The following is a 90,932-nucleotide window of genomic DNA, read 5'->3' as shown; positions in this document are numbered from 1 at the left end:
GTGGGTTCGAATCCCACCCTCTCCGCCATTGTCTGATTTCATTGAATAATATGGACTTATACGTCCCTTTCGTCATGCTGCGAAAATTTTCGCTGAATGCGCTAAGGGAGGTCTGTCAGTGTATTTGCGGTGTCCTTTTCATCGCGCTGTCCTGTGATGAAATCTCGCAGTTCTTCCGGTTTCGTTTGGGTAAGGCCTTCTTCGAAAAGCTGCTTCTGAAATCTCAGCAGCGCAGCTACCATTGTGGGCTTATTGTAGTGCGGACGCACGTGCGCAACCCAAATTTCCAACTCCCGCTCTGTAGTCTTTCCTTGTCGATTAAGAACCTTCGCAGTTGCAATGATTGAAGCAGCAAGCTCTTGCTCAACTGCTTCAACAGGCTCACTCCATCTTCCGGCTTTCCCGTATGAGTCGGTATAGAATGAAAGCTGCTTAACCGAATCTAGAACAGCAGTATGGTCGCTTAGCGGATTCGCTGCGGCCCTAAGCTGGTTGAGAGTTCTTGCTCCTTGACCCGCGAGCATGGGGAGAATCCATTGGACATTTTTTGCTCGATGATTCCGGTAGTCTCTCCAGCCTGCTTTCAGCGTTGCGTCATCGCTAGCGAGTAGAATCGTTTTTATAGCCTGCACCTTCCCAAGCTCTTCTATTGCTAAGATAGCAAGTGCGCAGGCGGAGGGGTAGCGGCCATTCTCTATAAGCAGGTCCGCGTCATTTATAAGCCTCGCTGCATTCTCGCGCGCTAGCCTTATGCCTGATGCTGCTTGGCTCGGCGTAAGCGGACCTTTGTATTGTGTTAAAGTAGATGACATTCCGATATATTAAGACCTACTTTTCAGGATTTTCCAGACCTGTGTTCCGGTCATAGCGATTGATAGGCTCAATGCTGATAGTCTTTACCTTCACGGCATTCCCTCCTCTACTCGAAATGTAATGAAATCCCCTTTCTCTGAAGGCGTCATTAGCTTGATGTTGTATCTGCGGTTATCGCGGGTATCGCGCATGAACCACGTCGTGTTGACAGCCTTTGACTTCGGCTGCATGCGGATCGTGATTTCCATTGTCCTCTTACCGCTCACCACGCCGTTTAGGTAAATCTCATCACCATTCAGGACGCGGAACCGGCCAGCCGTGGTAAACCGTAATCCTTGGCACGATGCAACCGTCTATCTTGTGTCCGTTCAGAACCCACACTCAGCGAGAAATGCCCTGCTGGCCGCCAGATCATCCAGAATGCCGCCGGCATTGCGCGGGTCGCGCTCCTGCTCGATGGTGATATAGCCGCCATAGCCAAGTTCCGTCAAAAGGCTGCGGATGGCTGGATAGTCGATTGAGCCGCGACCGATCGGGCACATGACGCCCTTGGCGCAGGCGTCGAAGAAGCGGATGCGTTCTGCCATCACCTCCTCGAAAACCGCAGCGTCGATATCCTTGAAATGAATATAGTCGACACGGTCCCAATAGCGGCGAAGCGTGGTGATGGGGTCCATGCCGGAATAGGCCATATGGCCGGTGTCGAGGCAGAGGCCCGCCAGATCGGCGGGAATGTCCTCGACGATCTGCTGCAACTCATCGGCAAATTCGATGTAGCCGCCGGCATGGGGGTGGATGGTGGCGCGCACGCCATATTTTTCGCGGGCGAGCGTTGCGATGGCGCGGATGTTCTCCACCATGCCTTTCCATGCGCCGCCATCGAGGCGCGACGCGCGGTCGGAATGGCCGGCGGCATAGTCTCGCTCGTCATGTCCCCAGTCCATCACCGTCAGATAGGGGGCGGAAAAGCGTTGGCCGGCATGGGTTTCCGGTTTCGGCAGACGGGTGATCAGCGCGCAGATTTCGTCAGTCTGGCGCAGCAGATTGTCGCGGTTCTCCGGTGAGACCAGATCGTCGAAGATCGTGCCGGCGACGATCTTCAGGTCGCGCTCATTGAGCGCCTGCGAAACACTCTCGAGGTCGAGCGGCAGATAACCGTAGGGGCCGAGTTCCAGGCCGCCGAAACCGGCGGCCTTCGCCTCGTCCAGCACCTTTTCCCAATGGGGCAGATGGGGATTTTTGACGTCGTCGACGCCCCAGCAGCAGGGAGCGGTGGTGATGGTGATCCGGTTGGTCATGGCATCCTCGTGGCGCGATTGACGCCGGGCCGCCTTCTGCGGCCCGGAGCGGGTTTCAGCGGCTGATGGTGGCTTTAAGGGCGTCGATGGAGGACTGGATGCCCGCCTCGGTGGACATGGTGAAATCTTCCATTTCCAGACTGACCCAGCCATTGTAACCGGCCATGCGCACCACGGAGAAAAATTCCTTCCACCATTGCAGATCATGGCCGGCGCCCACCGCCACATAGTTCCAGCTGCGGTTGGCGACGTCAGTCACCTCTTTCAGCTCCAGCAGGCCGTTCACATCCGCCAGTCCGCGTTCGATGCGGGTGTCCTTGCCGTGGCAATGGTGGATCGCGCTGCCGAGTGCACGGGCGGACGCGATGGGATCTGCCCCGATCCACATCAGGTGTGACGGGTCGAGATTCATGCCGACCGTTGGGCCGACTTCATCGCGCAGGCGGAACAGGGTTTCCGGGTTCCAGACGAGCATGGCCGAGAAATTCTCGAGCGCATATTTTTCGACGCCCGCTTCCCTGGCGAGCTTCACAAGCCCGTGCCAGAGCGGAAAGGCGCGGTCTTCCCATTGGTAACGGTCGCGCTCCGGCATCTCGTTCGGCCAGCTCTTGGTGTAGACGAGCCAGTTCGGCACGGTGTCACCCGGCGCTGCTTCCGGCAGGCCGGACATGGTGACGATCTTCGTCACGCCGATTTCGCCCGCCAGCCGGACGGTGTCCTCGATCTCCTTCAGGTGGCGTTTGCCCATATCGCCGGGATCGAGCGGATTGGCGGAGCAATTCAGCGCAGCGATTTCGAGGCCACGGGCCTCGATTTCCTTGAGCCTGGATTTGAGCAGACCCTTATCTGCCAGAAGTTCGTCGGCTCTGAAATGCGGGCCGCTTGACCAGCCGCCGCCGGTCATCTCGATGCCTTCGACACCGAGCGCGACGCATTTGTCGAGCATGTCGGTGAAGGGCAGGCTTGCCATGACGTCAGTACAAATTGCGAGTTTCATCGTTCATTTTTCCGAGGAGGTATGGGGACGCGCCTGAAGAGGAGGAGGACGGGAGAGTTGTCCGGCGCGCCCCCAAGCTGGTTAAGCGAAATCGACCCAGGCGGCGCCGGCATCGGCCGAACGGACGCAGTTTTCCAGCCAGCGAACGCCTTCGGTGCCGGCCGTGATGCCGGGATAATGGTGGGTCTTCAGAAAAGCCTTGTCACCGCGATTGGCCGCATCGATCGCCTGGGCGATCCAGAGATAGATGTTCGACCAGCTATCGCCGAGGCCTTCGGTGTGCAGCGCGCCCATGCGGTCGATGGCGAGGCTTTCCTGTTCCAGATAGGGCATGCCATGGTGCAGAATGCGGCCGGGTTCGCCCTGAACCTCGTAGATCAGCTGATCGGGATGGGAATCGGACCATTCAAGTGACGCCTTGGAACCGACGAAGCGGTAACGCTGCGATCCCATATTGCCGGCATTGACGGAGGAGACCCAGAGGCGGCCGCGTGCGCCATTGTCGTAATGCATCAGAACGGTGGCGTGGTCCTCCAGCGGCGCGCGGGTGGGGATGAAGGCCTTGCGGTCGCAGAGCAGGCGTTCCACCTTCATATGCGGCAGCACGACTTCCGAGAGATAATAGAGATGTGTGCCGATATCGCCCAACACGAAGGTCGGGCCGGCGGTGCGGGGATTGGTACGCCATTTGACGGCCTCGCCCGCGCCCACATCGTCACCGGCATTGAAACCATGGGTATATTGCAGGTCGACGATACGGATGTCGCCCAGCATTCCCTTTTTGACCATGGCTGCCATCTGGTGGACGAGCGGATGCCCGGTAAAGCCATAGGTGACGCCGACGATAAGGCCCTTCCGTTCAGCCAGCCGCGCCACCTCATCGCATTCGGCCACGGTGAAGAATAGCGGCTTTTCGCAGATGACATGCAGCCCGGCCTCAAGGCAGGCCTTGGTGATCTCATAGTGGGTGAAATTGGGGGTGGCGATGGAGACGACATCCACACCGTCTTCGCGCGTCGTCTCGCCGGCAATCAGCGCCTTGTAGTCCGCATAGCAGCGTTCCGCCGCCACGCCGAGATTGACGCCGAAGTCTTTGCCCCTTTCGGCATCGAGGTCGAAGGCGCCCGCGACGAGCTGGTAGTTGCCGTCGCGCAGGGCGCCGGTGCGGTGCTTGTAGCCCACCTGTCCCGTGCGTCCGCCGCCCACCATGGCCCAGCGCAGCGGGCGTGAAATCAGTCTTTCTCCGTTGATCATGTCAGTCGTCTTTCCATTTGATGTTGCGAATGGCCGCGGCGGGAGGCGGGGTCCTCCTCGGGCTCAGCGCCGGTTTGCCGCGTCATTTCTTGAAATAGAGGTCGATATAGTCCTGCATCTTGGCGCGCATGAACCGGCTCGATTCATCGGCCCTGTCCTCCCAGGCGAAGACGCAGGAGGTCATGATGCCATCGAAGCCGATTTCCGCGAGCGTGCCGAAAAAGTCGTCCCACGGCACTTCGCCCTGGCCGATGTTGAGATGCTGATGCACCCGCGCCTGTGTGCCCGGCGGATTGAGGATATAGCGAAGCCCGGAACTGGCCTTGTGGTTGAAGGTATCGCCCACATGCACATGGGCGAGCACGTCCTTGGCTTCCCTGAGCATCGCCTTGGTGTCGTCGCCGAAATAGAAGGTATGCGGTGCGCAATAGAGGAACTTGACGTTCTTCGAATTGACGGTGCGGATGATGTCCAGCGCCGGTTGCAGCGTTTCGCACCAGTCTTCCGGATGCGGCTCGACATGCAGGTTGATGTTTTCGCGCTCGAAGATCGGCACCAGTTCTTCCATGGAGCGCCACCAGGCATCCTCGCAGGCCTCGATCATCGAGCCGGTATGGCAGCAGTAGCAGGAACCCTTGTCGGGATGCGGTCCACGGCCGAATTCGGAGTTCATCGTGTCGACCTCCAGTTCGATGGCGATCTCGATGGCGCGTTTCCAGTGTTTTACCGCCGCCTGCCGTTCGGTCTCGTCATTGGAGGCCCAGCGATACATTGGCAGCAGCGAGGCGATGCCGACATCGGCGTTTTTCAGCGCCTTCTTGAAAGACCTGATCCGCTCGGGAAAGACGCGCGGCGCCTTGAACCATTCGAGGAAATCGGCGCGCGGGCTGAGTTCGATCCAGTCGTAGCCGAGTTCCTTCACCTTGGCGGGCAACTCATCGAGGCTGGTGAAACGGTGCATGTGGGGGTCGATGGCGATTTTCATCGGTCTTGATCCTTGTCTATGTCTTAATTCGATGGCGGCTGCGGCGGATGGCCGTCATGGCTGGCCATGTAATTTTCCACCTCGGTGCCGAGATCGGCGAGCGCCTCACCGCCAGCCATCAGATCGGTGATTTCCTCGCGGGATTTTTCGCCCTTGCGGAAATTGGCGGCGACTGCGCCACGGATCAGCACGGCGAAATGGTCGCCGACGGCGATGGCATGGGTGACCTGATGGGTGATGAAGATCACCGCGATGCCGCGCTTGCGCGCTTCCAGCACGATGCGCAGAACGTGGGATGCCTGTTTCACGCCCAGCGCTGCCGTCGGTTCATCGAGGATCAGAACGCGTGCGCCAAAATGCACCGCGCGGGCGATGGCGAGCGATTGCCGCTCGCCGCCGGAGAGCCCGCCGATCAGGCGGTCGCCGTCATCGATGCGGGTGATGCCGAATTCCTGCACTGCCTTGACGGCGATTTCGTTGGCTTTCTTGCGGTCGTAGATCCGGAAGGGCCAGAAGCCTTTGGTGGGTTCCGCGCCGATGAAGAAGGAGCGGCCGATGCTCATCAGCGGAAAGGTTCCGCCGAACTGGTGCACGGTGGAAATGCCCATGCGTTGCGCATCGCGCGGCCCGTCGAAATTGACCGGCTTTCCATCCATCAGCACTTCGCCGGAACTCGGCTGGTAGACGCCGGCCAGTGTCTTGATCAGCGTGGATTTGCCCGCGCCATTGTCTCCCAGCAGGCAGAGCACCTCGCCGGCGCGCACTTTCAGCGAGATATCGTGCAGAACATCGATCGGGCCGAAGGACTTATTGACGTTTTTAAGTTCGAGAATGGGTGTCGACATCGTCTTGCCTCACTTCTTCTTCGGCGAATAGGTGAGCGCCATGACGCGGAAAGTGTTGTTCATCAGCACGGCCAGGAGCAGCATGACGCCGATGATGAGGCTCGACCAGTTGCGGTCAAAGGCGGTGAAATAAATACCCTGATTGACGATGGCGAAGGTGATGGTGCCGAGAAATATGCCGATCACCGAACCGAAGCCGCCGGTCAGCAGCACCCCGCCCACGACGACCGCGATGATGGAGTTGAAGATGAAGGTCATGCCGGCCGAAACCTGGGCGACATTGAAAAGGATTGCCTGACAGACACCGACGAAGGAGGCGCTGACGGAGGAAAGGACGAAAAGCGTCACCGTCAGCTTGTCGGTGGGAATGCCGGCATTGCGGGCACTCACCCGGTCGCCGCCCATGGCGAAAATCCAGTTTCCGAAAGGCGAATAATGGACATAGAAGATATAGATCGCCGTCAGCAGCAGCCACCAGACGATGCTCACCTGAAAACTGCCGCCGATGAACTGTCCGAACAGGAATTTGGCGACGGGGCCGGATTGGGCAGGGCTCAGCGCCACGCTGGTCGTGCCGGTCAGAAGCACGGAAAAGCCGAGGATCAACCCCTGCACCGCAAACAGCGTGCCGAGCGTGACGATCAGTGAGGGCACCACGGTCCGTATCACCAGAAAGCCGTTGATAAGCCCGACAAGCAAACCAAGGCAAAGCGCGCCGACAATGCCGAGCCAGATCGGCATGCCGTAATAACCGGAGATAATGGCGACCGTCAGCGCGCCGGCCGGGATCATCGCGCCGATGGAAATATCGAGCTCCCCGGAAATCATCAGCAGCCCGACGGGAATGGCGACGATGCCGAGATTGGCGGCGACATTCAGCCAGCTTGCGGCGCCGGCGGGTTTCAGAAAATCGATGCTGCCGAAGATGACGAAGAAGGCAAGAACGAAAACAAGGCCGAGAAAGGCGCCTGATTCCGGGCGGCGCAGAAGGTCGCCCAAAGAGAGATTTTTCACGTCGTTCACTCCAATATTGGCCTAAGTGCCGAGGGGATATCCTCTGCCCGTCAAACCCCGACCCCCGGTTTCGCCGGGGATCGGAGGCGGGTATGGATAACCGCTCAGCGCGCTCCCTTGGCGACGCCGGCAAGCGTGGTCTGGATGTTGGATTTGTCGACGATGTTCGGTCCCGTCAGCAGCGGGGCGGTCGGCAGATCGGTTCCGAAATCGATGGCCGAGGCCAGAAGCGTTACCGCCAGCAATGATTGCAGGTAGGGCTGCTGGTCGATTGCGAAACCCTGTGTCCCGTCCTTGATCCGGTCGAGGCCGGACTGGTTGAGATCGAAAGTGCCAAGCAGGGCGGTTTCTGTCTTGCCGGCCTGCATGATGCCGATGGCGGCGGAATCCGCATCGCCCGCCGAAATGGTCAGGACGCCGTCGATCTTGCTGTCCTGTAGCAATGTCGCCTTGATCGCCTCGGCGACGGCGGTGGCGTCGCCGAAACTGGTGGCGGGAAGCGGCAGTTGCTTGCCGGCGCCGCCGGCCTTGGTGATGCCGTCGATGACGCCCTTGCAGCGCGCCTCCTGATTGGCGGCGCCCGGAACGGTGTTCACGCAGATGACGTTCTTTTTGCCCTGTTTCGCGAAATATTCGCCGCCGGCGACGCCGGCAATATATTCGTCGGAGCCGACATAATTGATCGCGCCGAGTTCCTTGGCCTTTTCGTGCCCACCGGCATTCATGAGAATGACCTTGATACCGGCATTGATGGCTTCCCGGATCGCCGGGTCCTCGCCTTCCGGAACCCAGTTCGGAATGACGAGACCATCGACCTTCTGGCTGATGGCGGTCTGGATCAGCTGCACCACATCGGGCGCGAAATTGTCATAGGTCTGCAAACGCAGGTAATTGACCTTGCCGCCATTCGCCTCGACCACGAGGCGCGCGTCATCGACACCCTTTTTGATGAGGTTCCAGAACGCATCGTCGTTCTTGCCGCCGACAACGGCAATATTGGCCGCGAACGCGCCGGATGCCATCACGAGCGAGATAGTGCCCGTTGCGAGAAATTTCCTGAAAAATGCCATTGCTTCCTCCCTGCCCATTCTCCCGACGGGCCCTAATGACAGGGTGATTTATATCTTTCATTTTCATGGGAATGGAATTTATATTTCATTTAATGTTGCATTTAATATCATTTCATGTCATTCATGAATGATACGATTGTGAGGCGTCATGAACAGACCGACCATTACCGATCTTGCGAAAGCCGCCGGTGTCAGCATCTCCACGGTCAACCGGCTGCTGCACGGTTCGACCGCCGTGCGCCAGGATACGATCGACCAGATACTCAAGGCGGCGGAGGAGATCGGTTTTTATGGTCTCGGCACCATCAAGGACCGTCGCCGCGAGGCCATGCCCCATCACCGGCTCGGCTTTCTGTTGCAGCAATCCCACCGGCCGCTTTACCGGCTTTGGGCGGAAGGGATCGTTGCCGCCGCACGCCAGCGGCCGGATAGCATCATCGAGCCGGATGTCGTTTTCGAGGACGATCTTTCACCGGAGGCCGTGTCCGCCAATCTCTTGAAGATGGGACAATCCTGCGGCGCAATCGCGGTGGTGACGGCCGATCATCCGCTCGTCAGCCAGGCGATCGACGAGCTGCGGGGCAGGGGCGTTCCGGTGGTGACTTACGTATCCGATCTATCGGCGGCAAGTCGCGCGGGCTTTGTCGGCACCGACAGCTGGAAACGCGGCCGCACGGCGGCATGGTTCCTCAGCCAGACGGTAAAGGGCGAGGGCGTGGTCGTGCCGCTGATCGGCAGCAATCGGTATCAGTGCCAGGATGTTTCTGACGCCAGCTTCCGCTCCTATATGCGCGAGAACACACCTGAACTTCAGGTCGCGGAAACGCTGCTGACCCACGAGGAGCCGGAAAATGCCTATGTCATCGTGCGGGATATGATTGCGGCCGAACCGGGCCTTCGGGGGATTTATGTCAATGGCGGCGGCATATCGGGTGTTCTGCGCGCGCTCAGGGAACTGCCTGCCGAGCGGCAGCGCGACATAAAAATCATCTGTAACGATATCGGGCCGGAAACACGAAAAGGCCTCAACGAAGGACTGATCACCGCCTCTCTGCCGCTTCCCCTCGACAGGATGCCGCAGCAATTGATCGACGTGATGTTACGGCGCATCGAGAATGGAGATTCGTCTTCCGTTGAACAGCGGATCGTGCCCTTCGAAATCCTGACGCCCGAAAGCATCTGGACCTGAGCGACACGATCACTGGAATTCGAGGCTCATCCGGGCAAGGTCGTCCCACAGGCTTTCGGCAAAACCGCGCAGTACGATGACTTCGAAGACCTGTCCGTCGACACGGGTGAGGTGGGCGGCGATGTGGCCGATCAGCGTCGCGGCGGAATGTCCCACCGGGAAGGCTGCTAGAGACAGGTCGACCGCCGTGCCTTTGGCCAGAACCCGCTCGGCCATCTTGCCTTCTATGCGGATGCGAACGCGTCCCTGGCTCTGGTCGACACCCGTTGCCTGAGGCTCGAGCGCTGCAAGAAGCGCCTTCATATCGGCATGAGACAAAGGGTGTTCACCGACGATGAACCATTGGCCCGGTGAGACCGCGCGTATATCGCCTTTGGCAAGGTCGCGAAGGCGGGCTTCCAAATCCGTTGCGCCGGGTGCGGCCAGAACGTGGATGATCGCGCCTTCCGGCAGCGGAGAGAGCTTGATGGCGGTGGAGGCAATCGCTCGCTTCGCGCCCAGCACCGGGCGGAGCGTCGGCCGGAAGCCGGATTTGAAGTCAGACTTGAAATCAGACATGGAGTTTCTCGTTTTGAGGATCGACAAAAACCGGGTTGCAAAGGCGGGCTTGGGTAAATTCGTTGCGCAGGCCGTTCCAGACCACGATTTCCTCGCCATGCCGCGCAGGGCCATTCTTGACGAGGGCGAGACCGATGGTCGAACCCAGATGCGGTGAGAAGGCGCTGGAGGTCACATAACCCTGATCGTTCTCCAGCGTTGCCGCGGCCTCCTTCGCAAGAATATGCGAGCCGGTGCGGAAGGACTGTTTTGGATCAAGCGGCACGACGCCGACGAGGCTCGGACGGTTGGCGTCGGAAAGCCCCTCGCGCTCCAGCATCCGTCGGCCGATGAAATCGGCCTTCGCGGTGGAGACCATTTTGCCGAAGCCAAGATCGGCGGGCGCCACCGTGCCGTTGATTTCATTGTGGGTGACATGGCCCTTTTCAATGCGCAGCACGCCAAGCGCCTCGACGCCATAGGGCATGATATTCTCCGCCTCGCCGGCTTCCATCAGGGCATCGGCAACGCTTTCACCGTAACCGGCCGGGACGGCAAGCTCGTAGGCCAGTTCGCCGGAGAAGGAAATCCGGAACAGGCGCCCATGCAGTTGCCCGCCAAACAGGGAGACTTCCCGGGCTGCAAGGAAGGGAAAGGTCTCGTCGGAAATATCTTCATCGACGATCCTCTGGAGAATGGTGCGTGCCTTCGGCCCGGCAATCGCCATCTGCGCCCACTGGTCGGTGACGGAGGCAAGCCGCACATCGAGATCCGGCCAGAGCGCCTGCGCGCAGAATTCAAGATGGTTCATGACGCCCGCCGCATAGGCGGTGGTGGTCGTCATGAAGAAGCGGTTTTCCTCCAGCCGGCTGGTGGTGCCGTCGTCATAGATCATGCCGTCCTCACGCAGCATCAGGCCATAACGCGCCTTGCCGACCGGCAATTTCAGGAAAGCGTTGCAATAAACCCGGTTCAGGAATTCGGCGGCGTCCTTGCCACAGATTTCGATCTTGCCGAGCATCGATACATCGCAGAGCCCGGCATTCTTGCGCACATTCAGAACCTCACGGTCGACGCTTTCCCGCCAGCCGCTTTCGCCTTCGCGCGGAAACCAGGAAGAGCGATACCAGAGACCGGTTTCGACGAAGACGGCCCCGTTTTTCTCGGCCCAGCCATGCAGCGGCGATTTGCGCACCGGCTGGAAATGCTGGCCATGATAGGCTCCGGTCAGTGCGCCGAAGGAGACGGGCGTATAAAACGGCCGGAACGTCGTGGTGCCGACATCCGCCGGGGAGATACCGCGCGCTTCGGCCAGCAGCCCGATGGCGTTGACATTCGAAAGCTTGCCCTGATCCGTCGCCATGCCGTTGGTGGTGTAGCGTTTGGCGAGTTCGACATGGCCATAACCTTCACGGATGGCGAGGCCGAGATCCTTGCGGTGAACGTCGTTCTGGTAATCGACAAAGGCTTTCGCCTTGATGCCGGGGATGGACCAGAGCGGTTTTGCGGGCGGGGCTACGATATCGTTTTCCACCGTGCCGAATGTCGGTGCAGCTGATGCAAAGCCGAGCTCTTGTGCCAGCGCTGCGCCCTTCCGCGCGCCATCCTCAAGGCAGGCGGCGATACCGTTGATCGCGGAAACCGCACCGGCGAGTTCCAGCCCCTTGAGATTGCCGGGTGCCAGAAAAGCGGCATCGTCTTCCGACCAGACCGGCTTGCCGCCGCGATGGCAGGCGAGATGGATGATGGGGCTGAAGCCGCCCGACATGGCCAGCGCATCGACATTCAGGCTCTCCGCGCGGCCATTCGCAAAAACCTCGATGGCGGAAAGCGCCTTGCCGCCCTTGGCATTCGAGACGACGCCACCCTTGATGACGCGCGCCTTGCCTTCGTAGCCCGGATTGCCCTGTTCACGGCTGTCGATGATGGCGGCCAGAGCGACACCCTGCGCCTCCAGATCGCGGGCGAGTGCATAACCGCTGTCATTGGTGGTGAAAATTGCCGTCGCCGTGCCGGGGCTGACGGCATAGTGGTTGAGATAGCTGCGCATGGCGCCGGCCATCATCACGCCGGGAACATCGTTGCCGCCGAAGACCAGCGGCCGTTCTTCCGCGCCGGTGGCAAGCAGCGCTCGTTTGGGGGCGATGCGCCACAGGCGCTCCACGGGCACATGGGCTTTCGGATGTGGCAGATGTTTTTGCACCCGCTCCACCGCACCAAAGACATTGCCGTCATACCAGCCGAAAGCTGTGGTCCGCGTCAGCACCGTCACATTCGGCAGGGCTTCAAGTTCGGCTACGCATTGCGCCGCGAAATCCGGAGCGCTCTTGCCACCGATGGTTGCCGTTTCGGAAAGAAGCCCACCGCCTGCCACGGAATGTTCATCGACAATGATGACGCGCCCGCCGGCGCGTCCTGCGGCAAGCGCTGCGGCCAGACCCGCCGCGCCGGAGCCGATCACCAACAGGTCGCAATGCGCCCAGCATTTGTCATAGGCATCCGGGTCAGCCTCGTAGCTCGCCTTGCCGAGGCCGGCCGCTTTGCGGATGAAGGGCTCATAAACCTTTTCCCAGAAGGCGGCAGGCCACATGAAGGTCTTGTAGTAGAACCCCGCACCGAGGAAGGGAGACAGAAGGCCGGTCAAGGCGCCGATATCGAAATCGAGAGAGGGCCAGCGGTTCTGGCTGCTGGCTTCCAGCCCGGCATAAAGCTCCTGCATGGTGGCGCGGGTGTTCGGCTCCGTGCGGCCGCCGCGGCCGATGGTCATCAGCGCGTTCGGCTCGGCTGCACCCGCCGTCAATATGCCGCGCGGGCGGTGGTATTTGAAACTGCGGCCGACGAGTTTCTGGCCGTTGGCGAGCAGGGCGGAGGCGAGGCTGTCGCCCTCAAAGCCTGACATCGGCTTGCCGTCGAAGGTGAAGGAAAGCGGTTTGGAACGGTCGATCAGACCGCCGGTCTTCAGGCGGTTGGCGCTCATGCGTTTGTCACTTTCGTCTTGTCGGCGGCGTCGCGGCAGGCGGATATCTCATGGGTGGCGGTATCGCGGGTGACGACCAGCCAGCGGCGGCAGCCGGATGTGTGGTGCCAATATTCCTCGTAGGCTCCACGCGGATTGTCGCGCAGATAGACATAATCGAACCATTCCTCCGCGCCGGCATCGGCGGCGGGCCTTTGAAGGGCTGCGCCCTTGATGGTGAATTCTTCCCTGGGTCTTGGCCCGCAATGCGGGCAGGGCACGAGACTTGCCATTTCAGATGTCCTTGATCCGCCAGATAGCGGGATGGTGAAAACTGTGAGCGATTTCCGCCTGAAATCCCGCTACAGATTTAGTGAAGGTTGGGCTGGGCGCCCTGGCCCTTTTCATCGATGAGATAACCGCGCCGGAAGCGGTCCAGCCGGAAGGCCGTTGCCGTTTCCTGCGGTGCGCCGCGCGCCAGAAGATGGGCGAAGCAGAAACCGGAAGCGGGCGTCGCCTTGAAGCCGCCATAACACCAGCCGGCATTCAGGTAGAGATTGTCGATCGGGGTCTGGTCGATGATCGGCGAACCATCCATCGACATATCCATGATGCCGCCCCAGGAGCGTAGCACCCGGACGCGCGAGAGCGCCGGTATCATCGCCTTGCCTGCCTCCGCGACATGTTCGACCGTCGCCAGATTGCCGCGCTGGGCATAGGAGTTGTAGCCGTCTATATCGCCGCCGAAGACGAGGCCGCCCTTGTCCGATTGCGAGACGTAAAAATGGCCGGCCCCGAAGGTGACCACGCCATCGATGAAGGGCTTCAGCCCCTCAGACACGAAAGCCTGCAGCACATGGCTTTCGATAGGCAGTTTCAGCCCGGCCATGGCGGCCACCTGCGAGGAATTGCCGGCTGCCGCGAGCGCCAGCTTGCCGCAGCCGATGAAGCCCTTGGCGGTCTCCACACCCACGACCCTGCCGTTTTCGCGGCGAATGCCGGTTACCTCGCAGCCCTGAATGATATCGACGCCGCGGCTGTCCGCGCCGCGCGCATAACCCCAGGCGACGGCATCGTGACGCACGGTGCCGCCGCGTCTTTGCAGCAGGCCGCCCTGCACCGGAAAGCGGGCATTTTCGAAATCGAGAAACGGCAGCATCGCCTTGACTGCGGCGCGGTCCAGCAATTCGGCGTCGACGCCGTGCAGCCGCATCGCGTTGCCGCGCCTTGTATAGGCGTCGCGCTGCGCATCCGAATGATAGAGGTTCAGCACGCCGCGCTGGGAAACCATGGCGTTGAAATTGAAATCCTGCTCCAGCCCTTCCCACAGCTTCATCGAAAGTTCGTAGAAAGGATTGTTACCCGGCAGCAGATAATTAGAGCGAATGATCGTGGTGTTACGGCCGACATTGCCGGAGCCGATATAATTCTTTTCCAGCACCGCGACATTGGTGACGCCGAATTCTTTCGCAAGATAATAGGCCGTCGCCAACCCGTGTCCGCCGCCGCCAACGATGATGACGTCATAATGCGGTTTCGGCGACACGTCCCGCCAGGCGGGTTTCCACGCCTTGTTGCCGAAAAGGCCGTTCTTGAAAATGGAAAAGGCGGAATAGCGCATCTGCGTACCTCGAACGATATCGCGCAAGCTTACCGGCGTCGTGCGAAAGGGAATTGCAAATAAAGGACATAATGATTTAAAAAAGAGACATGACGATCATTGAGCAGAAGAATGTCCAGCGCATTGGTTTCATCCTGGTTCCGAATTTCGCGCTGATGTCCTACGCCTCGGCCGCGGAGCCATTGCGGGCCGCCAATCTGATCGCCGGAACCGATCTTTACGATGTGGTTCCGCTTTCTTTCGATGGCGAGGCCGTCAGAAGTTCTTCCGGCATCATTGTCGGCTGCGAGGCACTCGCCACCGCAGGCGAGAGATGCCACACGATCTTCGTCTGCGCAGGGGGCGGGCCGCAGGATTGGACCATTGCGGAAAATTCCTATGGGATGTTAAGGCGGCTGGCGCGGCAGGGTGTCCGGATCGGGGGCATTTCCAGCGGCGCTTATGTGCTGGCGGCGGCGGGATTGCTGGAAAATCGCGATTTCACCATTCACTGGGAGCATGCGCCGGTGCTGAAAGAGGCCTTCGGCCACCTCACGCCCCGGCAGGCGCGGTTCGTTTTCGATGGAGACCGCATCACCTGCGCCGGCGGCGTCGCGCCCCTCGATATGATGCATGCGATGATTTCGCAGAGAATGGGTGCTCATTTCGCACGGCGTGTCAGCGACTGGTATCTGCACACGGCCGTGGCCGAACCCGGCGCGCCGCAAAGGGGTTCCGCCGCCGAGCGCCATGGCACCAACCATCCGGCCCTGCTGACCGTGCTGGAAAAAATGGAAACGACCATAGAAAGCCCGCTCGACCGGCAGACCATGGCGAAACTGGCGGGAACCAGCGCGCGCCACCTCGACCGGCTTTTCGCAACTCATCTGAAAACGACGTTTCTGGAAACATACCGCGCGATCCGCCTCGATCATGCCCGGCGGCTGCTGGAGCAAAGCCCGCTCTCCATTGCCGAAGTGGCCTTCGCCACCGGCTTCTCGAGCGCCGGGCATTTTTCGGGAAGCTTCAAGGCCCGGTTTGGCCATACCCCAAATACACTGCGGCAAAGATTTCCTCCGAATTAAAATAGTTTTCCTGTAAGGAAGGGAAAACACGATAATGCCGGAGGACCCCATGGCGAAGGATACCACCAAGACCGAAACTGCGCAGTTCCTGTCGCAGGATCCCCATGCCATCCGCGAGCCAAGGGTCAATAATCTGGAAATGGCGATTGGCCATGAGGTGCGCGCCTATCGCAAGAAACTCGGCATCACGGTCACCGATCTTGCATCGGCCACCGGCGTTTCCGTGGGCATGCTCTCCAAGATCGAAAACGGCAATATCTCGCCGTCGCTCACCACGCTGCAGACGCTTTCAAAGGCGCTGGGCGTGCCGATCACGGCCTTCTTTCGCGGTTTTGAGGAACCGCGCAGCGCCACCTTCGTCAAGGCGGGGCAGGGCGTGAATATTGAGCGCAGGGGCACGCGCGCCGGTCATCAATACAGCCTGCTCGGCCATATCGACAACAATACCAGCGGCGTCACCGTCGAGCCCTATCTCATCACGCTGACCAAGGATTCGGACGTGTTCCCGACCTTCCAGCATGAGGGAATGGAGTTTCTCTACATGCTGGAAGGCGAGGTGGTTTACCGCCATGGCGAGCAGCTTTTCACCATGCAGGCCGGCGACAGCCTGTTTTTCGACGCCGATGCGCCGCACGGGCCGGAGGAATTGGTGAAGCTTCCCGCGCGTTATCTGTCGATCATTTCCTATCCGCAAAGGCGACTGGGCAATGACTGAGAGTTTGCCTTAGAAGAAAAAAATATTCCTGATAGTTGACGGAATGGAATTCCATATGTTAGCCCTTCATTCAGAAACGAATGGAGGTGCCTGTCGATGTGCGGCATTGTTGGACTATTCCTGAAAGACAAAAGCCTTGAACCGCAGCTGGGTCAGCTGCTTTCGGACATGCTCGTCACCATGACCGATCGCGGCCCGGATTCGGCCGGCATCGCGATCTACGGAAGCGCTGCCAATGGCCGGGCGAAAGTGACGATCCAGTCGGGCGATCCGGCCGCCGATTTTTCCGGCCTCGCCGACGCGCTGAAGGAAAGCGGCGTCGATGCCGCGGTCACGGTAAAAAGCACGCATGCTGTTCTCGATATTCCCGCCGAGAAGCTGGATGGTATCCGCGCGGTTCTTTCCGCAATCCGCCCGAATGTGCGCGTGATGGGTTCCGGCGACAGCGTCGAAATCTACAAGGAAACCGGCCTGCCGAAGGATGTCGTCACCCGTTTTGACGTGCGTTCCATGGCGGGCACCCATGGCATCGGCCACACCCGTATGGCGACGGAATCGGCGGTGACGACGCTTGGCGCGCATCCCTTCTCCACCGGCGCCGACCAGTGCCTGGTGCATAATGGTTCGCTTTCCAACCACAATAATCTGCGCCGCGAACTGGTGCGTGAAGGCATGACGTTCGAGACCCAGAATGACTCGGAAGTCGCTGCCGCCTATCTCACCGCGGAAATGGCCAAGGGCAAGGATCTGGGCGAGGCGCTGACCGGCGCGCTCGACGATCTCGATGGTTTCTTCACTTTCGTCGTCGGCACCAAATCCGGTTTCGGCGTGGTGCGTGATCCCATCGCCTGCAAGCCTGCTGTCATGGCCGAGACCGACCAATATGTCGCTTTCGGCTCTGAGTATCGCGCTCTGGTCAATCTGCCCGGCATTGAAAATGCCCGCGTCTGGGAGCCGGAACCGGCGACCGTCTATTTCTGGGACCATGAAAAGGCCGCCTGAGACCCGTCATCGGCGCCTGTTTTGAAAGTCATAATCCATGCCAGTTTTCGATCTCTCCCACACGCCGCTGCGTGAACTCAACAAGGCGCTCCACGGTCTTTCCTCGGGCGCGAACGACACCGAATTCGAGGTCGTCAATCCGCGCGGCCACCATGCCGTGGCGGTCGGCATCGACAGCCCCGTCACCGTCGATGTGCACGGTTCGGTCGGTTATTATTGCGCCGGCATGAATGATGGCGGCAACGTCACCGTGCACGGCTCGGCCGGGCCGGGTGTCGCTGAGAACATGATGTCCGGCACCGTCGTCATCGAGGGCGACGCCTCGCAATATGCTGGCGCTACAGGCCGCGGCGGGCTTCTGGTCATCAAGGGCAATGCCGCCTCCCGCTGCGGCATTTCCATGAAGGGCATCGATATCGTCGTGAAGGGCAATATCGGTCACATGTCCGCTTTCATGGGCCAGTCCGGCCACCTCGTCGTCTGCGGCGATGCGGGCGATGCGCTTGGCGATTCCCTTTATGAGGCGAAGCTTTTTGTGCGCGGTTCGGTAAAGAGCCTGGGTGCCGATTGCATCGAGAAGGAGATGCGGCCTGAACATCTCGAAAAGCTCGCCGAACTTCTCAACAAGGCCGGCGTCACGGATGTCAGCCCTGACGAGTTCAAGCGCTACGGCTCGGCCCGCACGCTCTACAATTTCAACATCGACAACGCCGACGCGTATTGAGGCGAGGGACATTCCGATGAGCTATCACAACCCCTTCACCCCGCCGCGCAAATCCGCAACTTTCGATGACCATACGTTGGCGGAAATCCGCCGTGCGGCTGCGACCGGCATCTATGATATTCGCGGCGCGGGCACCAAGCGCAAGGTGCCGCATTTCGATGACCTCCTGTTTCTCGGCGCGTCCATCTCGCGCTATCCGCTCGAAGGCTATCGCGAGAAATGCGATACGACCGTGACCCTCGGCACGCGCTTCGCCAGGAAGCCGATCACTCTGAAAACGCCGATCACCATTGCCGGCATGAGTTTTGGCGCTCTCTCAGGTAACGCCAAGGAAGCGCTCGGCCGTGGCGCAACCATCGCCGGCACCTCCACCACGACGGGCGATGGCGGCATGACGGATGAGGAGCGCGGCCACAGCCAGACGCTGGTTTATCAGTACCTGCCCTCCCGTTACGGCATGAACCCGAAGGATCTGCGCCGTGCGGACGCCATCGAGGTCGTCGTCGGCCAGGGCGCGAAACCGGGCGGCGGCGGCATGTTGCTCGGCCAGAAGATTTCCGATCGCGTCGCCAATATGCGCAACCTGCCGAAGGGTATCGACCAGCGCTCCGCCTGCCGTCACCCTGATTGGACCGGCCCCGACGATCTCGAAATCAAGATCCTCGAACTGCGCGAAATTACCGACTGGGAAAAACCGATCTATATCAAGGTCGGCGGTGCAAGGCCCTATTACGATACGGCGCTGGCGGTGAAGGCCGGTGCGGATGTGGTGGTGCTGGATGGCATGCAGGGCGGCACGGCGGCCACGCAGGATGTCTTCATCGAAAATGTCGGCATGCCCACGCTCGCCTGCATTCGCCCCGCCGTTCAGGCGCTTCAGGATCTCGGCATGCACCGCAAGGTGCAACTCATCGTCTCCGGCGGCATCCGTTCGGGTGCGGATGTCGCCAAGGCGCTGGCGCTGGGTGCGGATGCGGTCGCCATCGGCACGGCGGCGCTGGTGGCGCTCGGCGACAACGATCCCAAGTGGGAAGACGAATATCAGAAACTCGGTACCACGGCCGGCGCTTACGATGACTGGCACGAGGGCAAAGACCCCGCCGGCATCACCACGCAGGATCCGGAGCTCGCCGCGCGCCTCGATCCCGTCGCCGCCGGTCGTCGGCTTGCCAATTATCTGAAGGTCATGACGCTCGAGGCGCAGACCATCGCGCGTGCCTGCGGCAAGAACCATCTCCATAATCTGGAGCCGGAAGATCTGGTGGCGCTGACGATGGAGGCCGCCGCCATGGCGCAGGTTCCGCTGGCGGGAACCAACTGGTTCCCGGGCAAAGGCAGCTTTTAAGCCATAAGAACGGACGGGCGCATTTGGGAGGATGTGCCCGTCTTTTTTCGATGAAGTGTCTGATATTCAAAAAAGGGGAATGACGTGACACTGGACCTCTCCAAATTTGCTGCCGAAAAGGGCATCAAATATTTCATGATCAGTTATACCGATCTCTTCGGCGGCCAGCGCGCCAAGCTGGTTCCCGCAGAAGCGATTGCCGATATGCAGAAGGATGGCGCGGGTTTTGCGGGCTTCGCCACCTGGTTCGATCTGACGCCCGCCCATCCCGATCTATTCGCCGTGCCCGACGCCTCTTCGGTCATCCAGCTTCCATGGAAAAAGGATGTCGCCTGGGTCGCCGCCGATTGCGTGATGGAAGATCGGCCGGTGGAGCAGGCGCCGCGCGTGGTGCTGAAAAAGCTCATCGCTGAAGCGGCCAGCGAAGGGCTCAGGGTCAAGACCGGCGTGGAGCCGGAATTTTTCCTGATTTCGCCGGATGGTGCGAAGATTTCCGACGAATACGACACGGCGGAAAAGCCCTGCTACGACCAGCAGGCGGTGATGCGCCGTTATGATGTGATCGCCGAGATTTGCGACTACATGCTGGAGTTGGGCTGGAAGCCCTACCAGAACGACCATGAGGACGCGAACGGCCAGTTCGAGATGAACTGGGAATATGACGACGCGCTGCAGACCGCAGACAAACATTCCTTCTTCAAATTCATGGTCAAATCCGTCGCCGAAAAACACGGGCTGCGCGCCACCTTCATGCCGAAGCCTTTCAAGGGCCTGACCGGCAATGGCTGCCATGCCCATATTTCGGTCTGGGACCTCGACGGCAAGGTCAACGCCTTTGCCGACAGGGAAATGCCGTTCGGTCTGTCGGCCAAGGGCAAGACGTTTCTCGGCGGCATCATGAAACATGCGTCGGCGCTTGCGGCCGTCACCAATCCGACGGTCAATTCCTACAAGCGTATCAACGCACCACGCACCATTTCCGGCGCGACCTGGGCACCGAATACGGTGACCTGGACCGGCAATAACCGCACCCATATGGTGCGCGTGCCGGGGCCGGGACGGTTCGAGCTGCGCCTGCCGGATGGAGCCGTGAACCCCTATTTGCTGCAGGCCATCATCATCGCCGCCGGCCTTTCCGGTCTCCGCTCCAAGGCGGATCCCGGTCCGCACTACGATATCGACATGTATCGCGAGGGCCACAAGGTCACGGATGCACCGAAGCTGCCGCTTAACCTTCTCGATGCGCTGCGCGAATATGAGAAGGATGCGGAATTGCAGCAGGCGCTCGGCACTGAATTCTCCAAGGCCTATCTGAAGCTCAAGCAGGGTGAGTGGAACAGCTATTGCTCGCAATTCACCGCATGGGAGCATCAGACCACCCTCGACGTCTAAGCCCGGTTTTCCCCGCCGCCCTCGCGGCTTTTCCCCGCGCTGATCAAAAGCGCGGGGTTTTTCGCTAAAGCGCGTCGCGTCCAATCTGGTTCATGCCGCGCGCTTTAGATCTTTGTTTTTAAGCATGTCTTGGTTCCAAAACCGCTGCACACTTTTGGGAGACATGCTTTATCGATGACAGAAAGAGTGCCAGATGACGAACTTCGTCCTGACAGTGACATGCAAATCCACCCGCGGTATTGTCGCCGCCCTTTCAGGCTTTCTCGCTGAGAAGGGATGCAACATCGTCGACAGTTCGCAATTCGACGATCTCGGCACCGGCCGTTTTTTCATACGCGTGGGTTTCATTTCCGAGGAGGGTGCGACACGCGACGTGTTGATGGCCGGGCTTGCTCCGATCTCGGAAAAATTCGGCATGGAGGTGGCGCTGCACGACCAGGCAGAGCGGATGAAGGTTCTTTTGATGGTGTCGCGCTTCGGCCATTGCCTCAATGACCTGCTATACCGCTGGCGCATCGGGGCGCTGCCGATCGATATTGTCGGTGTGGTTTCCAACCATTTCGATTATCAGAAGGTCGTCGTCAATCACGACATTCCGTTCCACCACATTCCGGTAACGAAAGAGAACAAACCGCAGGCCGAAGCCCGGATCATGGAGATCGTGGAAAGTTCGGGTGCGGAACTCATCGTGCTGGCGCGTTACATGCAGGTGCTTTCCGACAGGATGTGCGAGGCGATGTCGGGCAGGATCATCAATATCCACCACTCCTTCCTGCCGTCCTTCAAGGGGGCCAACCCCTACAAGCAGGCCTATCAGCGCGGTGTGAAGCTGATTGGCGCGACGGCGCATTATGTCACCGCCGATCTGGATGAGGGACCGATCATCGAGCAGGATACCGTGCGCATCACCCATGCCCAGTCGGCCGAGGATTACGTGTCGCTCGGCCGCGACGTGGAGGCGCAGGTGCTGGCGCGTGCCATACACGCCCATATTCACCGTCGTGTATTCCTGAACGGCAGCCGAACGGTGGTGTTTCCCCCCGGTCCCGGCTCTTACGCTTCGGAAAGAATGGGATGAGCATTCTGCGTGAGCCGTGCTGATGTTGCGTTAAGCAGAGCACGGCGCTAAATAAGCTGGTACGCCATAATACAAAAGCCATTTCCCGCTTTGTTCGTAACTGTGTTGCAACGAAACGGGAGGTGTCAAACGAGGTGATACCATGACAGATGCTTCGCACGGAACTGCCATTCGCGTTGAGCGCCCGACAAAGACGCTGAGGGAGCTCGCGCTCGACAAGGTCCGTGACGCCATCGTGAACGGTTATTTCCGCCCGGGCGACCGTCTGGTCGAGCGGGATCTCTGCGCCCAGCTCGGCGTTTCCCGCACCATCGTTCGTGAGGTCCTGCGGCATCTGGAATCCGAGGGGCTGGTGGCGAATTTGCCGAACAAGGGCCCGATGGTCGCGATGCTCGATCTCGATGAGGCGAAGCAGATCTATGAAATTCGCGGTGCGCTGGAAGGAATGGCGGCGCGCCTTTGTGCGGAGCGCCGCGATCCTGCCATCGTGGAAGCGCTCGAAACGTCGCTCAGTCATATCCGCGAAAGCTATGTCGAAAGGGATATGCCGGGCGTTCTGGCGCATACCTCGTCCTTTTATCAGACGCTGTTCAGCAAGATCGACCGTCATGTCGCCTGGGGCGTCGTCAACCTGCTGACGGTGCGGATCAACCATCTTCGTTCGATGACGATCAAGACGAAAAGCCGCGATACCGAAGGTCCGGCACAAATGGAAAAGATCGTCGAAGCCATCCGGCAGGGGGATGGAGACGCCGCTTACAAGGCGGCTCTGGACCATGTTGCGAGCGCAAGCGCGATTGCGGAAGCCGTTCTCATCGCCCAGAAGACCGGCAAAGAGTAACCTCTTCCGCATCGTGTGCGGCTAAAATTTCCAGCGCAGCATTCAAACTGCGTCGGCACCTATCCCCGCAAGCGTGGTTTGCAGCATTTCCCGAACGGCAGCTACCAGATCGTTGAGCGGCTGGTCGTCGCGGTAAAATGGCACCGCCGTCCGGACACGCCGGTAGAACGTATCGGTGCCGGGCGCACGGCCGGCTTCGTCTGGCTGCATGTCGTAAGCCTGCGCGGCGCTCATGATCTCGATCGCCAGAATGGTTTCCAGATTGCCGATAATCGAAAGCGTCTTGTCGGCGGCGGCAGTGGCGTGAGTCAATATATCCTCCTGCAATGCGGAGGTGATGCCGCCATCGAGGCTGGCGGGGGCGGCGAGGCGGCGGTTTTCCGCGGCAAGCGCTGCGGCCGTGTACTGGATGATCATGAAACCGGAACAGACACCGTCACTTTCCGCCAGAAAGGCGGGCAGCCCGCTGACAAGCGGGTTGACGAGCCGGTCGATACGCCGCTCGGAAATCGCCGCAAGTTCGGCTGCGGCCGTCGCCAGCCCATCCATGGCAAGCCCGAGCGCCGCACCGACAGCATGGGCCTGGGAATGGACCTCGGGCGCCTGCGGCGTGCCGCCGACGACCGGGTTGTCCGTGACACTCGCGAGCTCGCGGTTTACGACGTCCGCGATCTGCGCAACGCTGTCGCGAACGGCGCCATGCACCTGCGGCACGGCGCGCAGGCTTAGCGGATCCTGCGTGCGCGATCCGGCCGACCGGGCAAGAAGCGGGCTTGCCGCCAAAAGCTGGCGCAGGTTTGCGCCGACGGTCTGGATGCCGGGCGAGTTGCGCAGTGCCAGCGGCCCTGCGGCGAAGGGATCGGCCTGCGTACCGAGGTTTTCATAGCTCATCGCCGCTGCCGCATCGGCCCAGTCAAGGAGCGAAGTCGTGCGGGCGAGCGCGAGGCTGGCGAGGCCGGTGGCGCAGGGTGTGCCGTTGACGAGGCTGAGCCCCTCCTTCGCCTGCAGAACCATGGGTTCGAGGCCGAGCTTTTCGAGCCCCTGCCTGCCGCCGATCAACTCGCCCCGATGTCGGCCCTTGCCTTCGCCGATCAGCACCAACCCTATGGCCGCGGCATGGGTGAGGTAACCCACCGAACCCTTTGATGGAATGAGGGGAAGAATATCGCCATTCAGCAGGGCGAGCAGCGCTTCGACCGTTTTGACCTGCACGCCGGAATAACCATGCGCGAAGTTGTTGATCTGGGCGGCCATGATGGCACGCGTTTCTTCGCGCCCGAGCGGTTCTCCGACGCCGCAGGAATGGCTGAGTATAATATTGCGGGAAAGGGCCTGCTGCTGCGGGATGTCAACGATCACATCGCAGAGTGCGCCGACACCCGTATTGATGCCGTAACCGCGCACCCGTTTTTCGACGAGCGCATCGACGATGGCGCGGGCTTCGGCAATGCGCCGCCACGCTTTATCCGACAGGGAAAGCGTCGCGCCTTTTGCAACAGCGGCGATCTCTTGCCAGGTGAGGGGACGATCGATGGTGATCGTATCAGCCATGCTGGCCTTCTCCCGCACCCGTGCGGCGCTCCACGAAACGGGCGACATAATCGTTTGCGGGGCTGTTGAGGATCTGGTCCGGTGTTCCCACCTGCACCAGCTTGCCGTCCTTCAGGATCGCGATCTGCGCGCCGATGCGGAGCGCCTCGTCGAGATCGTGGGTGATGAAAACGATGGTCTTGTGCAGGTTCTTTTCGAGCTGCAGCAACTGATCCTGCATGTCGGCGCGGATCAACGGGTCGAGCGCCGAAAAGGCCTCGTCCATCAGGATGACGTCGGTATCGGCGGCGAGCGCGCGGGCGAGGCCGACACGCTGCTTCATGCCGCCGGAAAGCTGGTGCGGAAACTTGTCCTCATAGCCAGAAAGGCCGACGGTCTCGATCCACTTCATGCCGATGGGCCGCGCGTCGGCCTTGGTTAGCCCGCGCACGCGCTGGCCATAAACGACGTTCTGCAACACGGTGCGGTGCGGCATCAGGCCGAAATTCTGGAACACCATGCTGACGCGCCGGTTGCGGAAGTCGCGCAGATCTTTCGGTTTCAGCGCGAGAACATTGTCGTTGCCGACGAGAATCTCGCCGCTTGTCGGTTCGATAAGGCGGTTGATGTGGCGCACCAGCGTCGACTTGCCGGAACCGGAGAGGCCCATGATCACGAAAATGCGCCCGCCCGCTATATCGAGGCTGACATTGTCTAGCCCGACGCTGCATCCCGTCTTTGCCAGAATGTCGCTCTTTTCCGCGCCCTGCTGCGCCATGGCGAGCGCGGCCTTCCAGTTGCCGCCGAAGATCTTGGACACGTTGCGGATATGGATATCAGTCATTGCCCATTTCCTTCCGGCTGGATCGGCCAAAACCCTGGGTGATACGATCGAGCACGATTGCGAGAATAACGATGCCGAGGCCCGCTTCGAGGCCCTTGCCGACATCGAGCGTCTGGATGCCGTTCAGCACCTGCTCACCGAGGCCGCGCGCGCCGATCATCGAGGCGACGACGACCATGGAGAGCGCCATCATGATCGTCTGGTTGAGGCCGGCCATGATCGTGGGCGTGGCGAGCGGCAATTCGACGCCAAAGAGGATTTGTCGCGGGCTGCCGCCAAAGGCGGTCGCCGCCTCCACCATTCCCGGTCCACCTGCCGAATGCCGAGATCGGTCAGGCGGATCAGCGGCGGCACGGCGTAAACGATGGTGGCAAGCACGGCCGGGACCTTGCCGAGGCCGAAAAGCATGATGGCGGGAATGAGATAGACGAAGCTCGGCATGGTCTGCATGACGTCGAGCACCGGCAGGGTGATGCGCCGCGCCCATTCGCTTTTGGCAAGCAGAATGCCCATGGGCACGCCGATGACGATTGAGATGAGGCTGGCAATCAGCATCAGCGCCAGCGTCTGCATCGTCAGGTCCCAGAGACCGAGCGCGCCGACGATGAAAAGCATCACCGCCACCATGATGACGAGCGAAATCTTCTTCGCCGCGAACCAGGCGAGCACCAGGAAGACCAGAAAAATGACCCACCACGGCAGACCGCGCAGCACCCATTCCACGAAGAGGATCGCCTGCAGGATCGTCTGCGATATCGCCTTGAAAACGGAGCCGTAATTCACCACCAGCGAACGCACGATCTCATTGATCGGGCCTCGGATGGAAATATGGAAAACTTCAGGAAACATTGGTGTCGTCCTCGCGCCTGCCGACCCCATTTCCGGGAGCCGGCCCCTGTCCTGACGGGAAAATGCGCGCCGGAAGCCCGGCGCGCCTGCGATGTTTACTTGACGGCGGCTTCGATACGCGCCTTGGCGTCCGCAGAAACCCAGCTGCCCCAGATATCGGCCTTGGTCTGAAGGAAGGTTTTGGCGGCGGCTGTCGCATCGACCTGCTTGTCGGTCATGTAGGCGAGGCTTGAGTTGATCTCGGTCAGCGGGAATGTCGCCTTTTCAAGGATCGCGATGATGTCCGGCGCTTCCTTCGCAAAGGTGCTGTTCACGCCATAGGCCACCTCGACGGAGGGGAAGGCGCAACCGGCGTCGCGCTTTCCATCGGCGCTCGTCAGTTCCTTCCAGCAGGTGTCGCTATAGGCCGGCTCCTGCAACTGGATGAGCTTGTATTTGCCCATGATTGCCGTCGGGCTCCAGTAATAGAACAGCATCGGCTCGCCCTGGAGATAGGCGGCGGCAATTGCGGCGTCGAGAGCGGTGCCGGTGCCGGGGCGGAAGTTCACATAGTTTGCTTCCAGCTTGTAGGCCTGCAGCTTGGCGGTGTTGACGCCTTCGCAGGTCCAGCCCGAGGGGCAATTGAGGAAGCGGCCCTTGGTCGGCTCTTCCGGATCCTTGAACAGCTCGACGATCTTCGGGTCGGAAAGCTGGTCGACGCTCTTCAGGTCCGGAGCCTTGGCTTCGATGCCTTTTGCCGGGTCGCCCTTGACCAGATATTCCGGCACGAACCAGCCTTCGGCGGCGCCGACGAAGGTCTTGCCGACCGATGTTACCTGCCCGGCTTCCGCAGCCTTGTTCCAGACGTCGGAGCGGCCGATCCATTCTTCAGCGAAGATCTGCACGTCGTTATTGGCGGTCGCCTGTTCCAGCGTCACGGAGTTGCCGGGAATGGAATCGACCTTGCAATCATAGCCCTTGGAGAGGATTTCCTTCATGACTTCGGTGATGAAAGCACCGCTTTCCCAGTCGATGCCGGCGAAGGTGATGGTCTTTCCAGCGGCGCAATAGCCTTCCGCCTTCGCGGACCCGGCATAGGCTCCCATGATGAGCGCGGTGGTGGCCAGCGCGATTTTCAGCTTTGAATTCAGCATTGCATTCCCCTTTTGGTTTGATGATTGGCAAGTTGCTGGCATGCGTTTTGTGGTTTCAGCCGGGCGTGCCCTGGGTAGATGTCTATCCCTGAGCCCGGCGGTCATTGGTGCATTTCATGTCCCGTCGAAATCGGCGGCCGGGCACTCGTCGAATCAATATGGAATTCGATGTTTACCCTGGAGCGGCGTGTCGGAAGTTCACTATACAACTTTGAGAAATTCATATGCTTCACGCGCATTGGCCATGTCGGGTCGAAGGCGCATGCGGTTGGCGGGTTCTGGCAAGGGCGGTCTTTCAGCGCATATTGCCCGGCCAAGCCACCAAACATGGCTTCGGCATCGGTATGGCAGCTCCTGCCGTTGCGCTGGGCGGGCACTCGAATATCGCCCCGACCATCGGCGGGAGACTTGCGGCCGCTGGAGATCGAGTCTTCGCTTGCCATTATTTTCCCCTCAAGTTGTATATGTAACTTCACACATTTGCGAAAGACAAGCAAGATAGGATGTGATAATTTTGTGCTTGCGCGGATTCTGGCTGCGTTTTGTGCAGTCGCCTGATTTTTAGGAGTTTCAATGCTGCCCGTCACTGAAAACGAGTTTCCTGTCTCGGGCGATCGCTCCTCCCTGCCGCTGTATGAGCGGGTGAAAGAACAGATCAAGGAAAAGATCGCCAGCGGCGAGTGGTTGACGAACCACAGGATACCCTCCGAAAACGAGATCGTCGACATGCTGGGTGTCAGTCGCATGACGGCAAACCGCGCGCTGCGGGAGCTGGCAACCGAGGGGGTGATCGTTCGCGTGCAGGGGCGCGGCTCTTTTGTCGCCCCGAAAAAGCGAAGCGCCGGCATGATGGGCGTGCGCAATATCGCCGACGAGATCAAGGAGCGCGGTTCGACGCATCGGCCGAGCCTGATCCTCGCCCAGACGGAAGTTTGCGGTCCCGATCTCGCAACGGCGCTGGAGATCGCCGTGGGGGCGAAGGTTTTTCACTCCATCATCGTGCACCACGAAGACGATGTGCCGATCCAGCTTGAAGATCGCTTCGTCAATGCGGAGATCGCTCCCGATTATCTGATGCAGGATTTCAATACGCTCACCCCGAATGCCTATCTGACGGCGGCCGCACCCATTTCCCGGACCGAGCAATTCATCGAGGCCGCATCGCCCCAGCCCTGGGAATGCAAATTGATGGCCATCAGCCGAAACGAGCCCTGCCTTCTCGTGCGCCGCAGAACCTGGTCATCGAGCCGCGCCGTCACGTCCGTACGGCTGCTCTATCCCGGTTCCCGATATCGGCTTGAAAGTCAGGAATAGAGGCCGCCGGCCTCGGCTGCCCTGATCTTCCGGAACATTATCGCCGTATAAGGCGGCCACTTGCGCATCCAGCCCGGCTGATGACGCCCCGGTCAAATCTGCCCCATTTTCCCGCCTCCAATCGTTGCTTGCCAAGTGCAATCGGTTGCCCATAGCGCTCGACTTGTCGGCGACGACAATCCCCAAAATTCAACTGCTCGCCCTTGCGGGATTACGGTACTTGACAGTCATATATTATGGCATACCATAAGCCATCATATTTACGGAGAGAGCGCTGATGTCCATCCAGATCCGCAAGACCCTGCTGCAGGTCGAAACGACGTTGATTGAGGGGGGCAAGGCTGCCGCAGCGCCGTTGAAGCTGTTCGCCGCCATTGCGGTCGTTAAAAATCCGTGGGCGGGCAAAGGTTTCGTGGCTGATCTGAAGCCGGAAATTCACGCAGGCGCGCCGGTGCTTGGCGAATTACTGACAAAGATGATCCTTGACGCTGTCGGTTCCGGCGAGGCGGTGGAGGCCTATGGCAAGGCGGCCGTCGTGGGGCTGGATGGTGAGATCGAACATGCTTCCGCGCTCATCCATACGCTGCGCTTCGGCAATCACTATCGTCAGGCGGTCGGCGCCAAATCCTATCTCGCCTTCTGCAACACGCGCGGCCCCGGCAATGCGCCGATCATGATCCCGCTGATGGACAAGAATGATGAAGGTCGCCGTTCGCATTATCTGACGATCCAGACGGCCATTCCCGATGCTCCGGCCGCCGACGAGATCGTGGTCGCGCTCGGTGCTTCCGTTGGCGGCCGGCCGCACCACCGCATCGGCGACCGATATCAGGATCTGAAGGATCTCGGTCAGGATGTCGCCAATCCGGCCGGCGTTTGAGGCGAACGCCAATGCAAAGGGTCGCCGACACTTCACGGGTCAATGGTGCAAAGGCAGGCGCCGCCACGCTCCCCCGGAAAACGACCGGAGGCGGGGCCGCCTATTTCGAAGCCGGCGCGGGCGAGAATCTGATCCTCATCCACGGTGTTGGAATGCGGCTCGAAGCCTGGACGCCGCAGATCGAGGTGTTTTCGACAACGCACCGCGTCATCGCGGTGGACATGCCGGGCCACGGCGGCAGCGAACGTCTGGCGGCCGGCAGCACTCTTGAGGATTTCGTCGGCTGGTTCGGCCGGTTTCTCGACGACATGCGGATAGAGCGCGCCAATGTCGCGGGGCATTCCATGGGTGCGCTGATTTCCGGCGGGGCAGCCGCGACGCTTGGAGATCGCATAGCGCGTGTCGGGTATCTGAACGGTGTTTATCGCCGCGACCCCGTTGCGAAGGCGGCGGTGCTTGCGCGCGCCGCGGCGATCCGCACCACGGGCGTGGACAAGGAAGGCCCCTTGCTGCGCTGGTTCGGCGATGATCTGAAAAGCCGGCACGCGCGGGAATTGACGCGAGGCTGGCTGGAAATGGTCGATCCGGAAGGTTACGCGGTCGCCTATACCGCCTTTGCGGGCGGGGACGAGACCTATGCCGACCGCTGGCCTTCGGTTGCCTGCCCGGCGCTTTTTCTGACCGGTTCGGACGATCCGAACTCCACGCCCCTGATGGCGGAACAGATGGCGGCGATCACGCCGCGCGGTTATGCCCGCATCGTCGAGGCGCACCGGCATATGGTCAATCTGACGGCACCCGAAACCGTCAATGCACTGATGGCCGAATGGCTGGCTTTAGAGGAGGAGCCGCAATGACCGTTGTAACCCTGGACCCGCGCGCCCTGCGCGACGCATTCGGCGCCTTCGTGACGGGGGTGACGATCGTTACCACCCGCGACGAAGCCGGAAAGCCGGTGGGTTTCACCGCAAATTCCTTCACCTCCGTTTCGCTCGATCCGCCGTTGCTGTTGATCTGCCTTGCCCGCACCTCGCGCAATTTCGCGACGATGACCGGTGCGAAAAATTTCGCCGTCAATATTCTGTCGGAAGGCCAGAAGGATTTGTCCAATACGTTCGCCCGGCCGGTGGAAGACCGTTTTGCCGCCGCCATCTGGTCGGATGCGCCGGCAGGCTCACCGGTCTTTGCCGATGTTGCAGCCTGGTTCGAATGTTCGATGCAGGAGGTTATCGAGGCCGGAGACCACGTCATTCTGCTCGGTCGCATCGACGCGTTCGACAATAGCGGCCTGAACGGCCTCGGTTATGCGCGCGGCGGTTACTTCACGCCGATGCTGGCCGCCAAGGCGCTTTCGGCTGCGGCAGAGGGTGAAATCGCTGTCGGCGCGGTTCTCGAGCGGCGCGGTGAGATTTACCTCGTCGGGGAGGATGTGCTGTCGCTGCCCGGCTGCGTCGTGGCGGGCGGCGATCCGGTCGCGGCGCTGACGGCGCGGCTGGAAGAGCTGACCGGACTGACGGTCAGGACGGGTTTTCTTTACTCGGTTTATGAAAACAAGGCGGATGGGCGTCAGCACATCGTCTACCACGCGCTTGCGGATGGGGACGATGCGCCGCGCCAGGGCCGTTTTCTGTTGCCCGGCGCGCTAGCTTCGGCAAAGTTCGACTCCGGCGCGACCGCGGACATTGTCAACCGGTTCGCGCTGGAAAGTTCAATCGGCAATTTCGGTGTCTATGTCGGTAACGAGACTGCCGGCAGGGTCCATCCCATCTCGATGAAGGCGGCAAATCCATGAAATTCTCCCTCTTCGTCCATATGGAACGGCTGGACGCCTCGCAGGATCACAAGACGCTCTACGAAGAGTTTGTGACGCTTTGCGAAATCGCCGATCGCGGTGGCATGCATGCCATCTGGACCGGCGAACATCACGGCATGGATTTCACCATTGCCCCGAACCCCTTCGTGACGATCGCCGATCTTGCCCGGCGCACCAGGACGGCGCGTCTCGGCACGGGAACGGTAATCGCGCCCTTCTGGCATCCGATCAAGCTTGCCGGCGAAGCCGCGATGACCGACCTCATCTGCGATGGCCGTCTCGATATCGGCATCGCGCGCGGTGCTTACTCGTTTGAATATGAGCGGCTGCTTCCGGGTCTCGATGCCTGGGGCGCCGGCCAGCGCATGCGCGAGCTGATCCCGGCCGTCAAAGGTGTGTGGGCGGGGGACTATGCGCATGACGGCGAGTTCTACAAATTTCCGGCCACCACCTCCGCTCCCAAGCCATTGCAGCAGCCCTTCCCGCCGATCTGGGTGGCGGCGCGCGATCCGAATTCGCATGAATTCGCTGTCGCCAATGATTGCAACGTGCAGGTGACGCCACTCTGGCAGGGCGATGACGAGGTGGAAACCCTGATGGGCCGCTTCAACGATGCCTGCGCCAAGAACCCGGAAAAACAGCGGCCGAAAATCATGTTGCTCCGCCACACCTATGTCGGTTCCGATGAAGCCGATATCGCTCAGGCGGCGCATGAGATGAGCGTCTATTACAATTACTTCTTCGCCTGGTTCAAAAACGAAAAGCCGATCCATCAGGGGCTGATCGAGCGTATTGCGCCCGAAGACATCGCCGCCAACGCGATGCTTTCCACCGATGTCATGCGAAAGAACAATGTCGTCGGCAATGCCGATGAGGTGATTAGCCGGCTTAAAGCTTACGAGGCCATGGGCTATGACGAATATTCCTTCTGGATCGATACGGGCATGAGCTTCGAGCGTAAGAAGGCCTCGCTGGAGCGCTTCCTTTCCGATGTCATGCCGGCTTTCGGGGAGTAACGCGATGCGCAGTTTCCAGTGCTATATCGACGGACGTTTCGAAGATGGCGAGGCGCGTTTCACAAGTCTCGATCCCGCAAGCGGCACTGCATGGGCCGAAATGCCGGAAAGCCGCGAGGCGGATGTCGGCCGTGCGGTCGAAGCCGCGCATCGGGCGCTTTACGAAGATGCAGGCTGGTCGAAACTGACGGCGACACAGCGTGGCAAGCTGCTCTACCGGCTCGCCGATCTGGTCGCTGAAAATGCGAAGACGCTTGCCGAACTCGAAACCCGCGATACCGGCAAGATCATTCGGGAAACCTCCGCGCAGATTGCCTATGTCGCGGATTATTATCGTTATTATGCGGGTCTGGCCGACAAGATCGAGGGCGCCTATCTGCCGATCGACAAGCCGGATATGGATGTCTGGCTGCGGCGTGAACCCGTGGGCGTCGTGGCGGCCATCGTGCCGTGGAACAGCCAGCTGTTTCTCGCCGCCGTCAAGATCGGTCCCGCACTCGCCGCCGGCTGCACCATCGTCGTCAAGGCCTCGGAAGATGGGCCGGCACCCCTTCTGGAATTTGCCCGGCTGGTGCATGAAGCCGGTTTTCCCGCCGGTGTGGTCAATATCGTCTCCGGCTTCGGCGCGTCCTGCGGCACGGCGCTCACCACCCATCCGAAGGTGGCCCATATCGCCTTTACTGGCGGCCCGGAAACGGCGCGTCATATCGTGCGTAATTCGGCTGAAAACCTCGCTTCCACCTCGCTGGAACTCGGCGGCAAATCGCCGATCCTCGTTTTTGCCGACGCCGATCTCGAAAGTGCTGCCAATGCGCAGGTGGCGGGAATTTTCGCCGCGACCGGCCAGAGCTGCGTCGCCGGCTCGCGGCTGATCATCGAAAGAAGCGTCAAGGATCGGTTCCTCGAGATTCTGAAGGCGAAGGCTGAGGTGATCCGCATCGGCTCGCCGCTGGATATGGCGACGGAAGTAGGCCCGCTGGCGACGGAGCGTCAGAGGAAGCATATCGTTTCTCTGGTTTCCGCCTCCGTGGACGCGGGCGCCAAGGTTGTCACAGGCGGTGCGCCTGTAGACGGCGACGGTTATTTCTATCGGCCAACCATTCTCGATTGCGACGGCATTCGTTCCCCATCGATGGAGAAAGAGTTCTTCGGCCCCGTCCTCTCGGTCGTTTCCTTTGAAACCGAAGCGGAAGCCATCGCGCTGGCCAATGACACGGTCTATGGCCTTGCCTCCGGTGTCTTCACGCAGAACCTGACGCGCGCCCACCGTCTGATGAAGGCGATCCGGGCCGGCATCGTCTGGGTGAATACCTACCGTGCGGTTTCGCCGATTGCGCCTTTCGGCGGATTCGGCCTGTCGGGCGACGGACGCGAGGGCGGGCTTGCGGCGGCGCTCGATTACACGCGCACCAAGACCATATGGCTGCGCACCTCCGATGATCCGATCCCCGATCCCTTCGTGATGCGGTGAGCCCATGTTTTACGAAATCCGCACCTATCGGCTGAAGAACGGCGCCATCCCCGCCTACCTCAAGGTGGTCGAGGAAGAGGGCATCGAAATCCAGAAGAGCCATCTCGGCGAACTGGTGGGTTACTTCTTCTCCGAGATCGGCCCGATCAATGAGATCGTTCATATCTGGGCCTTTTCGAGCCTGGATGACCGCGAGGAACGGCGCGCACGGCTGATGGCCGATCCGCGCTGGTTGTCCTTCCTTCCGAAAATCCGCGACCTCATCGAAGTCGCCGAAAACAAGATCATGAAACCGGCGCGATTTTCACCGCTGGGGTGAAATGCGCCGTTCGCGACGTGCATACCAACAAGAAGCTCTAAAACGGAGTAAGGGAACATGAAATTGAAACTGGTATTGACGACATGCGCCGCTCTTTTTGCCCTTGGTGCATCTGCTGAGGCGAATGATCTGGTTTTCTCCAGCTGGGGAGGAACCACGCAGGACGCCCAGAAGGCGGCCTGGGCTGAAAAATTCATGGTATCGACCGGCATTAACGTGGTGCAGGACGGCCCGACGGACTACGGCAAATTGAAAGCCATGGTTGAGGCGAACGGCGTGACCTGGGATGTGGTCGATGTCGAGGGCGATTATGCCGCGCAGGCCGGCCCGAAGGGCCTGTTGGAAAAACTCGATTTTGCCGTCATCGACAAGACTAAGCTCGATCCGCGCTTCGTGACGGACTACTCCGTCGGCAGCTTTTATTATTCCTTCGTCATCGGCTGCAATGTCGATGCCGTGGCCGCCTGCCCGAAGAGCTGGGCCGATCTGTTCGACACCGCGAAATTTCCGGGAAAACGAACCTTCTACAAATGGTCGGCGCCGGGTGTGATCGAAGCCGCCCTTCTGGCCGATGGCGTGGCCGCCGACAAGCTTTATCCGCTCGATCTCGACCGCGCTTTCAAGAAGCTCGATACGATCAAATCCGATATCATCTGGTGGTCCGGCGGTGCGCAGTCGCAGCAGTTGATTGCATCTGCGGAAGCGCCTTTCGGCAGCGTCTGGAACGGCCGCATGACGGCGCTTGAAAAAAGCGGCGTGAAGGTGGAGACCTCCTGGCAGCAGAACATCACCGCGGCGGATTCCCTCGTCGTTCCTAAGGGAACGAAGAACAGGGATGCGGCGATGAAGTTCATCGCGCTCGCCACCTCTGCGCAGGCGCAAGCGGATATGGCGACCGCGACGGGCTATGCGCCGGTCAATATCGAATCCGCCAAGCTGATGGATCCGGAAACCGCCAAGACCCTGCCGGACCAGCAGACGGAAAGCCAGGTAAACGCCGATATGAATTACTGGGCGCAGCATCGCGATGAGATCGGCGAGCGCTGGTACGCCTGGCAGGCGAAGTAAGATAACGGCGCGGGCCGCGACAAGCGCCCGCGCGATTTTCCACGTCCGGGAGGTTTGGGCATGGTCTCGCTTACCGATGAAACAGTCAGCCCGAAAGCGAAGGTGCGGATGCCTTTCCGGCCCGGCAACTTTACGGCTACGCTGCCGGCGCTTGTCCTGCTTGTCCTGTTTTTCGTCGTTCCGGTTCTGATCCTGCTGTCGCGCAGCGTCACCGAACCCGTTTTCGGATTGGGCAACTATGCCGCCCTGCTGGGAAGCTCCACCTATCTGAAGATTTTCTTCAATACCTTCGCGGTGTCGGCGCTGGTAACTGTCGTGTCGCTGGCGATCGGCTTTCCCGTCGCCTGGACGCTCGCCATCATGCCGGCGCGGCTCGCTTCCATCGTCTTTGCCATATTGCTCCTGTCGATGTGGACCAATCTTCTGGCGCGCACCTATGCGTGGATGGTGCTGTTGCAGCGCACGGGCGTGGTGAACAAGACGCTGATGGGGCTCGGCATCATCGATCAGCCTCTGGCGCTGGTCAATAATCTTACCGGGGTAACGATAGGCATGACCTATATCATGCTGCCCTTCATCATCATTCCGCTCTATGGCGTCATCCGCAAGATCGATCCGGCCATTCTTCAGGCGGCGGCGCTGTGCGGGGCGACACGCTTTCAGGCGCTGACCCGCATCCTCATTCCGCTGGCAGCGCCCGGCATGATTTCCGGCGCGCTGATGGTCTTCGTCATGTCGCTCGGTTATTTCGTCACCCCCGCGCTCCTCGGCGGCACGGCGAACATGATGCTGGCCGAACTCATCGCGCAATTCGTCCAGTCGCTGGTCAACTGGGGCATGGGTGGGGCGGCCGCACTGCTGCTGCTGGTGGTGACGCTGACGCTTTACGCCATACAGCTCAAATTTTTCGGCGCAGCCGGGGCAGGGGGGCGCTGACATGCTTTTGAACTATAACAGCCTCGGCCTCTGGAAATGGCTGCTCCTCCTGATCACGGTGCTGACGACGGCATTTCTCGTCCTGCCGATCGTTTTCATCGCAGCGCTGTCCTTCGGCTCGTCGCAATGGCTGATCTTTCCGCCGCCCGGCTGGACATTGAAATGGTATGCGGATTTCTTCGCCGATCCGCGATGGCTGGAGGCCGCCTGGACCAGCCTGCGCATCGCCCTCATGGTCACGGTGCTGTCCGTGCTGATCGGTCTTGTTGCCTCCTTCGGGCTGGTGCGCGGCCGTTTCATCGGGCGTAACACGCTTCGCGCGCTGTTCATGACGCCGATGATCCTGCCTGTCGTGGTGCTGGCGGTGGCGCTTTACGCCTTTTTCCTGAAACTTGGCCTTGCCGGCACGACCGCCGGCTTCGTTATCGCCCATCTCGTCGTGGCGCTGCCTTTTTCCATTCTGGCGTTGACCGGCGCGCTCGAGGGTTTCGACAAATCGATTGAGGATGCGGCGGTGCTGTGCGGCGCAAGCCCGTTGCAGGCGAAAATCCGCATCACGCTTCCCGCCATCAGCCACGGCCTGTTTTCGGCGGCGATCTTCTCCTTCCTCACCTCGTGGGATGAGGTGGTGCTGGCGATCTTCATGGCAAGCCCGACATTGCAGACGCTGCCGGTGAAAATCTGGGCGACCCTGCGTCAGGATTTGACGCCGGTTATTGCGGCCGCCTCCACGCTTCTCATCGCGGTGACCATCATTCTCATGCTGCTTGTCGCGGCTGTGCGAAAAGGACTGAAAACATGACCAAACCACTCCTGCAGATTCGCGGCATCCGCAAGCAATACGGACCGGTCGTTGCCGTTCAGGACGTCAATCTCGACGTGCAGCCGGGTGAGTTCATGACATTTCTCGGGCCGTCCGGCTCGGGCAAGAGCACGACGCTTTATATCCTTGCCGGTTTCGAGCAGCCGACATCGGGCGATATTCTGCTGAACGGCGAAAGCCTGCTGTCGACGCCGTCGCACAAGCGCAATATCGGCATGGTCTTCCAGCGCTACACCCTGTTTCCGCATCTGTCGGTCGGTGAGAACATCGCCTTTCCGCTGAAGGTCCGCCGCAAGAGCAAGGCGGAAATCGATGCGAAGGTGAAGGAAATGCTGCGGCTTGTCCGTCTCGAAGGTTTCGAGGACAGAAAACCGGCGCAAATGTCGGGCGGCCAGCAGCAACGTGTGGCGTTGGCCCGGGCGCTTGCCTATGATCCGCCGGTTCTGCTGATGGATGAGCCGCTCTCGGCGCTCGACAAGAAGCTGCGCGAAGAAATCCAGTTCGAAATCCGCCGCATTCACCAGCAGACGGAAGTGACGATCCTCTACGTCACCCACGATCAGGAAGAAGCCCTTCGTCTTTCCGACAGGATCGCCGTGTTTTCCAAGGGGGTTATCGACCAGATCGGCACGGGACCGGAGCTTTACGCTCACCCGGCTACCCGTTTCGTGGCTGAATTCATCGGCGACAGCGACTTCATCGCCTGCGATCTCCTCGCCGCCTCGGGCGGCAAGGCGACGGTGTCGCTCGGCCGGGATATCGTCTTCGATCATATTCCGATGCATGGCGAAGCCGCGCCGGGAAAGAAGGCGGCGCTGATGCTTCGCCCGGAGCGGCTGCAGCTCAGCCGCAACCGGCCGGTTGCCGCCGCCGGTTTCCAGGCCACTGTCAGCGACATCACCTTCCTCGGCAACAATGTCCATGTGGTGGCCCATACCGGCTCGGGTGAGCCGCTTGCGGTGCGCCTGCCTTTCGGCCATGAGGCGATTTCCGGCCTCAGCCGTGGCGACCTCGTGCATCTCGCCTTCGATCCGGCCTCGGCGCAGGTCTTCTGTTGAGGGATGGGCCATGCATCTGAATGATCCCACACTCTTCGGCGAGAAAGTGCCGGTGGCCGGCCGCTGGATCGGTTGCGATGGCCGTGAAACGGCGGCGATCCGCAATCCCGCGACCGGTGAGATCGTCGGACGGGTTCCAGAACTCGGCGCGAAGGAAACGAGAGAAGCAATCGCTGCCGCCGTGATCGTCCAGAAGGAATGGGCCCGCCGCACCGCCGGCGAGCGTGCGAATATCCTGAAGGAATGGTTCCGGCTCGTCATGGAAAACCGTGACGATCTCGGCATGATACTGACGCTGGAACAGGGAAAGCCGCTGGCGGAAGCAAAGGGTGAGATTGCCTATGGCGCAAGCTTCATCGAATGGTTTGCAGAAGAGGCGCGGCGGATCCATGGCGAGACAGTGCCCGGCCATCAGCCGGATAAACGCATTCTGGTTCTTCGCCAGCCCGTGGGCGTGGTTGCGGCCATCACGCCATGGAATTTCCCCAATGCAATGATCACCCGCAAGGCCGGCCCGGCGCTGGCCGCCGGCTGTGCGGTGGTGCTGAAACCGGCGCCGCAAACGCCTTTTTCTGCCATCGCCCTTGCCATCCTTGCCGAGCGCGCCGGCCTGCCGCTTGCGCTTTTCAGCATTTTGACGGGGCCAGCGGCCGAGATAGGCGGGGAAATGACGGCAAGCCCGGATATCCGCCTTCTGACCTTTACCGGCTCGACGCGCACGGGCGAACATCTTTACCGGCAATGTGCGCCGACGATCAAGAAACTGGGGCTGGAACTCGGCGGCAATGCGCCCTTCATCGTCTTCGATGACGCCGATCTCGATGCTGCTGTCGAGGGCGCGATCCTCGCCAAATTCCGCAACAATGGTCAGACCTGTGTTTGCGCCAACCGTCTTTATGTGCAGAGCGGCGTCTATGGTGCTTTCGCTGAAAAATTCGCAGGGGCCGTCGCGCAATTGAAGGTCGGTAACGGGTTGGAGGGGGCAAGCATTCTCGGGCCTCTCATCGATGCAAACGCCGTTGCCAAAGTGGAAGCCCATATTGCCGATGCGCTTTCGAAAGGCGCCGAGATTGCCATCGGCGGCAAGAGGCATGCACTGGGCGGCAATTTTTTCGAGCCGACGATCCTGCGCAATGTCGATGCCGGCATGCAGGTGGCGCGTGAGGAAACCTTCGGACCGCTTGCCCCGCTCTTCCGCTTCGAGGATGAGGCGGATGTGATCGCGCAGGCGAACAATACCGATTTCGGCCTCGCCTCCTATTTTTATGCGCGTGATCTATCGCGGGTCTTCCGGGTTGCCGAGGCGCTCGAATATGGCATGGTCGGCGTCAATACGGGGGCTATTTCCACCGCCGAGGCGCCTTTCGGTGGCGTCAAGATGTCGGGTCTCGGCCGGGAAGGCTCACGCCACGGCATCGAGGAATATACCGAGCTCAAATATGTCTGCATCGGCGGCGTCGGCTAAGGCCGGGCCGCGAAGAATGATGCCTATGCCAGCAGCCCCCGCATGATCAGCTCGAGATGTATTTTCAGGACGGCCTGTCTGTCCAGAATGCGTCGGTCGTTGAAAATCAGCCGAAACACCAATGTTCCGACCATGGGTGACATCACCACTTTTGCGAGTTCGGGAGGGTTGGCCCTGAACCTTTTTTTCGCGACGCCTTCCTCGAGGACCGTATCGATGCGCGTAAAGACCGGTGCCATCAACGTGTCATGATGCTGGTCGATGAGATCGGGAAATTTTGCGCCTTCCGCAAGGATCAAGCGGAACAGTTCCCGCATCTTCTTGTTGTCGACGAGTGCATCGAACAGGAATTCCAGCAGCAGGCGAAGCTCCTCGACCGGGTCGTCGGATGTATGCGTATAGGCCTTGAACGCCTCCTGGAATGGAAGGGAGGCATGCTTGACCATCGCTTCGAAGAGCGCTTCCTTGGTTTCGAAATAGACGTAGACCGTTCCTTTCGTCACGCCCACCCTTTCCGCGATGTCTTCCACCCGCGTCGCGGTAAATCCCCTTTTGGTGAATTCCTCGAATGCGGCATCGAGAATTTGCAACGGACGTTGTATCTTCTGTTCAGCACGTGTCAGTTTTGCTTTCGCCATGGCCCCGGATCCTTCTATTTTTTGACGCGTGCCCTTCTGTCCGTCGCGATTGGCGGAAATGAGAGAATGGGTTTGCCTATAGCACCGGCGCAAAAACCGGAACGATTTTTGTGAAGGCGCGCGCATGCTTCACTATGCCGGAACATTGCCAATGCGCCCGCAGGTATGTGCCGGACGAGAAGGGAATGATCTTCGGGAACCTGAGCCGATACTCCGGACAGCTCCCCGATCAGCGGCATAAGAATTTCATTGACTATTCAGTCAGTCAAATATTATAGGATGAGGCGAAGATCAAGAGGTCACCATGAGAACCATTCTTATCGCGGCGGCGCTTGGCGGTATTTTCGCCCTGTCGTCCTGCAGCAATGAAGAGCCGCCCGCCGAAAAGCCGCTCCGCACCGTCGATGTGGTCGCGGCTGAGAAAAAGCCCGTTGATCGCGGTAGCGTCATCACGGGCGAAGTAAAGGCACGGGTCCAGACGGATTTGTCCTTCCGGGTCAGCGGCAAGATCACCGAGCGGCTGGTGGATGTGGGCGCACGGGTGAAGACCGGGCAATTGCTTGCCCGCATGGATCCCGAAGAGCAGAAGGCCGATCTCGATGTCGCCCTGGCCAACCTGCAATCAGCGGAAGCGCAGCAGACGCAGGCGCAATTGACGTTCGACCGTCAGCAAAGCCTGTTCAAGACGCAGGTGACCTCACGTTCGGCGGTCGACAAGGCCCAGGAAACCCTGCTCACGACGCAAGGGGCGGTGAGATCGGCGCAGGCGCAGCTCGATACGGCGCGCGATGCCCTGTCCTATACCGAACTCAGGGCGGATGCGGATGGCGTTATCACGGCGCGTAATGTGGAGGTCGGCCAGGTGGCGCAGGCCGCCCAGCTCGTCTTTACGCTGGCGCATGACGGACCGCGCGATGCGGTTTTCGATGTTTATGAATCCCTTTTCCTTGAGCGGGACATCGACAATCTCGTCAATGTCAGCCTCCTGTCGGATTCCACCCGCAGCGTTGCGGCACCGGTACGGGAAATTTCTCCGACGATAGACCCGGACAATGGAACGATCAGGGTCAAGGTCGGTCTGAACGGCGATATGACCATGCCGCTCGGCGCGCCCGTATCCGGCCATTTCCGCTTCAAACAGGTCGATGCGATTGAGCTTCCGTGGTCGGCGATGACGTCGCAGGACGGCTTCCCCGCCGTCTGGGTGGTCGATCCGCAATCCTCGGAAATCGCCATGCGGCGTATCGAGGTCGCCGATTACGAGACGGGTCAATTCGTCATCACGCAGGGGCTTAATCCCGGCGATCTCGTCGTCACCGTCGGCACCAAATTTCTCCGCGCCGGTGAAAAGGTCGCCTATGAAAAGGGGCAGGCACAATAATGTCCAGTATATACAAAAGCTTGTTTTTGGTGGCTGTGGCGATTGCGGTTTCCTCCTGCGAAGACAAGCAGGATGCCGCCGCCGAGGCGCCGCGCCCGGTGCTTTCCGTCGTCGTGGAAGAGAAGCCGGCCGATGCCCTGCGGCTGACCGGCACGGTGGAATCGCGCATTCAGACCGATCTCGGCTTTCGCGTGCTCGGGCGCATTATCGCCCGCAATGTCGATGTCGCCGATCTGGTCAAGAAGGGTGACGTGGTGGCCTCGATTGATCCGCTCGCGCTCGAGCTTGCGGTGAAGAGCGCGCAATCCGACCTCTCCAATGCGGAAGCGCAGCTGGCCAATGCAGTGACGACCGAGCAGCGCCAGCGTGTGCTGGCGGAAGCCCGCAGCGGCACGGAAGCGGCACTGGAAGAGGCCGAGCAGGCCACCCGCACCGCCAATGCTTCCGTCGCCAAGGCCCGCGCCAATCTGGACAAGGCCGAGGAACAGCTGGGTTATGCGCAGCTGCATGCGGAATTTGACGGTGTGGTGACGGCAACCTCAGGCGAAATCGGTCAGGTCGTCTCGGCCGGGCAAACGGTCGTGACCATTGCCCGCCCGGAAGTGCGCGACGTGGTGGTCGACGTTCCGCAATTTGCGGCGCAACGGCTGGAGATCGGCTCCGCCTTCGAGATCGCCCTGCAGCTCGATCCGAAAATTCGCACCACCGGCGTGGTGCGCGAGATCGCTCCGGAAGCCGAAACGGCGACGCGCACACGCCGCACGAAGATCAGCCTTCAGGACGCGCCGCCGGCATTTCGGCTCGGTTCCGTCGTCACAGCCTCGGTGCTTGCCGCATCCGAACCGCAGATCATGCTTCCGTCATCGGCCCTGCTGAAAACCGACAATGGATGGGGCGTCTGGATCGTCAATGCCGATACGGCAACAGTAACGCTTCGCCCCGTCACGATAGAGGGCGAGCCTGCCGAAGGCGGCAACGTGCGCATCACCGGCGGCGTCAAGCCCGGCGAGCGCGTTGCCAGCGCCGGCGTTCACAAGCTCAAGGATGGACAGGCCATCAGGATCGATCAGGAGGTCCGTCAGTGAAGAAATTCAATCTCTCCGACTGGGCGCTCGAACACCGTTCGCTCGTCTGGTACTTCATGCTGGTTTTCGTTCTTGCCGGCGTTTTCTCCTATCTCAACCTCGGCCGCGAGGAAGATCCGAACTTCACCATCAAGACCATGGTGATCAGCGCGCAATGGCCCGGCGCTTCCGCCGAAGAGGTGGCGCGGCAGGTGACTGACAGGATCGAGAAAAAGCTTGAGGAACTCGACAATCTCGACCATCTGCGCAGCCAGACGGTGGCCGGCCGTACGACGATCTTCGTGGAGCTGGTGCCGGAGACCAAGGCGCGCAACGTCGAGCCGACCTGGGTGCGGGTGCGCAACATGATCGGCGACATCAAGGGCGATTTCCCCTCGGGCGTCGTCGGTCCCTTCTTCAACGACCGCTTCGGCGATGTCTATGGCAATATCTACGCCTTCACCAGCGACGGTCTCAGCCAGCGGCAATTGCGCGATCTGGTGGAGGATGCCCGTGCGAAGGTGCTGACCGTCGACAATATCGGCAAGGTGGATGTCATCGGCGCGCAGGATGAGACGATCTATCTGGAGTTTTCCACGCGGCAGATCGCGGCGCTCGGCATCGACCAGCAGTCGATCATCAAGACGCTGCAAGCCCAGAACGCCGTCACGCAGTCCGGCTTCGTCAATGCCGGGCCTGAGCGCGTGGCGCTGCGCGTCAGCGGCCAGTTCACCTCGGAAGACAGCCTGCGGTCCATCAATCTGCGGGTCAATAACCGGTTCTTCCCGCTGACGGAAGTGGCGACGATCCGGCGCGGTTATGTCGATCCGCCATCTTCGCTGTTCCGCTTCAACGGCCAGCCGGCCATCGGCCTTGCTATCGGCATGAAAACCGGCGCGAACCTGCTGCATTTCGGCGAGGCGCTGGATGCTGAGATGAAGCGGGTGGTGGCGGATTTGCCTGTTGGTGTCGATGTGCATCGCGTGTCCGATCAGCCGGCCGTGGTCGATGAGGCGGTCTCGGGCTTCACCTCGGCGCTCTTCGAGGCCATCGCCATCGTTCTCGTCATCAGCTTCATCAGCCTTGGCCTCAGGGCCGGCATGGTGGTTGCCGTTTCCATTCCGCTCGTGCTGGCGATCACCTTCGTCTACATGGAATATACCGGCATTTCCTTGCAGCGTATCTCTCTGGGCGCCCTCATCATCGCGCTCGGGCTTCTCGTCGACGATGCGATGATTGCCGTCGAGATGATGGTCGCGCGGCTTGAGGTCGGAGACGATCTCAGAAAAGCGGCGACCTATGTCTACACCTCCACCGCTTTCCCGATGTTGACCGGTACGCTGGTCACCGTTGCCGGCTTCATTCCGGTCGGTCTCAACAACAGCGCGGCGGGTGAATTCACCTTCACGCTTTTTGTGGTGATCGCCGTTTCGCTGATCGTGTCATGGATCGTCGCGGTTCTTTTCACGCCGTTGCTCGGCGTGACGATCCTGCCGAAGACGATGAAATCGCACCATGAGAAAAAGGGCCGTTTTGCCTCCGCCTTTTCCTGGCTTCTCGGCCGGGCGCTGCGTTGGCGCTGGGTGACGATTATCCTCACCATTGCGCTGTTCGGTCTTTCCGTTGGCGGCATGAGCCTTGTCCAGCAGCAGTTCTTCCCGTCATCCGACCGCGTGGAGCTGATCGTTGACTGGAACCTGCCGCAGAACAGTTCCATTGCCGAAACCAACCGGCAGATGGCGCAGTTCGAGCAGGACATGCTGGCCAAGAATCCGGATATCGACCATTGGACAACTTATGTCGGTGAAGGCGCGCCGCGTTTCATCCTGTCTTTCGACGTACAGACGCCGGATGTCACCTTCGGCCAGACGGTCATCGTCACCAAGGGGCTGAATGTGCGTGACAAGGTGCGCGCCGAGCTGCAGGACTATCTGAACAAGACTTTTATCGGCACCGACGCCTTCGTGAAACTGCTCGATATCGGTCCTCCGGTTGGAAAGCCGGTGCAATATCGCCTCAGCGGTCCTGATATCCAGAAGGTCCGCGAACTCGGGCAGCAATTGTCGGGCATCGTCGGCGAACACCGGCTGCTGTCCAACATGGTGATGGACTGGAACGAGCCGACGCGCGTGGTGAAAGTGGATGTTCTGCAGGACAAGGCCCGCCAACTCGGCGTCTCGTCGGAAGATATCGCCAATGCCATGAACAGCATTGTCGAAGGGTCCACAGTCACGCAGGTGAGGGACGATATCTACCTCGTCAACGTGGTGGCGCGGGCGCAGCTTTCGGAGCGCGGCTCCATCGAGACCTTGCAAAACCTGCAATTGCCGGCAACCAACGGCAAGGCCGTGCCGCTCTCGGCGATTGCCAATTTCCGTTATGAGCTGGAGCAGCCGACCATCTGGCGTCGCGACCGGATCCCGACGGTCACCGTCAAGGCTGCCATTATCGGCCCGACGCAGCCGGCGACGATTGTGGAGCAGCTGAAACCGAAGATCGAGGCGTTCCAGAAAACGCTTCCTGTTGGCTACACGCTGGAGACGGGCGGCTCGGTGGAATCCAGCGCGGATTCGCAAGCGCCGATTGTCGCTGTCGTGCCCATGATGTTGTTTGCAATGGCGACGATCCTGATGATCCAATTGCAGAGCTTCAGCCGGCTATTCCTGGTCTTCGCCGTGGCGCCGACTGCCCTGATCGGCGTCGTGGTGGCGCTGCTCTTCTCCAATGCGCCGATGGGCTTCGTCGCCATTCTCGGCGTGCTGGCGCTGATCGGCATCCTGATCCGCAACTCGGTCATTCTCGTCGTGCAGATCGAGCATCTGAGAAGCGAAGGGGTCTCGGCGTGGCGCGCCGTCATCGAGGCGACCGAGCATCGCATGCGGCCGATCATGCTGACGGCGGCGGCGGCCACCCTTGCCCTCATCCCCATCTCCCGGGAAATCTTCTGGGGGCCGATGGCCTATGCGATGATGGGCGGCATTGTGGTTGGCACGGCGCTTACCCTGCTTTTCCTGCCAGCGCTCTATGTCGCGTGGTTCCGCATCCCGCGTGAGGATGACAAGCCGGAGGCAGCGGAAATCAAGGCGTAATATCGGACGCGGAGCGAGGGTGCGGCGATACCGTACCCTCGCGCCAACAAAAATATCCGCCGTCGTTGTTCCGGCGGACAGGATAATGTTAGGAAGGTCGGCTTGGCCGCGAGAGCGGCGGCCGTCCTTTGCGTTTGGGCGGTTGTCTGGTTTTGCGTTGATATTGCGAACATATTGAGAGTGCGGAGGGTTTAAAGATGGGCGGGTTGTCGGATTGGCTTGCGGATGCGCAGCCGATCAATCGCAAGAATGCCGCAGAAGCGGTGTTCGATGATATCCGTTCCGCCATCACCTCGGGGCAGCTTTCGGTCGGCACCCGGTTGCCTTCCGAAGCCCATCTGGCCGCCCGATATGGCGTTAGCCGACCGATCATTCGTGAGGCTTTGCGGTCGCTCCAGACCCTGGGGCTGACGCAGACCCGCACCGGAAGCGGCACCTATGTGATGACGCCGACGCCGCCTTCCGAATTGAATTACGGCGCCTATTCCGCCCGCGATCTGATCGAGGCCCGCCCCTTCATCGAAGTTCCTGCGGCCGGTTGGGCGGCGTTGAGGCGCACGAATGCTCAGCTGGAAGTCCTGCTCGACCTCTGTGATCGGATGGAAGCCGAAGAAAGGCCGCATCCCTGGGTGCTGCTGGATGGGCAATTCCATTGCGCCATTGCGGAAGCTTCGGCCAACAGGCTGTTCGCCAAGGTGGTGGCCGATGCCCGTGAGGCCCTTTCCCAACAGTCAGAGATGGTCAACCTGATGGCCGGCCGACGCGTTGCCTCGAATTTCGAGCACCGCCGGATCGTCGAGGCGATCCGGCGGGGTTCAGCGCCCGAGGCGCGGGAGGCGATGGAGCTTCACCTTGGGCAGGTGAAGCAGGTGGTGACGACGATTATTGGCGAAGATCGGCTTCGCCAGCCGTGACGGCGGGCAGGTTTGCAAGGTGACGCGGGCTCAGCGCCTGCTGCAATTGCGCATCGGTGAGATAACCGCGTTCCAGAACCACCTGCGGCACGGTGCGGCCGCTGGCAAGCGCCTCCTTGGCCACTTCGGTTGCCGCATAATAACCGATCAGCGGGTTGAGCGCGGTGGCGAGACCGATGGATTCTTCCACGCGCTGCGCCATGATCGCCGGATTGGCGACGATGCCGTCGACGCAGCGTTCCGCCAGCGTGCGGCACGCAGCGCTGAGCTGGCTGATGCTCTGTGAAAGTGCGCGCACGATGATCGGCTCGAAAGCGTTCAGCTGCAATTGCCCGGCTTCGGCCGCCATGGTAATGGTGATGTCATTGCCGATCACCGCATAGGCCACCTGATTGACCACTTCGGGAATGACCGGGTTGATCTTGCCCGGCATGATGCTGGAACCCGCCTGAACGGAGGGCAGGGTGATTTCGCCGATGCCGGCGCGCGGGCCGGAAGAGAGCAGGCGAAGGTCGTTGCAGGTTTTCGACAGCTTCACGGCAACGCGTTTCAGCACGCCGGAGAGATGCACGAAAGCGCCGGGGTCCTGTGTGGCTTCGATGAGGTCTGCCGCCGTCACCAGCGGTCGTCCGGTCAGCTCCGCCAGATGCTGGCAGGCAAGCTCGGCATAACCGCGCGGCGCGTTGAGCCCGGTGCCGATGGCGGTGGCGCCGAGATTGATCTCGTGCAGAAGTGCTGCGGATTCGATAAGGCGCGCCTGATCTTCTCCCAGCATCACCACGAAGGTGCGGAATTCCTGGCCGAGCGTCATCGGCACGGCGTCCTGCAATTGTGTGCGGCCGATCTTGATGAAGCCGGCGAATTCCTGCGCCTTGCGGTCGAAGGCATCCTTCAGCACGCCCATGGAAGCGGCCAGATCGTCGATGGCCTCGATCAGCCCGACATTGATCGCAGTCGGATAGGCATCGTTGGTCGACTGGCTGAGATTGACATGATCGTTCGGGTGAAGGCGGGCATAATCGCCTTTTTCGTGTCCGAGCAGTTCGAGCGCACGGTTGGCGATGACCTCATTGGCGTTCATGTTGGTGGAGGTGCCGGCACCGCCCTGGATTTCATCCACCACGAACTGCTCATGCAGCGCGCCGGCGCGGATTTCGCGGCAGGCCTCGGCGATGGCTTCCATGCGTTCGGCGTCGAGCAGGCCAAGTTCGTGATTTGCGCGTGCCGCCGACTCCTTCACATAGGCCAGTCCCCTGACGAGATAGGGGTTGTGGCCGATGGTCACCCCGGTGATCTTGAAGTTTTCCACAGCGCGCGCCGTGTGCACGCCCCAATAGACATCCGCCGGAATTTCCTTCGTCCCGAGCAAATCATGCTCCTTGCGCGTCACGCTCACTTTTTCCTCCACTGGCTTTTAAGCGTTTCAATATCTGTAAAGCTGTCTTACAGATTTTTTGACCTTAATTGGGGTGGAGGAGAAGGTCAATCATATCGAATACGCTTGACGAACGGCATTATCTGCCATTATGAGGGGCGAAAATCTGTCATGCAGCTTTACAGCGCGCATGAGCATGCATGCTGGCCATATTCCAGCGCGGACTGTGCCAGTTTCATTTTCATTTCCGGCTTATCGCCGACTGCAAGCACTTTATCGGGAGGATAAATATCCATGCATTCTGGGAAAACGGCGTCTGCCGACCGTGAGGTCTTCGTCGAAGAAGATCTCGGTTACCACAAGGCCCTCAAGCCGCGTCAGATCCAGATGATCGCCATTGGCGGCGCCATCGGCACCGGGCTTTTCCTCGGTGCGGGCGGGCGTCTGGCGCAGGCAGGCCCGGCGCTGGTCTTCGTTTATGCGCTCTGCGGTTTCTTCGCGTTTCTGGTGCTGCGTGCGCTCGGCGAGCTGATCATGCATCGCCCGAGCTCCGGTTCCTTCGTGTCCTATGCCCGCGAATTCTACGGCGAGAAAATGGCCTTCGCTGCCGGCTGGATGTACTGGCTGAACTGGGCCATGACTTCGGTGGCGGATGTGACCGCCGTCGCCCTCTACATGAATTTCTTCAAGCAATATGTTCCGTGGCTTGCGGGTATCGACCAGTGGGTCTTCGCGATGACGGCGCTTCTGGTCGTGCTGGCCATGAACATGCTGTCGGTGAAGGTCTTCGGCGAGCTTGAATTCTGGTTCAGCCTCATCAAGGTGCTGGCGCTTGCGATCTTCCTCGTGGTCGGTATTTATTTCGTCATCTTCGGCACCCCCATCGAAGGCCACGTCACCGGCTTCAGCATCATCACGGATAATGGCGGCTTCTTCCCGAACGGCATTTTGCCAGCCTTCGTCATCATACAGGGCGTCGTCTTCGCTTATGCCTCCATCGAACTGATCGGCACGGCGGCAGGCGAGACGGAAGACCCGCGCAAGGTCATGCCCCGCGCCATCCGCGCCGTGGTTCTCCGTCTCGTGGTCTTTTATGTCGGTTCGGTGCTGCTGTTCGCGCTGCTTCTGCCCTATACCGCTTACAAGGCCGGCGAGAGCCCCTTCGTCACCTTCTTCGGTTCCATCGGCGTGCAGGGCGCCGACGTGATCATGAACCTCGTCGTTCTGACCGCCGTGCTGTCCTCGCTCAATGCCGGGCTTTATTCCACCGGCCGCATCCTGCATTCGATGGCGGTTTCCGGCTCGGCGCCGGCAGCACTTGCGAAGATGAACAAGAACGGCGTGCCCTATGGCGGCATCGCGGTGACCGCCGTCGTCACTGTTCTCGGCGTGGCGCTGAACGCTGTCGTTCCCGCTTCGGCTTTCGAGATCGCACTCAACCTCTCGGCGCTTGGCATCATCTGCGCATGGGCCGTCATCGTGCTCTGCCAGTTGAAGCTCTGGCAGCTTTCCGAGCGCGGTGAACTCGTGCGTCCGGATTTCCGCATGTTCGGCGCGCCCTATACCGGCATTCTCACGCTCATCTTCCTGTTCGGCGTGCTGGTGCTGATGGCCTTCGACTATCCCGTCGGCTCCTGGACCATCGCCTCGCTGCTGGTCATCATCCCGGCGCTCGTCATCGGTTGGTATCTCTTGCGTGACCGCATCTACCGCCTTGCGGACGAGCGTGCGGGAGCATCGCAGTGAGCGGGCAGGACGCAACGCCTCTGGTGGCGGTCATCGCCACCGGCGGCACCATCGCCAGCCGGCGTGGCGCCGATGGCGTCAGCACGCCCAGCCTTTCGGGTGAGGATCTTCTGGCGCTGGTTCCGCAGATCAACGCCCGGCTGAAGCCGGTCGACCTGATGGCGAAGGACTCTTCCAGCCTGACACTGGCAGACATGCAGTGCATCAGCGATGCGGTGGGCGCCGAGATCGATGATCCCGCCGTTGCCGGCATCGTGGTTCTGCATGGCACCGACGCCATGGAAGAATCCTCGCTGCTCGTGCATTTGCAGCGGGCCATCACAAAGCCGGTGGTCTTCACCGGCGCGCAGTTTACGGCAGACCATAAGGACGCGGACGGACCGGCCAATCTGGCCCGGGCCATAGAAACAGCGCTCGATCAGGCGAATGCCGCAAAAGGCGTGCTCCTTTCCTTCGGCGGCCGCTGTCTGCCGGCCTGGGGGCTTTATAAACTGAGCGCGGACGAAGCGGATGCCTTCCGCTCCGCCCGGCCGCTGGTTGCTGGCGCAACGCTGCGGTTTTCCGCCCCGGTAACCGATCAGCGCGTCGATATCGTCGCCATTCATCCCGGCTGTGACGCGACCCATATCGATGCAAGCCTGCAGGCGGGCGCGAAAGGCATCGTCCTTGCCGCACTCGGTTCCGGCAACGCCAATCCGCGTATCGCCGAAGCCGTGAAGCGCTGCGCCGAACTCGGCGTGCCCGTCATCGTTTCCAGCCGTGTGCCGGAAGGGCGGCTGGTGGCGACCTATGGCGGCGGCGGCGGCGGGCATGATCTTGTCGCGGCGGGCGCCGTGCATTCATCCACGCTTCGCCCGGGCCAGGCCCGCATTTTGCTGGCAGCGCTGCTGGCCGGTAAAAGTCCGGCGGAAACCATCGTTTCCGCTTTCGGTGACAGCCCGCTCTCTTAGAGCATTTCCAGGAAAAGTGGACCCCGGTTTTCCGTCCGGAAATGCGTCAAAACTCTAAGTAGCGGCAGCGATGCCCGCGACCGGCGGGCATCGAAATTCCTATAGGATTCCTATTTTATTGCCTCTGTGGCCGTCTCGAACCTTTATGCGGTTCGGGTGCATTCTTCTGTGCGGGAAGGGATGGTGTTCCCTTCTCAGCCAGAAAGAATGAAAAGCGACGTCCCACATGACGGCGCTTTTCTTCCTGTCCGGCTCCTCGAATAAAAAGGAGTCCCATCGATGATGGATGTTGTTCTGATCGGCGCAGCCACGGTGTTTTTCGCCCTCTGCTTTGCCTATACGCGCGCCTGCGACCGGCTTTAGACGGAGGCTGCGATGACATTCGACTATATCTTGAGCGGTGCCGTCACGGTCTTTATCGCCGCCTATCTCACCTATGCTCTCATTCGCCCCGAACGTTTCTGATCGGGAAGCGGCGGCTATTGAAAGTTCAATACCATGACCCTCAATGGATGGTTTCAGATTCTGCTGTTTTGCGGGATCATTTTTGCGCTGGTGAAGCCGCTCGGCTTCTATATGGCGCGTGTCTTTAATGGCGAGCGCACCCTGCTGTCGCCGGTTCTCGCACCGGTCGAGCGCGGCCTTTATGCCCTTGCCGGGACAAGCGAGCGTGAGGAGCAGCACTGGACGACCTATGCCTTCTCCATGCTCCTCTTCAACCTGCTCGGTTTTGCCCTGCTTTATGCCCTGATGCGCTTTCAGGCGGTGCTGCCCTATAATCCGCAGGGAATGGCGGCCGTGGGGCCGGAATTGTCCTTCAATACGGCGGTCAGCTTCGTCACCAACACCAACTGGCAGAATTATGGCGGCGAAAGCACCCTGTCCTATTTGACTCAGATGGCCGGTCTCACCGTGCAGAACTTCGTCTCCGCCGCAACAGGCATGGCCATCGCCATCGGCCTCATCCGCGCATTTTCCCGCGCTTCCGGCAAGGCGATCGGCAATTTCTGGGTGGATATGGTCCGCTCGACCCTCTATGTGCTTTTACCCCTCTGCATCGTGCTGACCCTCGTTTACGTATGGCTCGGCGTGCCGCAGACGCTCGGCGCCTACGTGAACGCGCAGACGCTGGAAGGCGCGCAGCAGACGATTGCCGTCGGCCCCGTCGCGTCGCAGCTGGCGATCAAGATGCTGGGCACCAATGGCGGCGGCTTCTTCAACGCCAATTCGGCGCATCCCTTCGAGAACCCGGATGCCATTTCCAACATGATCCAGATGGTGTCGATCTTCGCCATCGGGGCAGCCTTTACCAACGTCTTCGGCCGCATGGTCGGTAACCAGCGCCAGGGCTGGGCGATCCTCGCCGCCATGGGCGTGCTGTTCATCGCCGGCGTCGCCGTCACCTATTGGGCGGAAGCGGCCGGAAACCCGCTGATGCACGGCTTCGGTCTTGCCGGCGGCAATATGGAGGGCAAGGAGGTCCGTTTCGGCGTGGCGCTCTCGTCGCTCTTCGCGGTCATCACCACCGCCGCCTCCTGCGGCGCGGTCAACGCGATGCATGGCAGCTTCACGGCGCTGGGCGGTCTTATCCCGCTTATCAACATGCAGTTGGGCGAGGTGATCGTCGGCGGTGTCGGCGCGGGTTTTTACGGCATTCTGCTCTTCATCGTCATCGCCATCTTCGTGGCGGGGCTGATGGTCGGGCGCACGCCGGAATATCTCGGCAAGAAGATTGAGGCCAAGGAAATGAAGATGGCGGTTCTGGCCATTCTCTGCCTGCCGCTCGCCATGCTGGTCTTCACGGCAACGGCTACCGTACTGCCCTCGGCGGTCGCATCGATCGGCACGGCGGGGCCGCACGGCTTCTCCGAAATCCTCTATGCCTATACCTCGGCGGCCGCCAATAACGGCTCCGCCTTCGGCGGCCTCACAGGCAACACCACCTGGTACAACATCACGCTTGGCTTTGGCATGCTGATGGGCCGTTTTCTGGTCATCATTCCGGCACTCGCCATTGCCGGTTCGCTGGTCACCAAGAAGACCGTTCCAGCCTCGGCTGGCACCTTCCCGACGGATGGCCCGCTTTTCGTCGGCCTGCTTGTCGGCACGATCCTGATTGTCGGCGGCCTTACCTTCCTGCCTGCATTGGCGCTCGGCCCCGTTGCCGAACATCTGGTGATGGCGGCAGGCCAGCTCTTCTGAGGTGACGCCATGTACGACAAGTCCCGAAGTAACCGCATCGTCTCCGCCCGCAAAGGCGCTCCCGTCAAAGGGAGCGCCACGCCCGGCGGCTGGTGCGCTTCCAATGTCATTCTCGCGATGATGGCGGCTCTCGTCGCCGCCGTTGTCGCTCTCGAAGTTATCACGGGCTGATCGACCTTTATCGGTCGCCCTGTTTCAAACGCTGGAGCCTCTTCATGAGCCAGTCCAAACAAGCGAGCATCCTCGATTCTCGCATTCTCGTGCCGGCGATTGCCGCCGCATTCAAAAAGCTCAACCCACGCACGCTGGCGCGTAATCCGGTCATGTTCGTGGTCGCGACGGTGTCGGTGCTGACAACAGTGCTGTTCATCCGCGATCTCATCATGGGCGGCGCCAATCTCGGCTTTTCCTTCCAGATCAATCTCTGGCTCTGGTTTACCGTATTGTTCGCCAATTTCGCGGAAGCTGTCGCCGAAGGGCGCGGCAAGGCGCAGGCGGATTCGTTGCGCCGGACCCGCACGGAGACCCAGGCGAAACTGCTGACCGGCGATGACCGCAGCCAATATAAAATGGTGGCGGGCACCAGCCTGAAGGTGAACGATGTCGTTCTCGTCGAGGCGGGCGATATCATCCCCTCCGACGGTGAGGTCATCGAAGGTGTCGCCTCCGTCAACGAGGCGGCCATCACTGGCGAATCCGCCCCCGTCATCCGCGAATCCGGTGGCGACCGCTCGGCGGTCACCGGCGGCACGCAGGTGCTGTCGGACTGGATCAGGGTCCGTATCACCGCCGCTGCCGGCTCCACCTTTCTCGACCGGATGATTTCGCTCGTCGAAGGTGCTGAACGCCAGAAGACGCCGAACGAGATCGCGCTCAATATCCTGCTGGCCGGCATGACGCTGATCTTCGTTCTGGCCACAGCCACCATTCCGAGTTTCGCGGCTTATGCCGGCGGTTCGATCCCGATCATCGTGCTGGTGGCACTGTTCGTGACGCTCATCCCGACCACCATCGGTGCGCTTCTATCCGCCATCGGCATTGCCGGCATGGACAGGCTGGTGCGTTTCAATGTGCTGGCCATGTCCGGCCGCGCCGTCGAGGCGGCCGGCGATGTGGATACGCTGCTGCTCGACAAGACCGGCACCATCACCCTTGGCAACCGTCAGGCGACCGAGTTTCGTCCCGTTGCCGGCGTTTCCGAGCAGGAACTGGCCGATGCGGCGCAGCTTGCCTCCCTTGCCGACGAAACGCCGGAAGGCCGTTCCATCGTGGTTCTCGCCAAGGAAAAATACGGTATCCGCGCCCGCGACATGCAGAAGCTGCATGCGAATTTCGTACCATTCACCGCCCAGACCCGCATGAGCGGTGTCGATTTCGAAGGTTCCTCCATTCGCAAGGGTGCAGTCGACGCTGTTCTTGCCTATGTTAACGGCGGCGCTCCGCAACAGGGCAATGTGGCGCTTGCCGTCAAAACCGAAACGGACGCCGCACGCGGCATCCGGACAATTGCGGAAGAGATCGCCAAGACCGGCGGCACGCCGCTCGCCGTCGTGCGGGACGGAAAGCTGCTCGGCGTCGTGCAGCTGAAGGACATCGTCAAGGGCGGCATTCGCGAGCGTTTCGCAGAGCTTCGCCGCATGGGCATCCGCACGGTTATGATCACCGGCGACAACCCCATGACGGCCGCCGCCATCGCAGCGGAAGCCGGCGTCGATGATTTCCTCGCCCAGGCGACACCGGAAAACAAGCTGGAGCTTATCCGCGAGGAACAGGCCAAGGGCAAGCTCGTCGCCATGTGCGGCGATGGCACCAACGACGCGCCGGCGCTGGCGCAGGCCGATGTCGGCGTTGCCATGAACACCGGCACGGTTGCGGCACGCGAGGCCGGCAATATGGTCGATCTCGACAGCGATCCGACCAAGCTCATCGAGATCGTCGAAATCGGCAAGCAATTGCTGATGACGCGCGGCGCGCTGACGACGTTCTCCATCGCCAACGATATCGCCAAATATTTCGCCATCATCCCGGCAATGTTCCTGGCGCTCTATCCGCAGCTCGGCGTTCTGAACGTGATGGGGCTTTCGACACCGCAGAGCGCCATCCTGTCGGCCATCATCTTCAACGCGCTCATCATCATCGCGCTCATTCCCCTGTCGCTGAAGGGCGTCAAATATCGTCCGATCGGCGCGGGTGCGCTGCTGTCGCGCAATCTGGTCATCTATGGCCTCGGCGGCATCATCGTTCCCTTCATCGGCATCAAGGCCATCGACCTCGCCATCACGGCGCTCGGTCTTGCCTGAGGAGTAAAGACAATGTTCAAACAGCTTCGTCCCGCACTGGTGCTCATCCTCGCCACCACCGCCATCACCGGCCTTGCCTATCCTCTGGGCATGACGGGTCTCGCTCAGGCGATCTTCCCCTTTCAGGCCAATGGCAGCCTCATCGAAAAGAGTGGTGCGGTTGTGGGTTCGCAATTGATCGGGCAGACCTTTGCCAGTGAGAAATATTTCCATGGCAGGCCATCGGCTGCCGGCGATGGTTACAATGCCGCTTCGTCGTCCGGCTCCAATTTCGGCCCGACGAGCGCCAAGCTTATCGACCGGGTGAAACAGGATTACGAGGCCGCAAAAGCCGAAAATCCGACGGCCGAGGTTCCGGCCGATCTGGTGACGGCCTCGGGCAGCGGCCTTGATCCGCATGTTTCGCCGGAGGCCGCTTATTTTCAGGTTCCCCGTGTCGCCAGGGCAAGGGGCATGGATGAGGCATCCCTGCGTGCCATCGTCGAGCGCCATGTCGAAGGACCGGAACTCGGATTCATGGGAGAGCCGGTCGTGAATGTGCTGGCGCTCAATATGGCTCTTGACGCAGCCGGCTCATGAACTGAAATGGCTATGGCTTGTTCGCAAGCCATAGCCTCGACACTGGTGGGTTAAATGCCTGACGACAATCGCGATATGCCGAGCCGACCGTCGCCCGATGCGCTGCTGGAAAACGCCCGGCGCGAGGCGCGGGGCCGGCTGAAGATATTTTTAGGGGCGGCACCCGGCGTCGGCAAGACCTATGAAATGTTGATGTCCGGCCGGGCGAAGCTGGTCGATGGGGTGGATGCCGTCATCGGCGTCGTGGAAACCCATGGCCGCCGGGAAACCGAAACGCTGGTGCAGGGTTTCGAGATCGTCGCGCGCCGGCGTATCGATTATCGCGCTCAGGTGCTGGAAGAGATGGATCTCGACGCCATTCTCGCCCGTCGTCCCGCCCTGGTTCTGGTCGATGAACTGGCCCACACCAATGCCGCCGGCAGCCGCCACCCCAAGCGCTACATGGATGTTCAGGAAATTTTGGTGCAGGGCATCGATGTCTATACGACGCTGAACATCCAGCATGTCGAAAGCCTGAACGACGTCGTTGCACAGATCACCCGCATCCGTGTTCGTGAAACGGTGCCCGACAGCATTATCGACCGGGCCGACGATGTCGAAATCATCGATATTACGCCAGACGATCTGATCAAGCGGCTGCAGGATGGAAAGGTTTACCTGCCCCGCACCGCCCGGCGCGCCATCGAGAATTATTTCTCTCGCGGCAATCTGACGGCGCTGCGAGAGCTTGCGCTGCGGCGCACCGCGCAACGGGTGGATGAGCAATTGCTCAACCACATGCAGTCCCATGCCATTTCCGGCCCATGGGCGGCGGGAGACCGGGTTCTGGTCTGCCTCGATCATGGCGGCAACGGTCCGGGGCTGGTGCGTTATGCCCGCCGGCAGGCGGATCGGCTGCGCGCGCCGTGGACGGCGCTGCATCTCGATACGCCGCGTTCGCAACAATTGTCGGAGGCGGAAAAGGACCGGCTGGCCGGCACCATGCGGCTCGCGCAGCAGCTTGGCGGCGAGACGGTGACCCTGCCGGCGCTCGATCTGACGCGGGAGATCATCTCCTACGCCAACGCCAATAATTTCACCCACATCATCATCGGCCGCCCGCGAAAATCGTGGTGGCAGCGGATTTTTCAGCGTTCGCTGACGCATGATCTGATCGATCATGCGGGCGATATCAGCGTTCACGTCATTTCCGGCGATAAAAAAGAAGAGAAGCTGGGCCAGGCCGCAAAGCCGGCCTCGGCGCAATCGCATCGTTCCATACGGCCTTATCTTAACAGCACCCTGTTCGTCGGCCTGGCGATCGTGGCCGGCATCGTGCTCGACCAGACGCTCGATGTCAGAAATCTGGCGCTGGTGTTCCTGATGGCGGTTCTGGCCGCCGCCGTGCGCGGCGGGCTGGGGCCAGCGCTTTATGCTTCCCTGCTCGGCGCTTTTGCATTCAATTTTTTCTTCCTTGAGCCGCGTTACACCCTGACCGTTCGCGATCCGGAAAGCGTCGTGGCGCTGCTTTTTTATCTCGGCGTGGCGCTTGTCGCCTCCAATCTTACCGCGGCCGTACAACGGCAGGCCGCCGCCGCGCGGGCAAGGGCGCGAACGACGGAAGATTTATATCTGTTCTCCAAGAAGCTTTCGGTCACGGGAACGCTGGACGATGTGTTGTGGGCGGCCGCTTTCCAGATGGCCTCGATGCTGAAGGTTCGGATCGTTCTGCTTTTGCCGGAAAATAATACGATCACGGTCAAGGCGGGGTATCCACCTGATGATACGCTGGTGGATGCCGATATTGCCGCCGCGCAATGGGCCTGGGAACATAACAAGGCTGCCGGCAGGGGCGCGGATACGCTGCCAGGCGCCAAACGTCTTTATCTGCCCCTGCGCACCGGCAGCGGCGCCGTCGGTGTGGTGGGGCTGGACGATGACCGGCTCGGCCCGCTTCTGACGCCGGAACAGCAGCGATTGTTCGATGCTTTGGCCGATCAGGCGGCGCTCGCCATCGAGCGGATTCAGCTCGTCTCGGATGTCGACCGGGCAAGGCTTGCGGCGGAAACCGACCGGCTACGCACCGCGCTCCTGACATCCATCTCCCATGACCTTAAAACGCCGCTTGCGGCCATTCTGGGTTCGGCGGGAACGCTGAAGGATTTCGCCGAGGACATCCCGCCGGATGCCCGCGCCGAACTGCTTTCGACGATCATCGAGGAATCCGAGCGGCTGAACCGGTTCATCTCCAATCTTCTTGATATGACGCGGATCGGGTCGGGAGCGATGGAGCCGAATTACGGTCTGCATTTCGTGGGCGATATGGTCGGAACCGCACTTTCGCGCGCAGCGAAAATCGTCGTCAGGCATGAGATCGTTCTGGATATTCCCTCCGACCTGCCGATGCTGAAGGTCGATCCCGTGCTTTTCGAACAGGTTCTGTTCAATCTCATCGACAATGCCGCCAAATACGCTCCCGAACATACCGCCATCGAGATGCGCGGTTGGCGGCAGGGCAAAAATATCTTCCTCTCCGTGGCCGATGCGGGGCCGGGTATTCCACCCGACGATACGGAACGGGTCTTTGACAGTTTCTACCGGGTGCGTAAGGCGGATCATGTGCAGGCCGGAACGGGCCTGGGGCTATCGATCTGCAAAGGGTTCATCGAGGCCATGGGCGGTTCGATCCGCGCGGAAACAGGACGGGCCGTACCGGTGCTCAGTTTACCGTCAGTCTGCCGGTTCCCGCCGATGCGCCGGTGATAGACCATGATTAAGGCGCGATTGCCGGCGACAAGCAGCTACGCCGCTGAAGGAGATCGGGAATGACCAATTCCGTCGTTCGTATTCTGATCGTCGACGACGAACCGCCGATCCGCAAGCTTTTGCGCGTAGGGCTGTCGACCCAAGAATATGCGGTGAGCGAGGCGATGAATGCGAAGGTTGCCATGGAGCTGGTCAGTGAGGACAAGCCCGATCTCGTCGTTCTCGATCTTGGCCTGCCGGATATGTCGGGGCATGATCTTCTGGCGAAATGGCGCGGCGAAGGGTTGGCGCTGCCGGTCATCATTCTCTCCAGCCGCACGGATGAGGCGGGTATCGTGAAGGCCCTGGAACTGGGGGCGGATGACTATATCACCAAGCCTTTCGGCATGAACGAACTCGTCGCCCGCATCCGCCTCGCCCTGCGCCATCGTCTGCAAAGCCAGGGGGAGAGGCCGGTGTTCCAGACCGGCGATCTTTCTGTCGATCTGGTCAGGCGCATCGTCAAGGTGGAGGATCGGGAGGTGAAGCTCTCGCCCAAGGAATATGACATTCTGCGGGTTCTGGTGCAGCATGCCGGCAAGGTGCTGACGCACCGTTTCCTGCTGGAGCATGTATGGGACGAACTGACCGATGTGCAATATTTGCGGGTCTATGTGCGCCAGCTTCGTCAGAAGATCGAGAAAACCCCGGATCAGCCGCGTTATATCCTGACGGAAACCGGTGTCGGCTACCGGCTGCAGGAGGTGTGAGGGCGCCGCAAGGCGACGCCCTCCGATAGTTTAAACGGCGGCGCAGATCGACAGGAATTCGTCCACATCGGCCTCGGTCGTCGCAAAGCTGGTGACCATGCGGATCAGCACTTCGTCCTTGCCGACCTTTTCCGGCATGTCGCGCGGCTCCAGCCAGTCATAGAACTTCGCACCCTTTGCCGTGGCGGCTTCTGCGGCGGCCTTTGGCAAGATGGCAAAAACTTCATTGGCCTGGGTCGGCCATGCAAGGCGGGCACTGTTCAGCGAAGCGAAACCGGCGCGCAGGCGATTGGCCATGGCATTGGCGTGGCTGGCGAGCCCAAGCCACAGGTCGTCCTGCAGATAGGCCTCGAACTGCGCGGCGATGAAGCGCGACTTGGAAAACAGCTGGGCGGTGCGCTTGCGCAGGAAGGAAAAATCCCGGGCGAGCGAGGGATCGAAGAAGACGATGGCTTCCGCACACCAGCAGCCATTTTTCGTGCCGCCGAAAGATAGGACGTCGACGCCGCGTTTCCAGGTCATTTCGGCGGGCGTGGTGCCGAGGGCGGCCAGCGCATTGGCGAAACGCGCGCCGTCCATATGCAGCGGCAGGCCGTTGTCTTTTGCGATTTTGGCGATGGCGTCGATTTCATCGAGCGTGTAGACCGTGCCGGCCTCGGTCGCCTGCGTCATGGTGATGGCTGCGGCGCGGCCGTGATGCACGGCATCCTGCGGATAACGCGCAATGCGCTCGATGAGGTTCTCCGGCAACATCTTGCCGTTCGGCCCCTCGACGGCGACCATGCGCATGCCGGAAAAGAAATCCGGTGCGCCGCATTCGTCCTCGATCACATGTGCTTCGGAGTGACAGAAGGTCAGGCCGCCGGCGCGGGCGATGCTGGCCAGCGAAAGCGAATTGGCCGCCGTGCCGGTGGCGACGAAAAACACCGCGACCTCGCGCTCGAAAATCTCGTTGAAGCGCTTTTCGATGGAGAGATCGAGTTCGCTGGTGCCGTAAGCGGCGGCAAAGCGCGTGGATTCCCGCGAAAGCCGTTCGTTGACGGCAGGGTGGGCGCCGGCCCAATTGTCTGAAGCAAAAAACATCTCTGAAGGCTTTCCGATGGCTGGGGTTCTGGTTTGGGAATGCGTGGCGCGATGAACGGCAAAGTTCTATGACCTAAGATTGCGATTGGCAAATCCGGCAATGAAAGCAATGGCTCTGCGGGTGTTGCGATAAGAAAGTTTCGCGCAATAGGTCAGTATCGAAACTTCGCTGCAAAATGGGGCTTTCACTAATTGGATTCGCACCCTTGCTAAATTCGCCTGTTTCTGCCAAAATCCTCGTGAATTGAGACAGCTTTGCTGTCCTAAATTTGGTCGAGCCGGATTGAATGCGGATTTTGCGGGAAGCGAAAATTCGTGTCGAGCCGGATCTTCGCATGAAACCATGCAAGTAATTTTGCAGGAGGGACAAAAATGACGAACAAGCCGCAGGCGGAAATCGCCGCCGCCACCCTGACCACAGACTGTCCCACCGCGGCTGCGGCCGCACCCGTTTCTGCGAAAGCGCGTTTCGCGGGCGGTTTGCCGGAAAGGCAGGGTCTTTACGATCCGGCCAATGAACATGATGCCTGCGGCGTTGGCTTCGTTGCCCATATGAAGGGCGCCAAGTCGCACCAGATCGTCAAGGACGGCCTGTTCATCCTTGAAAACCTGACGCATCGTGGTGCCGTCGGAGCCGATCCTCTGATGGGCGATGGTGCGGGCATTCTCGTGCAGATCCCCGACCGCTTCTTCCGCGAGGAAATGGCGGCGCAGGGCGTCACCCTGCCGAAGGCCGGTGAATATGCCGTCGGCCACATCTTCATGCCGCGCGATCCTTCCCGCATCGAGCACTACAAGAAGGTCATCGTCGACGTCATCGGCGAAGAGGGGCAGCAGTTCCTCGGCTTCCGCGATGTGCCGGTCGATAACTCCTCGCTCTCCAAGGCGCCGGATATCGCAGCGACCGAACCGCACCACGTGCAGGTCTTCATCGGTGCCGGCCGCGATGCCGCAAGCAATGCCGATTTCGAGCGCAAGCTGTTCCTGATCCGCAAGGTACTGTCCAACCGTATCTATGACGAGGGCGGCGGCAAGGAAACGCAGGATTTCTATCCCGTTTCGCTGTCGTCTTCGACCATCGTCTACAAGGGCATGTTCCTCGCCTATCAGGTGGGCGCCTATTACAAGGATCTGGCCGATCCGCGCTTCGAATCCGCCGTCGCCCTCGTGCATCAGCGTTTTTCGACCAACACCTTCCCGTCCTGGAAGCTGGCGCACCCCTACCGCATGGTCGCCCATAACGGCGAAATCAACACGCTGCGCGGCAACGTCAACTGGATGGCGGCGCGTCAGGCGTCGGTTTCCTCCGTGCTGTTCGGCGACGATATCTCCAAGCTCTGGCCGATCTCCTATGAAGGCCAGTCGGACACCGCCTGCTTCGACAACGCGCTCGAATTCCTCGTGCGCGGCGGCTACTCCATGGCCCATGCCGTGATGATGCTGATCCCGGAGGCCTGGGCCGGCAACCAGTCCATGTCTGCCGAACGCAAGGCATTCTACGAATATCACGCAGCGCTGATGGAGCCGTGGGACGGCCCGGCCGCCGTCGCCTTCACCGACGGTAAGCAGATCGGCGCGACGCTTGACCGCAACGGCCTGCGTCCGGCGCGTTATCTCGTCACCGATGACGACCGCATCATCATGGCGTCGGAAGCAGGCACGCTGCCCGTGCCGGAAGAGCGCATCGTCAAGAAGTGGCGCTTGCAGCCCGGCAAGATGCTGCTGATCGACATGGAAAAGGGCTCCATCGTTTCCGACGAGGAAGTGAAGCACGAGCTTGCCGCCAAGCACCCCTACCGCACCTGGCTCGACCGCACGCAGCTCATCCTCGAAGAGCTGAAGCCGGTCGAACCGCGCGCGCTGCGCCGCGACGTGTCGCTGCTCGACCGCCAGCAGGCCTTCGGCTACACCAGCGAAGATACCAAGCTCCTGATGTCGCCGATGGCGACGACCGGTCAGGAAGCCATCGGCTCGATGGGGACCGATACGCCGATCTCGGCCATGTCGGAAAAGTCGAAGCTGCTTTACACCTATTTCAAGCAGAACTTCGCGCAGGTGACGAACCCGCCGATCGACCCGATCCGCGAAGAGCTTGTCATGAGCCTCGTGTCCTTCATCGGTCCGCGTCCGAACATTCTCGACCATGAAGGTGCCGCCCGGGCCAAGCGTCTGGAAGTGCGCCAGCCGATCCTGACCAATGGCGATCTGGAAAAGATTCGCTCCATCGGCCACACGGAAGACCGTTTCGACACCAAGACGCTCGACTTCACCTATGATGTGGAGCGCGGCGCCGAAGGCATGCCTGAAATGCTCGACCGCCTGTGCGAGCGCGCAGAATCGGCCGTTCGCGGCGGTTATAACATCATCGTTCTCTCAGACCGCCAGCTCGGCCCGGACCGCATCGCGATCCCCGCCCTGCTGGCAACGGCCGCCGTGCACCACCACCTGATCCGCAAGGGTCTGCGCACCTCGGTCGGCCTCGTTGTCGAAACCGGTGAGCCGCGCGAAATCCACCATTTCTGTCTGCTGGCCGGTTATGGTGCCGAAGCGATCAACCCCTATCTCGCCTTCGATACGCTGCTCGACATGCACAAGCACGGCGCCTTCCCGAAGGAAGTCTCCGACGATGAAGTGGTCTATCGCTACATCAAGGCTGTGGGTAAGGGCATCCTCAAGGTCATGTCCAAGATGGGCATTTCCACCTACCAGTCCTATTGCGGCGCGCAGATCTTCGACGCCATCGGCCTTTCCTCGGAATTCGTCGAGAAGTATTTCTTCGGCACCGCCACCTCCATCGAAGGCGTCGGCCTGACGGAGATTGCCGAAGAAACCGTAACGCGCCACACGGCTGCCTTCGGCAAGGATCCGATCCTTGCCAACACGCTCGATATTGGCGGCGAATACGCCTACCGCATGCGCGGCGAAAGCCACGCATGGACGCCGGATGCCGTTGCCTCGCTGCAGCACGCCGTGCGCGGCAACAGCCAGGATCGCTACCGCGAATTCGCCGGCATGGTGAACGAGACAGCGCTGCGCATGAACACCATTCGCGGCCTGTTCAAGGTCAAGTCGGCGGAAGCGCTCGGCCGCAAGCCGGTTTCCATCGACGATGTCGAGCCGGCGGCTGATATCGTCAAGCGGTTCTCGACTGGCGCCATGTCCTTCGGCTCGATCAGCCGCGAGGCGCATACCACGCTTGCGATCGCCATGAACCGTATCGGCGGCAAGTCCAACACAGGTGAGGGCGGCGAAGAATCCGACCGTTACATGCCGTTGTTGAACGGCAAACCGAACCCGGAACGCTCGGCCATCAAGCAGATCGCTTCCGGACGCTTCGGTGTAACGACCGAATATCTCGTCAATGCCGATATGCTGCAGATCAAGGTGGCGCAGGGTGCCAAGCCTGGCGAAGGCGGCCAGCTGCCCGGCCACAAGGTGGATGCGACGGTTGCCAAGACGCGTCATTCGACGCCGGGTGTCGGCCTCATCTCGCCGCCGCCGCATCACGATATCTACTCCATCGAAGATCTGGCGCAGCTGATCTACGACCTGAAGAACGTCAACCCGGAAGCCGATGTTTCGGTGAAGCTGGTGTCGGAAGTCGGCGTCGGCACGGTTGCGGCCGGTGTCGCCAAGGCGCGCGCCGACCATATCACCGTTGCCGGTTTCGATGGCGGCACGGGCGCTTCGCCGCTTACCTCGCTGAAGCACGCCGGTTCCCCATGGGAAATCGGTCTTGCCGAAACTCAGCAGACGCTGGTGCTGAACGGTCTTCGCTCGCGCGTTGCCCTGCAGGTGGATGGCGGTTTGAAGACCGGCCGCGACGTCATCATCGGCGCGCTGCTCGGTGCGGATGAATTCGGCTTTGCCACCGCGCCGCTGATTGCGGCCGGCTGCATCATGATGCGTAAATGCCATCTCAACACCTGCCCGGTGGGCGTCGCCACGCAGGACCCGGTTCTGCGCAAGCGTTTCAAGGGCACGCCGGAACATGTCATCAACTACTTCTTCTTCGTGGCCGAAGAAGTGCGCGAAATCCTCGCTTCGCTTGGCGTTACCAGGCTGGATGAGATCATCGGTGCTTCCGAACTGCTCGAGAAGGATGAGATGCTGGCGCACTGGAAGGCCAAGGGGCTGGATTTCAGCCGCATCTTCCACAAGGTCGAGGCTCCCAAGGAAGCAACCTTCTGGACCGAGCGCCAGAAGCATCCGATCGACGATATTCTCGACCGCAAGCTGATCGAGAAGTCCCTGCCGTCGCTCGAAAACCGCGAGCCCGTGGTCTTCGAAGTGCCGATCAAGAACGTCGACCGTTCCGCCGGCGCCATGCTGTCGGGTGCGCTTGCCAAGCGCTGGGGTCACAAGGGCCTGAAAGACGACACGATCCACGTCACCCTCAAGGGGACGGCGGGCCAGTCCTTCGGCGCGTTCCTCGCCCGTGGCATCACCTTCGATCTGGTGGGTGATGGTAACGACTATGTCGGCAAGGGCCTTTCGGGTGGCCGCATCATCGTGCGTCCGCCGGAAAACACCCGTATTGTCGCGGAAAACTCGATCATCGTTGGTAATACCGTTCTTTACGGCGCGATCACCGGCGAGTGTTATTTCCGTGGCGTGGCCGGCGAGCGTTTCGCGGTGCGCAACTCCGGCGCGGTCGCGGTTGTCGAAGGTGTCGGCGACCACGGTTGCGAATATATGACCGGCGGCATCGTCGTTGTTCTCGGTGAAACGGGCCGCAACTTCGCGGCCGGCATGTCCGGCGGCGTGGCTTATGTTCTCGACGAGAAGGGCGATTTCGCTACCCGCTGCAACATGGCCATGGTCGAGTTGGAGCCGGTTCCGGAAGAAGACGATATGCTGGAGAAGCTGCACCATCACGGCGGCGACCTCATGCACAAGGGACGCGTGGACGTTTCCGAGGACATGACGCGCCACGACGAGGAGCGTCTCTATCAGCTGATCTCGAACCACTTCCATTACACGAACTCGTCGCGCGCCAAGGATATACTCGACCGCTGGAGCGAGTTCCGTCCGAAATTCCGCAAGGTCATGCCGGTCGAATACCGCCGTGCGCTTGAGGAAATGGAGCGCATGCGCATGGGCGTGGCGGCGGAGTAATCCGCCGCGTGAGGATACTACACCAACTGGTCTCGCTGATGATCGCGGTCGCCGTCCCACGGCGATCACCTGAACGAGCGGCGAGACTGGATTTGAGTTCATCGTGCTGGGGGCGGCTTTTGGTTTCGCTTACTGGTACTGGGGCCCGACAGGCGCTCCGCTTTGATGTGAGGACATAAACGTGGGCAAGGTTACAGGTTTTCTGGAGATCGACCGGCAGGTGGGCAAGTATCAGCCCGCATCGGATCGTATCCGCCATTTCCGCGAATTCACCATTCCGATGTCGGATGCCGAGGTGCAGAAGCAGGCGGCGCGCTGCATGGATTGCGGCATTCCCTACTGTCATGGCCCGACCGGCTGTCCCGTGCACAACCAGATCCCCGACTGGAACGATCTGGTCTATAACAACAATTGGGAAGAGGCGATCCGCAACCTCCATTCCACCAACAACTTCCCGGAATTTACCGGCCGCGTCTGTCCCGCGCCTTGTGAGGAGGCGTGCACGCTGAACCTTGAGGATGCGCCGGTCGCCATCAAGACCGTCGAACAGGCGATTGCCGACAAGGCCTATGAGCTGGGCTTCATCGTGCCGAAGCCGGCGACGATCCACACCGGCAGACGAGTCGCCATCATCGGTTCCGGTCCTTCGGGCATGGCGGCGGCGCAGCAACTCGGCCGCGCCGGCCACGAGGTTCATGTCTATGAGCGCGAATCCAAGCCCGGCGGCCTGTTGCGTTACGGCATCCCGGACTTCAAGATGGAGAAGAACTTCATCGACCGCCGTGTCGAGCAGATCAAGGGCGAAGGCGTCACGTTCCATTGCGGCGTCAATGTCGGCGTCGATGTGACGGTCGAGGCGCTTCTGGCCGATCACGATGCGGTTCTTTATTGCGGCGGTTCGGAAACCCCGCGCCCGGCCGGTATCGGCGGCGGCGACCTGCATGGCGTTTACGATGCCATGCCTTACCTCGTGCAGCAGAACCGCCGCGTCGGTCGCGAAAATATCGACAGCGTCGGCTGGCCGGCCGATCCGATTCTTGCCGGCGGCAAGCATGTCGTCGTTGTCGGCGGCGGTGATACCGCATCTGACTGCGTTGGTACGGCTTTCCGTCAGGGTGCGGTGAAGGTCACACAGCTCGACATTCGCCCGATGCCGCCGGAAAAGGAAGACAAGCTGGCGGTCTGGCCCTTCTGGGCAACCAAGATGCGCACCTCGTCGTCGCAGGCCGAAGGCGCCATCCGTGAGTTCCAGGTGGCGACGCTCGAATTCGTCGGCGAAGACGGCGTGTTGACCGGCGTGAAGTGCTGCCAGGTGGATGACCGCCGCAAGCCGATTGCCGGCACGGAATTCATCATCAAGGCCGATCTCGCCTTCATCGCCATCGGCTTTTCCGGTCCCTTCACGGACAGCGTGCTGAAGGAAATGGACGGCAAGCTGGCGCTCAACACCGACCGTCGCGGTTCCACCAATGTGATCGCCAACGAAACGGACTACAAAACCTCGGTCGACAAGCTGTGGGCGGCGGGTGATGTGCGCCGTGGCCAGTCGCTGGTGGTCTGGGCGATCCGCGAAGGCCGCCAGGCGGCGCGTGCGATCGATGAGGCGCTGATGGGTGCGACCGTTCTTCCGCGCTAAGCACCGACGGTAATAAGAACCGGAAAGGCCTGTTGCAGACGCAACGGGCCTTTTCTTTTGGCTGCGAAAATGACGGCTTCTTCTTCAGCAATAGGGAAGGGCGATACGAAAGCACGCACCACCGGTGGAAGCATCGCTGATGGTAATCTCCCCGCCGTGATAACGGACGATTTCCTGCACGAGGTTGAGCCCGAGCCCGGTGCCGCGATCTTTCGGTCGCAGGCGGTGGAAGGCATCGAAAACCAGTTCCCGGTCCTCCTCGGGAATGCCATTGCCTTCATCGGCTATCTCGATCACCCGGCTTGCCGCCACCCTTATCGTGATCGTGCCGCGATTGCCGCCATGTTCGATGGCGTTTTGCACGATGTTCATCAGGGCGCGCTGCAACGAAGCGTCGTCGGCAAGGGCGAGGATCGGCTCTTCCTCCGGTTCGAAAGACAGCGCATATCCCTGTGATATGGCGAGCGGGGCCATATCGGCGACGACCGATCTGCACAGGGTGACAAGATCAAGGGGGACCAGAGGGGCCTTCTGCCCGCCGAGGCGCTGCAAATCGAGCAATTGTTCGGCCAGCACGGCGATACGGCTGGCATCCGCCAATATTCTGCTGCGGGCCGGGCCGTCCAGCAAGGTTTCCACCCGGGTCTGGAGAATGGCGACGGGGGTTCGCAATTCATGGGCGGCATCGAGAATGAAGCGCTTGTGCCGTTCGTAGCCATCGTCCAGCCGCTTCAATGCGCCGTTGACGGCATGCACGAGCGGCTGCACCTCCCGTGGAATATCGCCATCCGGCAATCGGTATCCGCGCCTGTCGATATCGATGGTTTCCGCCGTGCGGGCAATGGTGGAAAGGGCGCGAAATTCCCTGCGGATGATCCAGGGGATGGTCACGACCGTCACGATGGACATGAGAATGAGGACAGGCATGATCAATATGTTCGAGAACAACAAAACGGGGAAGGTCATGCTGAACGGCCCGCCTTTGCCGATCATGACGAATTCTCCCGCCGGCCCCGAAGCGCGGCGAACGACGGCGATGCGCACCACGGCGAGGTAGGAATAGGACAGCGCCGCGTCGCGCACGTCGGAAACCCTGATGTCGCTCAGCTGCTGATCCATGTTGCTGAATGCCTCGGGCACCTGCCCGCCCTGCACGATCTCACCTTTTTCGCTGACCGCGACGAACCAGAAATCGGAGGTATTGCTGCGCAGGTTGATGAATTCGGGCGTTTCTTTGAGAACCAGCCGATTGTCCTCATTCCGTATGATCGCGTTGGCGGTTATCTGGGCCGCCTCCGGGCTGAGCAGCGCGCTGCCTGCGCCGCCGCTCGACATATAGGTGACAATGGCGGCGGTGACGAAGAACAGGCTGCCGATCTGGAACAGCAGCAGTTGAATGGTGAGCCGGCGCTTGAGCGATTTTCTTCTGGCCAGCTTCACGAGGTTGCCCTCAGCAGGTAACCGACGCCGCGAATGCCGTGGACCTCAAGGCCCGCATCCGCGGCCGCCAATTTGCGGCGCAAGCGGGAAATATGGGAATCAAGTGCATTGGACTGGATCTCATCGTCGAAATTATAAACGGCTTCCTCAAGCAATGAGCGCAGCACCGTTCTGCCCTGTCGCCGCAACAGGGCTTCGAGGATCAGCAGTTCGCGTCTCGTCAGCGGAAGGAATTCACCCTTGATGCGCACTTCGCGGGTTTCGAAGCAGAATTCCAGCCTGCCCAGTTTTGCCGTCATCGTCACGGCGCCGGCCGGGCGGCGCATCAGGGCGCGAATGCGTGCAAGCAGTTCCTCGACAGCAAATGGCTTGGCCAGATAATCGTCCGCACCGAGGTTCAGACCATTCACCCGATCCACAAGCGCCCCCTGCGCCGTCAGCACGATGACGGGCGGGGTGACGGGCAGAAGCCGCAAATCTTCGATAAGCTGGATGCCGTCACCGTCGGGCAATTGCCGGTCGAGCACGACAAGGTCGTGGACGCCGTCCATGATGGCGTGACGGGCAAGATCGAGCGTGCCGACCGTATCCACGATAATATCGAACCGATGGAGCGCGGCGGACAGGGCTGCTGCCATTTCGCGTTCGTCTTCAACAAGCAGCAGGCGCATGAATTCATCTCGGTATTGTCCGGCGTACCTTCCGGAAAGGGGCGCGGTGAAAGGCAAAAAAACGACGGCGCCGCTGACGCTACGGACAAGCGAGGCGTCGCCGTCAAATAGATGTCGCCATGCAAAAAGGGGAGCGGGGATGGTGGATGGCCAACCCCGCATTCCTGCAAAGCTGTACCTATCCTGTCATGTGCGGATTGCCTAAACATTACGCCCGCTGCGGGGCGGTCAGGCCGCTGCGAAAGCGTCTATTGTTTTGCCTGTGTGGTATCGGGCGCCACACGATAGTCATCGATGCGGCCTGCCGGTGCATCGGCCATTTCGCCCCGCTTGGTCAACCTTTCGCGCGGCGATTCCACCACGGATACGCGTGTCGGTCCGGCGGCCAAAGGGGCATCGCCCAGCAGCTTGTCGCCGCCATCGAGATTGGGGTCGGTGAGACTGATAGGCTGGGTGCGCACCTGCCCGGCATCGATGCCGAGCGCGGGCAGGGAGGTAAGTGCCGGCAGATTGCTGCCGTCCAGTTTCACGAGGTCCGGCCCCGCGCTATCGAGGTGCCTGCGCACGAATTTTTCGACGTAAAATGCAAGCTTGCGTTTGCCGGCCTGCGTCATGCCGATGCCATCAGCCTCGCGCAGGCGCGCCTGCTGGCCGTTCATGTCGTAGCCGGTAATGACGAATTTTCCCGCCTCATCGACGAAGCCGTCCCAGACGTCCACGAATTCGCCGCCGTATTTCTCGACATGGCTGCGATAAAGCCGGTTGAAACCGACGAGATCGGCCGAAAGCGACGGCGACTGGAAGGCGGGCAGGCCAACCCACAAGAGCGGCACCTTCTGGCGTCCGGCAAGGGCCAGAAGCTCATCGATCCGCCGCTCATATTCCTTGAACCAGACCTCCGTGCCGAATTTTTCCCTGATATCGCCGATCTGCATCTGCTGGCGATCGTTCGATCCCATCATGATGACGATGGTGGCCGGTTTGGTCTCGCTGATGAATTGCGGCAGGTTGGTGAACCAGTCGTAATAATCGGTGCGGACGAGGCCGGAAGAACCATTGGCACGCACATCGACGGCGATTGCAGGCGAACTGGCGAAGGCATTGACCAGTTCTTCACCCATGCCGCCGGCGAGAAAATCGCCGATGACCAGAACGCGCCGCGCATTTTCAAGCTTGGCGGCAGGCTCCGGCTTTGCGGTCCGCATCTGCACCACCGAGGGCGCTTTTCTGGCGGGTTGCGGGCGGGTGACCGATCTTTCGCGCGGAGCAGACGGAAAGTCGCGGCGGTTGCGGGGCTGGTATTCGCGCCCGGATCCGCCATCGCGGCCCACCGGTCTGCCGAAGAGCATTTCAAACAGGGTGCGCCGTTGCTCCTGGGCGAAGCTTTCGGAAGGAACGAGCGGCACGGTAAGGACAGCGGAAAGAAGGACGGCGCAGAAACGCCAGCCGGTTCTTCCGTTCTTCGCCGCAGGTTTCCTACTCATGACATCAACCTTTCCGGATGCATCGGCGGCGTTCACGCCGCCGCCGAATTCACCGGCACATTATCAATTGCGCAAGGCTCTCAGCAACCGCTGCGACGGCTGGCCATCGGTTTCCATACCCATGCGCGACTGGATGGCGCTGATGGCGGCTTTCGAACCGGAGCCGAAGTTCCCATCCACCTCGCCGTCATAATAGCCGAGTTCCTTCATGCGGGTCTGCAGCTCGAATTTTTCACGAATGTCCAGCGTCCCATCGGGGCGCGGCCATTTCTGCTGCATGCCGCCATAACCGGCGATCTCATCCGCAAGCAGGCCGACGGCGAGCGCATAGCTGTCGGATGCGTTGTATTTCTTGATGGTGAAGAAGTTCTTCATCATCAGGAAGCCGGGGCCGTTTGCCCCGCCCTGCAATTTCAGCATGGCGCGATCGGAGCCGCGCGTGAAGTTCTTGCCGTTCGGGCGGGCGAAGCCGAGCTTCGTCCATTCCGCAATGGTCTTCGTCTGCCCTTCATAACGGGCGCCGCCACGCGGAACGGCGGTTTCATAACCCCAGGTCCGGCCGGGCTCCCAGCCGTTCTTGGAAAGAAGATTGGCCGCAGTTGCCAGCGCGTCCGGAACCGAGTGCCAGATGTCGCGCTTGCCGTTGCCATCCGCATCCACCGCATAAAGCAGGTAGCTGGTGGGAATGAACTGGGTGTGCCCCATCGCGCCCGCCCAGGAGCCTGTCAGCTGTTTCGGCGTGACATCGCCCGCCTGGAGAATCTTCAGAGCCGCGATCAATTGCGTGCGCGCGAATTTGGCGCGTTTGGGATCGGAATAGGCGAGCGTTGCCAGCGCCTGCGGGATGTTGTGCAGCCGCTCCGGCTTTTCGAGAACCGCGCCGTAATTCGATTCCATCGACCAGATGGCGAGAATGATGTGCTTGTCGACATTGAAGTTACGCTCGATCCAGTTGAGGGTCGTCGCGTGCTTCATCTTCATCTCGCGGCCGATCCGCACCGTGTACGGATTGACGCGGGAATCGAGATAATCCCAGATCTGCGTGGTGAATTCCGGCTGGAAGGTGGCCTTGCGCAGCGCATCCGGATCCGGCTCGCTGACACCGGCAAAGGCCTTCTGATAGGTCGCCTTGCTAATGCCTTCTTTCGCGGCTGTTGCATAGAACTGGTTGATCCACTGACGGAATCCCTGATCGGCGCGGGCCGAAACGGGCGCCAGCGAGATTGCCAGGCCTGCAACCACCATGCAGCCGAATTTGCGGACATCTGAAAGGATCATCTTTGTCATCGTCTGTCTTTCGTTCTCTCGAATGTCATTTCGATTGCGAAAACGCATCGGGCGTCATCATGGATAACAAAAGAACGTCAACAAATTCTTTACCATTAATAGATGGTAGCGTCACCCTTTACAAAACGTTGTTATTTTTGAAATAACAACAGCGTGCGGGGATTGTGATCAAGTTTTATCTCTCAGGAGGGATATGTGGTAGAACAGAAGAAAATTCGGAAGGCCGTATTTCCGGTCGCAGGTCTCGGCACGCGTTTCCTGCCCGCAACCAAGGCGGTTCCGAAAGAAATGCTCACCGTCGTCGACAAGCCGGTCATTCAATACGTCGTCGATGAGGCGGCGGAAGCGGGCATTGAGCATTTTGTATTTGTCACCGGCCGCGGCAAGGCGGTGATCGAAGATTATTTTGATATTCAATTTGAACTTGAACAGATGCTGCGCGAGCGCAACAAGAATGCCGAGCTGACATTGCTGGCCGGCCTTCTGCCCAAGGCGGGCACCGCGAGCTTCACGCGCCAGCAGGTGCCGCTCGGTCTTGGCCATGCGGTCTGGTGCGCCCGTGATATCGTCGGCGACGAGCCTTTCGCCGTGCTCTTGCCCGATATGATCATGCATTCGCAGAAAAGCTGCCTCAAGGGCATGGTCGAACTTTACGACCAGACCCAGGGCAACGTCATCGCGGTGCAGGAATGTGCTCCCGACCAGACGCATAAATACGGTATCGTCGGCGTGGGTGATGCCGTGGGCGAAGGTTTCAAGATCACCGAAATGGTCGAAAAGCCTGCCAAGGGTACGGCGCCGTCGAATTTCTACATCAACGGCCGTTACATTCTTCAGCCCGAGATTTTCGACATTCTCGAAAATCAGGAGCGTGGCGCCGGCAACGAAATCCAGCTGACGGACGGCATGCTGACGCTCGCGAAGTCGCAGGAATTCTCCGGCTATCATTTCCGTGGCCAGACCTTCGATTGCGGCGCCAAGGATGGTTTCATTCTTGCCAACGTCGCTTTCGCGCTGGAGCGTGGCGATATTCGCCCTGCGATCGAAGAGCCGATCAAGGCTCTGATCGACGTGTTGAAGTAATTCACCAGAACAGAAACGGGATCCCGGCCTCAGCGCCGGGATTTCTTTTTGGCCGAAGCCTATCGCTTGAGGACAAGTCCTGCGCCGACGCGCAGCTCACTGCTGTCGTAAACCGGCGTCCACTGGTAACTGACATCCGCCGTCAGGTCGAGATAGCGGTTCAGTCCCCAGGTCAGGCCGGCGCCTGCGGTATATTCCACGGCATTTTCCGTGTCGGAAGAGGGGAATGTGCGATGCACGATCTGCCCCGTCAGGCGGGCAACGAGGTTGCTGCGCAATTCGTGGGTCAGACCGGCATCCAGCCGATAGGAAACCCAGCCACCCTGTGGTCCGCCGGCAAAGTCCTCTATCGTCGTGCGCAGGCCAAGATTGACATTCGTGCCGCGCTGGGGTGACCAGTTGAGTTCGCCATCCAGCGTCAATGCGCCGATCGAGGCGAGGCGATCGTCGTCATATTGCTTGCGCAGATAGCCGATGGCGGCCTCGCCGCGGGTCTTCTCGCCAAGATCGACTTCCGCGCCGACCTTCGCCCCATAGGCATTGGAGGAGCGGGCATAGCCCGAATTGTCGAGACGCCTGTCATATTTGGTCATCCCGGCATTCAACTCGAGGAAGGGGATGAGGGCCGGCGACAATTCATAACCGATACGTCCACGTAGGTTCGCGCCGTTCTGATCACGGTCGCTGAGGCTGATCGGCCGGCCGTCGACGCCTTTCGCGTCCGTATAGACCGTGCGCGAGAGATCGAGTGCCGCCAGGCCGCGCAGCTTGCCGAAATCCCGCTCTATCGATGCGCTGGTGGTGAAGCGGTGTTCGCCGCCCTGCACGGCAGCGCCGGTGAGAGCATTGGGGTCCGTCGTGTCTTCGCGGCTGAATTCGTAACCGGCCTTGAGATTGGCCATCGTTTCTTCGCCGAGATCAAGGCGCAGATCGGCCTCTATCCTGGCCCGGGGTTCTTCGCCGTCCTTGTCGCTGCCGAAATTTCTCTCCCAGGCGCCGTCGCCCGTCACCGTCAAAGCGTGGCGGGACCAGTCGCTGGTGAGCGTACCGCGTATGCCTGTCGTCAGATAGTTGCGTCTGGAAGGACCGCCGGTATTCGTCTGCTTTTCCGTATTGATCGTCTGGCTGATCGAAGGCCGCAGCAGGAATGTGCCGAGCCGGATGCCGGGCGTCTGGCCGGGTTCGGTCGCTATCCGTGGATTTTCGCCACCGTCCACCGTCGGCTCATAGGGGTTTTCGGCCTCGGCATAGGGTTGGCCCGCTTCGTCCTGCTGTTCGTAAATCGGATCGCCGGGATTGTTGGACGGACGCCAGAGTTGCGGTGCGGGCGTGGGCGTAGCTGTGGCAGGGACAGCGCCAGTGCTCACCCCATTGTCCGTCGCCGGTGTGGGTGAAGCTGCTCCGTCGACGGCAGAAGCGCTGCCCGGCAATACGGGTACGGCTGTCGTTGCAGTCTGCGCGAAGGTGTTTCCCTGCGGGTAAAAAATCGTGCAGGCGAGCAGCAGGGTTGCTGCTTTCCGCGACGTCGGCAGACGTGTGGCGGTGCCCTTCACGTTCATTCCTTTTCACCCGGCGAGTTTGGCCGATGCCGGATCGAAGGGCCACCAAGACATCTCCTCAGACCCGATGAGTGACAGGCCGATGAAATGACGTGAAGAAACCAGGGACCAGACAGGCGACGCAAGTTTTAACATCGCTTTAACAATAGGTTTTTTATGGTTAACAGTTGATAAAGATCGCCGGGATTTCAGTGTTATGGCAGGGGCGCAAAGCCAACGGCGCCGATCATCGGACCCGGCGGGCCGATTTCAGCCGTCACCATGACTGGAGGAAAATGGTCAAGAATGCAAAATATTCCTAATATGAGAAGATTAAAACGTTTCAATTCGGCACGGAATCGCCCTATAGTTTATAGGGGCTGATCTTCTATTGCTCAGCAAGTGGTATTGAATTTTATTTTGTGTGACAGCGTCGTTTCATGAATCCCGTTTTGAACACCAAGCAGGTCGGTTTTTATTGTTGGGATATTACCAATGACCGTTTCTATCTAGACGAAGTATGTGCTGAACTCTTCGGTATTCCACTGCGGCAGGCGATGCAGGGCATCAGCATTTTTCAGATGCTTGAAAAAGTGGACCTGGATCATCGAAACCGTGTGATCGAAACGGCGTTGATCACCCTGAAGGCTGCGAGTTTTTATAATCAGGAATATGCCGTGCGCCGCAGCGACGGCTCGGTCTCATGGGTAAGGACGCTCGGGCGATATCTGGTCGACGAGGAAAACATCCCTTTCAAGCGACTTGGAACGATGGAGGAGATTTCTCCGCCGGATCGACGTCATTGATGACATGTCGCTGTACCGAAACCGTTGAGCATTTTCGGACGACATCTACTAAAACCCGGCGCTGGCCGGCTGGAGAGTGGACTTATTCCGGCTGAAAGAGTAACAGTCGGCCATGATTACGCGCGCCGTCAAACTGGTCGAAGACAATGCCATCGAATCCGCCGTGCGGACGATTTCGATGGAGCGGGCTGGCCTTGCCGCCCTTGAGGATGCTCTGAGGAACGGTCTTTCCGACCCCTTCTGCAAGGCGATCGAGACCATCGGCCAGTCGAATGGCCGTCTCATTATTACCGGGGTTGGGAAAAGCGGCCACATAGGCGCGAAGCTTGCCGCCACCTTCGCCTCCACTGGAACGCCTGCCTTTTTTGTGCATGCGGCGGAGGCCAATCACGGCGATCTGGGCATGATCGGCGGCGATGATGTGGTGCTGGCCATTTCCAAGGGCGGCGAAAGCGCGGAACTGCGCAGCATCATCAATTATTCTCGCCGGTTCTCCATTCCGCTGATCGCGCTCACCTGTTCGGAAAATTCATCGCTGGCACAGGCTTCCGATATCGTGCTGCTGGTTCCCAATGAGCAGGAAGCCTGCCCGCTCGGCCTTGCGCCCACGACCTCTACGCTGATGCAGCTTGCGCTGGGCGATGCCCTTGCCGTTGCACTGCTGGAGGCGCGCAATTTTACGGCGGGCGATTTCAAGGTGTTTCATCCCGGCGGCAAACTGGGGGCGAGCCTGACGCTGGTCAGCGATATCATGCATACCGGCGATCGTGTGCCGCTGGTCAACAAGGGAACGGCCATGCCGGAAGCGGTCGGGGTTCTCTCCCGCAAGCATTTCGGCTGCGTCGGCATTCTGGACGAGGATGGCCGCCTGTGCGGCATCGTCACCGAGGGCGATATGGCGCGCAACCTGTCGCGCAACCTCGCCGAGATGACGGTCGACGACATCATGACCCGCACGCCGAAGACCGTCAAAAAATCGGTGCTGGCGACCAGCGCGCTGGCGACGCTGGAAAAATTCCACATTGGCGCGCTGATTGTCATCGATGACGACAACCGGCCCATTGGGCTGGTGCATTTCCACGATCTCTTGAGAATTGGCGTGGCTTGACGCCACCGCCGATCCTGAAAAGCTGGTCTGAATCTATCGGTCCAACGGCTCGATTGTCAGCGTTCGTCCGCGTGCGGAAGCGATCCTCACCCGGGTGCCGGCCGGCAGGTCTTCGCCGTTGACCGGCCACCAGGTATCGTCCAGCCTGATCCGGCCACGCCCTTCGACAATCGGTTCCTGAAGGGTCGCGGTGCGGCCGACAAGGCTTGCCTCACGCTGGTTGAGGAAGGGCTCGTCGCTTGCCGCCCGGTTCCTGCCGAAATACTTGCGGCCGAGCAGGGCGAAGACGACGGAAAGCGCGGCAAACAGCACCAGCTGCAATTGCCAGGCCCAGAATGCCGCATCCCACAAAAGCAGCGAGACCGCGCCGATAACCAGCGCGGCGAGGCCGATCCAGATCAGGAACACGCCGGGAGCGATGAGTTCGGCGGCCAGAAGCACGAAGGCGACGATCCACCAGCTCCATGGTCCCAGCTCAGTGGCAAGCCGTTGCAACATCATTACTTCTCCGACGAGGAACCGAAGGGATTACCGGGGATCGTGACGTTGATGCTCTGGCCGGAAGGCCGCGTCGGCGGCACGGAGCGGGACGATGTGGAGGCGGCAGGCGCGGTCGGCGCATCGCCCCTGTCACCGAAAACCTCTTTCGCAATCGTGCCGATGCCGCCGAGTGAGCCGATTAGCGCCGAAGCCTCCATCGGCATCAGCACGATCTTGGAATTCTTCGCCGTGCCGATCTCCGCCAGAGCCTCGGTATATTTCTGGGCGACGAAATAGTTGATGGCGTGGACATTGCCGGCGGCGATGGCTTCCGAGACCATGCGGGTGGCGTTGGCCTCGGCCTCGGCCAGACGCTCGCGCGCCTCGGCATCGCGGAATGCCGCTTCGCGCTGGCCTTCCGCCTCCAGAATGGCGGATTGCTTTGCGCCTTCCGCCCGCAGGATCTGGGCATTGCGGGCGCCTTCGGCTTCCAGCACCTGCGCGCGTTTTTCACGCTCGGCCTTCATCTGCCGCGCCATGGAATCGACGAGATCCTTCGGCGGCGCAATGTCCTTGATTTCGATACGGGTGACCTTGATGCCCCATGGTCCCACTGCCTCGTCCACCACGCGCAGCAGGCGATCATTGATGGCGTCGCGGTTCGACAGCAATTCGTCGAGGTCCATCGAGCCCATCACCGAACGGATATTGGTCATGGTGAGGTTTTCGATGGCCATTTCCAGATTGGCGATCTGGTAAGCGGCCTGCGCGGCATTGAGGACCTGGTAGAAGGTGACGGCGTCGGCGGAGACGCTGGCATTGTCGCGGGTGATGACTTCCTGTGTCGGTATATGAAGGACCTGCTCCATCACGTTCATTTTCGAACCGATGGTTTCGAAGAACGGCACGATGAGGTTCAGGCCCGGCTCGAGCGTGCGGGTATAGCGCCCGAACCGTTCAACCGTGTAGCGATGCCCCTGGGGCACGGTCTTGATGCCGGCAAACAGCACCAGAATAACGAGAACCACCGCTGCCATGACGACGATGTCGAAACCGCCCAATGCAATCATCACTTTTCCTCCTGATCAGAACCGTCCGGGTTTTACCCCGGCATCGTTATGGCAAGATTACACCCATCCTTGCAACTCCCGCCGCACAACCTTTTCGAGAACATTCATGCCCTCGGCGCTGTCGTTCAGGCAGGGAATATGGGTAAATTTCTCTCCGCCATTATGCAGGAAAATCTCGCCCGCTTCACCGGCGATTTCTTCCAGCGTCTCAAGACAATCCGAAACGAAGCCGGGATTCATCACGGCGATGCGCTTGATGCCTTCCGACGCCAGCTTTTCCACGGTCTTGTCGGTATAGGGCTGCAACCATTCTTCCGGTCCGAAACGCGACTGGAAGGTGATCATGAAATTTTTCTCTGTCCGCCCCAGCGCCTCGCGCAGCAGCCTGGCGGTTTTCTGGCAGTGACAATAATAGGGATCGCCCTTTTTGAAATAGGATTGCGGAATGCCGTGGAAAGAGGTGATCAGCATTTCCGGTTCCCAGTCCAGCGTCGCCAGATGGTTTTTGACCGAGGCGGCGAGCGCCTCGATATAGGCCGGATCGTCGTGATAGGGCGGTACGGTGCGGATGGCGGGCTGCCAGCGCAGCTTCATCAGATGCTCGAAAGCCTTGTCGTTCACGGTTGCCGTGGTCGATGCGGCATATTGCGGATAAAGCGGGAAAAGCAGGATTTTTTCGCAACCCTGTTCCTTCAGCGCATCGATCTTCGAGGCGATGGAGGGCTGGCCGTAACGCATGCCCCAGTCGACCGCGACATTGGGCAGGTCCTTCAGCGCTTCCGCCAGCAGCTCGCCCTGGCTGCGAGTATAGGTGCGCAGATAGCTTTCATTGCGCGCGTGGTTCCAGATTTCCTCATAGGCCTTGCCGACTTTCTGCGGGCGCTTGTTGAGAACAATGCCGTAAAGGATCGGATACCAGTAGAGACGCGACCATTCGATTACCCGCTTGTCGCTCAGGAATTCCGCCAGATAACGGCGCATCGGCCAATAGTCCGTCCCGTCAGGTGTGCCGAGGTTGACGAGCAGGACGCCGACCTTGCCAAATGCCGTGCGGGGATGGTTTGCGGGGAGTGCGGATAGTTCTGTCGCCATGAATGATACCCTGAAACTCGGACTGGTTGCGTGAGGAACGGTTCCGTTTCGGACAAGGGCGGAAATGCTCCATCTTCTGTTTATGCGTGCCGAACGCAAACCGCGACGGTTGGGCCGGCAATGCCCGAGCTATACGCTCGTGCCGTCAATTTGTTCACGTGTTCTAGACGAAATTTTTCAGGATTAAACCACCGGCGGAGGCTATTTCCGGGGCGGGCGGCGCTGCAGGATGTCCTTTGCCAAAATTTGATCTGTAAAGAATTGTTTTTAAAAGGAAAATAAGAAGCCGGCCCCGATCTCCGAGGGCCGGCTTCCTGTCTGCGGCAAATTGCCCTGTCTGTTCCCGTCCGGCTTATTGAGCCGGCAGTTCCAGTTCCTCGCCGATCTCGATGTGGTTCGGATGCTTCAGCGTGTTTGCCTTGGCAATCCTGCTCCAGAGAGCGCCGTCGCCATATTTCTCGGCTGCGATCTTCCAGAGCGAGTCACCCTTTTCAACGACATATTTGCTGGCGGCTGCAGCGGCAGCGGCGGGCGTCGTCGTGGCCGGAGCCGTGGCGGCCGGTGCTGTGGCGGCGGGTGCAGTGGCGGCGGGTGCAGTGGGAGCGGGGGCCGGTGTGGCGGCCGGCGCGGGTGCCGCAGGCTTTGCCGGAGCGACATAACCCGCCGGCGTCACTTCGCTGATGCGGCCATCCGTGTAGGGCTTATAGGGGCTGTTGGCGGTGATATAGGCCGCAACGGCTTCCTCGAGGTTGGGGCCGAAGTCATAGGCGTTGATGGCCTTGGTCGCAAAGACCTTGAAGCCGTCGCCGCCGGTACGCACGTAATTATTGGCCGCGACGATATAGGTCTTGGCGGGATCGAGGGGCACGAAGGCGTCGCCTTCCTTGACCTCGACCGAAACGACGCGGCCGCCGGCCGGCTTCGAGCGGTCGAAGGAATATTTCAGGCCGGAGACCTGCATGAAACGACCAGCGCCGTCGTCGATCTGGCTGACGCCGTTTTCGAGGGCGGCGCGAATGTCCTCACCCTTCAGCTGGAAGGTCGCGACGGTGTTCTGGAACGGTAGAACCGTCAACACTTCGCCCATGGAGACATCGCCGGCATCGATGGAGGAGCGCAGGCCGCCGCTATTGGCGAAAGCGATGGTCACGCCCTGATCCTTGACGCGCGCAAGCGTTGCATCGGCCACCAGATTGCCCATGGAGCATTCCTTCACGCGGCAAACCTTACGGTCTCCCTCAATCGGGCCTTCCGAGGAGCCGACGACCTTCGATTTCAGAGCCTCGATCGGCGCCTTCAGCTCATCGATGCGCTTCAGCGTGGCTTCATCGGGCTTGAAGGAGGAGTCGATCAGGATGGGATCGCCCTTGCTTTCCTTGACCACGCCACTGTCGTCGAAGACCACTTTGAGGTCGCCCAGATATTTGCTGTACTGCCCGGCCTGAACGACCGGAACCTTGTAGCCGCCGGGATTGTCGACGAGGGTCGGATAGGGGCCTTCGGCCTTCTGGTCGGTGTTGGAAAGCAGCGTATGTGTGTGGCCGCCAACCACGACGTCGACGTCAGGGATTTTGGCGATGAATTCGAGATCGCGCGGATAGCCGACATGGGTCAGCGCGATGATCTTGTCGACGCCGTCCTGCTTCAGCTTCTGCACCTGCTCGCTGATTTTCGCGACATCTTCGGCGATGGTGATATTGGGACCGGGCGTTGCCAGTTCCGCCGTGTCGTTGGCCACCGCGCCAACGATGCCGATTTTCTGTCCGCCGACTTCGAGTACGATGGACGGCTTGACGCGGTCGCCGATTTTCGAGGCGGCGGTTGCCACCACATTGGCGGTCACGACGGGGAACTGCACCTTGTCGAGGAAGCCGGCAAGCCCGTCCTCGCTGTCGTCGAACTCATGGTTGCCGACGGTCATGGCGTCGAACTTCATGGCGTTCAGCACTTCCGCTTCCACGGTGCCCTTGTAGGTGGTGTAGAACAGCGAGCCCTGGAAATTGTCGCCGGCATTGAGCAGGAGGACATTCTTGCCTTGAGCCTTCAAGGCATCGCGGGTCTGATTGATTGCGGTCAGAAGACGGGCGGCGCCGCCGAAGCATTCGTTTTTGCCTTCTTCTTCCGCCGAGCAGGTCGAGTCGAACTTGTTGATCGATTCGATACGGGAGTGAAAATCGTTGATGTGAAGAATGTTGAGCTCGTAATCGGCCAGAGCCGCTCCGGCCGAAAGCGTTATCGCTGAAACGCTCAGCATGCCCAGTCCCAAAATTTTCTTCATGGTCCCTCTCTCCTGTTCAAAGCGGAAGCCCGGGCCGGTCGATCATCCTCCGGCCGTGCTCATTTTCTAATCTGAAATCATGTCAGTCTTTCAAAGCGCGATGTTTCCATTTAGCGGCAATCGCCGCAAGCGAAATTATGACAGGCGCACAATAAACAAAAACGCACGCCTGAGGCGTGCGTTCCGGAAGATCATCTCTTTGAAAAGGTGATGTTATCAGCCCTGGCGCGTCAGCGAGAACTGGCTGTTCGTGTCTGTCGTGCAGTTCAATTGTGACGGGGAGACGAGGGCGCAGTTGACGCGCGACTGCGTATTGCGCACCAGCGAGGTCATGTTGATTTCGTAAAGCGTCGGCGAAATCGTCACATAGGTGCCGGAGGCCAGAAGCGTGTTGGTGTCGGTCGAGCGGGTGGAGAAGGCGCCGTTCTGGAACGTCGATACGATGCCGTTGCGGTCGATCCAGCGACCGTCGACAGCCGGGCCGCGGGCAAGCGAAGGCGCCATCGAGGTCTGCTGGGAGGGACCCGGCGCGACGCATGAAGACACCGCGATTGCGGCTGAAAGCAAAGCAGCGCTTGTCTTGAAGTTCATGAGCCTGTTCTCCTGCGATTCGATGAAACCTTCTGTGCTTCGACCATGCCGCGAAGCGTTGCTTATTTCAAGGCAACGTTGTTCGCTCTCCCCGGTTCCTGATGTCGTGCAGGAAAGCCCCGACGTGACAAATATGAGACTCCGTCCCGTCAGCGCACGAGGATGTTGCGAAACTGCCAGGGATCGGACGTATCGATATTGTCGGGAAACAGGCCGGGGCGGCCATCGGTCGGCTTCCAGTCGGTATAATGTCCCTCGACGGGTCCGAGATAGGGGCGCTGCACCTCAAGGCAACGGCGGTAATCCATTTCATCCGCCTCGACGATACCGGCCTGCGGGTTCTCAATCGCCCAGACCATGCCCGCGAGCACAGCGGAACTGACCTGCAATCCGGTCGCATTCTGGTTGGGGGCGAGGGAGCGTGCTTCCTGCAGGCTCAACCGCGAGCCATACCAATAGGCATTCCTGTCATGGCCATAAAGAAGAACGCCGAGTTCATCGGCGCCGTCGACAAGCTCGTCTTCGCCGAGCACATGCTGGATCGGCTGAGGGGTGCCGCCATTGCCGAAAAGCTCATGCAGGGAAAGAATGGCGTCATTGCAGGGATGGTAGGCATAATGGCAGGTCGGCCGATAGGTCACGTCGCCATCATCGTTGCGGACGGTGAAATAGTCGGAAATCGAAATCGCTTCGTTATGCGTGACGAGAAATCCGTATTGCGGCCCAAGGCCCGGACACCATGTCCGCACCCGCGTATTGGCGCCGGGCTGATCGAGATAGATCGCCGCCTTGCTGCCCTTTTTCTGCTTTTTCGCGTTTTTCGGCATCCAGTTTTCATGCGTTCCCCAGCCGAGTTCGGCCGGCTGAAAACCTTCCGCGATAAAACCTTCGACCGACCATGTGTTCCAGAAAGCGCCGAAGGGCTTGGGTTCTTTCGCCCGCTGGGTGTCGCGTTCGGCCACGTGAACGCCCTTGACGCCAAGCCGCTTCATCAGCTTTGCCCAGCCTTCTCGGTCATGCGGCTGCGGCTCCCCGATGTCGAGGCCGGTATCTTTGGCGAGATTGACGAGTGCCTGTTTCACGAACCAGGACACCATGCCGGGATTGGCGCCGCAGGTGGAAACCGCCGTCGTGCCGCCCGGCTTGCGCGCCCTTTCCTTCAACATGGTCTCGCGCAGTGAATAGTTGGTTCGGGCCGCATTGTCGGCATCGGCGTCGAAATAAAAACCGGGCCAGGGTTCGACGACCGTGTCGATGTAAAGCATGCCATGCTTGCGACAGATCCGCATCAGATCGACGGAGGCGGCATCGACCGAAAGATTGACGCAGAAGCCCTGGCCCTGAACGCCCTTGAGGAGCGGCTTGAGAATCTCGCGGTAATTTTCCTTGGTCAGATGCGTCTGGATATGGCGGATGTTTCTCTCGGCCAGAAAGGCGGCGATGTCTTCGCGCGGGTCGATGACGACGAGCCGGGCCCTGTCGAAATTGAAATGACGTTCGATCAACGGAAGAGTGCCGCGCCCGATGGAGCCAAAGCCGATCATGATGATGGGGCCGTCAATATCGCCGTAAATCGGGTGGTTTGCATCCGTCATTCGTCAATTTTCCTTTTTCAGCCAATAAGTAAGCTAGATCACAAAAGCGTGCCACAATAAAGGGCAGGTGGATGACGGACATATGACGATGGCGACTGCAAGACGGGCGCACGCACCCTTTCCACCGCATTCTGCCTCTTCGCATTTTAGAGAGTGCGTTTATAATTAAGTTCTTCTTTTCCTCTCTATGTCCAAAGGCTTGGGGGCTTTGGCCGGATGACGACGGGGGAATTTTCGCCATCACGGGGGAGTTACCTGTTGAATAATCTTATCGAGCGTGTCGCAGCGCTTCAGAGTGCTACCCCCGTTCTTATTGCGCTTTACGATTCCGAGGACCGGTTGCGCCATGCCAATCCGTCGTTTCGGGAAAGCTTTCAGCTCGCCGCCGGCGATTTCCCGACCTGGGCGGATATCATGCGGCTGAACCACCGGCTGCGCACCGGTGTCGTCGTCCGCAACAATGATTTCGAGGGATGGCTGCTGTCGGCGCAGTCCCGGCGCGGCAAGCTGCCTTACCGTGCCTTTGAGATGGATATGCATGACGGCCGCTGGTTCTGGATGACGGAAACGGTGCAGCAGGATGGCTGGATGCTGTGCGTTGCAAGCGACGTCACCGAATTGCGCCAGGGCTACAGAACGCTGCGGCAGGATCGGGATCTGGCAGTCCGCGCCTCGCAGACGGATGAATTGACGGGAACGGCAAATCGCCGTTTCGTTTTCGCCAAGCTGGCTTTGCAGGTGGAGCGGGTTGCCAAGGGGCTGGAAACGCCTTTTTGTCTGTGCACGCTCGATATCGATTTCTTCAAGCAGATCAACGATCGTTTCGGTCATAAATGCGGGGATGCGGTGCTTCGCGATTTCGTCGGCATCGCCCATTCCGTCATCCGGCGGGTGGATTGTTTCGGCAGGATCGGCGGCGAGGAATTCATGCTCATCCTGCCGCGCAGCACGGTGGCCGAGGGCCGGGAGATCGTCGAGCGGCTGCTGCAGAAGGTGCGCCTTTCGAGGCCCCTCTCCGAATTCCCGGACTTTTCCTATAGCTGCTCGGCCGGGTTGACGGTCTATCGCGCGCCCGAAAGCGCCGACGATGTTTTCATGCGGGCGGATCAGGCTCTTTATGCGGCCAAGGAAAAAGGCCGGGACCGGCTTCTGGCGGTGACCGTTTAGACGAGTTCCGCCGCAATCAACCCATGCAGCGAATTGCCGACGAAGAGTTTCCGGCCGGCAATATCTTCCGGTTTCAGCGCCTGTCCGCGCGCCCTGCGTTCGCGGATCAGATCGGCGCGCAGCACACCCGGCAAAATGCCGCTGTCGAGCGGCGGCGTCAGCAATTGCCCATCCGGCATTTCGACGAAAATGCTTGTCGACGATCCCTCGCACAACTCGCCGCGCTCGTTGAGCAGCAGCACCTCGTCGGCCTCTCCGGCTGAAAATTCGGCCCGGGCGGCATCATAGGGCTCGCGGCGCGAAGACTTGTGACGATAGAAGGTGTCGGTGGAATCGAGCGTGGTTTGCCGGGCGATGCGAACCCGCCAGACGGCATCCTGCCGCAAGGGCTGGAAGTCGGCGGTTTCGACCTCGAGTTCGCCCTTGTAGTTCATCACCAGCCTGACGCAGAGCGGCTTTTCGCCGCCCACCTTTTTTTCCAGAACCTGAACCGCATTGACCGGCGCGCGAAAACCGAGCGCGTCGGCGGAGCGCAGCAATCGGCGCATATGCTGGTCGATGCGCTGAAAGCCGGTCTGCGGCTCCCAGCGCAGGGTTTCCCTCAAGGTCAGATCGGCGGGTTTGCGTTTCATTGCCTGTGCTCGTCGCCTGAATTGTTGCCGGTGTCTTCCGCCGGCAATATCAACCGGCAAAGCTTGTCCGAAATAGGATAGCCCTGCCGGCGGAAGAGATTAAGCCTGTTTATTATCCAGCGCTTCGAGCTCGTCGATCAGCCCCTCGATCATCGAAAGCCCCTTGTCCCAGAAGGAGGGATCGGTCGCATCGAGGCCGAAGGGTTTCAGAAGATCCGAATGATGCTTGGTGCCGCCCGCCTTCAGAAGCTCGAAATATTTCTCCTGAAAACCCGTCTCGGCCTTCTGGTAAACCGCATAGAGCGAGTTCACCAGGCAGTCGCCGAAGGCATAGGCATAAACGTAAAAGGGCGAGTGAATGAAATGGGGGATGTAGGTCCACCATGTCTCGTAGCCTTCGGAAATCCGGATCGCCGGGCCCAGGCTCTCGGCCTGAACGGACAGCCACAATTCGCCGATCTGCTCGGAGGTCAGTTCGCCCTGTTTGCGGGCGGTGTGCAGTTTGCGCTCGAATTCATAAAAAGCGATCTGGCGCACGACCGTGTTGATCATGTCCTCGACCTTGCGGGCGAGCATGGCCTTGCGTTCCCGGATATCCCTGGTGTCGTCGAGCAGCTTGCGGAAGGTCAGCATTTCCCCGAAGACGGAGGCGGTCTCGGCAAGCGTCAGCGGCGTCGCGCACATCAAGGCGCCCTGTTCGCCGGCCAGAACCTGGTGAACGCCGTGGCCGAGTTCGTGGGCAAGCGTCATCACGTCACGCGGTTTGCCGAGATAGTTGACCAGCACATAAGGATGGGCTGAGGGCACGGTCGGATGCGCGAAGGCGCCCGGCGCCTTGCCGGGGCGGGCCGGCGCGTCGATCCATTCTTCATCGAAGAAACGGCGGGCAATGTCGGCCATCTCGGGGGCGAAATTGCCATAGGCGGAAAGCACGGTGTCCTTTGCCTCATCCCAGGGAATGATCGTGTTCGACGTATCGGGAAGCGGCGCGTTGCGGTCCCAATAATTCATCTGCTCCATGCCGAGCCATTTCGCCTTCATGGCGTAATAACGATGCGAGAGGCGCGGATAGGCCTTCTTGACCGCCGCCGCCAAGGCATCGACCACCTCGCGCTCGACGCGGTTGGCGAGATGACGGCTATCGGCAATATCCTCGAATTTGCGCCAGCGGTCGGAAATATCCTTGTCCTTGGCAAGCGTGTTGGTGATGAGCGTGAAGACGCGCAGATTGTCCTTGAAGGTGGCGCTCAGCGCCTGAGCCGCTTTCTTTCGGGTTTCCGGCTCCGGCTCCTGCAGCATGTTGAGCGTCACTTCCAGCGGCAGGCTCGCACCGTCTATGTCGAAACGCAGATCGGCCATCGTCTCGTCGAACAGGCGGTTGAAGGCCGCCGCGCTGGTCATCGATTTTTCGAGGAACAGCTGCTCCAGCTGGTCGTCGAGCTGGTGCGGCTTGTCCTTGCGCAAATCCACCAGCCATGGGCGGTAGTGCCCCGCTACGGCGTCATTCGCCATGCAGGCATCCATCGTGGCGTCATCGATGCGGTTGAGTTCAAGGGTGAAGAACAGGAGGTGAGAGGAAATATCCGTCAGCTTCGCCTGGGCATCGCCGTAAAGCTTGCCATTCGCCGGGTTCGACGTATCGGAAAAATAGGTGAGCCCGGCAAAGGAGCCGATGCGGCCGATGAGATCGTCCAGCGCTTCATATTCCTTTAGCGCAGCTCCGATGCCCTTTTCGCCCGTCGCCTTCGCGGCAGCTTCAAGCTTGCCCTTCCATTTCTTCTCGAAAGCCGCCGCCATCGACGCCGCCTTCTCGAGATCGCCCTTGTATTCCGGCGAATCGCCCGACGGATAGAGGTCCGAGAGCTTCCAGCCGGGCAGGTCGCCAAGCGCCGGACCGGCGGTTTCGGCAAGGGAGAAGACGGGTTGCGGGGTAGGGCGGTTGAGGGTCATCGAACGTGTCCTTCTGATTATGCGTGCGAAGCATATGGGGACCTTGTTTCCCGCGGCAATGGATAAAATGCAAGCAATTCTCAAAACTGGATGTTCAAGTCTCCCATGCCAGAGTGCGGAATAAGGGACCGCATGAAGCAGGTCCATAAACCGGAAACCGGAGCTAAAAATGACCGCGCATGTTCTCGTGATAGACGATGATCCCGTCCAGCGCCGCCTGCTCAAAAATGCGGTGGAACGTTATGGGCATCTCGCCTTGCTCGCCGAAAACGGCAAGGCGGGGCTGGAATTGCTCAAGCAATATAGCGGCGAGATCAATGTCATCGTCCTCGACCTCATGATGCCTGAAATGGACGGGCTTACCTTTCTCAAAGCTATCGGCGAACTCGGCACCGATGTTCCCGTCATTGTCCAGACGGGGCAGGGCGGCATCGATACCGTCGTGCAGGCCATGCGCGCCGGCGCTTTCGATTTTGTCGTCAAGCCGGTTTCGCCGGAAAGGATCGGCGCTGCCATCTCCAATGCGCTCAAGCTCGACAGGAGAGAGGCAAAGGCCCGCACGGGCCGGCGCGGACGGAGCAATGCAGTGAATTTTACCGATATCGTTTCCGCAAGCCCCGCAATGCTGAGGGTCATTGAACTCGCGCAGCGCGCCGCCCAGTCCAGCATTCCCGTGGTGCTGGAAGGCGAATCCGGTGTGGGCAAGGAAATGGTCGCTCGCGCCATCCAGTCGGCCGGAGACAGGGCGAGCAAGCCGTTCATCACCGTCAATTGCGGCGCCATTCCCCATAATCTCGTGGAAAGCATCCTCTTCGGCCACGAAAAGGGAGCCTTCACGGGCGCGACGGAAAAACATGTCGGCAAATTCATGGAGGCGGATGGCGGCACGCTGTTCCTCGACGAAATCGGCGATCTGCCGCTGGACGTGCAGGTGAAGCTGCTCCGCGCGGTCCAGCAGGGCGAAATCGAAACCGTCGGCTCCGCACGGGTGCAGAAGGTGAATGTGCGGCTGATCTCCGCCACCAACAAGAACCTCATCGAAGAGGTGAAGGAAGGCCGCTTCCGCGAAGACCTTTATTATCGCCTCAACGTCTTCCCGATCACCATTCCGGCGCTGCGCCGCCGCAAGGAAGATATTCCCCATCTGGCGCGGGTTTTTGCCGAGCGCTTTTCGGCGGAACAGAAATTGCCCAATCCCGTCGGCCTCAACGCCAGCGCGCTGGCGCTGCTGACGGCCTATGACTGGCCGGGCAATATCCGCCAGCTCGAAAACGCCGTCTTCCGCGCCGTGGTGCTCTCGCAGGGCGAGGAACTGTCGGATTCCGATTTTCCGCAGATCGCGCTTCAGCTGCCGGAATTTTCGACCGGCGACGATGCGGACGATGTCATCCGCACACCATCGGGAGCGTCGCTGAAGCTTGCGGCCTATTCACCGGCTCCGCCACCGGCCGCTGAAAACCACGCCGTCATCGAGGAGCCGTCGGATATTTCCACCACCATCTACCGGGGCGGAAACCTGATCTCCAGCATGGATGAATCGGGCAATATCCGCAAACTGGCCGAGATCGAGGAGGAGCTCATCCGTTTCGCCCTGCGCTTCTATCGCGGGCAGATGAGCCAGGTCGCCAGAAAGCTCGGCATCGGCCGTTCGACTCTTTACCGAAAGCTGAAGGATTATGGCATCGATCCCGACGATCCCCTTCGAGATGCAGCCTGACCGCACAAACCCCGCATTCGAAGGCAGATCGTAAATTCGTTAACTTCTGAGCAAGGATATCCGCTTACCGTCTATAAACCTCTTGTTAGTGGCTGATTCACTATGTAGAGGAAGGTTGTATGTGTGTGGCAATTTTGCCATCGTGTCACCGTATTTGACGTTCATTTGAGGCAATGTGACAGAAATTGTCTTCCAGGCGGGGATCGAATTGCCATATCTGCATCGGAATAACGCGCTTTCGACAAAGATCGCGCGCGGCTTGATCAAGGATATATGCACGAAGCTGTCGGCGCGCGCTGTCACCTTTGCCTGCCTGATGCTCGCCGCAATGCCTTTCGTAGGTGTTTCGGCGACGGAAGCCGCCGCCGAGACGCGCAGCCTCAAACTGTATTATATCCATACACGCGAGAAGGCGGTCATCACCTTCAAGCGCAATGGAAAATATGACCAGAAAGGTCTGCAGGAGCTGAACCGCTTCCTGCGTGACTGGCGTCGCAACCAGCCGACACGCATGGACCCGCGCCTTTTCGATCTCGTCTGGGAAGTTTATCGCCGCAGCGGCGCGACCGACTATATCAACGTCGTTTCGGCCTTCCGCTCGCCGGAGACCAACGGTTTGCTGCGGACACGCACCAAGGGTGTCGCGGAAAAAAGCCAGCACATGCTCGGCAAGGCCATGGATTTTTATATCCCCGGTGTGAAGCTCGCTCGCCTTCGTGAAATCGGTATGCAGATGCAGATCGGTGGCGTCGGTTTCTATCCGACGTCGGGCTCTCCCTTCGTGCACATGGATGTCGGCGGCGTTCGCGCCTGGCCGCGCATGAGCCGCCAGGAACTCGTCCGCATCTTCCCGAACGGCAATACGCTGCATCTTCCTTCCGACGGCAAGCCGCTTCCCGGTTACGAGCAGGCGCTTGCCGATTACAAGAAGCGCGTCAGCTCCTCCTCCATTCAGGTTGCTTCCAGCGCCGGTGCCGGCCCAGCCTCATCTGGCGGCGGCAAGCGCAAGACCCTGTTGCAGGCCCTCTTTGGCGGTGGCGGCGACGAGGATGAAGATCCCGATAGCATCGCAGCGCCGGAGCCCGCAGAACGCCCGGCTGTCGCCCGTCCGGCGGCTCCGCAGCAGGCGGCTCCCGAGCCTGAACCCACAATTGCAGTTGCTTCGGCACAGGCGCTTCCCGGCGTGAACGATGCGCCGCTGCCGACGGCCCGACCTGCCTTCGGCAACCAGCCGCCAGCCAATACCGGCCTTGCGACCGCGCTTTATTCGCCGGCCCGCAATGCCGCACAGGATGCCCTGCAGGCAGCGACCACGCCGACTCCGGCTTCCGCGCCGGCCGAGCGCCAGCAATTTGCCGATCTGGCTGAAGTATCCGTGCCGGTGCCTACACTTCTTGGGCCCCGTGGCATGAAAGGTGATGCGGAAGGATCGATCCTGACGGCTTCCGCAGATGGTGCGACACCGGCTGCGACCGGCGAACTCGCTTCTGTTCCGGTTCCCGCAAATCGTCCGGCCGTGGCGGAAGCCCTGCTGGCGGCGGCCAATGCCGACCCCGAAGGTGAGGACGATCTTGCCGAAGCGCAGGAGGATACGCTTTCGCCGACGGTGGTTGCGGCTCTTGAACAGAGCGGTCAGGCCGCCCGGTCGCAGGTCCAGTCGGCTGCCATGCCGACAGCCGCGCCATTCCCGGCCGCCGTCAACCACAAGGTTACCGTCGCACCCGCTGAAACGGCCAAGGCTGAACCGCAGGCTGGCTTCGGTGATGCTTTCGACCTGAAGCCCGCCATCAATGGCGGCCTCAGCGCCGGCATGCCGACCAAGGGTTCGCGCCCGAGCAGGCAGGATGCCGCCGTTTCCCAGCAGGCCATGGTGGGCGGTGGACGCCTGACGCAGGATCTGATTTCGGATTGGGCGCTCAACCAGAACAAGGGTACGACTGGGCGCTCGGTGAAGGCGCCGCGTGTTGTCGCCAACCGCATGCTCAGCAGCGACATGTCGGCTTCCGCCACCTCGGCGAGCTTCAAGCCCGGTGCCGTTGCCATCGAATCCAGCCGCTTCAGCACGCCGGTGAAGATGCACTGAGCCTGTTTTCATAAGTAAGACGGCCGAGAGGC

The 90,932-nt window shown here is 60.4% G+C and carries 73 protein-coding genes and 3 pseudogenes; 42 read left to right on the top strand and 34 right to left on the bottom strand.

Features of this window, described 5'->3' with window-relative positions:
- Positions 1 to 101: 101 nt before the first annotated feature.
- The 9 genes and pseudogenes from L904_RS05215 to L904_RS05180 all read right to left on the bottom strand — a co-directional run bounded on the left by L904_RS05215 (position 102) and on the right by L904_RS05180 (position 8,276).
- Complete coding sequence (locus L904_RS05215; protein WP_020813509.1) at positions 102 to 812, bottom strand: AbiV family abortive infection protein; 711 nt, start codon at positions 810 to 812, stop codon at positions 102 to 104.
- Positions 813 to 902: 90 nt separating this feature from the next.
- A pseudogene (locus L904_RS26750) lies at positions 903 to 1,124 on the bottom strand (head-tail adaptor protein); the annotation flags it as partial.
- A gap of 57 nt (positions 1,125 to 1,181) precedes the next feature.
- Positions 1,182 to 2,111 carry a sugar phosphate isomerase/epimerase gene (locus L904_RS05210; RefSeq protein ID WP_020813507.1) on the bottom strand — a complete coding sequence of 310 codons (930 nt, stop codon included), beginning with the start codon at positions 2,109 to 2,111 and terminating at the stop codon, positions 1,182 to 1,184.
- A 55-nt stretch (positions 2,112 to 2,166) separates the two neighbouring features.
- Positions 2,167 to 3,108: a sugar phosphate isomerase/epimerase gene (locus tag L904_RS05205; protein WP_031234567.1), complete on the bottom strand. Its 942-nt coding sequence runs from the start codon at positions 3,106 to 3,108 to the stop codon at positions 2,167 to 2,169.
- 81 nt (positions 3,109 to 3,189) lie between these two features.
- Positions 3,190 to 4,362, bottom strand: a complete 1,173-nt coding sequence (locus L904_RS05200) for a Gfo/Idh/MocA family protein (RefSeq protein WP_020813505.1) — start codon at positions 4,360 to 4,362, stop codon at positions 3,190 to 3,192.
- Between the two features lie 82 nt (positions 4,363 to 4,444).
- Positions 4,445 to 5,347: a sugar phosphate isomerase/epimerase family protein gene (locus L904_RS05195; RefSeq protein ID WP_020813504.1), complete on the bottom strand. Its 903-nt coding sequence runs from the start codon at positions 5,345 to 5,347 to the stop codon at positions 4,445 to 4,447.
- Between the two features lie 23 nt (positions 5,348 to 5,370).
- Entirely contained in the window at positions 5,371 to 6,192 is an 822-nt protein-coding gene (locus tag L904_RS05190; protein WP_020813503.1) for an ATP-binding cassette domain-containing protein, read from the bottom strand.
- Positions 6,193 to 6,201: 9 nt separating this feature from the next.
- Positions 6,202 to 7,206, bottom strand: a complete 1,005-nt coding sequence (locus tag L904_RS05185) for an ABC transporter permease (RefSeq protein WP_031234566.1) — start codon at positions 7,204 to 7,206, stop codon at positions 6,202 to 6,204.
- A gap of 104 nt (positions 7,207 to 7,310) precedes the next feature.
- Positions 7,311 to 8,276 carry a substrate-binding domain-containing protein gene (locus tag L904_RS05180; protein WP_020813501.1) on the bottom strand — a complete coding sequence of 322 codons (966 nt, stop codon included), beginning with the start codon at positions 8,274 to 8,276 and terminating at the stop codon, positions 7,311 to 7,313.
- Between the two features lie 148 nt (positions 8,277 to 8,424).
- On the opposite strand from L904_RS05180, the gene L904_RS05175 reads away from it, so the two are divergent.
- On the top strand, positions 8,425 to 9,465 hold the full coding sequence (locus L904_RS05175; RefSeq protein ID WP_020813500.1) for a LacI family DNA-binding transcriptional regulator: 1,041 nt from the start codon (positions 8,425 to 8,427) through the stop codon (positions 9,463 to 9,465).
- Positions 9,466 to 9,474: 9 nt separating this feature from the next.
- Here L904_RS05175 and soxG read toward each other — a convergent pair whose 3' ends face one another.
- From soxG to L904_RS05155, 4 genes are all read right to left on the bottom strand, one after another.
- Positions 9,475 to 10,023, bottom strand: coding sequence for a sarcosine oxidase subunit gamma family protein (gene soxG / locus L904_RS05170; protein WP_020813499.1), 549 nt, complete (start codon positions 10,021 to 10,023; stop codon positions 9,475 to 9,477).
- Positions 10,016 to 12,979, bottom strand: a complete 2,964-nt coding sequence (locus tag L904_RS05165; protein WP_020813498.1) for a sarcosine oxidase subunit alpha — start codon at positions 12,977 to 12,979, stop codon at positions 10,016 to 10,018. The genes soxG and L904_RS05165 overlap by 8 nt, the downstream gene beginning before the upstream one ends.
- Positions 12,976 to 13,251, bottom strand: a complete 276-nt coding sequence (locus tag L904_RS05160) for a sarcosine oxidase subunit delta (protein WP_020813497.1) — start codon at positions 13,249 to 13,251, stop codon at positions 12,976 to 12,978. The genes L904_RS05165 and L904_RS05160 overlap by 4 nt, the downstream gene beginning before the upstream one ends.
- 77 nt (positions 13,252 to 13,328) lie before the next feature.
- Positions 13,329 to 14,579 (bottom strand): sarcosine oxidase subunit beta family protein, encoded by a 1,251-nt coding sequence (locus L904_RS05155; RefSeq protein ID WP_020813496.1) that lies wholly within the window; start codon positions 14,577 to 14,579, stop codon positions 13,329 to 13,331.
- Positions 14,580 to 14,668: 89 nt separating this feature from the next.
- On the opposite strand from L904_RS05155, the gene L904_RS05150 reads away from it, so the two are divergent.
- From L904_RS05150 to L904_RS05115, 8 genes are all read left to right on the top strand, one after another.
- Positions 14,669 to 15,643, top strand: coding sequence for a GlxA family transcriptional regulator (locus tag L904_RS05150; RefSeq protein ID WP_020813495.1), 975 nt, complete (start codon positions 14,669 to 14,671; stop codon positions 15,641 to 15,643).
- 34 nt (positions 15,644 to 15,677) lie between these two features.
- Positions 15,678 to 16,358 (top strand): XRE family transcriptional regulator, encoded by a 681-nt coding sequence (locus L904_RS05145; protein ID WP_020813494.1) that lies wholly within the window; start codon positions 15,678 to 15,680, stop codon positions 16,356 to 16,358.
- A 96-nt stretch (positions 16,359 to 16,454) separates the two neighbouring features.
- A complete protein-coding gene (locus tag L904_RS05140; RefSeq protein ID WP_035261871.1) occupies positions 16,455 to 17,360 on the top strand; it encodes a glutamine amidotransferase family protein in 906 nt (301 codons plus the stop codon).
- A gap of 37 nt (positions 17,361 to 17,397) precedes the next feature.
- Positions 17,398 to 18,084, top strand: coding sequence for a GXGXG domain-containing protein (locus L904_RS05135; protein WP_020813493.1), 687 nt, complete (start codon positions 17,398 to 17,400; stop codon positions 18,082 to 18,084).
- 16 nt (positions 18,085 to 18,100) lie between these two features.
- Complete coding sequence (locus tag L904_RS05130; protein ID WP_020813492.1) at positions 18,101 to 19,429, top strand: FMN-binding glutamate synthase family protein; 1,329 nt, start codon at positions 18,101 to 18,103, stop codon at positions 19,427 to 19,429.
- Positions 19,430 to 19,513: 84 nt separating this feature from the next.
- A complete protein-coding gene (gene glnT / locus L904_RS05125; protein WP_020813491.1) occupies positions 19,514 to 20,821 on the top strand; it encodes a type III glutamate--ammonia ligase in 1,308 nt (435 codons plus the stop codon).
- 193 nt (positions 20,822 to 21,014) lie between these two features.
- Positions 21,015 to 21,899 (top strand): formyltetrahydrofolate deformylase, encoded by an 885-nt coding sequence (gene purU, locus L904_RS05120; protein WP_020813490.1) that lies wholly within the window; start codon positions 21,015 to 21,017, stop codon positions 21,897 to 21,899.
- Between the two features lie 142 nt (positions 21,900 to 22,041).
- On the top strand, positions 22,042 to 22,740 hold the full coding sequence (locus tag L904_RS05115) for a GntR family transcriptional regulator (protein ID WP_020813489.1): 699 nt from the start codon (positions 22,042 to 22,044) through the stop codon (positions 22,738 to 22,740).
- 42 nt (positions 22,741 to 22,782) lie between these two features.
- Here L904_RS05115 and hutH read toward each other — a convergent pair whose 3' ends face one another.
- The 5 genes and pseudogenes from hutH to L904_RS05090 form a co-directional block, all read right to left on the bottom strand.
- Complete coding sequence (gene hutH, locus L904_RS05110; RefSeq protein WP_020813488.1) at positions 22,783 to 24,291, bottom strand: histidine ammonia-lyase; 1,509 nt, start codon at positions 24,289 to 24,291, stop codon at positions 22,783 to 22,785.
- On the bottom strand, positions 24,284 to 25,114 hold the full coding sequence (locus tag L904_RS05105; protein WP_020813487.1) for a glycine betaine/L-proline ABC transporter ATP-binding protein: 831 nt from the start codon (positions 25,112 to 25,114) through the stop codon (positions 24,284 to 24,286). Before L904_RS05105 ends, hutH begins: the two co-directional genes overlap by 8 nt.
- Positions 25,107 to 25,963: pseudogene (locus L904_RS05100) on the bottom strand (ABC transporter permease). The gene L904_RS05105 and the pseudogene L904_RS05100 overlap by 8 nt, the downstream one beginning before the upstream one ends.
- A 95-nt stretch (positions 25,964 to 26,058) precedes the next feature.
- Positions 26,059 to 27,096: an ABC transporter substrate-binding protein gene (locus tag L904_RS05095; protein WP_020813486.1), complete on the bottom strand. Its 1,038-nt coding sequence runs from the start codon at positions 27,094 to 27,096 to the stop codon at positions 26,059 to 26,061.
- A 101-nt stretch (positions 27,097 to 27,197) separates the two neighbouring features.
- Positions 27,198 to 27,539, bottom strand: coding sequence for a hypothetical protein (locus L904_RS05090; RefSeq protein ID WP_020813485.1), 342 nt, complete (start codon positions 27,537 to 27,539; stop codon positions 27,198 to 27,200).
- 130 nt (positions 27,540 to 27,669) lie between these two features.
- On the opposite strand from L904_RS05090, the gene hutC reads away from it, so the two are divergent.
- The 12 genes from hutC (at position 27,670) to L904_RS05030 (ending at position 39,259) form a co-directional block, all read left to right on the top strand.
- Positions 27,670 to 28,410, top strand: a complete 741-nt coding sequence (gene hutC / locus L904_RS05085) for a histidine utilization repressor (protein WP_003519590.1) — start codon at positions 27,670 to 27,672, stop codon at positions 28,408 to 28,410.
- A gap of 277 nt (positions 28,411 to 28,687) precedes the next feature.
- Complete coding sequence (locus L904_RS05080; protein ID WP_003519589.1) at positions 28,688 to 29,290, top strand: amino acid synthesis family protein; 603 nt, start codon at positions 28,688 to 28,690, stop codon at positions 29,288 to 29,290.
- Between the two features lie 11 nt (positions 29,291 to 29,301).
- Entirely contained in the window at positions 29,302 to 30,147 is an 846-nt protein-coding gene (locus L904_RS05075; RefSeq protein WP_020813484.1) for an alpha/beta fold hydrolase, read from the top strand.
- Positions 30,144 to 31,082, top strand: a complete 939-nt coding sequence (locus L904_RS05070) for a flavin reductase family protein (protein ID WP_020813483.1) — start codon at positions 30,144 to 30,146, stop codon at positions 31,080 to 31,082. The genes L904_RS05075 and L904_RS05070 overlap by 4 nt, the downstream gene beginning before the upstream one ends.
- Positions 31,079 to 32,119 (top strand): LLM class flavin-dependent oxidoreductase, encoded by a 1,041-nt coding sequence (locus L904_RS05065; RefSeq protein WP_020813482.1) that lies wholly within the window; start codon positions 31,079 to 31,081, stop codon positions 32,117 to 32,119. The genes L904_RS05070 and L904_RS05065 overlap by 4 nt, the downstream gene beginning before the upstream one ends.
- Positions 32,120 to 32,123: 4 nt before the next feature.
- A complete protein-coding gene (locus L904_RS05060) occupies positions 32,124 to 33,590 on the top strand; it encodes an aldehyde dehydrogenase (RefSeq protein WP_020813481.1) in 1,467 nt (488 codons plus the stop codon).
- 4 nt (positions 33,591 to 33,594) lie between these two features.
- Complete coding sequence (locus L904_RS05055) at positions 33,595 to 33,909, top strand: NIPSNAP family protein (RefSeq protein WP_020813480.1); 315 nt, start codon at positions 33,595 to 33,597, stop codon at positions 33,907 to 33,909.
- A gap of 57 nt (positions 33,910 to 33,966) precedes the next feature.
- The gene (locus tag L904_RS05050) at positions 33,967 to 34,977 is read left to right on the top strand and encodes an ABC transporter substrate-binding protein (RefSeq protein ID WP_020813479.1); all 1,011 of its coding nucleotides are present in this window, start codon (positions 33,967 to 33,969) and stop codon (positions 34,975 to 34,977) included.
- A gap of 108 nt (positions 34,978 to 35,085) precedes the next feature.
- Positions 35,086 to 35,913, top strand: coding sequence for an ABC transporter permease (locus tag L904_RS05045; protein WP_371259443.1), 828 nt, complete (start codon positions 35,086 to 35,088; stop codon positions 35,911 to 35,913).
- Between the two features lies 1 nt (position 35,914).
- Positions 35,915 to 36,715, top strand: coding sequence for an ABC transporter permease (locus tag L904_RS05040; protein ID WP_020813477.1), 801 nt, complete (start codon positions 35,915 to 35,917; stop codon positions 36,713 to 36,715).
- Positions 36,712 to 37,794 carry an ABC transporter ATP-binding protein gene (locus L904_RS05035; RefSeq protein ID WP_020813476.1) on the top strand — a complete coding sequence of 361 codons (1,083 nt, stop codon included), beginning with the start codon at positions 36,712 to 36,714 and terminating at the stop codon, positions 37,792 to 37,794. Before L904_RS05040 ends, L904_RS05035 begins: the two co-directional genes overlap by 4 nt.
- Before the next feature lie 10 nt (positions 37,795 to 37,804).
- Positions 37,805 to 39,259, top strand: coding sequence for an NAD-dependent succinate-semialdehyde dehydrogenase (locus L904_RS05030; RefSeq protein ID WP_020813475.1), 1,455 nt, complete (start codon positions 37,805 to 37,807; stop codon positions 39,257 to 39,259).
- A gap of 23 nt (positions 39,260 to 39,282) precedes the next feature.
- On the opposite strand, the gene L904_RS05025 is transcribed toward L904_RS05030, so the two are convergent.
- Complete coding sequence (locus L904_RS05025; protein WP_020813474.1) at positions 39,283 to 39,897, bottom strand: TetR/AcrR family transcriptional regulator; 615 nt, start codon at positions 39,895 to 39,897, stop codon at positions 39,283 to 39,285.
- A 304-nt stretch (positions 39,898 to 40,201) separates the two neighbouring features.
- On the opposite strand from L904_RS05025, the gene L904_RS05020 reads away from it, so the two are divergent.
- The 4 genes from L904_RS05020 (at position 40,202) to L904_RS05005 (ending at position 46,345) form a co-directional block, all read left to right on the top strand.
- Entirely contained in the window at positions 40,202 to 41,278 is a 1,077-nt protein-coding gene (locus L904_RS05020) for an efflux RND transporter periplasmic adaptor subunit (RefSeq protein ID WP_020813473.1), read from the top strand.
- On the top strand, positions 41,278 to 42,363 hold the full coding sequence (locus L904_RS05015) for an efflux RND transporter periplasmic adaptor subunit (RefSeq protein WP_020813472.1): 1,086 nt from the start codon (positions 41,278 to 41,280) through the stop codon (positions 42,361 to 42,363). Before L904_RS05020 ends, L904_RS05015 begins: the two co-directional genes overlap by 1 nt.
- Positions 42,360 to 45,431: an efflux RND transporter permease subunit gene (locus tag L904_RS05010; protein WP_020813471.1), complete on the top strand. Its 3,072-nt coding sequence runs from the start codon at positions 42,360 to 42,362 to the stop codon at positions 45,429 to 45,431. Before L904_RS05015 ends, L904_RS05010 begins: the two co-directional genes overlap by 4 nt.
- 197 nt (positions 45,432 to 45,628) lie before the next feature.
- The gene (locus L904_RS05005) at positions 45,629 to 46,345 is read left to right on the top strand and encodes a FadR/GntR family transcriptional regulator (RefSeq protein WP_020813470.1); all 717 of its coding nucleotides are present in this window, start codon (positions 45,629 to 45,631) and stop codon (positions 46,343 to 46,345) included.
- On the opposite strand, the gene L904_RS05000 is transcribed toward L904_RS05005, so the two are convergent.
- Positions 46,314 to 47,741, bottom strand: coding sequence for an aspartate ammonia-lyase (locus L904_RS05000; protein ID WP_245267405.1), 1,428 nt, complete (start codon positions 47,739 to 47,741; stop codon positions 46,314 to 46,316). The genes L904_RS05005 and L904_RS05000 overlap by 32 nt on opposite strands.
- A gap of 273 nt (positions 47,742 to 48,014) precedes the next feature.
- Here L904_RS05000 and L904_RS04995 point away from each other — a divergent pair, with 273 nt between their 5' ends.
- The 9 genes and pseudogenes from L904_RS04995 to L904_RS04960 all read left to right on the top strand — a co-directional run bounded on the left by L904_RS04995 (position 48,015) and on the right by L904_RS04960 (position 58,991).
- Positions 48,015 to 49,466 (top strand): amino acid permease, encoded by a 1,452-nt coding sequence (locus L904_RS04995; RefSeq protein WP_020813467.1) that lies wholly within the window; start codon positions 48,015 to 48,017, stop codon positions 49,464 to 49,466.
- Positions 49,463 to 50,416: an asparaginase gene (locus tag L904_RS04990; RefSeq protein WP_035263889.1), complete on the top strand. Its 954-nt coding sequence runs from the start codon at positions 49,463 to 49,465 to the stop codon at positions 50,414 to 50,416. The genes L904_RS04995 and L904_RS04990 overlap by 4 nt, the downstream gene beginning before the upstream one ends.
- A gap of 375 nt (positions 50,417 to 50,791) precedes the next feature.
- A complete protein-coding gene (kdpF, locus tag L904_RS04985; RefSeq protein WP_003506089.1) occupies positions 50,792 to 50,881 on the top strand; it encodes a K(+)-transporting ATPase subunit F in 90 nt (29 codons plus the stop codon).
- A gap of 33 nt (positions 50,882 to 50,914) precedes the next feature.
- Positions 50,915 to 52,618, top strand: a complete 1,704-nt coding sequence (gene kdpA / locus L904_RS04980) for a potassium-transporting ATPase subunit KdpA (protein ID WP_035263887.1) — start codon at positions 50,915 to 50,917, stop codon at positions 52,616 to 52,618.
- Between the two features lie 9 nt (positions 52,619 to 52,627).
- Positions 52,628 to 52,789 (top strand): hypothetical protein, encoded by a 162-nt coding sequence (locus L904_RS28050; RefSeq protein ID WP_183044098.1) that lies wholly within the window; start codon positions 52,628 to 52,630, stop codon positions 52,787 to 52,789.
- 44 nt (positions 52,790 to 52,833) lie between these two features.
- A complete protein-coding gene (gene kdpB, locus L904_RS04975; protein WP_035263885.1) occupies positions 52,834 to 54,918 on the top strand; it encodes a potassium-transporting ATPase subunit KdpB in 2,085 nt (694 codons plus the stop codon).
- A 12-nt stretch (positions 54,919 to 54,930) separates the two neighbouring features.
- Positions 54,931 to 55,497 (top strand): potassium-transporting ATPase subunit KdpC, encoded by a 567-nt coding sequence (gene kdpC / locus L904_RS04970; protein WP_020809051.1) that lies wholly within the window; start codon positions 54,931 to 54,933, stop codon positions 55,495 to 55,497.
- Positions 55,498 to 55,551: 54 nt separating this feature from the next.
- Positions 55,552 to 58,253: pseudogene (locus L904_RS04965) on the top strand (DUF4118 domain-containing protein).
- Positions 58,254 to 58,301: 48 nt separating this feature from the next.
- Positions 58,302 to 58,991: a response regulator transcription factor gene (locus tag L904_RS04960; RefSeq protein ID WP_020809053.1), complete on the top strand. Its 690-nt coding sequence runs from the start codon at positions 58,302 to 58,304 to the stop codon at positions 58,989 to 58,991.
- A 30-nt stretch (positions 58,992 to 59,021) separates the two neighbouring features.
- Here L904_RS04960 and L904_RS04955 read toward each other — a convergent pair whose 3' ends face one another.
- The gene (locus L904_RS04955; RefSeq protein ID WP_020809054.1) at positions 59,022 to 60,074 is read right to left on the bottom strand and encodes a low specificity L-threonine aldolase; all 1,053 of its coding nucleotides are present in this window, start codon (positions 60,072 to 60,074) and stop codon (positions 59,022 to 59,024) included.
- 372 nt (positions 60,075 to 60,446) lie between these two features.
- Between L904_RS04955 and gltB the strand changes: the two genes are divergently transcribed.
- Positions 60,447 to 65,192 (top strand): glutamate synthase large subunit, encoded by a 4,746-nt coding sequence (gene gltB / locus L904_RS04950; protein WP_020809055.1) that lies wholly within the window; start codon positions 60,447 to 60,449, stop codon positions 65,190 to 65,192.
- Positions 65,193 to 65,373: 181 nt separating this feature from the next.
- A complete protein-coding gene (locus L904_RS04945) occupies positions 65,374 to 66,828 on the top strand; it encodes a glutamate synthase subunit beta (RefSeq protein WP_020809056.1) in 1,455 nt (484 codons plus the stop codon).
- Positions 66,829 to 66,912: 84 nt separating this feature from the next.
- Here the strand turns inward: L904_RS04945 and L904_RS04940 are convergent, their stop codons facing one another.
- The 4 genes from L904_RS04940 to L904_RS04925 all read right to left on the bottom strand — a co-directional run bounded on the left by L904_RS04940 (position 66,913) and on the right by L904_RS04925 (position 71,710).
- Positions 66,913 to 68,268: a HAMP domain-containing sensor histidine kinase gene (locus L904_RS04940; RefSeq protein ID WP_020809057.1), complete on the bottom strand. Its 1,356-nt coding sequence runs from the start codon at positions 68,266 to 68,268 to the stop codon at positions 66,913 to 66,915.
- On the bottom strand, positions 68,265 to 68,939 hold the full coding sequence (locus L904_RS04935) for a response regulator transcription factor (protein ID WP_003519552.1): 675 nt from the start codon (positions 68,937 to 68,939) through the stop codon (positions 68,265 to 68,267). The genes L904_RS04940 and L904_RS04935 overlap by 4 nt, the downstream gene beginning before the upstream one ends.
- 248 nt (positions 68,940 to 69,187) lie before the next feature.
- Positions 69,188 to 70,423, bottom strand: coding sequence for an SGNH family hydrolase (locus tag L904_RS04930; protein WP_020809058.1), 1,236 nt, complete (start codon positions 70,421 to 70,423; stop codon positions 69,188 to 69,190).
- 63 nt (positions 70,424 to 70,486) lie between these two features.
- Positions 70,487 to 71,710, bottom strand: a complete 1,224-nt coding sequence (locus L904_RS04925) for a lytic murein transglycosylase (RefSeq protein WP_003519550.1) — start codon at positions 71,708 to 71,710, stop codon at positions 70,487 to 70,489.
- A gap of 195 nt (positions 71,711 to 71,905) precedes the next feature.
- Here L904_RS04925 and galU point away from each other — a divergent pair, with 195 nt between their 5' ends.
- Positions 71,906 to 72,793, top strand: a complete 888-nt coding sequence (gene galU / locus L904_RS04920) for a UTP--glucose-1-phosphate uridylyltransferase GalU (RefSeq protein WP_035260991.1) — start codon at positions 71,906 to 71,908, stop codon at positions 72,791 to 72,793.
- 59 nt (positions 72,794 to 72,852) lie between these two features.
- Here galU and uppP read toward each other — a convergent pair whose 3' ends face one another.
- On the bottom strand, positions 72,853 to 74,352 hold the full coding sequence (gene uppP, locus L904_RS04915) for a polysaccharide biosynthesis protein UppP (RefSeq protein WP_020809351.1): 1,500 nt from the start codon (positions 74,350 to 74,352) through the stop codon (positions 72,853 to 72,855).
- A 419-nt stretch (positions 74,353 to 74,771) separates the two neighbouring features.
- Between uppP and L904_RS04910 the strand changes: the two genes are divergently transcribed.
- On the top strand, positions 74,772 to 75,137 hold the full coding sequence (locus L904_RS04910) for a PAS domain-containing protein (RefSeq protein ID WP_020809352.1): 366 nt from the start codon (positions 74,772 to 74,774) through the stop codon (positions 75,135 to 75,137).
- A gap of 112 nt (positions 75,138 to 75,249) precedes the next feature.
- Positions 75,250 to 76,245, top strand: a complete 996-nt coding sequence (locus tag L904_RS04905; protein WP_003519544.1) for an SIS domain-containing protein — start codon at positions 75,250 to 75,252, stop codon at positions 76,243 to 76,245.
- Between the two features lie 33 nt (positions 76,246 to 76,278).
- On the opposite strand, the gene L904_RS04900 is transcribed toward L904_RS04905, so the two are convergent.
- The 6 genes from L904_RS04900 to L904_RS04875 form a co-directional block, all read right to left on the bottom strand.
- Positions 76,279 to 76,743, bottom strand: coding sequence for an NfeD family protein (locus tag L904_RS04900; RefSeq protein ID WP_031233584.1), 465 nt, complete (start codon positions 76,741 to 76,743; stop codon positions 76,279 to 76,281).
- A gap of 2 nt (positions 76,744 to 76,745) precedes the next feature.
- On the bottom strand, positions 76,746 to 77,795 hold the full coding sequence (locus L904_RS04895) for an SPFH domain-containing protein (RefSeq protein WP_020809354.1): 1,050 nt from the start codon (positions 77,793 to 77,795) through the stop codon (positions 76,746 to 76,748).
- Positions 77,796 to 77,852: 57 nt separating this feature from the next.
- Positions 77,853 to 78,887 (bottom strand): ferrochelatase, encoded by a 1,035-nt coding sequence (hemH, locus tag L904_RS04890; protein WP_020809355.1) that lies wholly within the window; start codon positions 78,885 to 78,887, stop codon positions 77,853 to 77,855.
- Between the two features lie 352 nt (positions 78,888 to 79,239).
- Positions 79,240 to 81,165 (bottom strand): 5'-nucleotidase C-terminal domain-containing protein, encoded by a 1,926-nt coding sequence (locus L904_RS04885; RefSeq protein WP_020809356.1) that lies wholly within the window; start codon positions 81,163 to 81,165, stop codon positions 79,240 to 79,242.
- Between the two features lie 216 nt (positions 81,166 to 81,381).
- Complete coding sequence (omp10, locus tag L904_RS04880; protein WP_003497694.1) at positions 81,382 to 81,756, bottom strand: outer membrane lipoprotein Omp10; 375 nt, start codon at positions 81,754 to 81,756, stop codon at positions 81,382 to 81,384.
- A 149-nt stretch (positions 81,757 to 81,905) separates the two neighbouring features.
- Positions 81,906 to 83,351 (bottom strand): homospermidine synthase, encoded by a 1,446-nt coding sequence (locus tag L904_RS04875; RefSeq protein WP_020809357.1) that lies wholly within the window; start codon positions 83,349 to 83,351, stop codon positions 81,906 to 81,908.
- A gap of 258 nt (positions 83,352 to 83,609) precedes the next feature.
- Between L904_RS04875 and L904_RS04870 the strand changes: the two genes are divergently transcribed.
- Entirely contained in the window at positions 83,610 to 84,518 is a 909-nt protein-coding gene (locus L904_RS04870; RefSeq protein WP_020809358.1) for a GGDEF domain-containing protein, read from the top strand.
- On the opposite strand, the gene L904_RS04865 is transcribed toward L904_RS04870, so the two are convergent.
- Together L904_RS04865 and L904_RS04860 are read right to left on the bottom strand one after the other, a co-directional pair.
- Positions 84,515 to 85,150, bottom strand: coding sequence for an aminotransferase class IV family protein (locus L904_RS04865; protein ID WP_020809359.1), 636 nt, complete (start codon positions 85,148 to 85,150; stop codon positions 84,515 to 84,517). The genes L904_RS04870 and L904_RS04865 overlap by 4 nt on opposite strands.
- 99 nt (positions 85,151 to 85,249) lie before the next feature.
- A complete protein-coding gene (locus tag L904_RS04860; protein ID WP_020809360.1) occupies positions 85,250 to 87,100 on the bottom strand; it encodes a M3 family oligoendopeptidase in 1,851 nt (616 codons plus the stop codon).
- Positions 87,101 to 87,269: 169 nt separating this feature from the next.
- Here L904_RS04860 and L904_RS04855 point away from each other — a divergent pair, with 169 nt between their 5' ends.
- Positions 87,270 to 88,817, top strand: a complete 1,548-nt coding sequence (locus tag L904_RS04855; protein WP_003520377.1) for a sigma-54 dependent transcriptional regulator — start codon at positions 87,270 to 87,272, stop codon at positions 88,815 to 88,817.
- A gap of 175 nt (positions 88,818 to 88,992) precedes the next feature.
- Positions 88,993 to 90,900 carry a DUF882 domain-containing protein gene (locus tag L904_RS04850; protein WP_035261053.1) on the top strand — a complete coding sequence of 636 codons (1,908 nt, stop codon included), beginning with the start codon at positions 88,993 to 88,995 and terminating at the stop codon, positions 90,898 to 90,900.
- Positions 90,901 to 90,932: the final 32 nt, after the last annotated feature.

It is taken from the genome of Agrobacterium sp. LY4 (assembly GCF_001526585.1).
GTDB lineage: Bacteria > Pseudomonadota > Alphaproteobacteria > Rhizobiales > Rhizobiaceae > Agrobacterium > Agrobacterium leguminum.
The sequence above is the reverse complement of the archived record's forward strand: the minus strand, read 5'-3'. Positions and strand labels throughout refer to the sequence as shown.

Bases quoted from the DNA above. Each gene is read 5' to 3' on its own strand.
- L904_RS05215 (WP_020813509.1), bottom strand. From the start codon at position 812: ATGTCATCTACTTTAACACAATACAAAGGTCCGCTTACGCCGAGCCAA.
- L904_RS04935 (WP_003519552.1), bottom strand. From the start codon at position 68,939: ATGCGCCTGCTGCTTGTTGAAGACGAACGCGAAATGGCAGCAGCCCTG.
- L904_RS04860 (WP_020809360.1), bottom strand. From the start codon at position 87,100: ATGACCCTCAACCGCCCTACCCCGCAACCCGTCTTCTCCCTTGCCGAA.
- L904_RS05075 (WP_020813484.1), top strand. From the start codon at position 29,302: ATGCAAAGGGTCGCCGACACTTCACGGGTCAATGGTGCAAAGGCAGGC.
- L904_RS05200 (WP_020813505.1), bottom strand. From the start codon at position 4,362: ATGATCAACGGAGAAAGACTGATTTCACGCCCGCTGCGCTGGGCCATG.
- L904_RS05050 (WP_020813479.1), top strand. From the start codon at position 33,967: ATGAAATTGAAACTGGTATTGACGACATGCGCCGCTCTTTTTGCCCTT.
- hutH (WP_020813488.1), bottom strand. From the start codon at position 24,291: ATGGCTGATACGATCACCATCGATCGTCCCCTCACCTGGCAAGAGATC.
- omp10 (WP_003497694.1), bottom strand. From the start codon at position 81,756: ATGAACTTCAAGACAAGCGCTGCTTTGCTTTCAGCCGCAATCGCGGTG.
- L904_RS05055 (WP_020813480.1), top strand. From the start codon at position 33,595: ATGTTTTACGAAATCCGCACCTATCGGCTGAAGAACGGCGCCATCCCC.
- L904_RS05025 (WP_020813474.1), bottom strand. From the start codon at position 39,897: ATGGCGAAAGCAAAACTGACACGTGCTGAACAGAAGATACAACGTCCG.
- kdpF (WP_003506089.1), top strand. From the start codon at position 50,792: ATGACATTCGACTATATCTTGAGCGGTGCCGTCACGGTCTTTATCGCC.
- L904_RS05040 (WP_020813477.1), top strand. From the start codon at position 35,915: ATGCTTTTGAACTATAACAGCCTCGGCCTCTGGAAATGGCTGCTCCTC.
- L904_RS05015 (WP_020813472.1), top strand. From the start codon at position 41,278: ATGTCCAGTATATACAAAAGCTTGTTTTTGGTGGCTGTGGCGATTGCG.
- L904_RS04930 (WP_020809058.1), bottom strand. From the start codon at position 70,423: ATGAGTAGGAAACCTGCGGCGAAGAACGGAAGAACCGGCTGGCGTTTC.
- L904_RS05205 (WP_031234567.1), bottom strand. From the start codon at position 3,108: ATGAAACTCGCAATTTGTACTGACGTCATGGCAAGCCTGCCCTTCACC.
- L904_RS04900 (WP_031233584.1), bottom strand. From the start codon at position 76,743: ATGTTGCAACGGCTTGCCACTGAGCTGGGACCATGGAGCTGGTGGATC.
- L904_RS05070 (WP_020813483.1), top strand. From the start codon at position 30,144: ATGACCGTTGTAACCCTGGACCCGCGCGCCCTGCGCGACGCATTCGGC.
- kdpA (WP_035263887.1), top strand. From the start codon at position 50,915: ATGACCCTCAATGGATGGTTTCAGATTCTGCTGTTTTGCGGGATCATT.
- L904_RS04895 (WP_020809354.1), bottom strand. From the start codon at position 77,795: ATGATTGCATTGGGCGGTTTCGACATCGTCGTCATGGCAGCGGTGGTT.
- L904_RS05180 (WP_020813501.1), bottom strand. From the start codon at position 8,276: ATGGCATTTTTCAGGAAATTTCTCGCAACGGGCACTATCTCGCTCGTG.
- L904_RS04905 (WP_003519544.1), top strand. From the start codon at position 75,250: ATGATTACGCGCGCCGTCAAACTGGTCGAAGACAATGCCATCGAATCC.
- L904_RS05045 (WP_371259443.1), top strand. From the start codon at position 35,086: ATGCCTTTCCGGCCCGGCAACTTTACGGCTACGCTGCCGGCGCTTGTC.
- L904_RS04875 (WP_020809357.1), bottom strand. From the start codon at position 83,351: ATGACGGATGCAAACCACCCGATTTACGGCGATATTGACGGCCCCATC.
- L904_RS05005 (WP_020813470.1), top strand. From the start codon at position 45,629: ATGGGCGGGTTGTCGGATTGGCTTGCGGATGCGCAGCCGATCAATCGC.
- gltB (WP_020809055.1), top strand. From the start codon at position 60,447: ATGACGAACAAGCCGCAGGCGGAAATCGCCGCCGCCACCCTGACCACA.
- L904_RS04855 (WP_003520377.1), top strand. From the start codon at position 87,270: ATGACCGCGCATGTTCTCGTGATAGACGATGATCCCGTCCAGCGCCGC.
- L904_RS05135 (WP_020813493.1), top strand. From the start codon at position 17,398: ATGCCAGTTTTCGATCTCTCCCACACGCCGCTGCGTGAACTCAACAAG.
- L904_RS05195 (WP_020813504.1), bottom strand. From the start codon at position 5,347: ATGAAAATCGCCATCGACCCCCACATGCACCGTTTCACCAGCCTCGAT.
- L904_RS04885 (WP_020809356.1), bottom strand. From the start codon at position 81,165: ATGAAGAAAATTTTGGGACTGGGCATGCTGAGCGTTTCAGCGATAACG.
- L904_RS04910 (WP_020809352.1), top strand. From the start codon at position 74,772: ATGAATCCCGTTTTGAACACCAAGCAGGTCGGTTTTTATTGTTGGGAT.
- L904_RS04865 (WP_020809359.1), bottom strand. From the start codon at position 85,150: ATGAAACGCAAACCCGCCGATCTGACCTTGAGGGAAACCCTGCGCTGG.
- L904_RS05145 (WP_020813494.1), top strand. From the start codon at position 15,678: ATGCCGGAGGACCCCATGGCGAAGGATACCACCAAGACCGAAACTGCG.
- hutC (WP_003519590.1), top strand. From the start codon at position 27,670: ATGCTGCCCGTCACTGAAAACGAGTTTCCTGTCTCGGGCGATCGCTCC.
- L904_RS05020 (WP_020813473.1), top strand. From the start codon at position 40,202: ATGAGAACCATTCTTATCGCGGCGGCGCTTGGCGGTATTTTCGCCCTG.
- purU (WP_020813490.1), top strand. From the start codon at position 21,015: ATGACGAACTTCGTCCTGACAGTGACATGCAAATCCACCCGCGGTATT.
- L904_RS05165 (WP_020813498.1), bottom strand. From the start codon at position 12,979: ATGAGCGCCAACCGCCTGAAGACCGGCGGTCTGATCGACCGTTCCAAA.
- L904_RS04955 (WP_020809054.1), bottom strand. From the start codon at position 60,074: ATGTTTTTTGCTTCAGACAATTGGGCCGGCGCCCACCCTGCCGTCAAC.
- L904_RS05210 (WP_020813507.1), bottom strand. From the start codon at position 2,111: ATGACCAACCGGATCACCATCACCACCGCTCCCTGCTGCTGGGGCGTC.
- kdpB (WP_035263885.1), top strand. From the start codon at position 52,834: ATGAGCCAGTCCAAACAAGCGAGCATCCTCGATTCTCGCATTCTCGTG.
- L904_RS05090 (WP_020813485.1), bottom strand. From the start codon at position 27,539: ATGGCAAGCGAAGACTCGATCTCCAGCGGCCGCAAGTCTCCCGCCGAT.
- L904_RS05105 (WP_020813487.1), bottom strand. From the start codon at position 25,114: ATGACTGATATCCATATCCGCAACGTGTCCAAGATCTTCGGCGGCAAC.
- L904_RS05140 (WP_035261871.1), top strand. From the start codon at position 16,455: ATGTGCGGCATTGTTGGACTATTCCTGAAAGACAAAAGCCTTGAACCG.
- L904_RS05190 (WP_020813503.1), bottom strand. From the start codon at position 6,192: ATGTCGACACCCATTCTCGAACTTAAAAACGTCAATAAGTCCTTCGGC.
- L904_RS05095 (WP_020813486.1), bottom strand. From the start codon at position 27,096: ATGCTGAATTCAAAGCTGAAAATCGCGCTGGCCACCACCGCGCTCATC.
- L904_RS05150 (WP_020813495.1), top strand. From the start codon at position 14,669: ATGACGATCATTGAGCAGAAGAATGTCCAGCGCATTGGTTTCATCCTG.
- L904_RS05030 (WP_020813475.1), top strand. From the start codon at position 37,805: ATGCATCTGAATGATCCCACACTCTTCGGCGAGAAAGTGCCGGTGGCC.
- L904_RS05155 (WP_020813496.1), bottom strand. From the start codon at position 14,579: ATGCGCTATTCCGCCTTTTCCATTTTCAAGAACGGCCTTTTCGGCAAC.
- L904_RS05160 (WP_020813497.1), bottom strand. From the start codon at position 13,251: ATGGCAAGTCTCGTGCCCTGCCCGCATTGCGGGCCAAGACCCAGGGAA.
- L904_RS05175 (WP_020813500.1), top strand. From the start codon at position 8,425: ATGAACAGACCGACCATTACCGATCTTGCGAAAGCCGCCGGTGTCAGC.
- L904_RS04995 (WP_020813467.1), top strand. From the start codon at position 48,015: ATGCATTCTGGGAAAACGGCGTCTGCCGACCGTGAGGTCTTCGTCGAA.
- L904_RS05060 (WP_020813481.1), top strand. From the start codon at position 32,124: ATGCGCAGTTTCCAGTGCTATATCGACGGACGTTTCGAAGATGGCGAG.
- uppP (WP_020809351.1), bottom strand. From the start codon at position 74,352: ATGAACGTGAAGGGCACCGCCACACGTCTGCCGACGTCGCGGAAAGCA.
- L904_RS04925 (WP_003519550.1), bottom strand. From the start codon at position 71,710: ATGACAAAGATGATCCTTTCAGATGTCCGCAAATTCGGCTGCATGGTG.
- hemH (WP_020809355.1), bottom strand. From the start codon at position 78,887: ATGGCGACAGAACTATCCGCACTCCCCGCAAACCATCCCCGCACGGCA.
- L904_RS05130 (WP_020813492.1), top strand. From the start codon at position 18,101: ATGAGCTATCACAACCCCTTCACCCCGCCGCGCAAATCCGCAACTTTC.
- L904_RS28050 (WP_183044098.1), top strand. From the start codon at position 52,628: ATGTACGACAAGTCCCGAAGTAACCGCATCGTCTCCGCCCGCAAAGGC.
- L904_RS05080 (WP_003519589.1), top strand. From the start codon at position 28,688: ATGTCCATCCAGATCCGCAAGACCCTGCTGCAGGTCGAAACGACGTTG.
- L904_RS05035 (WP_020813476.1), top strand. From the start codon at position 36,712: ATGACCAAACCACTCCTGCAGATTCGCGGCATCCGCAAGCAATACGGA.
- L904_RS05065 (WP_020813482.1), top strand. From the start codon at position 31,079: ATGAAATTCTCCCTCTTCGTCCATATGGAACGGCTGGACGCCTCGCAG.
- L904_RS05115 (WP_020813489.1), top strand. From the start codon at position 22,042: ATGACAGATGCTTCGCACGGAACTGCCATTCGCGTTGAGCGCCCGACA.
- L904_RS04960 (WP_020809053.1), top strand. From the start codon at position 58,302: ATGACCAATTCCGTCGTTCGTATTCTGATCGTCGACGACGAACCGCCG.
- soxG (WP_020813499.1), bottom strand. From the start codon at position 10,023: ATGTCTGATTTCAAGTCTGACTTCAAATCCGGCTTCCGGCCGACGCTC.
- kdpC (WP_020809051.1), top strand. From the start codon at position 54,931: ATGTTCAAACAGCTTCGTCCCGCACTGGTGCTCATCCTCGCCACCACC.